The following is a 115,343-nucleotide window of genomic DNA, read 5'->3' on the forward strand; positions in this document are numbered from 1 at the left end:
TTTGTGCTTTGTCGCCTACTTTAATGAGAGCCAATTGCTCGGTCGACACGTAGATATGGACCCACGCATCCTGCATATCGGCGATGGTTAAAACAGGTGCGCCGGCTTTCACATATTCACCTTTATTGTAGTTCTTGGTTAAAACAAGGCCGTTAACCGGGCTTTTCATAATTAAATCTTCCACGCGGCTTTGGGCAGAGGCTACATTAGCGTTTAACGCTTCTACCTGAGCCTGGGCAGCGGCAATCTGTTGGCTGCGGGTGCCCTGTAATAATTCTTGGTAATCGGCCGTCGCTTTGGTGAGGTTCTGCTGGGCTACCTCATAGGCTTGTTGTTTTTGATCGCGTACTTGGGCGGACACAGCATCTTCGGCATATAAGGCGTCATAGCGATTAAATTCACGTAGCGCTTGGTCACGTGTAACGGTCGCGGAGTCGACCAAGGCTTTGTATGCTTTGATTTGATCTTCACGAGCACCGGCTTGTAAATCCGCTAAGTTGGCGGCTCCTTGAGCGAGCGATGCTTTAGCGGCATCAAGGGCTGTGTTGGTGGTTGGTTCAGATAAGGTAAATAGTGTTTCACCGGCGGTGATGCGGCTGCCGAGATCTACATCAAGACCTGAAATATAACCGCTGCTGCGCGGAGTAATATCGTATTGGTGAACTTCGATGGTACCTACCGTGTTCACCTTGCCGGTAGTTGTGCGGGGGTAGAAGTAGTAGATGGTGATGCCGATTAAAAGAATCAGCACCAGGCCGATGGGGATATATTTCTTTTTCATAGGGGGCTCCTTAGCTAAGTAGTAAAAAAGATATCACTTGATATTAGAGTTCTGGCTTACATTTTATGCTTCGATTCAATCTCGCATTCCGGGAAATAGGTATCAAAAAAGAAATGCAATGATGCTTTGGTTTCTTCCGGCGAAATGAAGACATCTTTCATTGTCTTAACGCCTTCATTAATAGAGGCGCTGTAAATAACCGGAAAGACCAAAATGGAGATTAAGTGGCTGAAGGTAAATTTAGTCATATTACGTATGGCTTCATCGGAGGCATCCGGTTGTTGCTCTTTAATGAGGAGGGCTACATGACTCATTATTTTGGCAACCCCTTGGGTTCGTAAGAATTTAAGATAGGTCATCTGGGTTGGGAAGGTTTGCTTTGATGAAAAGAGATAGAAAATAAACTTCTTATGCTTGGCTAAATGCTGTTGATATTGCAATAAAAAATCGAATAAACGCTTGCGCGGCGGCGTTTTTTCGTCTTCGAGGAGTTTAAAAAACTCTTTGGCACGGATTAGAATTTGGTTGATGACCTCATTAAAGAGGTTTTCTTTATTTTTAAAATGGTAATTAACGAGTGCCACGTTGACGTCTGCTTCGGCGGCAATCATGCGTACCGTGATGCTGCTGATATCGTCATTATTGAGCATTAAGCGATAGGTTGTGTTGATGATTTTATCTTTCGTTGATTCTGCCATAATTATGTCCTTTATATAGATTAGAAAAATAAGAATTGTAATATAGTTTGCTGTTTTATTTTAAAATTTAAACATTGTTTAATTTACAATTTAATTTTAAACGCTGTTTAAATTAAAATCAAGGGGCAGATGAAATAAATATTAGGAAGATCAATTTTAGATAATCAGTCATTGAGGGGGAAAGCAAGAAGTAATTTAAAAAAGCAAATAAAAAAGCAACTTAAAGATGTTATCTCTAAGTTGCTTTAAAGAGGAATTTTTAGTTGTTAATATTACTCAGTATTTACGAATTACAATCTTTTGGTGCAATTCTATCTCCCATATACGTTTTGCCCCAGTCACACATGGACTCGATAATAGGGGATAAAGTGAGGCCGAATTCCGTTAAGCTGTATTCTGTTTTAGGTGGGACTACGGGATAGACTTTGCGTTCGATAACGCCCGCATCTTCCAGTTCACGCAGCTGCTGGGTTAACATTTTTGGCGTTGCCTGAGGAATGACACGCTGTAATTCACTATAACGATGAGTACGTTCCAATAAATGCCATAAGATGATGCATTTATATTTGCCGCCTAACAGGCTTAGAGCCGCTTCAACGGGGCATTGAAACATAGAATTTTTGGTAGCCATGATAATCCCTTCCTAAAAATATAATTTATTATTTACCGGCTTTTGCTTTTAATAAAGTAGCCGCTAAGCCACGGAGCCAGTCCTGATGGCCGATATTCATTGGATCTGTTGGGTCTTCGTGTAAAGCCACGGCGGGTTTGCCGATTTGAGATTCTTGAGTCAAAATACGCACACGATTCTCCGATAAATCTTCAATGAGCCAAGCATGGATTACATCAAGACGCGTTTCGGCGTCGCCTTCAGCCCAGCCATGCCAAGCTAAACGGCCCGGTTGATCACCTTTTGGCGCTTCAAATTCGGTAATTTCTGCTTCGATAGGGAAACCGAAGGTTTTAAAACGAAAACGCGTATTTTCAGCAAGCTTGGTACCTTTAGTATTGTCAAACTCCACATCGGCCACATTTTTATAATAAGTTGGCCAAATGGCGGTATCGATTAAATTGTCAAAAGCTTCGGCAGCCGTAACTCCTTGGATAATCACTTCGTTGGAAGCAAAGTTGTCGGTTGTACCCGGTAAATATTCGTGTGGCCAATTAATTTCATGTAACATAATATATCTCCTTTTATTGTAACATAGTCTTGGTTATTTATTTTGCAGTATTAAATGTTAGTATTCGGTAATGAATCCTAATTTATTAATGTATTTGTAAATTTTGAAAATAATTCTTATCAGCTGATGGATTCATTATATGCTAAATATGATTTGAAAGGAAGAATGCACTTTAAAGTGCTATAGTACCCAAAAAGATAGTATAGAGGTTTTAAAGTAGTGTACTACTGAGTTAAACGTTTAGTTAATACACAAAAAAAGACCGTAACGATAACAGAAAATCTGTTTTCGTTACAGCCTCTTAGTATATAGGTTATTCTATTGTTGGTATTAATATATTGTTACGAATTATAAAGAATGAGCGCGCAATTCTTCAGCACTGTGGGTAGAAATCCAAGCCGGTGGAATATCGAACACAGTGTAAGCACCGGTGCCGCCGTGTTTAGCTAAGCGATAAATACCGCGTGCATAGGCCGTCAATACAGAGCCGGTGAATTCAGGATTGCTGTCGAGTTTTAAGGAATATTCTACAACGTGACGGGTACCTTCGGTGCTTTCACCGCTGCGAAGTACGAAACCGCCGTGTGGAATGCCTTTATGGTTTTTGTCGAGTTCTTCTTGGGAGATGAAATGAACGATGGTTTCATAACCAACGAAGTAGTTTTCCATAGTTTTGATTTCGTTTTCGATTTTATCTTTGTCAGCCCCTTCAGCGGCGACTACATAGCATTCACGAAGGTGACCGGACTGAGCCGTCACTTCAGGAGTTTGACCCTGACGAATCTGTTCCAAATATTCTTCGCGAGGTACAGTATACTGACGAGCATCCACTACGCCATCCAAACGACGAATGGCGTCGGAGTGACCCTGGCTGACACCGCGGCCCCAGAAGGTGTAGGATTTACCCTGTGGCAAAATGCTTTCGGCAAAAACGCGTTGCAAGGAGAACATGCCCGGATCCCAACCGCAAGAAATTAATGCCGCATTGCCGCCTTCTTTAGCTGCTTTGTTAACATTTTCAAAATGTTCCGGAATGCGTGCATGGGTATCGAAGCTGTCGATAACGGTGAAATGTTTAGCCACCATCGGAGTCTGTTCGATTAAGTCTGTAGCGGAACCGCCGCAAAGAACCATAACGTCGATTTTGCCCTTGAAGCTTTCCAATTCACTCATAGCGTAGCTTGGCACGCCGCTCACTGTTTCTAAACCGTTACGACGAGAAAAAACACCAACTAATTCCATGTCCGGCTGTAATTTTACAGCCGCTTCTACGCCACGGCCCAAGTTGCCGTAGCCTACAATGCCTACTCTGATTTTCATAGGTCAAACCTCCTACATATATAATAATATTGTAATCATTGCAATCTTTTTGATATACACTCTTATTTAAGTATACTCTGTGTAGAGTTCGGTGTATAGTTAAAAATGTCATTTTCTATAGAAAATTAGAATAGTATAAACAGCAAATAGTAATTATTGGAAATTTTGGGCTTTTTTTCATAAAAAATTTGCCTTTTTATTAGAATTAGTATATAATTGAAAAGCTTATTGATGGTAAGCGCTTCCTACCCCTATGGAAGATAGGGGCATATGTCCAAAAGAGGAGGTGATTTTGTATGAACAAATACGAAGTCATGGTGATTGTGAAACCAGCCGAAGAAGAGACAACCAACGCGGTTATTGAAAAAGTAGAAGCTTTGATTGCTCGTGTAGGCGGCACAGTAGAAAAGGTAGATCGTTGGGGCAAGCGTCGTCTTGCTTACGCAGTGAAAAAATTCACTGACGGTTTCTACGTATTGGTTAACTTTGAAGCAGATCCTGCAGAAATCAAAGAAATCGATCGTGTATTAAAAATCAACGATGATGTCCTTAAACACCTAATTGTTAAACACGGCAAGTAAGCTCTGGGAGGTTTACTATGAACTCAGTACAGATCTTAGGTAATTTAGCTCGTGACCCTGAAGTGCGCTTTACTAAAACCGGTAGAGCCGTAGCATCATTTACAGTGGCTGCGACAAACACATATTTTGATTCCACTACCAATGAACAGAAGGAACAAACCGCCTTCATTAACTGTGTAGCTTGGGGTAAATTAGGGGAAGCAGCTGGTAACCTACGTAAAGGGAGCCGTTGTTTCGTTGAAGGTCGTTTGAATACCCGTTCTTATGAAACTCAGGATGGGCAAAAACGCTATGTAACTGAAGTAGTAGCCAACTTTGTTGGTACATCCTTAGATACTCAGAACACCGATAGCTTCGGTGGTGGGTCTTCTAATTTTGATAACTTCGGTAGCAGCAACGATGAAAACATTCCGTTCTAGTGTTTAGGACTCCTACTAATTCGAAAAGGAGGATTCACATAATGAGAAGAGATAGAAGCAGAAAACCAAGAAGAAAAGTATGTAACTTCTGCGTTGATCATGTAGATCAAATCGACTACAAAGATATTGCTAAACTTCGTCGTTTCACGACTGAACGCGGCAAAATTCTTCCACGTCGTATTTCCGGCACTTGCGCTAAACATCAGCGTAAATTAACATTAGCAATCAAACGCGCTCGCGCTATTGCTTTGTTGCCATTCACAGCAGAATAATACTTTATAGCTTGATATGAAGTATTAAACCCCGGTAGCCGAAAGGTTGCCGGGGTTTTTTATTGGCTATACCAATAGTTTTTGAGTTATAGGACAAAAAGTGTGTGTAAAAAGTGCTGTAAACCTAGATAGATACTGGGTTTATAGCACTTTTATCTTTTTTTGACAAAGATAAAGGGTGGACAAAAAGTGTGTGTAAAAACATGCGTGAACCCACATAACTACTGACTAAAATGGTATTATATCTTCCTAAATAAAAACATAAATAGGAGGATGATTAATATTAAACAAGTAGTTTGCCCTGATTGTGGTCGAAAATGTATAAAACACGGTATATTGAAATCCGGTTCTCAGCGATGGTTTTGTAAGCACTGTAAAGTCGCTTTCACTAACAAAATTAACACCGATAGTCATAATCTAAAGCTGTTTTTGAAATGGTTATTTAGTAAACAGATGCAGCAGGATATGCCTGGAGGCGGGCGTACATTTAGACGTAAAACCGCTAAATTTTGGTCCATATGGTGCCTTCCACCAAAGATTGAGGAAGTATATGATGTGCTTTACTTTGACGGCATATACCTAACGCGTAAGCTCTGTGTACTTATTTGTTGTAGTAAGGACCATGTGTTAGGCTGGTATGTATGTAGATATGAGAACTCTAGAGCTTGGCAAGCATTAATGGACCGTATTGCTCCTCCGCGTGTTGTTATCTCAGATGGCGGATCCGGATTTGCTAAGGCCTTGGCAAAGAGGTGGCCGACAAGTAACCATCAACGTTGTTTATTTCACGTTTTTGCGCAAGTAAGAAGGTATACAACTTCTGCACCAAAAACAATAGCCGGCAAGGCTTTATATGAACTGGCAAAGCGTTTATTTAAGATTCAATCGATAGATGATGCTTATACTTGGATTGATGGATTATTAGCTTGGAGAGAAGAATTTGATGACTTCTTACGGGAAATGACAGTCGACGAAAATGGGAATAAAAGGGCTACTCATGAACGCCTCTTAAAAGCTGAGGCAGGACTTTTACGATTAATTAGAGATGACACTCTATTTACCTACCTGACGTTTGTAGATATTACCGTACCTACAACGAACAATCGACTGGAAGGAGGCGTTAATGCGCAACTTAGGGGGATGTTACGAGATCACAGAGGGTTATCCTTAGAAAGACGATTAAAAGCGGTCTATTGGTGGTGTTACGAGCACTCACCTAGACCGCTTCCTGTTGCTGAAATATTAAAATGTATGCCTACAGATAAAACAATCGCTGCTACTTACCGTAGGATAATGCGGAATAACCGTGTGGATAATATCTTGCCGCAATGGGGGGATGCCATTGTTTGGAATGAGTTCCATATGTCCACGGAATTTCCAATTTATTGGGATTAATTTAAAAAAGCCACACACACTTTTTGTCCTATAAGCCTAGTTTTTGTTACAATAACACTATATAGATGTTTTCTAATATAGTATTAATATATATGGAGGTACGAAGATGAAAAATTTTATTACACCTCAAGAGTTAGCCAATATTCAAAAAGACGTTGTAATTTTAGATGTACGTGATGATAAAGCTTATGCCACAGGTCACATTGAAGGAGCCTTTGCAATTAATTTAGCCGGTGATTTATCCGATCCCGTTGAAGAACATGGTGGTCGTCATCCTTTGCCAAACATGGTTGAATTTGCTAAAAAAATGGAACGTTTTGGTATTACTAAAGATACTCCTGTTGTTATTTGTGACAGCTGGATTTTCTTAGCCGGTCGTTTATGGTGGATGCTCAAATACATCGGCTTAGACGTTGTAAAAGTATTAGAAGGCGGCATTGAACGATGGGTAAAAGAAGGACATACTTTAACTACTGATTCAACTGAATTACCAACCGAAACAAGTCAACTTGATTATCGTTTACAACCTCATATGCTTATGAGCCGTGCCGAAGTGTTGGCAGCCAGTGAAAATGGTGACCACATCATCGTTGATGCTCGTGCGAGCGAACGTTATGACGGTAGCGTTATCGATACCATGGATGGTATGACCGGTCATATTCCGACAGCAGTCAACTATTATTGGGAAAATTGTTATACTGCTAACGGTTTAAAGTCTGAAGCAGAGTTGAAAGAAATGTTCAAAGATTTGAAAACGACTAAGACACCAATTGTGACATATTGCGGCTCCGGTATTACGGCTTGCCTTGCTATGCTCGCCATGAGTGAAATCGGTATTGAATCCGCTCTTTATGTGGGAAGTTCCAGTGATTGGGTAACGTATGAAAACTTCCCTATTAAAACAGGGTGTGAGTTTGTGAAGGCGTAGCCTTAATTCCTTCTCTTCTTTCTATAATGTTCTGACTGAAAATAGGCTCGGCGAATCATCGCCGGGCTTTCTTCATTTGATGAATAATAGGGCTCCCTTTTTTCTTTAACAACGATTTCCGCCTCTAACTGATTATTGAATTCCCCCAAATACAGTATAATCGGCGTTTTATCCTTGCTGTTCATAACACTAAATTCTCCTTATTAATCACGATAAATTAATTTATTGATTATGCTTTGATAAAAACATAATACGCCGTTTATTATACACCTTTTATTTGAAATGTGAAGTGTAAATGAGTAAAAAATTGACATGATTTTTACTGCCTTAAATTTATTTTTATTTACTTTTTAAGGCTACTATTTTAGTAGAAATTCAGTTAACTATGAATTGATTATAATTAATATCAATATAGACCTTATTGTTTATTGCTGTTGACTTATAGCTTCATTTTTTGAGTGTTATCTCCGGTAAACTCACGTATATTGCAAGAAGTACATATACCCCTTACGGTATAATACTATACCTACTAGGGTATAATAAATTAAAGAAAATTTGAGTAAACATAGGAATCTATCAATATAATGAATTATTTTTCTATAAAATAGCTTAAAACGGCTAAAAATTCCTGACTTTTTATTGACACATTTACAATAAATACGCTAATATATTAGTGATAAAGGATTTTATTTTCGAAATTGAATAATATACTCTGACTAACTTCTATAAAAGATCTTAGTGTTGTAAGTGTCGGGTATGCCGAGCGATTTAAGAGGAAAATAGGTGCAAATCCTATGCTGGAAACAGCTGTAAATGAGGAGTTTATTTCAACAAGGAGTCACTGGGAAACTGGGAAGGCTGGAAATAAACGATGAATCATGAGCCAGAAAGCCTGCTTATAACAAATTGACTGTTGCACATAGTTAATGGGATGTGTTATGGGGTTAATTTGACTAAAATTTGTTTTGCGTACTCACTCTTTCAAGGGTGAGTTTTTTTATTTACTAAATTTTATGAATTTTTATAATAGAAGTTTGATTTAAAACGATATTGTCTAAAAAGGATTCATAGATGTTGATAGTGTAAGTTTGAAAATTGAGTATATTAGGGGGGGACAGGAATGTTTAAAAAAACACTGCAGCATTTGGGGCAGGTGTTGGTGACGGTAATTGGGGTTACATTTTTAACTTTCAGTTTAAGTTTTCTGGCGCCGGGCGACCCTGTGCTCATGATTTTGGAAACCGCGGATACCATGGTTTCACAGGAACTGATTGATCATACGAGGCAGGAATTGGGGTTAGATAAACCGTTCTTGGTGCAATATGGTAATTGGTTGTCTCATGCGGTGCAAGGGGATCTTGGAATGTCGTATTCAGCCAAGAAACCTGTTGTAGATAAGATGATGGAGGCCTTACCGGGTACACTTATGTTGGCGAGTGTAACAATTGTGATGCTACTCGTCATAGCCGTTCCCATGGGGGTTATCGCCGCTATCTACCAGAATAAATGGCCTGACTACCTCTTCCGCGGAATTGCATTTATCGGTATTTCCATACCGGCTTTCTGGCTTGGTCTTATGTTGCTTTACATTTTTGGCTATAAATTGGGTATTGCCCCGATTGCGACGGCAACCGTTTCGTTAAAAAATGCGATTTTACCTGCTTTTACCTTGGCATTTACGTTAATTTCAAAATTTATGCGCCAGGTACGTTTGGTAGTTTTGGAAGAAATCAATAAAGATTATGCCGTAGGTGCTAGAGCACGCGGTATGACAAATACGGAAATCATGTTTAAACATATTTTGCCAAATGCCTTTTTACCACTACTTACCATCTTCGGTATGTCCATGGGCTGGTTGCTTGGTGGGGTTGCGGTTGTAGAGATGGTATTCTCGTGGCCGGGGCTTGGTAAAATGGCCGTACAGGCGATTACTTTCCGTGATTATCCGTTAATTGAAGGTTTCGTACTTTGGGCTTCTATTGCGTATATGTTAATTAATGGTGTAATCGATTATTCGTATACGCTCTTGGATCCTAGATTGAGAAGGGGGAGTAAATAATGAAAGAGTTTATTAGAACACATAAAGCTTTCTCCTTCTATACATCCTTAGTTTTATTGGTTGTATTGATAGCTCTTTTTTCACCATGGCTTACGCCGAACGATCCGTTTGCTTCGAATTTAAGCAATGCCTTAAAAGCGCCGAGTTCTACCCATTGGTTCGGGACGGATAAATTAGGTCGTGACGTATTGTCGCGTATCATTTACGGCACCGGCTTATCCTTATTCATGGGCTTTACCATTGTTGTGTTGGTTGCGTCCATCGGTACCTTAGTAGGATCTTTGGCCGGTTATTTCGGCGGCAAAGTTGAAATGGTGCTCATGCGTCTTTGCGACATCATGATTTCTTTTCCGGGCATCGTGCTTGCCATCGCTATTGCCGGTATTATGGGCGGTAGCGTAGGCAATACCATTTTGGCGCTCACCATTGTAGGTTGGGCTAAATATGCGCGTTTAGTGCGAAGTCTTGTTATTAAAGTTCGTCAGGAAGATTATATAGCGGCCGCTATTATGAGTGGCGGTACGTCGGCCGTTATCTTGCGTCGTCACGTGTTGCCAAACATTATGCCGCTCGTCGTTGTAACGGCCAGCATGGACCTTGGCGTTATGATGCTCGAAGTAGCCGGTCTCTCATTCCTCGGTTTCGGGGCACAACCACCGACACCGGAATGGGGGTTAATGCTCAATGAAGGTCGTCAATATTTACAGTTGGCACCATGGCTTATGATTTTCCCGGGGGCGGCTATTCTTATCGTAGTATCTATTTTTAACCTTTGGAGTGACAGCTTGCGCGATATTTTGGATCCGCGTCAAAACAGAGGCTAAGAGACGGAATCTTTATATAGGTTAATGGGAGAATTTCGTATTTACATTTTGTCAGATGATACCCGTTAGGGATTTATATAATTTCATCTTGAGTGTTAGCGTTAATCAAACTGTGTGTTAATTTGTTAAAGGTATTTTTATGGAGGAATGTTATTATGAAAAAATTCTGGCGTAAAGCGCTACTCGGTGGCTTAGGCGTGGTATTGGCGGCATCGCTTTTGGCCGGTTGCGGCAGTGATTCTGCAGAAAACAAAGATGTGTTAAAAGTAGGGGTAACCAACTTTGCGGATACGTTGGAGCCTACCGATAACTTCTATGCTTGGGTAGTTATGCGTTACGGTATCGGTGAAACGCTTACCAAGTTTGACAAATCCATGGTGGCTAAACCTTGGATAGCATCTAAATGGTCCTTGGCTGATGATAAATTGACTTGGACATTTACGATTGATGATAAGGCTAAATTCTCTAACGGTAAAAAAGTAACGGCTGCTGAAGTAAAAGAATCTATTGAGCGTGCTTTTGCTAAAGCTAAACGTGCCAGTACATTCTTCGAATATGATTCTATTGAAGCCAACGGTCAGGATTTAATTATTAAGACTAAAAAACCTATGCCGAACATGCCCGGTTTATTAGCGGATCCTTTATTCCTCGTTGTTGACGTACAAGCTGAAAAAGATGGCCGTAACTTTGCCAAAGAAGGTCCGATTGCAACCGGCCCGTACACCGTTGTTTCGTACAGTAAAGATAAATCCGTGTTAAAAGCTAATGAAAACTACTGGAATGGTTCCGTACCGTTCAAAACTGTAGAAGTGCCGTCCATTGAAGACCCTAATACTCGTGCTATGGCATTACAATCCGGTGAAGTAGATATGGCCGTTAACATTGGGCCGGGCGAAATCGATCTTTTCAAAGGGAACGACAAATTCCAGGTTGATGAAATTGCTTCCTTGCGCGTAGTATTGGCGCGTATCAATCAAAAAGGCTTATTGGGCGACCCTAAAGTGCGTGCTGCCTTCATCAGCGCTACGGACCGTCAAAACTATGCAGATGTACTCTTAAAAGGCACCTTCATTCCGGGTAAAGCACCGATTCCACCATCCATGGATTATGGTTTTAATCAATTGACTGATCCAAATGCGTACAATCCTGACCGCTCTAAACAATTATTGGCAGAAGCCGGTTGGAAAGATACCGATGGCGACGGAATCTTAGATAAAGACGGTCGTCCGTTGTCCGTTAACTTCGTAGTATACAACAGTCGTGCTGAGTTACCTATCTTCGCTGAAGCGGTACAAGCTGACCTTCGTAAAGTGGGCGTAGATGTAAAAATTAAAACGGTTGACTATACCTTAATCGATAAAATGGGGATCGACGGAGATTATGATTTGCTTATCTCCAATATCGTAACAGCGAATACCGGTGACCCTGAAACATTCCTCAAATGGTACTGGAAAACTAATGTTAACGGCGATAATCCGCAAAATGGTTCCGGTTACAGCAATCCTGAATTCGATGCTAAATTAGATGCATTGTCTACTGAATTCGATCCGGCTGTTCGTAAACAATTAATTATTGAAGCACAGCAGATTCTCTTAAATGACGGTGCAGCTTTATACCTTGGTTACCCAATGACTAATATCATTGCCAATAAAGCACTTAAAGGTGTAGTTATGTTCCCATCCGATTACTACTGGATTACGAACGATATTTCTAAATAAGCTCATTTGTATATCGTTGTTTTGATACGAAATACTATTAGGTGATATATAATATTTTGAAAAATCTTTGTTATATAAGCAATACGAAAGGATGTGCGCAAACGATATGACACGGGAGGCAGCACTGGTAGAAGTAAATAATTTGAGCATAGCCTATGGTGAAGCGGCGCCTTCTGTGACAGACGTTACGTTTTCCTTAGAAGAAGGCGAAATTCTCGTTATTGTAGGTGAGTCGGGCAGTGGCAAAACCACGGTCATTCGTGCCTTAATCGGCTTGTTGTCCGTAGGAGGTCATGTTGTGGCCGGCGGCGCTAATTACCGCGGCCAAGATATTGCTACATGGTCTGAGGAAGAATGGCGGAAATATAGGGGCACCGATATTTCCATGATCTTCCAGGATAGCGGCAGTGCTATGGACCCGATTCAGACCATCGGCAAACAGTTCATTGCCCATATTCGTCGCCACAGTGATTTAGATAAAGGGGCGGCGGAAACGAAAGCCATCGAATTGATGAAAATGGTATCCTTGCCGGCGGATAAGGACTTTTTGAAACGGTATCCCTTTGAACTTAGCGGCGGTCAACGTCAGCGCTTGGGGATTGCCATGGCGATGGCCTTCACGCCACACTTGTTGCTTGCCGATGAACCGACTTCGGCCCTTGATGTGACAACGCAGGCTCAGATTGTAGAGGAATTGATGCGGCTTTGCCAAAAAAGTCGCACCGGCATTATCATGGTAACCCACAACATCGGGGTAGCCGCTCATATGGCGGATAAAATCATGGTTATGCAACAAGGTAAAGTGGTAGATTACGGCTCACGGGATGATGTTCTTTTCAAAGAGCATTCCGCTTATACCCAGCAGTTATTGCAAGCCGTACCGACGTTAGGAGGGACACGCTATGTCGACACAGTTGAATAAGGAAGCCGTAGCCTATACTGAAAATTACGGCACTCATACTTCAATGGCGGCGGCTGACGGCGTAGGCACTCCGATTTTGGAAGTTAAAGGTCTTTGTAAAAATTTCTCGTTGCCGAATGGTGGCACGTTGCAAGCTTGTAAAGAAGTATGTTGGTCCTTATGGCGCGGCGAATCGCTGGGGATTGTTGGTGAATCGGGCTCCGGTAAAAGTACGCTCATGAAGATGATTATGCAAATGACAGCACCTTCCGGTGGCGAAATCTATTTAAACGGTGTGGAAATTTCCAAAGCATCGGCCAAAGAAAAGCGCGAACAACGCCGCAAGATTCAAATGGTGTTCCAGGATTCCTCGCAGGCCTTTGACCCGCGTATGTCAGTTGAAGATATTATTTGTGAACCTTTGTATAATTTCGGTCTTTTGAAAAAAGGAGAAACCACGGCTATTGCCACCAAGTATTTGGAGATGGTTGGGCTTAACGGCACGTTTGCCAAACGTTATCCTCATGAAATGAGTGGCGGTCAGCGTCAAAGGGTGGCCATTGCCCGTGCCTTAGTGTTGGAGCCGGATATTGTTGTATTTGACGAAGCGACTTCGGCTCTTGATGTATCCGTACAAGATTCGATTGCTAAATTGCTCGTTAAATTGCAAAAGGAAAAGAATCTAACGTATTTATTTGTTGCTCATGACATTGCCTTAATTCGCAGTATATGCCATAGAGTAGTTGTGATGTATAACGGCGAAGTGGTGGAAGCAATTTCGGCGAAACATTTAACAGAAGCTAAACATCCTTATACACGTAAGCTGTTAGCGGCTGTATTTGAAGTGACGGAGCATCGCAAACCGGTCGTATTATAAGGTGAAGGCAGTAGGGACTGCCAAGGCGTTATAGTAGGATGATGTAGGTATTTGGAGGCTGATTTATTAGGTATGGCAAATATTGAACTGATTACCCCGGACACGCCGCGGGAGCCGATTTATCAATTCTTAGTTGAGCAAATGCATTTGCATTATAGAAGGCCTTTGGATAGTGAGCATAATAAGTATTTTTTACAATTAGCGGAGCATTATTCACCGGATAAACGAAGTTCTTTCTATGTGCTCTATGAAAATGGCGAAGTCATGGGAACCGGTTGTGTAAGTCCTTTAGAAGCTCACCATCGTCGCCCGCCCCATTGCGTGGATGCATCAACTTGGGGCTATATATCGCGCGTGTATGTTTCGCCGAAGGCTCAAAGTAGTGGCTATGGACGTCAGATTTATAAGGTACTGGAAGCAAGAGCCAAAGAGTTTGGTTATACTCATTTATGTCTGAATACGCATAAATTCCTTACCAAAGGCTGTGCCTTCTGGAAGCGGCACGGTTATATAGAGTTCTATGATATGCTGGATGAATGGCATACCATTTGGCTCAGCAAAGAGTTAGTATAGTCTTCTTCTGTGTGAAACGGTTGTCAGGCGGCCATATTGTAAAAAGTTATCCACTAAAATAGGGTGACTTATTCACAGTTAATCACTGGTTTATACACAAATAATTTACACTTATCCACTACTTATCCACCGAAAAGCACTACTTATACACAGGCTAGTGGTTAAGTTTTTAGCAAAAAGTTATTCACAAGCAAATATATAAGTGAATATACACAATTAAATACATAAAAAGAAAAAGCGTAATGCAATTGGATTCGATGAATCTCTGCATTACGCTTTTCTTATGGGCTACACAGAATGAAAACTATAGAGTAGCGTTGGGTGGGTGTGAGTAATGTTTTAAGGGGTCAGCTATATAAACACTTAAATAGCATTGTCATTTGTGGGCATAACGCTATCTAAGAGGAGGAGTATATTGTTGCCAATCTCCGAATAAAAGCGCACGCTATTAGTTGACTCTATAAATTCCCATTTAACATGCATACCCGTATCGTTAGGGCCGTACTTTGAGCGGAGCGCTGTCTGTACGGTTTGGGGTAAGCGAATATCATACATAATGTTATAACGGTTGAATTTATCGTCCACCAAAATATAGTGACTGTCGATAATTTCCACATTATAACGGCGCGATACAAGGTCGAGTAATCCTTGAGGCACTTTGTAGTCATTTTCTTGATTTTGTGTAGTCAATCGGATGGCCTCCTTTCTGTGGATTCCGGTTGTAAGGCGTTGTGAAAACCTGTAAGGCCATGGCACAAGGCACTACTGCGCTTGTGCCGGCCTCGGGATATTAGGGCGAGCCGCGCGATACGGACATTGCCTATTTGAGTATCGGATTATTTTTAGATCCGATAGGCTCCAATTTTTCTTCAATAAATGTATTGATGAGCTGCTGCACCGCTAAGGTAGGTGTCAGCTCGCCTTGGAGCACTTGGTCTTCCACGCTGTCTTTGCAAGCAATGATACGCGGCGCCCGATAGAATAAATTGTGAAGATGCTCTTCCACCATGGAGTATACCCACGACATAGTTTGCTGTTTGCGACGCTCCTGTAAGACGCCGTTGGCTTGGCATTGTTCGATGAATTTTTCAATAACATCATGCCAAAGCTCCATAACGCCTTCGCCGGTGTACGCCGAGCAAGTGTATGCCTGGGTAGTCCACCCTTCCGTGGCGGGGCGGAGGAAATGGAGAATCCGATTATATTCCGATTTCGTAATCAGAGCTTTCGGTTTGTTGTCACCGTCCGCTTTATTGACCACGATGGCATCGGAGAGCTCGATAACCCCTTTTTTCATGCCCTGCAGTTCGTCACCGGCACCGGTTAGTACGACTAACAGGAAAAAGTCGACCATGGAGCGCACGGTGGTTTCACTTTGACCGACCCCGACGGTTTCGACAAGAATTGTGTCATAGCCGGCTGCTTCACAAAGAAGTAAGGTTTCACGGCTTTTACGGGTTAAGCCACCTAGCGTCCCGCCCGAAGGGGACGGACGAATGAAGGCGTTTTCCTGCCGCGATAAGGTAAACATACGAGTTTTATCACCTAAGATACTGCCACCCGTTACGGTACTGGACGGATCGACCGCCAAAACGGCCACTTTATGACCTTCTTGGCAAAGTTTGGTGCCGAGGCATTCGATAAAGGTAGATTTACCGGCGCCCGGTACCCCGGTGATGCCGATACGCGTCGCTTTGCCGGTGTATGGCAAGACTTTTTGAATAACCTGCTGGGCCATTTCAAAATGGGCAGCCGCATTACTTTCGATGAGGGTAATGGCGCGGGACAGCATCATGCGGTTGCCGCTTAAAATGCCTTCCACATAATCATCGACGGTAAGTTTGGCCGGTCGTTTGCCGCCGGTTTGTTTAGGTGGTGTGCTTGAGGTATTACGCAAAGGACTGTCATTGACGCCGCGCATAACGCGGCAGGCGAATTTATCATCATCTGCTTCGGGAACCCAGGACGGTTTATATCGTTCCGTCATAGTATCACTCCTCTAGACGTTCATTTAACAATTCGAGTACTTTCTTCGCGCATACTGGGATAATGGTACCGGGGCCAAAGATGGCGGCGGCACCGTGTTCATATAAGAAATCATAATCTTGAGCCGGAATTACGCCACCGATGATAACCATGATGTCTTCACGGCCGCGTTTTTTGAGCTCTTCGATGAGTTGCGGCATAAGTGTTTTATGGCCGGCTGCCAAGGAGCTGATGCCGACGATGTGAACGTCATTGTCCACGGCGTCTTGTGCTGCTTCTTCCGGCGTTTGGAATAAAGGTCCGATATCTACGTCATAGCCCATATCGGCGAAGGCGGTAGCAATAACTTTCGCACCGCGGTCATGACCGTCCTGACCCATCTTAGCGATAAAGATACGCGGACGACGACCCTCCCGTTTTTCGAAGTCATCGGTCATTTGACGTACTTCGGAGATAACGTCATCATCGCTGAACTCGCTGCTGTATACGCCAGAAATGGAACGGATAATCGCTTTATGACGACCGCACACTTTTTCAACGGCATCGGAAATTTCACCCTTGGACGCACGGGCACGAGCGGCTTCTACGGCTAATTCCAATAAGTTGCCTTCGCCGGTTTCCATGGAATGCGTGATGGCGTCGAGGCATTGACGAACTTTGTCGTTGTCGCGATTAGCGCGTAATTTTTCAAGACGTTCAATCTGAGCCAAGCGTACGGTAGTGTTATCTACTTCGAGAATATCGAGCGGATCTTCTTTGTCTAAGCGCAGATAGTTAACGCCGACGATTTTTTCACTACCGGAGTCAATATGAGCTTGGCGACGAGCGGCCGCTTCTTCGATACGCATCTTAGGAAGGCCGGTGTCGATAGCTTTACTCATGCCGCCCAATTCTTCGATTTCCTGAATATGAGCCCAGGCTTTGCGAATCAATTGGTTGGTTAAGAATTCTACATAGTAGGAACCGCCCCATGGGTCGATAACTTTACATACCTTGGTTTCATCCTGGATATAAAGCTGTGTATTACGGGCAATACGGGCCGAGAAGTCTGTCGGTAAGGCGATAGCTTCGTCAAGCGCATTGGTATGAAGCGACTGGGTGTGGCCGAGAGCCGCCGCCATAGCTTCGATACAAGTACGGGTAATGTTGTTGAACGGATCCTGTTCGGTGAGGCTCCAACCGGATGTCTGTGAATGCGTACGAAGCGCCATGGATTTAGGGTTTTCCGGATTGAAGCTGTTAACGATTTTAGCCCATAACATACGGCCCGCACGCATTTTGGCGATTTCCATGAAGTAGTTTTTACCCATAGCCCAGAAGAAGGACAGACGAGGGGCGAACTGGTCAATGGTTAAGCCGTGTTGGGTACCGGTACGGAGATATTCAAGACCGTCCGCCAAGGTGTAACCTAACTCAATATCGGCGGTAGCGCCGGCTTCTTGCATATGGTAGCCGGAAATGGAAATACTGTTAAATTTAGGCATATATTTGGATGTATACGCGAAAATATCGCCGATAATACGCATGGAAGCGGCCGGAGGATAGATATAGGTGTTACGTACCATGAACTCTTTCAAAATGTCATTTTGAATCGTACCGGCCATAACTTTTTTATCAACGCCTTGTTCTTCACCGGCTAAGATGTAGAACGCCATGATTGGCAAAACGGCACCGTTCATTGTCATGGATACGGACATTTGATCGAGTGGAATTCCGGAGAAGAGGATTTCCATGTCGAGAATGGAGTCAACGGCTACGCCGGCTTTACCAACGTCACCCACTACGCGCGGATGGTCGGAGTCATAACCGCGGTGCGTAGCAAGGTCAAAGGCGATGGATAAGCCTTTTTGACCGGCTGCGAGGTTACGACGATAGAAGGCGTTGGATTCTTCGGCGGTGGAGAAACCGGCGTACTGACGTACGGTCCAAGGGCGGGTTACATACATGGTAGCGTATGGTCCGCGTAAATATGGCGGTAAACCGGCCATATAGGATAAGTGATTGCAATCGGCATAGGCACCTTGGTCATACAGCGGTGCCACGTCAATTTGTTCCATCGTGCGATAGAAGTTTTCATCAAAGGATTTGCCTGTTTCAGCTTTTAACTGAGTAAGCCATTCCTGAGCCGCTTGCTCATTGGCTTCGGCCCCGGCAAATGGGATATTTGCGAAATTAGGTATTTTAGCCATTATTTAATCATCCCCTTTTCTTGTTGCATCCGTAACAGTGTTTCGTAGCAGTTGGAGCGTACACTGATGTAGTCGTCCATACCGGCAGCATCACACATTTCTTTTAGTTCAGGTGATGGAGCACCGGCGAGGAATACTTTCATTTCAGGGCGCTGGGCTTTGATGCCTTTCGTAACGGCCGGTGCCAATTCCGGATAGGTGTCGTCGGTGGAGCACACAATGGCTACGTCCGCCTTGGATTCAAGGGCGGCGGCTACGGCGTCTTCCACTGTTTTGAAACCGTTGTTCAAGGCTACGTCAAAGGCGGCAACCTGCATGAAGGATGTAACAAAGTCGGCACGGGCTTTATGTTGCGGGATAGGACCCATGTTAGCCAAGAAGATATGAACATTGTCGCCGGTTTCGGCTACAAATTTTTCGGTCGTGCGGCGTAATTTTTCATAACGTTCGGTCCAGCGATGCGCTTCGATTGGTGAAACGGATTCGCCTTGACTATCGGTGGCGAGGGCGTTTGTGATTTCGCCGAAAGTAGCACCTGCGTTAAGGGCCGTTTTCACAGCGCCGATAAGCGACATCGGTTCGCTGAAGTCGGAGTCTTTAAGAACTTGTAAAGCTTCGTCGATGGCTTTTTCATCGGCTGTTTTACGTTGCTTGGCAAGTTCGTCCAAGCGTTGCTTTAAGAGGTCTGCTTTATTGATTTCAGGGACTTCGAGCAATTCTTCGGTCATGTTAGGGTACATGTTATTACCAACGGCGCGGTCTTGGCGAGTTGCCAATTTTTTGAAGCGGTCTTCCAAAATGCTGTGAACAGCTTCTTGAACCTTACCGGCTTTGATGGCTTCCGTAATGCCACCCATGTTTTCCAATTCCTGGAATTTAGCCCAGGATTTTTCGGTGAACTCTTCCGTTAACGGTTCGAGGTACCAGCTACCGCCCGCCGGGTCAACCGGTTGAATGAAGTTGAATTCATGCTGTTCCATGATTTGGATGTTGCGGGCAATACGGCGGGAGAATTCATCGCTCGGACGGATACAATGGTCGAACGGATACACGTTCATGCCGTCAACGCCGCCTACTACAGCGGAGAAGGACTGTGATGCGGCACGCAATAAGTTAACGTACGGATCATACACAGTTTGGCAAAAAGCGGATGTGCTTACATATAAGTTGATGCGTTGGGCTTCTTCGTCGCCGCCGCAATGACGAACCAATTGAGACCATAGCATTTTAATGCTGCGGAGTTTGGCGATTTCCATGAAGAACGTAGCGCCTACGCTGAAATGGAAACGAATGTGACGGCAGAATGTATCAACATCAATACCGCGACGTTCCATAGCGCGCATATAAGTCAAAGCGGTATGAAGGGCATAGGCTGCTTCTTGAATACCGTTGGCCCCGCCGTTGTGATATACATCGGCATCAACGAGGACTGTTTTTAAATTAGGTGCATGTGCTTTAGCCCAGTGAATCGTATGAGCCATATCATCATAGAGTTCGTCGAGCGGACGATTTACTTTGCCAAAACGGAGTAAAGAACCGATAGGGTCGGCAGCAATAGCACCGTGCAATTCGGCGGATTTTAACCCGGCTGCTTTGCAGGCGATGGATACAGCACTGATGAGATTAACGGCAGATGGTCCGCCGAATAATTCGATTTCATGCTTGTTAACATCAATATCTTTTAATAAAGCTTTTACATCTTCGGCTGTGCTCAAGGAAACGCCGGTATCGATGAATGTTTCGTCAGTACCATCGGTAGGATCGATGCCTTGTTGTGTTAAGCTGTCGGTAGTAATGCTTACAACCGTGCTGCCTTTATCGAGCTCGAAAGCTGCCATGGCATTGGCATCGCTGATGGTTTTGGCATCACAGCGCTGAGCGATTGACCAAGGTGTGTGGATATAGCCGCTGGCATGCGCGCCGCGGAGCTTATCCGCTAATCCCGGATAGGTGTAAGGGTGGGTTAATTCTTTTTGATCCTCTAAACGATAAATTGGGTGAAATAAAATACCTTCGTAAGTTTTCGTGAACATACTCTTATCGAAAGGCTTACCTTTTAACAGTTTTTCAACGGCGGCCTGCCATTCGTCATAACTGGGAATTTCAAACTCGTCAAAGGTGACAGCGGGCAATTCCTCGTGCCCATTTTGCCTTGAAACGGCTAGAGTCTGCTGCTTATGTTCCATAGTACGAATCCTTTCTACATAGCAAATAGAATATGAAATGCAAGAAAATTGATGCATTCGCTATATACAACACTATGTGGCTTCGTTGCGTCTATGATTAGGTAAAACCGTTTTGTCGCTTAGCCTCGCGCTGTGAGATGGCGAGCGGCAGTTGGACTTACTTACTGTGTCTCATAAATAACGCGGTGGGATATATTGTTTCCTCCTATAACAATAATAAAACTTCCTACCGAAGAGCCATATAAGTGGATGTACCGGGCAGTCTCCAATAGGAAGTAGTTTCGAAAAAAATACCGTTTCACAGCAAGACTGCAAAACGGTAAGATTGTATGCGAAAAGAATCACACCATATCTTCCCGTCTATCGCGGGTATAACGACATGCTTCCTTAGGCAGTTCTTCTGACTCAGCTTCATCATTCCTTTTGCCTTCCCAAACATAATGTTCAGTGACATAATAAAAAGGAACTCCACTTCACAGCGGCGGGACCGTGTCGGATTTGCACCGACTTCTCTATTAAGCTTAAAAAGCGCCTATAGGGGACTGTATTTGTTTTATAATTTTATTATATGGTTATAACATAGGAGTGTCAATTTAAATGCATAGTTTAAGCATGTGTAACGTATAAAGGTTAGTTATAACTCATGCTAAGGGGGTGTATGCATAATCGGTAAGGTATGGGGTGGGACAAAATTGTAAGTAGTGGGTTTAAAGTGTATTTATACAACAAGAGGTACAATTAATATATATATACTACTATATGCAGTTAAAGGTGATACATGAGGTAAAAGCATGTGTTGTCCACGCTTGAAGGAATAATGTGTTTAATTAAAAATCTTAAAAATATTTAGTAAAAAGGGGTTGACGAACCATAGGCAAAAAGGGTATGATAGTTCATGTCCTCAATCACGGGACATCAAGTGACCGCCTTCAAGCAATTGGAAGCGGGTTATTTTGAAAAAGTGATGTATATTCTTTCTGTTTTCGCAGCAAAACTTTTTAAAAGAAATTTTAAAAAAGTGCTTGACACGATAAACTGATTGCGATATACTGATTAAGCTGTCGCAAGCCCCTAAGGTAAAGCGATAAAGCAGATCTTTGAAAACTGAACAATGTAAGGTAATCATTTTTAACGAAATGAACATAGCCAGAGTGCGGGTTTCAACAACGTTGAAACCAACCAAAAAATTCTAAGTCAGATAACTTCGGTTAAGCTGACAACAACGAAAAACGAGCTAGCAAATAGCTCCAAGATATCTTGGAGAGTTTGATCCTGGCTCAGGACGAACGCTGGCGGCGTGCTTAACACATGCAAGTCGAACGGAGAGAGATGGAAGCTTGCTTCTATCGATCTTAGTGGCGAACGGGTGAGTAACGCGTAACCAACCTGCCCTTCAGAGGGGGATAACAACGGGAAACCGTTGCTAATACCGCGTACGAATGAACTTCGGCATCGAAGCTCATTGAAAGGTGGCCTCTATTTATAAGCTATCGCTGAAGGAGGGGGTTGCGTCTGATTAGCTAGTTGGAGGGGTAACGGCCCACCAAGGCAATGATCAGTAGCCGGTCTGAGAGGATGAACGGCCACATTGGGACTGAGACACGGCCCAAACTCCTACGGGAGGCAGCAGTGGGGAATCTTCCGCAATGGACGAAAGTCTGACGGAGCAACGCCGCGTGAGTGATGACGGCCTTCGGGTTGTAAAGCTCTGTTAATCGGGACGAATGGTCTTTGTGTGAATAATGCAAAGATTTGACGGTACCGGAATAGAAAGCCACGGCTAACTACGTGCCAGCAGCCGCGGTAATACGTAGGTGGCAAGCGTTGTCCGGAATTATTGGGCGTAAAGCGCGCGCAGGCGGTTTCATAAGTCTGTCTTAAAAGTGCGGGGCTTAACCCCGTGAGGGGATGGAAACTATGGAACTGGAGTATCGGAGAGGAAAGCGGAATTCCTAGTGTAGCGGTGAAATGCGTAGATATTAGGAAGAACACCAGTGGCGAAGGCGGCTTTCTGGACGACAACTGACGCTGAGGCGCGAAAGCCAGGGGAGCGAACGGGATTAGATACCCCGGTAGTCCTGGCCGTAAACGATGGGTACTAGGTGTAGGAGGTATCGACCCCTTCTGTGCCGGAGTTAACGCAATAAGTACCCCGCCTGGGGAGTACGGTCGCAAGGCTGAAACTCAAAGGAATTGACGGGGGCCCGCACAAGCGGTGGAGTATGTGGTTTAATTCGACGCAACGCGAAGAACCTTACCAGGTCTTGACATTGATGGACGAAACAAGAGATTGTTTTTCTCCTTCGGGAGCCAGAAAACAGGTGGTGCACGGCTGTCGTCAGCTCGTGTCGTGAGATGTTGGGTTAAGTCCCGCAACGAGCGCAACCCCTATCTTATGTTGCCAGCACTTCGGGTGGGAACTCATGAGAGACTGCCGCAGACAATGCGGAGGAAGGCGGGGATGACGTCAAGTCATCATGCCCCTTATGACCTGGGCTACACACGTACTACAATGGGCTTTAATAGAGGGAAGCGAAACCGCGAGGTGGAGCAAACCCCAGAAACAAGCTCTCAGTTCGGATCGTAGGCTGCAACTCGCCTACGTGAAGTCGGAATCGCTAGTAATCGCAGGTCAGCATACTGCGGTGAATACGTTCCCGGGCCTTGTACACACCGCCCGTCACACCACGAAAGTCGGAAGTACCCAAAGCCGGTGGGGTAACCTTCGGGAGCCAGCCGTCTAAGGTAAAGTCGATGATTGGGGTGAAGTCGTAACAAGGTAGCCGTATCGGAAGGTGCGGCTGGATCACCTCCTTTCTAGGGAGACATACACGAAGACAGGTTCTTCGATGTCACTTAGGTCGACACTTTGGCGCTGTACTTCGTACAGTAACCTACATTGTTCGGTTTTGAGAGATCTGCAAAGACTCTCAAGTTCATATAACTATATATGAGCATTGTTCTTTGAAAACTGCATAGAAGATAGATAATTAATATGTAAGGTAAGCCTCTTGGAGTAATCCAAATGGTTTAACCAAGCACATTAGGAAAAAATTCTCTGATTTATAAAGAGTAGGTTAAGCTACAGGCGAGACGCAAGTCTTAAAAATCTAAGTAAAGATTTTAAGGGCGTACGGTGGATGCCTTGGCTATACTGGCCGATGAAGGACGCGGTAAGCTGCGATAAGCTACGGAGAGGTGCAAGCAACCTTCGACCCGTAGATTTCCGAATGGGGGAACCCGGCAGAAGTTATGTTCTGTCACCCATACCATAGAGTATGAGGAGGGCACCTGGGGAACTGAAACATCTAAGTACCCAGAGGAAGAGTAATCAAACGAGATTCTCCTAGTAGCGGCGAGCGAACGGGGAAGAGCCCAAACCGGATCGGGAAACCGAACCGGGGTTGAGGACTGTCATCAAGTGTAAATGGGATAGAAGAATCGTGTTGGAAAGCACAGCCGTAGAAGGTGAAAGCCCTGTAATCGAAATCCTGCATGCACGGGACAGTATCCAGAGTACCACGAGACACGTGAAACCTTGTGGGAAGCAGGGGGGACCACCCTCCAAGGCAAAATACCAGTATGGACCGATAGCGCATAGTACCGTGAGGGAAAGGTGAAAAGCACCCCGGGAGGGGAGTGAAAGAGAACCTGAAACCGTATGTCTACAAACAGTCGAAGCGCGTATAATTGCAGCGCGACGGCGTGCCTATTGAAGAATGAACCGGCGAGTTACTGTTACTAGCGAGGTTAAGTGGAAAACATGGAGCCGAAGCGAAAGCGAGTCTGAATAGGGCGAATAGTTAGTGATAGTAGACCCGAAACCGTAGTGATCTATCCATGGCCAGGTTGAAGCACAGGTAAAATTGTGTGGAGGACCGAACTCGTGAGCGTTGAAAAGCTTTGGGATGAGCTGTGGATAGGGGTGAAATGCCAATCGAACACGGAGATAGCTGGTTCTCCCCGAAATAGCTTTAGGGCTAGCCTCATGGAGAGAGTATAGGCGGTAGAGCACTGATCGGGCTAGGGCCCATACCGGGTACCGAACCTAGTCAAACTACGAATGGCTATACTTATACATGGGAGTCAGACTATGAGTGATAAGGCCCATAGTCAAGAGGGAAACAGCCCAGACCACCAACTAAGGTCCCTAATGCTGTACTAAGTGGCGAAGGATGTGGAATTTCTAAAACAACCAGGATGTTGGCTTAGAAGCAGCCAACATTTAAAGAGTGCGTAATAGCTCACTGGTCGAGAGACTCTGCGCCGAAAATGTCCGGGGCTAAAGTACAGAACCGAAGTTGTGGCAAATGCAGTAATGCATTTGGGTAGGGGAGCGTTCTTATTGGATTGAAGCAGTACCGGAAGGAGCTGTGGACTGGTAAGAAGTGAGAATGCCGGTATGAGTAGCGAAAAGAAAGGTGAGAATCCTTTCCACCGAAAGCCTAAGGGTTCCTGAGCAACGATCGTCGACTCAGGGTAAGTCGGGACCTAAGCCGAGGCGGAAAAGCGTAGGCGATGGACAACAGGTTGAAATTCCTGTACTAGTATGAATTGTTTGATCGATGGAGTGACGCAGTAAGATAGGTCAGCACGAGGATGGAAATTCGTGTTTAAGCGTGTAGGTGAAGTGGCAGGCAAATCCACCATTTCGAAAGCTGAGGCGTGATGAGGAGTTACTGGCGATAGTGACGAACTGATTGATTCTACACTGCCGAGAAAAGCTTCTAGGTAGAGACATACTACCCGTACCGAAACCGACACAGGTGGGCGGGGAGAGAATCCTAAGGTGCGCGGGAAAACCCTCGTTAAGGAACTCGGCAAAATGCCTCCGTAACTTCGGGAAAAGGAGGACTCATGTAGTGTGAAGAGCAGTAACGCTTGGAGCATGAATGAGTGGCACAAGAGAGGCGCAAGCGACTGTTTACCACAAACACAGGTGCCTGCTAAAGCGAAAGCTGATGTATAGGTGCTGACACCTGCCCGGTGCTGGAAGGTTAAGAGGAGGGGTTAGGAGTAATCCGAAGCTCTGAATTGAAGCCCCAGTAAACGGCGGCCGTAACTATAACGGTCCTAAGGTAGCGAAATTCCTTGTCGGGTAAGTTCCGACCCGCACGAAAGGTGTAACGACTTGCGCACTGTCTCAACGAGGGACCCGGTGAAATTGAAGTACCTGTGAAGATGCAGGTTACCCGCGACTGGACAGAAAGACCCCATGGAGCTTTACTGCAACCTAAGATTGAATTTAGTTATTGAATGTACAGGATAGGTGGGAGACTTAGAAACTAGGGCGCCAGTCTTAGTGGAGTCATTGTTGGGATACCACCCTTTCCATAATTGAATTCTAACGGGAAGACTAACACCCTTCCGGACAGTCTTAGGCGGGCAGTTTGACTGGGGCGGTCGCCTCCGAAAATGTAACGGAGGCGCCCAAAGGTTCCCTCAGAGCGGACGGAAATCGCTCGAAGAGTGTAAAGGCAGAAGGGAGCTTGACTGCGAGACGGACAGGTCGAGCAGGGACGAAAGTCGGGCTTAGTGATCCGGTGGTGCCGAGTGGAAGGGCCATCGCTCAACGGATAAAAGCTACCCTGGGGATAACAGGCTAATCTCTCCCAAGAGTCCATATCGACGGGGAGGTTTGGCACCTCGATGTCGGCTCATCACATCCTGGGGCTGAAGTAGGTCCCAAGGGTTCGGCTGTTCGCCGATTAAAGTGGTACGTGAGCTGGGTTCAGAACGTCGTGAGACAGTTCGGTCCCTATCCATCGCGGGCGCAAGAAACTTGAAGGGGGCTGCTCCTAGTACGAGAGGACCGGAGTGGACGAACCGCTGGTGTACCAATTATCCTGCCAAGGGTACAGTTGGGTAGCTACGTTCGGGACGGATAAACGCTGAAAGCATCTAAGCGTGAAACCAGCCTTGAGATGAGGTTTCTCATAACATAAGTTAGTAAGATCCCATGTAGACGACATGGTTGATAGGCCAGGTGTGGAAGAGCTGTGAGGCTTGGAGCTGACTGGTACTAATAGATCGAGGGCTTTACTTAAATAGTGAACCAAATTTACAGGACCGAAGGGACGCATAAATTTGTGTGAATCTTTTAGTCCGAGCCGTAAGATTCTTTGAAAAAGAATCCACAGGCGCCGGACACAAGGTATATTGTAATTTGGGGAGCGACACAACATAAATAAGTGCCTAGAGCACCTACCCAAATCAAAGAATTATCTAATGTGTAACTTACATAATCTACACTTCTATGTGGTTTTCAGAGTACAAGCTCTGACAAATTCAGTGGCGATAGCTACGAGGATCCACCTGTTCCCATCTCGAACACAGTAGTTAAGCTCGTATACGCCGAAAGTACTTGGCTGGAAGCGGCCTGGGAGGATAGGTAGTCGCTGATTGATTAAAAGGACACACCGAAAGGTGTGTCTTTTTTTGTTGTATTGACTACCTATCCGACCAGGCCTTGGCCTTGGGAAAAGTAGGGCAAACGATTTGAAGGAGCAAAGCGACGCACAAATCGTATTGCATCACTTTCTTTCGAGCCGAGTGAAGCGATGGCGAGAATGATAGTGTAGTCGCAAATGATACCGGACTCAGAGAGCTTCCAGCCAATATTGTAGAGGTGTGCAGTACGGTAAAGGTACAATAGCGGCGTGGGATACGCAGGGCTCATGCTTTATAGGAGCGCAGCGACGCATAAAGCATAGAGCATCGCGTAGTTCGGGGCGTAAGATTTTGCGTAGCAAAATCCACAGCATCCGAACAGATAAGGTAGTCGCAAATGATGTCGTACTCAGAGAGCTTCCAGCCAATCTTGTACAGGTATTTACTATCTTAGAAGCACAACGAGGAAGCGGAGCTGGGAAAAGTAGGGCAAACGATTTGAAGGAGCAAAGCGACGCGCAAATCGTATTGCATCACTTTCTTTCGAGCGGTAGCGAGAATGATAGGTAGTCGCTGATTAGAGCCGGACGTACTCAGCGTCTACTAAGTAATATATAAAGCAGCGAGCGAAGCAATGCGGTTACGCCCTAAATCAATCGAGCTTTCTCCCTCTAGCCTTTATAGCACTAAAAAAGGCAGCGAGCGAAGCAATGCGGCCACGCACAAAATCAATAGAGCTTTCTCCCTCTAGCCTTTTAGCACTAAAAAAGTCAATCTACCTAAGCAATACGAACTACCTCTCCCCTCATTTGAATAACAAATTCATAGATGACCCAAATACATATATATATTATCTATTATATATAATAGAATCGCCCTATATTTACTGATAAACAATTTCATTTAAAATCTGACACCTACATTAAATCCCGTACATAACCCTAAAAATTGCCAAATAACCAACTATATTACAAGATATCAGTCTGTAATTTTGAGAAAAATATTCAACTAGAATCACATATAATATACTATAGTATTTATATTGTTTTCAATTACCTCATATCCTATTGACAATGTATGATTTAAAAAGTACAATCAAACACAGCTTTACATTTTACGCACTTCGTGCGCCATAAATACCTGTTAAAATTGTAGGAATTAAAAATTAATCTGAATGAGATATATGAATCCGTCAAAGATGCTGAGAGTACAGATTCATATAGCAATTCGGTTTTTTCACAATAAACAGTATGATTTGGGAAAGAAGCTACGGCCGAGAACGAGTAACGGCCAAAGAGAGAGTTTATAAGATAGAAGGTTATAATTATGAAACGAAGAGGTTGGTACGTACTTCTTTCGGTAGGCATAGTGGGGGCTATGCTGTGGGGAGCCGGTCATTCGTTTTCGTCGCAGAATAACAGTCAGGTGACAACCTTGACGAATGTATCCTATGACCCGACTCGAGAGTTTTACGAGGCATATAATGCCGATTTTTCAAAATATTATAAAGAACGAACCGGTAAGGATGTAGAAATTCATCAGTCCCACGGCGGATCGGGCAATCAGGCTCGGGCCGTGGTGGAAGGCTTTGACGCCGACGTGGTGACCTTGGCGCTGGCTCAAGACGTGAATCTACTGCAGAAGGTTCATCTGTTAGACTCCAGCTGGGAATCACAATTGCCGAACTATTCGGCACCCTATACGTCCACGGTAGTATTCCTGGTTCGTAAAGGCAATCCGCTACAAATTAAAGATTGGTCGGATTTGGTAAAACCGGGTGTGCGCTTGATTGCACCGGATCCTAAAAGCAGCGGGGGCGCTTGTTGGATCTTTTTAGCGGCCTATGCTTATGGTGAAGGTCCTAATAACGATACCGCTAAAGGGAATGATTTTGTCAAAAAATTATATAACAATGTGACCGTAATGGACGCGGGGGCTCGCGCGTCTACGACGACTTTTGTTGAAAACAAGCAAGGCGATGTGTTGCTCGCTTGGGAAAACGAAGCAAAACAGATTATGGAACATTATCCCGGCGAGTATGAAATCGTAATGCCGTCCGTTTCGATAGTAGCGGAACCGAGTGTGGCTGTAGTGGCGGAAATCGCCAAAAAACACGGCACCTATGACGTGGCTCATGAGTATTTGGCTCATCTTTACGAACCGGACAGTCAACGACTCATTGCTAAATACGGTTTCAGACCGACGAATCCGGACGTTATGAAGGAAGTAGCGGCTAAGTATCCCACTCCGGCACGCATGGTGACAATTCGAGATTTTGGCGGGTGGTCGGCCGCTTATGAGCGCTTTTTCGTAGATGGCGCCCTATTCGATACAATTCGCGATGAATAGGAGGGTCTATGAACGAGCAGAATCAGTTAAATGAAATTAAACGGGCTACACCGGTACGAATCGAAGGTCCTAAGCGTCAGACGAGTGGTAAAAAGGCGAAAACACCGCGTTTATTGCCGGGGTTTGGCTTAACTCTAGGCGTGACACTGACGATATTATCCATTATCGTGATTTTGCCAATCGGTACCATATTGGGGTTTGCCTTACAAATCCCACCGGCCGCCTTCTGGCAGGCTATTTCAAAACCGGTTGTATGGCATGCCTTTGCCACGAGTTTAACCACCGCCTTTGTGGCGGCCGCTATTAACCTCGTGTTCGGAACCTTATTGGCGTGGATTTTGGTGCGTTACACCTTCCCGGGACGGCGTATCATCGACAGCCTTATCGAGTTACCGTTTGCCTTACCGACGGCAGTAGCGGGCATTACCTTGTCCAAACTCTATTCCGAGACAGGCCTCTTAGGCAGTGCCTTGGTTAAATTGGGCGTATCCATTGTTTATACAAAAATAGGTATTATTATAGCCTTAGTATTTGTGGGTATTCCTTTCGTAGTTCGTTCCGTGGAGCCTGTGTTGGCAAAACTTGACGGTTCTTACGAAGAAGCCGGCGCCGTATTGGGTGCCAATAACTTTACGATTTTCAGACGCATTATTTTGCCGGAAATCTTACCGGCCGGTCTAGCCGGTTTTGCCTTGGCTTTTGCCCGAGGGCTTGGTGAGTACGGTAGCGTTATCTATATCTCCGGGAACAGTGCTAAAGCGCAGACGCAAGTCGTGTCCTATGTGATTATGCAAAAACTCAATTATGTGGATTATGAGGGGGCAACTGCCATGGCGTTGGTGCTCCTCGTATTGGCCTTTTTAATTTTGCTTACCGTGAACTTGATGCAGCTTCGTCAGGCACGGCGGTTAGGAGGTCGATAATATGAAACAGTCAAAATGGGTGAAAAATACATTGATTACATTAGGCTTTATCTTTGTAATCTTAATGTTGGTCTTCCCGCTGGTAACTGTGATAATCAGTTCGTTGGCACAGGGCTGGGGCTTTTACTTAAAAGCTATAACCACACCGTATGTGTTATCCGCTTTGGGGCTGACGCTTTTAGCAGCTTTAGTAGCCGTTGCAGTCAGTGGCTTCTTCGGCCTTTGTGCAGCATATTGTATCGGTAAATTCGATTTCAAGGGGAAACAATTCCTCATGACTTTAATCGATGTGCCGTTCTCCATTTCACCGGTTATTGCAGGTCTTGCCTTTATCATGGTATTCGGCCGCATCGGCTGGGGCTATGGGATTTTAGATACAATTAATCAGTGGCTTGGCACGAATTGGCGCGTTGTCTTTGCCTTACCGGGTGTTTTCTTGGCAACTATATTTGTAACCTTGCCTTTCGTGTTCCGCGAAGTGATTGCCATCATGCATACGCGCGGACGTGAAGAGGAAGAAGCGGCGGTCCTCATGGGGGCATCGGGATTGACCGTTTTTTGGAAAGTAACCTTTCCGCAAATTAAATGGGCTTTTTTATACGGCGTCTTATTGTGTGCGGCTCGTGCTTTGGGGGAATTCGGGGCCGTAGCAGCCTTGTCAAAAGCTCGCGGCAGCACCTTTACCTTGCCGCTCGAGATCGACGCATTATATATGTCAGGTTCGGCGACGGGCGTAACGGCAGCCTTTGCGGCATCCTCTTTATTGGTATTGATGTCCGTATTATTGCTCTTACTAAGAGCCTATGTGGAACATCGCGTCGGTCATGCCGGCGATTAGAGCGTTTAGATTGAATAAACGTCAGCCAATGAGGGTAAAATAAGTAGCTATATACAACATAAAGTATAAGAATATAACTTGAAGAAGATAAGAGAGAATTTGAGGTGATTAAATGGGCGTAACGTCGGCGGCGTCATCGAGCTATGTGGCGATGACCGGAATATATAAGCAATACGGCGATTATGAAGCATCGAAAGATGTTAACTTTGAAATCACGGAAGGCCGTATCGTGGCCTTATTGGGACCCAGTGGCAGCGGGAAGACGACAATCCTACGTATGTTGGCAGGGCTTGAACATCCCGACGAAGGGGATATTCATATTGCCGGTCAGCGCGTAAATGAAATCGTACCGGCTAAACGCGGCATCGGGTTTGTTTTTCAAAACTACGCCTTATTCCGTCATATGACGGTGTTTGATAATATTGCGTTCGGCTTGGACGTACAAAATAAAGATCGAGGCAAAATTGAAAAGCGTGTTACCGAATTGCTGGACTTGGTGGGCCTTGCTAATTTACGAGATCGCTATCCGGGGGAATTGTCCGGCGGTCAGCGGCAGCGTGTGGCCTTTGCCCGTGCGTTGGCTCCAAGACCGCATGTATTGCTATTGGATGAACCGTTTGCGGCTATCGATGCAAAAGTAAAGCATGATTTACGGCAATGGCTTAAGGCGACGATTAAAAAATCCGGGATTACCAGTATTTTCGTAACCCATGATCAGGAAGAAGCAGTCGAACTGGCCGATGAAATCATCGTAACGAACAATGGCCGTATCGAGCAGATGGGCACACCTGAAGAAATTTATGGTACGCCGGCAACGCCGTTCGTGGCCGGTTTCATGGGTAAAGCTAAAGGCATCATGAATTATGAGAAATTAGTCGGTTTTGACAAAGAAGACGATTTCGACTGGGCTATTATTCGGCCGGAATTTGTAGCGGTTTTCAAAAAAGACGCCGACCATGGCAATAAGAGTGCTATAGAGCAGGGCGTGGTAGAAGCGGTGACATTCCAAGGCACAAGGCTCAGCATGCAAATTCGTATCGGCGAGCATATACTCGAAGCGGAACAGCCGATTGAGGCCAACATGTTTACCGTCGGCGAAGAAGTGGATGTACTCATCTATCGACTGTTTTTGTGCAGCAATACGGACGTTCATATTGCCAAGAACAAAGCGCTCGAACCGGACCAAGTGTTCTATATTTAGTGATATTCAGTCGTTAACGGCAAAGATGAACGACGTATCAGTAATAGGCAATTATAAGGAGATAGCATTCAACGCCAAAGTGAATGTTGTTAACTATATCAAATGATATTCAGCCCTTAAGTAGGCATTATAGAAATTAGGTGGAATGGGATTATGAAATTTGAGAAGCGAGAGCGAATTGAGACGGATGTGCTCATCATCGGGGGCGGCACGGCGGGCTGTTACGCGGCGCTGACCTTGCAAAAAGAGAGCAACGCCAAGGTTCTCATCGTAGAAAAAGCGGCCATTCGACGCAGCGGCTGTTTGGCGGCCGGCGTGAATGCGCTGAACGCGTATATCGTAAAAGGCCGTAAGCCGCAAGATTATGTGGATTATGCCACGAAGGACGCGGCCGGCATTGTCCGTCACGATTTATTGCTCACCATGAGCGAACGCCTTAACGGCGTGACGAAAGTACTGGAAGATTTGGGGCTCGTTATTTTGAAAGACGAAAATGGCGAGTATATGGCACGCGGTAATCGTAATATTAAGATTAACGGCGAAAACATCAAGCCGATTCTGGCTGATGCGGTTCTTCAGTTACCAAATACGACGGTTATGGAACATGTGATTATGACCGATTACTTGGTAGAAAACGGCGAAATTAAAGGGGCGGTTGGTTTTTCATTGCGCAATAACGTAGCCTATGAAATCTACGCACCCTATGTAATTTGTGCCACCGGCGGAGCGGCCGGCTTATATCGACCGAACAATCCGGGTTTTTCACGTCACAAAATGTGGTATTCACCGTTCAACACGGGCGCCGGTTATGCCATGGGCATCAAAGCGGGTGCTGAAATGACTACCTTTGAAATGCGTTTTATCGCCCTTCGTTGTAAAGACACAATTGCGCCGACCGGCACTATTGCCCAGGGCGTGGGCGCTAAACAGGTCAATGCGGATGGCGAAGTGTATGAAACGAAATACGGCCTGACCACTTCGCAACGCGTGTACGGGACTGTAAAAGAAACGCTCGATGGTCACGGCCCTTGTTATTTGGCAACCGAAGGTATTACGAGCGAGCAGAACATGGACCTTTTAAAGGCGTATCTTAACATGGCACCGGGTCAGACTTTAAAATGGTTAGAATCCGGCGAGGGTCCGCAGCAGCAGAATGTGGAAATCGAAGGAACGGAACCATATATTGTAGGTGGTCATACGGCGAGCGGTTATTGGGTAGACACGAAGCGTGAAACGACAATCCGTAACCTCTTTGCGGCCGGCGATGTAGCCGGTGGGTGTCCGCAGAAATATGTAACCGGTGCCTTGGCTGAAGGTGAAATTGCGGCCTTGGCTATTGCCGAACGTTGGCAAAACGAACAAGGTGCGAATGCAGGGACAGTCAATAACGTAGCAACAGGGGGCAAAGTTAACGCAGCTAGAGCAGCAGCGAATACTGTTTCCACTACTGTAGCGGCGCAGGCCAAAACGTACTTGGATGCGTATGATACCTTCCTTACCGGCGAAGCACCACTCTATACGACGGAACAGCTGGAAGAAGCGATGCAACGGGCCATGGACAGCTATGCCGGCGGTATCGGCTCTTATTATCGTTTTAACGGCAAGCAATTGGCCAAAGCGAAAGCACGTATCGAAGAGCTCATAGGCATGGCGGAACAGCTGAAGGCGGAAAACCTCCACGATTTGCTGTTTATCTACGAGCTCAAAGAGCGCTTGGTAGTATGTTTAACCTTGATTGCTCACTTGGGGGCCCGCAAGGAAACGCGTTGGCACAGTTTTGCGGAAAACCTGGATTATCCTGAGACCAGCGATGAATGGCTCTGCTATGTTAACTCCGTGGCAACGGATAAGGGCATTGAAATTCGTCAGCGTCCATTGGTAACATCGGACAGCTATGAACATCAAGACGGCGCGGCCGTTAGCAAAGGAGGCGCACTATGAGCATCAAAATCGATCAACAGACATGCGTAGGTTGTCAGCGGTGCGTTAATATTTGCCCCGGCAGCTTACCGGCTATGAATGAAGCGGGCAAAGCCTTTATGGCCTATCCGAAGGATTGTTGGGGCTGTATGGCCTGCATTAAGGAATGTCCCGTAGGCGCTATTGCCTACTTCCTCGGTCCTGATATGGGTGGCCTCGGCGGCACCATGAAGGCTCGTCGCGACGGTCAATATTGGAATTGGGAATATACTTCGCCGACCGGTGAGAGTCAGACCATCGTGGTGAATGCTCAAGAATCCAATAAATATTAAGCTTTGATATCTCAGATACGACAATTTTAAAGTTTAGATTTTTTCAACATTGTAGTATCTTTGCAACGTTTAAAAGTTAAGATATTTTTCAAAATAAATTATAGAGTAAAAGAGAGAAGGTTTAGCATGAGTGAATACAGCCATTTAGACGAATTGGAAGCGGAAGCCATATATATTATCCGCGAAGTAGCGGCGCAGTGTGAAAAGCCGGTTATGTTGTACTCCATCGGTAAGGACAGCTCGGTAATGCTCCACTTGGCGCGCAAAGCATTTTATCCGGAAAAACCGCCGTTTCCGTTTTTACATGTAAACACAACGTGGAAATTCAAAGAAATGATTAAATTCCGCGATGAAACAGCCAAGAAATTCGGCCTCGATATGATCGAATACATCAACCAGGACGGCGTGGATCAGGGTATCAACCCATTTGACCACGGCTCGGCTTACACGGATATTATGAAAACACAGGCCTTAAAACAGGCACTCAACAAATACGGTTTCACGGCAGCGTTTGGGGGCGGTCGTCGTGACGAAGAAAAATCCCGTGCGAAGGAACGTATCTTCTCCTTCCGTAATGCGTCGCACGGCTGGGATCCGAAGAACCAGCGTCCGGAAATGTGGAAACTTTACAACGCTAAAATCAATAAGGGTGAAAGTATCCGTGTTTTCCCATTGTCCAACTGGACCGAAAAAGACATTTGGCAATATATTAAGCGTGAAAACATCGACATTGTATCCTTGTACTTCGCGGCAGAACGTCCTGTTGTATACCGTGACGGCAACATCATCATGGTGGATGACGACCGTTTTAAACTTCTTCCGGGTGAAAAAATCGAGCAGAAGAAAGTTCGTTTCCGTACCTTAGGTTGCTATCCTTTGACGGGCGGCACCGAGTCCAATGCGACCACCTTGGATGAAATTATTGAAGAAACCTTGTCGGCTGTATCGTCTGAACGCACGACCCGTGTTATCGACAGTGAAGCGGCGGGCAGCATGGAACGTCGCAAACGTGAAGGTTATTTCTAATACATACATGACGATGAGGGCCATTCTTTTTGAAAAAGAACAAGCCTTGGGGATGACAGAGAGGATACAACGATGAAAGGACTTTTAAAATTTATTACCTGTGGCAGTGTGGATGACGGTAAATCCACACTCATCGGCCACATTTTATATGATGCAAAATTATTATATGCGGACCAGGCGAAAGCCTTGGAATTGGAAAGTAAAGTGGGCAGCCGCGGCGGCGCCATCGACTACTCTTTATTGCTCGACGGCCTCATGGCGGAACGCGAACAGGGGATTACCATTGACGTAGCGTACCGTTATTTCACCACCGACAACCGCAGCTTTATCGTAGCGGACACACCGGGCCACGAAGAATACACCCGTAACATGGCCGTAGGTGCGTCCTTTGCAGATTTGGCCATTATCTTGGTGGATGCTTCGCAGGGCATTTTGGTGCAGACCCGTCGTCATGCACGTATTTGTGCGTTGATGGGGATTGAGTCGTTCGTGTTTGCCGTGAATAAAATGGACCTTGTAGGCTATAAAGAAGACGTGTTCCGCAAGATTGAAGCGGACATTGCAGCCCTTGCTAAAGAAGTAGGGCTCAAGCAAGTACAGGTGATTCCGGTTTCGGCTACCGAAGGGGATAACATCACCGTTAAAGCAACGACCATGCCTTGGTACGAAGGACCGGCCTTATTGCCATACCTTGAAAACGTAGATGCATCCGGTGCAGCGGAAGACGGTTTCTATATGCCCGTACAACGCGTTTGCCGTCCGAATCACACCTTCCGCGGCTTCCAAGGCCAAGTGGAATCCGGCAAAATTACCGTTGGCGATACCCTCACCGTATTGCCGAGTGGAGAATCAGCTAAGGTTAAAACCTTGATGGTCGGTTTTGATGAAGTGCAGGAAGCGAAAAACGGCCAGCCGTTGACTGTTGAACTTGACCGTGAAATCGACGTGTCTCGTGGCAGCGTGTTGGTAAAACAGACCGGCATTGAAATCGCTCAGACCGCCAGCGTAAAACTCCTTTGGATGGATGACGAACCGCTTGAAGTGGGCAACGAATATCTCATAAGCCTCGGCACCAAACAGGTGGCCGCTACGGTGACGGATATTCAGTACCAAATCGACGTGAACAGCGGTGAACATTTACCGGCTGCGGAACTCGGTAAAAACAGCATTGCCCTTTGCACCTTGCACTTCCAGGCGCCGGTTGTTATGGATGAATTCCGTCGTCATAAGACGTTGGGTGAGTTGATTCTTATCAACCGCGTAAGCAACATGACCTCCGCTTGCGGTGTCGTAGAAGCGGTGGGTACTACTGCGGAACAGCACAGCTTTGAAGGCAATGGCTTGAAAGCACGTGGCGACGTGTTTGATGAATTCTACTACAATGTAGAAGGTCTCAAAGTAGATAAAATCCGTCCTAACCGCACGACCTTTAATATTGGCGACAGCTTGCCGCTCGCCGGTGCCAGCTACAACTATCCGGCTAATTTTGATATCTTGGTTCTCCGCGATAAAGTGGCTATCGAAGTACGGGACGGTAAATTGGCTAATATCGTACCGTTGGCTGAGTATACATACAACGACGTGCCGGTTGTGAACGGTCGCGGTTTTGCCGTGCAGGTTAACTCTGCCGACGATGTAAAACAATTCATCGAAGAGTCTTCCGATGATGCGTTGCAGCATGATGGCGCATGGCATGATAAATGGCTCCGTTTTGAAACGTACCGTAAGATTATTTTCCATGATTCTTTCTGGTCGATTTAAGAGAATAAGCGAATAAGACTAAGCAGTCATACAGTACATTACTGTGTGGCTGCTTTTTTATTGGTCTCATACATCTTAAACTTTGAGCAATATTGATTGATTTTGAGCGACATATATTTTATTCGCATAGTCCTATATCCGTCAAAATCTACGGTTATTCTCTTTTTTAATCACCAACATGTTAAAAATAAAACTCTATTGACATAAATAATCTATTCAATTTGAGTCCTTGGTCAGTTTTGATTAATTTTAATATATAGAATATATTTTACAATGCAAAAGAGGTATTTTATAAATTCACTTAGAATATATATAATAGTGAGTATAAAGTAAAATATCGATATGGTATTTTGCAAATTTCTAAGCTGTGTTTACCTACAGTGGGTCGCAAAAGGCCGACGTGGGACGTAACTGTTTTTTGTTTTTCAATGTATAAAATATACAGTATATTACACAAGGAGAACAGCATGGAACAATTTGATGCAATCGTTGTAGGCGGTGGCTTAGCAGGTGCGGCAGCTGCTTATCGAATGGCCAAAGAGGGTGTGAAAGTGCTCTTGGTTGAACGAGGGAGTTATGGGGGCGCGAAAAACATGACGGGTGGTCGTATTTATACGCATTCGTTAGAAGAGTTAATCCCTGATTTTAGAAAAACGGCTCCGTTAGAACGTAAAGTAACGAAGGAGCGCATCTCCATTTTGGAAGGTGGCAAGGCAACGACCGTTGAATATGAAGCGGAACCGGCTCAGCCAAAAGACGAATCCTATGTGGTATTGCGCGGCGTTTTTGATAAATGGCTCGTAGAGCAGGCTGAAAAAGCCGGTGCCGTGGTGGTTAACCGCATTCAGGTTACGGATCTTCTCATGGAAGGCGGCAAAGTGGTAGGCATTCGCTGTGGTAAAGATACGTTGCGTGCTGACGTAGTGGTATTGGCTGACGGCGTTAACTCCTTATTGGCTGAAAGAGCCGGTTTACGTGCACCGATTACGGCTGCCGAAGTAGCCGTAGGTGCTAAAGAAGTATATAGCTTTAATAAAGGTGTGTTGGAAGAACGCCTCGGCCTCGACGGCAATGACGGTTTGTCTTGGCTTTTCATGGGTGATATTACGCACGGTCTCATGGGCGGCGGTTTTATCTATACTAATAAAAACAGCTTATCCATCGGCGTCGTAGTAGGTCTTGAACATATCGGTGAATCGGACGCTACTATCGAAGATATGATGAACGAATTCATGGCGTATCCGACGGTGGCTCGCTTGTTGAAAGGCGGTAAACTCCTTGAACGCAGCGGTCACATGGTTCCGGAAGCCGGCTATAACATGGTGACCACCTTGAGCGGTGACGGCTTTATCATCGTCGGTGATGCGGCCGGTTTCTGTATCAACATGGGTTACACCGTGCGCGGTATGGATTTTGCCATTGCGTCCGGCATGTATGCCGCCGATGCGATTATTAAAGCCAAACGCTTAGGCGATTATTCCGCCGGTGCGTTACGTTACTACGATATTATGATTGAGGACAGCTTCGTAGGTAAAGATTTGAAAACCTATCGTCACTTCCCTGAATTCCTCAACAATCCGCGTATTTTCCAAAAATATCCGGGAATGGTCAACGGCATCATGTCCGATGTATTTACCGTTAACGGCGACGGCGCGAAACCGCTTGTTCCTAAATTATTGAAACGGGCTACCGGTGTAGGCCTTGTTAACTTGGCTATGGATGCCCTTAAAGGAGGTCGTGCCCTATGACAAACTTAGAAGAAAAGTTAGGCGTCAATAAATATTACGTAAACGAAGGTCATCCGCACATTGAAATCATTCATGATTATCCGGATATGAAGGAAAAAATGAAACTCGTCAATGCCTGCCCGGCCGGTTTATATACCTTAAACGACGACGGTACGCTTGCATTTGACTACGCCGGTTGCGTAGAATGCGGTACCTGCCGAGTTTTATGCGGCAAAACGATTGTAACTAAATGGGAATACCCGGACGACACGAAGGGTATTGAATTTCGTCAAGGCTAATAGGGAGGATGACTATGGAATTACTCGTATGTATCAAGCAAGTGCCGGATACGTCTGAAATCAAGCTCGATCCGGAAACGAACACTTTAATTCGTACCGGCCTGCCAAGTATTGTCAATCCGTTCGACATGAATGCATTGGAAGCGGCTTTGACCGTTAAAGATAAATATCCGGGAACCCGCGTTTCCGTGATTACCATGGGACCGCCGCAGGCGTCCGTGGCGTTAAAAGAATGTATCTCCATGGGGGCCGATGATGCGTACCTCATTACGGACCGTGCCTTTGCCGGTGCCGATACGCTCGCTACCAGCTACACCATCGCTTGTGCTATATCCAAAGTGCAGGAAGACCAGGGCAAACCGTTTGATATGATTTTCTGCGGTAAACAGGCCATCGACGGTGATACGGCGCAAGTAGGTCCGCAGATTGCCGAAGAACTGGGCATTCCTCAGGTTACCTATGTGTGCGGCATCGAAGTGAACGATAATATTGTACGGACCCAACGTGAACACGAAGAAGGCTTTGAAGTATTGGATACGGAAATGCCGATGCTCCTAACGGCCGTTAAATCCCTCAACGAACCACGCTATCCGACCCTCCATAATTCCATTCGTGCTACGCAGTACGAAGTGAAGACGATTACCGTTAAAGATATGACGACGGATCCTAAGCGTTTGGGCCTTCAAGGTTCGCCAACCCGTGTACGCAAAGTATACAGCCCGCCTATGCGCTCCGCCGGAACCATGTTGACCGGTGCCGTTTCGGAATCCGTAGCAACCGTTATGGATGTGTTAAAACAAAAAGAACTTATCTGATAGCTAAGGAGGAATTACGGTGTTTGAAGAATACAAAGGTGTCTATGTCATTGCTGACTGTTTCGACGGTCAGGTGCGCAAAGTCACATACGAATTAATTGGTCAGGCCCGCCTCATAGCGGATCAGTTGCAAGAAGATGTACATACATTGCTTCTCGGCGCCAAAGTGGCCGGCGAAGCACAAAGCCTTATCGAGTATGGCAGTGATTACGTTCATGTATTTGAACATCCTTTATTGGCACGCTACACGACTGACGGCTACACTAAAGTCATTACCGATTTCTTTGCTCAGAATAAACCGAATGTTATCCTCATCGGTGCTACTAACGACGGTCGCGATTTGGCACCGCGTATTTCCGGTCGTATGAAAAACGGCGTTGTAGCGGACTGTACGATTTTGTCCGTAAGCACATCCGACGGCCTTGTAGAATGGACTCGTCCGGCCTTGGGCGGTAACATTTTGGCGGAAATCATCTGTCCGGAACATCGCCCGCAAATGGGCTCCGTTCGTCCGAATGTGTTCAAAATGCCGGAACGCCAGGAAGGTCGTCAAGGTCATATCAACAAGGTCGAAGTTCAGCTCACTGACGGGGACATTCGCAATCGTTTCGTAGAAATGATTAAGGTGGACATGAACGATGTTAACATCGAAGAAGCGGAAATCATCGTGGCCGGAGGTCGCGGCATGGGTTCCCCTGAAAACTTCAAAGTGTTGGAAGAATTGGCCGATGCGTTGGGCGGTGTGCTCGGCGTAACCCGTCCGATTGTTGAAAAAGGCTGGTATCCGTTGAGCCGTCAAGTTGGTCAAACCGGTAAGACAGTGGCTCCTAAATTATACTTGGCCTTCGGCATCTCCGGTGCCATTCAGCATACGGCCGGCATTACGGGCTCCGATATGATTGTGGCCATTAATAACGATCCGGAAGCCTCTATTTTCAAAGTGTGCGACTACGGTATCGTAGGCGACGCTATGGAAGTGGCTCGTGAAATGATTGCGCAATGCAAGGCTATAAAAGGATAAAGTGAAAATCCAATTATTTACTTATTAATAAAATTTGTGAAAAAGCTATGGTGTAATGACACTGTAGCTTTTTCTTTTTTATATGATGAATAGTGCAAAAATATAAGATGTGTGAAATTTTAACACGGCGGTATGAAATATAATTTTTATTCACCGGTTTATGTTTTATGAGAAACAGTGATAAAATAATGATTATATGTCTTGTGAGGGGGCACAAATATGATAGTATTTAACTATAAATGAAGTCGTGATGAATTGATTGGTATAGGTAATAATCAATTCACTGTTTTCAAAACGTTAGTTAGTGGACGTGCTTTGAGAGGAGTTTAGGTATGAAAATCAAGAAAAATGGTCGTCATGTGATTAAAACATCTTTGAGCAGTGCTGTTTTATTGAGTTTGTTATTAGGGGGACAGGTTTTTGCAGCGGATAATATTGTTGTAGATAGTGGTACGGCTACAGGTACGATCAATACCGTAACCGATGATACGACGGCTCGTGTTGTAGGAACTGGGAATACAGTTACAACAAGCAATGATGCTGAAGTATTTGGCGATGATAATACAGTAACTAATAGTAAAAGTCAGACTGTGATTGGCGATAAGAACAGTGTCACAGGGAGAAACTCAGGTACTGTTTCTGGAAAACAAGACGTTAGAACAGAAACCGTATCTGATTTACTTATCGGTAAAGGAAATACGATTAGTGGTAATGATACTTATATGAAAGGCTATGAAAGTCTAACTGTTATTGGCAACAATAATACTTTTAAGGCTCCGGGTGGAGGTATTGTGATTGGCGATAATCGGATGAATAACGATTTTAAAGATTCGGTTATTATTGGCTCCTTAACGCCTGAAGAAAAGAAAGCTGCGAATAAAAATATTAGGGGAATGAACATGACTGTTGTTGGTAATCATGCACAGAGTGGTGCCTCGGGTACAGTAGTAGGTTGGGGCGCTCAAGGTCTTGGATCTTTTGGTACAGTCACAGGTTTTAATTCAGTAAGCAGTCTGGGTACTACCTGGTCTTCGATTTATGGCGTTGATAATAAAATTACCGGGTCTGAATATGCCCCCGTGACTATGGTTAATGGTGCTTTTGGTACGATGAATAAGGTAGACTATTCATCGAACTCTATGGTTTGGGGCACCGGTAACTGGGTGACAAATGCCGGTGGCAATATGATTGATGTGGTAGTAAACGGTTTTAGTGATTATCGTTATAATGAGTTTATATTGCATGGTAGTTATAATAACGGATATTCAGATCATATGTCCGAGATATTTAGAGATTATGCTTCACTTAACGGTGGATCTGTGTTTGCTATGGGGAACAGCAATACATCAGATTATGCAAGAAGATCTTCAATTATAGGGTCGGGGAATACTTTAAATGGGACTGAAAATACGGTAAGTGATTATAATACCATTGCAGGTTATCAAAATGCCGGTATTAATGTGAATAATACTTCAGTCGTGGGGACCGGAAATACATTAAATGGTGGAAATACGGCAGTAGTGATTGGTGATTATAATATATTGACTGGAGGCAGTAATAATATTATTCTTGGTTCAATGGAAACAAAAGATGAAATTAAGACACAAATATATACGCCAAAGATGGACATTATCACCCGTGATCCGTATACTGGTACAGCAATTCCTTATACAATGAAAGTAAAGGTAGCGGTAAAGGCTCATACAGAAAACATCAGTAATGCCGTTATGCTCGGGTATAATACGGATGTGCAATATGACGGCGGCGTTGCTCTTGGCAGCAATTCCATTGCATCTGTAGATAAGGGAAGATATGGATATAATCCAATTACCGGTACTGCTTTTGATAGCGATACAGCAATTGCAGCTCTTTCAGGAAAAGAATCTCGATTAACGGAATTGAATAATAGTTTAGGTGGCTTAGAGTCAACATATACAACAGCTAAAGATGATTATCAAAGTAAGGTCGATAATTATTTAGAAAAGGCTGCAACTTATTCGGAAAAGGTTCAATTTTATAACGCTGCTGATGCAGGATCAGCAGATCAAGCAAGATATAAGGAACAAATGGATGCTGCGAAGACTGCGTTGGATGAAGCTGAAATAGCAATGAATACTTCTGAAACTACTATGAACAATGCTAATAAAGCTTATACTGATGCTGTATCAGAAAAGAATCAGATTACTTCTGCGTGGAAGTCCAATGCTGCCGCTGTTTCCGTTGGCGACAGTGAAGCAGGTATTACTCGCCAAATTACTAATGTAGCAGCCGGTACAAATGACACTGATGCTGTTAACGTAGCTCAACTTAAAGCAGCCGTAGATGCTGCCGGCACGGGCTTGCAAAAAAGTAACAATGCTTTGAGTTATGAAAATAATAAACTATCCTTATCTATTAAAGACTCGGATGGTAAGGACTTCATTACAGGGAGTGTAGAAATATCTGATTTAGCCAATTCAATTAATACTCGTAATAGTGTAGGTAACTTTGATGGCGACAATACTATTACTATTGAAAAAGCTGAAGGCTTAAATGAATTTAATGGTGTAAAATACCAGCTTAAAGTTAATACCGATGGCAAGGTAGCTGCAGATAATAAAGGTGTTGTTAATGGCAGTACTGTTTACAACGAAACTCGTGTAGCCAAAGATGGTACTTACGTTAAACAATCTAAATCTGCAGGAGAAAACTTGACTGCTTTGGATAGCCAAGTAGCTGCCAATACGACTCAGATTACGCAGAACACTAATAATATTACTTCCATTTCCAACGAAGTAAGCAATATTACCAATAACGTAACCAGCTTGAACAGCCAAGTTAATAAATTGGATAATCGAATTAATCGTGTCGGTGCCGGTGCCGCCGCATTAGCTGCTTTACATCCGCAAGATTATGATCCGACTGCTAAGTGGGATTTTGCGGCCGGGTATGGCAACTACAAATCGGCCAATGCAGTAGCTATCGGTGCATTCTATCGTCCGACGAATGATTTGTTATTCTCCGTAGGCACCAGCATGGGCGGCGGTGAAAACATGTTTAACGCCGGTGTGAGCATTAAATTTGGTAAGGGTAGTGAATACTCCAACTACTCCAAAACTGATTTAGTCTCCGTAATCTCTAGCCAGCAAGCGGAAATCAGTGCAGTTAAAGCCGACAATGAAGCTATCAAAGCGGATAATGAAGCTAAAACTAAACGTATCGAAGCGTTAGAAAAACAGATGCAGGAAATTTTAAGCCAAATCAATCGCTAAGAGATTTCATAATGCATGTACTGTAACCGATTGTGAGGTTAGTTCCCCTCAATCACAGCACCCAAAAACCAAAAATTCATTTTAAAACACTTTTATCAAAAACTCACTAAAAAGGGACGTACATCAATACTAGAGCAACCCGGGCTCTGATGAGATGTACGTCCTTTGTGTTATGCAATGGTCTTTTTATTTTGTAACAAGGACTCTTACTTTATGACTCAATACAATTATCGATAAATCTCTATAGGTCAAATTATTTGACTTATAGAGGTTTTTAGATTTATAATTAAATTGTAAAAAGTTTTGACTGAAAAGAGGGATTATATGAAGGCAGTGGTTGTCTATGAAGCGGGCGGTGTCGATAAGCTCATATATGAGGACGTGCCTACGCCGGCGGTTAAACCGGGTTGGTCTTTGGTTAAGGTGAAAGGTTTCGGCATTAATCGCTCTGAGATATTTACGCGAAACGGTTATTCGGAATCGGTAAAGTTTCCGCGGATTTTGGGGATTGAATGTGTCGGTGTCATTGAGAAAAGCACCGATGTAAAGCGTTTGCCACCGGGTACGAAGGTCGTATCCGTTATGGGGGAAATGGGCCGTGATTTTGACGGATCCTATGCGGAGTATGTATTACTTCCGAATGAGCAGATTTATACGGTGCGTACAGACTTACCTTGGCCGATTATGGCGGCTATACCGGAGACGTATCATACGGCTTTTGGCACGCTGCAGAATTTAAAAATCGAGGCTGGCGATGCTGTGTTGGTACGCGGTGCCACGAGTGGTGTGGGCGTAGCGTTTGCCAAACTTTTAAAAGCTCGTTATCCGAAAGTGCGCCTGTATGGTTCGACGCGTTCCATGAATAAGCTTGAACAGCTCTTGGCGGAAGGTTTTGACGAGTGCATTCTCGATGAGAACGGTCGTTTGGATACTGATATATCTTTTGATAAGATTGCCGATATGGTGGGCCCGGCTGTATTAGAAGATAATCTGGCGCATTTAAAGCCGGGCGGAATTCTTTGCAACACGGGCCTTCTCGGTGGTCAGTGGTATGTGGAGAATTTTGATATTATTATGACTTTGGGCAGCGGTAAATATGTGACCGGCTTCTATTCCGGCATTGTGAATGAACCGATGCTGCAAGCCCTATTCGATTATATTAAGGACAACAACATTACTGTTGAGCCGGCTATAGTTTTTAAATTAGCCGAAATTCGTGAGGCACACGCCTATTTGGACAGTGCTGACAGTTTTGGGAAGGTGGTGGTAGTGAATGACTGATATTTTACCGGCAACAAAAGAATATTCCAGAATTCGCGACAACCAGATGTCGATTTTTGAAAACTATGCTCGTAAAAACGGCATGCAGAGCAAGGCGCTGACGATTCTGATGTGGATTTACTATAATCCGAATGGAATTACGCAGCAACGCATTACGCGCAAGACGTATTCCACGAAACAGGTCGTCAATGCGACCATAAAGAACTTCAAGGACAAGGGCTATATCTTTTTTGAAGAAAATCCTGAAGATAAGCGCACGAAAGTGATTAAATTGACCGAAGACGGTCGCACCTATGCAGCATCTATATTGGATGCTTTGGAAGCAGCGGAAAATGCGGCTATGAAGGAATTAACGGCCGAGGAGCAGGATGTATTACTCCGGGCCGGTGAAAAGTTTACCACGGCATTGGCCAGGAACATTGATGAATTACGGGAACGGCAGGTGAAACAATGATTGAATTTAAGAATGTAAGTAAATTATATAAAGAGAAGGCGGCGCTTCGTAATATCAACATGACTATCGCGTGCGGGGAGTTTTTCGTCCTCGTCGGTACGAGTGGTAGTGGTAAAACGACGACGCTCAAGATGATTAACCGTCTTTTGACGCCGACGGAAGGCACGGTTTCGATTAATGGTGTCGATGTACAGCAGTCGGAGCTGAGAGAATTGCGCTTAAACATCGGTTATGTATTGCAGGCCGGCGCTTTATTCCCGAATTTAACGGTATGTGAAAACATCGAAATCATCCCGGAAATGAAGGGTTGGCCTAAAGAAGAGCGGGTTAAAACAATCCATTCCTATTTGGAAATGGTGGGCCTTCCGCCGGACCAATATATGAATCGGTATCCTCATGAGCTCTCCGGCGGCGAACAGCAACGTGTAGGGATTCTACGGGCTATCGTGACGCGTCCTTCGATTCTCCTCATGGACGAACCGTTCAGCGCCCTCGATCCGATTAGTCGCAATCAGTTGCAGGAGCTCATTAAGCGCCTCCATGATACGTTCAAAATGACGATTGTCTTTGTAACCCATGACATGGCGGAAGCGGTGAAACTGGGCACGCGTATCTGCGTCATGAGTAAGGGTGAAATTGTGCAGCTCGATACGCTGCAAGTGATTAAAGAACATCCGGCGCACGAAGTGGTTAAGCGTTTTTTCTACGAGGGGTAAATCATGGACACATTATATAGTACATTCATTGAACGACAAGGTGAATGGGTACAATTATTGGTAGAACATGTGCAAATCTCCATGATTGCGCTGTTTATTGCCATTTTATTATCTGTACCGTTTGCTATCTTCGTCGTTAAATACAAAAAAGCGTCGGAAATCACCTTGCAGGTGGCCGGCATTTTACAGACCATTCCGTCATTGGCCTTATTGGGTCTCTTTATTCCGCTTCTTGGTATCGGCAAGGTGCCGGCCATTGTGGCGCTCGTTATTTACGGTTTGTTCCCGATTTTGCAAAACACGATTACCGGTTTGCAGAGTATTGATCCGCTCCTTCAGGAGGCGGCCGATGCGTTTGGTATGAATCGCTGGGAAAAGCTTAAAAAGTTTGAATTGGTACTGGCCATGCCGTCCATTATCGGCGGGATTCGCACGTCGTCGGTTATGTTAATCGGTACGGCTACGTTGGGCGCCTTAATCGGGGCCGGCGGTCTCGGAGCCTTCATTTTGCTCGGTATCGATCGCAATAACTCCGCTTTAATTCTCATCGGGGCTATTTCGGCCGCTCTGCTCGCCGTGTTGTTTAGCGTGATTATTAAGTTTTTAGAAACAAAATCGTTAAAAGTTATCGGCTCTTCCTTCGCGGCTGCCTTGGTATTATTGGTGCTTTCTACGATTAACGTGGGCGGTCTCGGCGGCGTTGGCAACATCGGCGGTCATCCGACCTTGATAGCGGCCGGCAAGCTGGGTTCGGAGCCGGAAATCTTGATTAATATGTATAAAGAACTGATTGAGGATCAGACGGACATAAAAGTGGTGGTCAAACCAAGTTTCGGCAAGACGAGCTTCTTGTATGAAGCGCTTAAAAAAGGTTCCATCGATATGTATCCGGAGTTTACCGGCACGGTAACATCCGCCTTGTTACAACCGCCGTTGACGAATATCGGGAATAATCCGAAGACCGTGTATGAAGCGGCTAAAGAGGGCATTTTAAAACAGGATAATTTGGTATTGTTGGAACCGATGGCGTATCAGAATACGTACGCCTTGGCGGTCAAACGCTCCTATGCGGAAGAGCATGGGCTTAAAACGATTTCCGATTTGCAAAAAGTCGTAAATACGGCTACAGCCGGTTTCTCCTTAGAGTTTAATGACCGCTCCGACGGTAACAAGGGCTTACAGTCCCTCTATGGGCTTAACTTCCAAGTGGTGACCATGGAGCCGAGTTTGCGCTATGAAGCTATCGACCAGGGCAATGTGGATGTCATTGATGTATTCTCCACGGACCCTGAAATTATCACGCATGATTTGGTAATGCTCGAAGATGACCGCGGTCTCTTCCCACCATATCAGGGAGCACCGTTATTACGGGCCGATACGCTTAAAAAATACCCTGAATTGGCACCTGTTTTGAATAAGCTGGCCGGAATGATTACAACGGATGAAATGCTTAAAATGAACTACGAAGTAGACGTGGACGGCAAGACGGCTAATGAAGTAGCCGTGACTTACCTGAAATCTAAAGGGTTATTATAACACAAATAGTATGTAAGGCTTGCGTGATTAAACAGATCCGTCAAGCATAATAATGCTTCGGCATGACAATAGTATGATACCTTCCTTTAAAAGGCTTTGCGGCGTGTCCGTGAAGCCTTTTAAAATATAGAATTTTACAGCCCTTATTATATGTTATAATCAGATTATCAGCTTTTTGAGAGACTTATGAAAGAAGGGATTGTATGCCTGGGTTAGGTACTTTAATTAATATGTTAATCATCGTAGTTGGGGGACTCATCGGATTAACAGCACGCAATTATTTGAAACAACAGCTATTGGACACGTTGATGGTGGCCATGAGTGCTTGCATTATTTTTATCGGTATTGCCGGAGCCGTTCAAGAGTCACTCGTCTTTGACGGTCAAAAATTCGCTCTTACCAACTTGATGATGTTGGTAGTAACCTTTATTATCGGTACTGTCATCGGGGAATTTATTGATTTGGATAAAAAATTAGAGGATTTTGGCGCCTGGCTCCGTGTGAAAACTAAGAACGAAGGGGAAGGCGGTTTTACCCAAGCTTTTTTAACCGCATCTTTTACCGTCTGTATTGGTGCTATGGCGATTATCGGCTCTATTAAGGATGCCACGGGCGATCCGTCAATTTTGATTGCGAAGGCTATGATGGACGGAATTGTCGTTATGATTATGACCACCACTTTGGGCAAGGGCTGTATCTATTCCGCCATTCCCGTGGGCATAGTGCAAGGGCTGGTTACCCTGTTGGCTATTTTTATTTCTCCATGGCTGACGAATCAGGCACTCAGTAATATATCGCTGACCGGCTCGATTATGATTTTCTTAATCGGTGTGAGCTTGCTTACAGGTAAGCATTTTCGGATTGCTAATATGTTGCCGACCCTTGTGGTGGCAGCGTTGTGGGCGTGGTTGTAAATACCGGAGCCTATGGACAGTTAACTAGATAGTTGATTTTTTAAAATAAACTCTGTCGTAAAATTGCGGCAGAGTTTTTTTATGGCTTATATATGATTTTTGACTATGATTTTTTATCTTTTATCTTTTGGCATCTATATGGGGAATTTATTTTTGCCCTTGACTTGAAGCCAACTCTAAGGGGTACAATAGAATTGTACTTAGTGATAGCACATATGTAAGAGAAGCTATCCGGCAGTTTACTCGTATATATTTTATTTTGTTGCCCGTGGACCGGTGTAGTATTAGTCGGCAATCCAAGGCAGAATTACTTTTATAATTTGGAATACGTGGTGTAAAAGAAAGGAAAGGATACGTTATGTTAGGTACATTTACTTTTGAAAATCCAACTCGAATTCATTTTGGTCAAAATGCATTGGAATCATTGAATCAGGAGCTGCCAAAATTTGGTAAGAATGTTCTGCTTGTATATGGCGGCGGCTCCATTAAGAAATCGGGACTTTATGATCAAGTGGTTGAAATTTTAAAAGCCAACGGCAAGACGATAACCGAAGATGCCGGTGTTATGTCTAATCCTACGGTAGATAAATTATATGAAGGCGTGGAACGAGCTAAAGCAGGCAATGTAGATTTTATCTTGGCTGTAGGTGGCGGCTCCGTTATTGACTATGCGAAAGCTGTGTCGGTATCGATTAATTGTAAGGAAGACCCATGGGAAAAATATTTTGAACGCATGGAGGATGTGGATTGTGAAATCGTACCGGTAGGTACTGTTTTAACAATGGTAGGCACAGGCTCTGAAATGAACGGTGGCTCTGTTATTACGAATCATGCTAAAAAATTGAAAATCGGCCATGTATTCGGCCCTAATGTATTCCCTAAATTCTCTATTTTAGACCCTACGTACACTTATACTTTGCCTACGTATCAGATGGTAGCCGGGTTCTTTGATATTATGTCCCATTTATTGGAACAATATTTCTCCGGTACCGATGATAATACATCGGATTATGTGATTGAAGGGCTCTTACGTTCCGTGATTCACAGCGCGCGCATTGCCGTGAAAAATCCTAAGGACTATGAAGCACGTAGTAATATTATGTGGACGGCTACTTGGGCACTGAACACATTCACTCATATGGGAAAACCGGGCGACTGGATGGTTCACATGCTTGGTCAGGCGGTAGGTGCCTATACTGATGCTACTCACGGTATGACCTTGGCTGCTGTTTCCATTCCGTACTACAAACACATTTTACAGGCCGGTTTGCCTAAGTTTAAACGCTATGCCTTGAATGTATGGAATGTAGATCCAACCGGTAAAACGGATGAAGAAATTGCATTGGCCGGTTTAGACGCTATGGCCGATTACATGCGTGAAATCGGTGTGGTTATGAATTTAACCGATCTTGGCGCTACACCTGACATGATTGAAGGCATTGCTGATGCTACCTTCATTCTTAAGGGCGGTTACAAAGTATTGACACGTGATGAAGTAGTCGCCATTTTAAAAGCCAGCCTATAATTTCCGTATATTGAGCCATTATTAGGCTGAGTTTATGATATATCGCAAGCTTGAGCGTATGTTATATCGTAAGGAAAGGATACACAGTGATGACGAGACCTTATATTTTTTGCCATATGGAAACGAGTTTGGACGGTAAAATAATGGGGAAATACCTTTGGCGCCCCAATGCCGTCGATGAAGGCGACTCTTTTGACATAGTGCAACATCAGAAGTATGAGTACCAAGCGCTTATTTTAGGCCGTACGACGATTGATGATAATTTTACGTATTATGAAAAACCGCAGGTGAATGAAGCGGCGCCTGAGGTTCCGGCGGGCGACTTTATCGCTGAAGGCGCTTCTTTGGGACAGTTCATGATTGCCATCGATAGCAAGGGGAAATTGGCATGGCCCGATAATACGGCAGAAGATGGCGATATGAAGCCACATGTGGTGTCTATCTTAACAGAAAGTACGCCGAACAGTTATAAAGATTTCCTTCGTCAAAAAGGCATCAGCTATTTAATCTGCGGCAAGGATTCCGTTGATTTGGCACTTGCTTGTGAGAAGATTAAAGACGTGCTCCATGTTGAAAAAATGATGCTCGGCGGCGGTGCCGTGCTTAATTGGAGCTTCCTCCAAGCAGGTCTCATTGACGAAGTGAGCCAGGTTATTGCACCGGCTGCGGACGGCAGTACTACGACGCAAACTCTTTTCATGGCTAAGCCGGGTATCACCAAAGATCAGCCGATAATCTTCAAGCCGTTGAGCGTTGAAATCATGGAAGATGATGCGGTTTGGATTCGTTGGCAGGTGGGTGAAAAGGTCGATTTCGACTTCGACAACGACCCGACCTATAAAGAAGTAATGGGCATGATTGAGGCGCATAAATAAGAGCCGGCTCAAGTAGATAGTCAAAGCTAACGACTAAATCTTAAAAAGCTTAAAAAGCTTAAACCTTTCAAACTATATAACAAATCTCTAAGTACATCAACACATGCCGGTGATATGCTCCCTTTTAGGTAGACACAAGAAATAATAAAATCTTGTGTTACTTGAAAGGGAGTATTTTTATGCCCAAGTCAAAAATCTGTGCAGAAGAAAAAATAAAAACCGTAGAAAATATCCTTGAAGGAAAAGAATCCATGTCCACAGCTGCTAAGAGGTTAGGAATTGATTGGACTACCGTTAGGGCTTGGATTATCAGTTATAAAAGCAATGGGCTCGATGCATTTACACATGTAAAAAATAAGCATTATTCTGCTAAAGAAAAAATAGAAGCCGTAATAGCTTATCTAAGCGGAGAAGGATCCTTGAATTCTATTAGCCAAAGATTTGGATTACGGTCAAACATGCAACTACGAGATTGGATTAAGAGGTATAATAGTCATGAAGAATTAAAAACATCCGGAACAGGAGGATGTTTTACCATGACAAAAGGCCGAAAAACAACATTCGATGAGCGTGTTGAAATAGTACAGTATTGCATATCTCACAACCATAATTACACAGAAACAGCAGCAAAATACAATATTTCTTACCAACAGGCTCGCAGTTATACAGTAAAATATGAATCCGGTGGGCTAGACGCATTACAAGATAATCGCGGAAAAAGAAAAGCACTAGATAGTCTTACTGAAGTAGAACGATTACGCACTGAACTTAAGATGGAACGTGCTCGCCGAATGAGGGCTGAAATGGAGGCATCTTTCTTAAAAAAATTAGACGAAATAGAGAGGAGGCGGGGCTAAGCCAAGTAAAATATTTTCATATTTATTTGGCGATAAAAGAAGAACACGAAGAGCATCACTATGCCATTTCAGCTTTATGTAAACTAGGTAACGTAACTAGAGCTGCTTATTACAAATGGTTACATAGACAAACGCCTATAAAAGAGCGAGAAAACATAATGATTGCGGAAAAGATAGAGGCCATTCACTCAGAAAGTCCCGATAAGGGATACCGTAGAATTCGAGATGACTTGGATCGCTACTATGACATACAGGTTAATGATAAGCGAGTACTACGAATTTGCCGGATACAAAATATTAAATCTACCATTAAGTATTGCAATAAGGGATGCACTCGACATGCGGCAAGACCACAATATGTAGCAGAAAACATTCTTAATAGAGACTTTACTGCTACAGCCCCTAATGAAAAATGGCTTACAGATGTTACTGAATTTAAATATTACTTGGGCAATGAAGTTCATAAAGTATACCTTAGTGCAATTCTTGATTTATATGATCGTAGAATTGTTTCATTTGCAATCCGAGACAGAAATGACAATATATTGGTATTTGATACCTTTACCCATGCCGTAACTTCTAATCCAGATGCACATCCATTATTCCATAGTGACAGAGGATACCAATATACTAGTCGAATGTTCCATGCAAAGTTAATTGCGGCAGGAATGAAGCATAGTATGTCTAGAGTAGGAAAATGTATTGATAATGGCCCTATGGAAGGGTTTTGGGGTATCTTAAAACGCGAACGATACTATGGGCGTCACTTCACAGATAAAGAGTCTTTGGTTAAAATGATTGAAAACTATATTGAATATTACAATACTAAACGATTACAAAGAAAGCTCGGTGTTTTAACACCTATGGAAAAACATGCTAAATATTGGTTAGCAGCATGAAAAAACTGCCACCGGAAACCGGTGGCAGATACAAAACTAATTTTATTTTTTCGAGTGTCTACTTGACGGGTAGCAGTTCACGGTGAGCAGGGGTTTTGTGTTTATGTTTTAGTTATTAGTGGGGTACCACGTTTTATTAGGGTTATAGGACATTTCATTAATACCAACGAGTCATCGGTAAATCATTGTTGATGCCCTTGGTAGCTAGTATCTGATGTAAGTCCATCATGCCGTTGGCAAAAGCAGCGGCACAGCCGTTAAGGTATAAATCCCACATGCGGATGAAGCGTTCGTCGAATTTTTGGCGAATGGTTGGGAGCTGGGCACGGAAGTTCTTATCCCATTCTAATAAGGTTTTATTGTAGTGCATGCGGAGGTTTTCCACGTCCAAGATGTGGAATTTATCGTCCGTCATATCGGAAATCATTTCACGCAGGCTTGGTAGCATACCGCCCGGGAAGATGTATTTGCTCATCCACGCATCGCCCGGTTTTTCATCCATACCGCTGATGAAATGGAGGAGGAAAACGCCACCTTCAACGAGAACGGAGTCTACACAGTCATTGAATAATTGATAGTTTTCACGGCCCACATGTTCAACCATACCGACGCTCACAACGCGATCGAATTCTAAGCCCGATTTTGGTAAATCGCGGTAGTCCATGAGCTTCACTTCGAGGTAATCTTCCAAGTGGTTTTCCTTGATACGTTCTTGGAATTTTTCATACTGTTCATGGCTGAGCGTAATGCCGGTGCCCTTGATTTTGTATTTTTTAGCCGCTTCGAGGAGTAAATAACCCCAACCACAGCCGATATCTAAGAGGCGCATGCCTTCTTTTAAATACAGTTTGTCTAAAATGCGATGGATTTTATTCATCTGTGCTTCGTAAAGAGTCGTATTCTCATCTTCGAAGTAAGCGCAAGAGTACTGCATGGTTTCATCGAGCCAAAGGGAGTAGAAGTCGTTACCGATATCGTAATGGCTCTGCACTTCTTCCGCTTGGTGCTTCTTGGTAAGCGGATTGTGGGTTAGTTTGGTGAGTACGTCGCCGGCCGTGGAGAATTGATCCATTTGGCCGAGGAAGTGGTTCAACGCGAAGTATAAATCGCCTTCAATTTCTAAATTGCCGTCCATGTATGCTTCGCCGAGAGCGATGGATGTACTCGTCATGAGCTTGTTTGCGGGAATGGGTTCCTTCATATCTACTGTAAAAAGAGGTTCCCCTTCGCCAATTATATATTCATTATCTTTAAATTTTACTTTAAAAGGATTGGCATCGAATCGTTTTAAGAAACTAATCATTGCCTTTTCCTCTATTTTTTCACCTAAGTTGCCTAACATCTCAAGGTACCTCCTTATTAAAATTTTGACTAGCTTGTTTTTATATACTAAAACTTTAGATGTGAAAAGTCAAACAATTTGGCGGTTGTAATATGTAATAATAGATATAGAAAATATAAATAGATGAAAATATTTTTATTGTGTTATTATAAAGAATAATTAATAATGCCCTTACCTGAAATCGCGAGGATTACAGGCGAGGGCATTATAGTAATTGAGAGTTCCTATCTACTACATAGTGTTTAATGAAATAAGGTTATTAGTTTTTAAATATAATGAGAGAATAGGAATACCAAAATTCACGCATCGTTAAGGCTGACAATTTGCCGGTGCCGACCTTATCGCAAGTGTAAAAGGAGGCGTGAAGTTTTGCTGTTAATTTGAAGTGATTACGTTAGGATGCTGATCTTAATTGCTGATTGTGATAATGTTGAACTATTTAGCTATTTGGTCCAAAGCTTGGGCTAAATCGGCAATGATATCGTCCGCATCTTCGAGACCTACGGATAAACGCACGAGGCCTTCGCTGATGTTGGCAGCGGCCAATTCTTCTTTCGTGTAGGTGGAGTGCGTCATGGACGCTGCGTGTTCGATGAGGGTTTCCGCATCGCCTAAGGAAACGGCTAAGCGGCAGAGCTTAACGCTGTTCATAACAACGGCTCCTTCTTTGACACCGCCTTTTAATTCGAAGGATACCATGCCGCCCGGTAAAGCCATTTGCTGTTTAGCCAATTCATATTGCGGGAAGCTGGAAAGACCCGGATAGTTTACGGATTTAACAGCCGGATGGGTTTCGAGGAATTGAGCTACTTTCATAGCATTGGCGCAATGACGTTCCATGCGGATGGCCAACGTTTTAAGGCCGCGGGCTACGAGGAAGGCATCAAACGGGCTGAGTACGGCACCGGTCATGTCTTTGATACCGTATAGGCGAACTTGCGTTAAGAAGTCGGCGGAGCCGCATACAAAACCGGCAATGACGTCACCGTGACCGTTTAAGTATTTGGTAGCGGAGTGAACCACTACATCGGCGCCTAAAGACAATGGTTGTTGGATGTAAGGTGTGCAGAAGGTGTTGTCAACAACAACGAGACAATCGGCCTCTTTATGGCTGATTTCGGCAATCGTTTTGATGTCTACGATTTTAAGTGTCGGGTTAGCCGGCGTTTCCAAATACACGACTTTAGTATTTAGTCTGAAAGCTTTTTTCACAGCGTCTATATCGCTCATATCAACGAAAGTTACTTCAACGCCCATGCGGGTCAAGCCGTGGTTAAGAAGGGCGAAGGTGCAGCCGTACAAGGTGTCACAGGCGATAACATGATCGCCCGCTTTCAGCGCCGTCCACAAGGTGGCGGAAATAGCCCCCATGCCGGATGCGGTGGACATACAAGCTTCGGCTCCTTCTAAAAGGGCTAACTTCTCTTCCAACTGCGTGTTGGTCGGATTGCCTAAGCGAGAGTAGATATAGCCCCCTTCTTCGAGGGCAAAGCGACGACCGCCCTGTTCGGCAGAGTCGAAAACGAAGGTAGAGGTTTGGTAAATAGGGGCTGTTAAAGCTCCAAATGTATTAGGCGCTGCGCCGCCGTGAATTGCTTTAGTAGAGAATCCCTTGTTTTTTAAATTTTCCATGTTATATACCTCCTAAAAGTAAGTCTTTTTAAAACGGACAAGTTATTGGGAACACCGTTTATTTTGAGGTCAGTGTAACATGGATAGTTCATGCTGTATAATATCCCTTGGAGTGTATTTACCATGCATTAAAACTATATCTAAATTAATTGATTTGCAGTAAGTAAATAGAGCCACCGGCAGGGGCCGATGGCTCTTTGATATAAGAAATCTGTGTTATTGTTACAGCTTAGGCTAGGAAAGAATCATTTAGGCCTCGTTTTTTAGAGGTGCAAAAACGGGATGGCTTAAGGAATCAATGGAATCTTCCAGGAGCTCCACATAATCTGTCATAGCCGGCGTCATATTGGTGTTTTTTAGTTTTATCCAGCCAATATTGATAAGGTCCAGGGAGCCTTCCAGCGGAATGGATAAAATACGGTCTTTGGTAATGTCCGGCAATAGGCAACCACAGCCGATGGTAAAGGCATCGGTGCAGGCTAAGAGGCGTAAAATAGTGGAGCGGTCGGATACGACGAGGGAGCGATTGTCCTGAAGACCGCGGACGCTCACCTCTTCGGCATACTGATAGGAGTCATTGCCCTGGTAGTATTTGATATACGGATAGTCCTGCAGATCCTCTACGGTGAGGGCACCGGCGTTTTTTAACGGATGATTATGACCGATATAGACGCAAGGCGGGAATTGACGAAGTGGCGTAAACTCAATGCCTTTTTGCGCAAAAAGACGTTTCATAAATTTATTGTTGCTCCGTGACAGATAGAGAATACCCAGTTGGCTTTTCCCTAAGAGGACGTTGTCGATAACTTTGGATGTGCGACATTCGTTAAAAACGATGGTATAATCGGAGACTTTTTTCAAACGTTTTACAAAATTCGTGAGTGCTTCGATGGAGAACATGTAGTGTTGGGCCGACACGGTAAGGGTGAGCCGATTGTTGATGCTGTCCTGATTAAAGTAGTTGTTAAGGCCGTTGACCTGCTCGAGAATGCGATGGGCGTAGTCTAAAAACTCAAGGCCTTCAACGGTGAAGGAAACACCGTGGCGCGTGCGTTCCAGTATGGTAATGTCGAATTCCTTTTCCAGGTCTTTAATGGATTTAGAAAGGCTCGGTTGCGCAATGAATAAACGCTGGGCCGCCAGTGTAATAGATTGGCATTTGGAGATTTCGACTAAGTAACGCAATTGTTGTAAGGTCATAAGGACGCCTCCCAAGTGACATAGCTTTAAACTATAGTATCAACACTTAATTAAGTATTTCACAGTGTATTTTTAACATGTTATGCTGAACCTATATTAAGTACCGTTAGACGTCTCGGTACTTCCCTCATACATAGTTAACTATAACAGGTATAAAACACGGGATTATAGGTATATAAGACTTTTGTTAAGGTATATTACTGAGTTGATAAATAAATTGAATTATATGACCATTTTATTGTAACAGGGAATGCAAAAAAAGTCATGCTTTATCAGAATATATACTATGAGAAATTGTACTTATATGTCATAATGTATAATTAGAGGAGGTTTTCATGAATAAGGAAATTCAAGTTGAGGCGACGCTTACGGCTGTCGGTGAACCGGTTGCTATAGGGATGAGCAAAGCGGCCAGAGCCGGTATGAGCGACGCTGAGTGGCGTGAAGCCACCCGTTTTGACAGTACTGACTGGGGTTGGATTATCATGAGTATCGGCATGGCTATTGGCGCCGGTATCGTGTTCTTGCCCGTTCAAGTCGGTATTGTAGGGGTGTGGGTGTACTTGTTGGCAGCGGCCGTGGGGTATCCGGCGCTCTATTTGTTCCAGCGCTTATTCGTTAATACCTTGGCGGTATCGCCGGAATGTACGGATTATCCGTCCGTTATTTCTCATTATTTGGGTAAAAACTGGGGTATCTTCTTAGGCGCGATTTATTTCGTTATGATCGTCATCAGTATCTTCGTGTACTCTACGGCGATTACCAATGACAGTGCGTCCTTCTTATACTCTTTTGAGGTAACGGACACGATTCTATCGAGTAATCCGTTCTACGGGTTAGGTGTTATTTGTTTATTGGTGGCCATTGCGGCCCAAGGGGAGAAGATTCTTTTCAAAGTATCCACCGGGCTGGTACTTACTAAGTTACTAGCCATTATCGTGTTGGGGCTCATCATGGTAAGCCATTGGAATTTGGCGAATGTTCCGGCCTTACCGAGCTTGTCCGATGCGCTCTATCAGGCGTTTACCATGTTGCCGTTGACGCTCACGTCGATTCTCTTTATTCAGACGTTGAGTCCTATGGTAATTTCCTATCGCTCCCATAATAAATCGGTGGATGTGGCTTGGCACAAATCCTTGCGAGCCATGAATATATCGTTCGGCGTTCTATTCGTGACCATCTTTTTCTTTGCCATTTCCTTTAATTTGGCCATGAGTCATGAGCAAGCCGTTATGGCGGCCAGTCAAAATATTTCCGCCTTGGCTATTGCAGCGAGTGAAATGGACGGCGATACGGTGAGAATTTTAAGCTTATTGCTTAATATTTTCTCGATTATGACAGCCTTCTTCGGCGTATTCCTGGCATTCAAAGAATCGTGTCAGGGGATTGCCATTAATTTGTTAAAACGCGTGTATGACGAAGATTGCATTAATCGCAAAGCGATTGCTTGGGGTACCTTGGTATTTGGTGTATTGGTCGCTTGGGGCGCCATTATTCTGAATATTCCCGTACTTCGTCTCTTAACGTGGATGGGCCCGATTATGGGGATTATCGGTTGCTTTATACCAACTTATTTGGTATATAAACTAGATTTCCTGGCTCGTTTCAGAAGTCCAAGTCTTATGTTTATCATAGCAGCCGGCATCTTGCTCAGTATTTCGCCGTTTTTCTAAAAAATTCACTACGGAGTGTTAAGGGTTCATTAGTAACAATTTAATTAAGCAGTATCTTAGCAGTACAAGAAGTAAATAGCAGTAAATTAGCAGTAAATTGCAGGACCGAATCAAGAGAGAGCTTTTGTTTAGCGTGAAATCAGTTTCCAACAGCGACAACTGCATATGAGATATGCAGACGCAACTATATAAGTATATACCGGGAGGCTTTACTATGCGTAAAATGAAGACTATGGACGGCAATCAAGCCGCTGCACACATTTCCTACGGGTTCACCGAGGTGGCCGCAATTTATCCGATTACTCCGTCATCACCGATGCCGGAACACGTGGATGAATGGGCGGCTAACGGGCGTAAAAATGTGTTCGGACACACTGTTAAGGTAGTAGAAATGCAATCGGAGGCCGGCGCAGCCGGTGCCGTGCACGGTTCATTACAGGCCGGGGCGCTGACCACTACCTACACGTCGGCACAAGGCTTGCTCTTGATGATTCCTAATTTATATAAAGTGGCCGGTGAATTATTACCAGCTGTATTCCAAGTGGCGTCGCGTGCTTTGGCGACGCATGCGTTGTCGATTTTCGGCGACCACCAAGACGTAATGGCTTGCCGTGCCACCGGTTGCGCCATGCTCGCCGAATCGTCCGTGCAGGAAGTTATGGACCTTAGTGCGGTTGCTCATTTATCGGCGATTAAAGGCCGCATGCCGTTTATCAATTTCTTTGACGGCTTCAGAACGTCTCATGAAATTCAAAAAATTGAAGTGCTCGAATACGATGAATTGGCACCGCTCCTCGATCGGGATGCCCTCAAAGCATTCCGCAAACGCGCGCTGACACCGGATGCACCGGTGACGCGCGGTACGGCGGAAAATCCGGATGTGTACTTTACTCATCGTGAAGCGTCCAATCCGTTCTATTTGGATATTCCGAGCATTGTTGAAGAATACATGGCTGAAATCAGCAAACTCACAGGCCGTGAATACCATTTGTTCAACTATGAAGGGGCACCGGATGCTACCGACGTCGTAGTTGTGATGGGCGCCGGCGCTCAGGTAGCCAATGAAACGGTGGAATACTTACGCGAGCAAGGCCGCAAAGTTGGTGCCGTTAATGTCCATCTTTTCAGACCGTTTGCTATGGATCGTTTCATCGAAGCCTTGCCTAAGACGGTTAAACGCATTGCCGTACTTGACCGCACGAAAGAACCGGGCTCCATGGGCGAACCTTTATTCCTCGATGTGCAGGCCGCCATTGCCCGTGCTAAACTGGATATTACCGTTGTGGGCGGTCGCTACGGCCTCGGTTCCCGTGATGTAATTCCGGCCGATATTGTAGCCGCCTTTGATAATTTGGCAGCCGCCGAACCTAAAGCTGAATTCACGCTTGGTATAGTGGATGATGTGACCGGTTTATCCTTGCCTCGTCCCTATAATGTATGGATTGATGCCTCTCACATTACGGCTTGTAAGTTCTGGGGATTCGGTTCCGACGGTACGGTTGGGGCCAATAAGACGGCCATCAAGATTATCGGCGATAACACGGATATGTACGCGCAGGCTTACTTCGATTATGATTCTAAAAAATCCGGCGGCGTGACCATGTCGCATTTGCGTTTTGGCAAAAAGCCGATTAATAAACCATATCTCGTAACACGACCTACGTTTGTAGCCTGTCATCGTCAGGCCTATGTAAATGAATACGATATTTTACAAGGCATCGAAGAAGGGGGCACCTTCTTATTGAACTGCACTTGGACGCCGGAAGAACTTTCTGAAAAATTACCGGCTGCCATGAAGCGGACCATTGCCAATAAACATCTTAAATTCTATATCATTAATGCGGCGCAGATTGCGCAAGACATCGGGCTCGGCGGTCGCATCAACATGATTTGTCAGTCCGCCTTCTTTAAATTGGCCAATATTATTCCGATTGAAGAAGCGGTGCAGCACTTGAAAGATTCCATCGTTGCCACTTATGGTAAAAAAGGTCAGTCCGTTATTGATATGAATATGATGGCTGTCGATAAAGGGGTTAATGCCATTGTGCCGGTAACAGTGCCGGCTGACTGGGCTGATGCGGTGGATGCTCCGGTAGCTGAAACTCAGGAAATTCCTGAATATGTACAAAATATTTGCCGTCCGATCAATGCGCAAAAAGGCTATGATTTACCGGTTAGCACCTTCATGGGCTACGAAGACGGTACGTTACCGGCCGGTTCGGCTGCTTATGAAAAACGCGGCGTAGCCTTATTCGTACCGCATTGGCACAAAGAAAATTGTATCCAATGTAACCAGTGTGCTTTTGTTTGTCCGCATGCAACGATTCGTCCGGTATTGGCTACGGCTGACGAAGTGGCGGCCGCTCCGGAAGGTTTTGAAACAATTCCGGCTATGGGCGCCGGCGACTTACAGTTCCGTATCTCCGTATCGCCGCTTGATTGCCTCGGTTGCGGCAACTGCGTACAGATTTGTCCGGCTCCTAAGGGTAAAGCCATTACCATGAGCCCAATCGATGACGAGTTACACTTGGCCGATGCTTGGAATTATGGTGTAAACTTACCGACTAAAGCGAATCCGATGAAGAAAGAAACGGTAAAAGGCAGTCAGTTTGAAGTACCGCTTCTCGAATTCTCCGGTGCCTGTGCCGGTTGCGGTGAAACACCGTATGCCCGTCTTGTTACGCAGCTTTTCGGTGATCGCATGATGATTGCCAATGCGGCCGGCTGTTCCTCCATCTGGGGCGGTTCCATGCCGACATCTTCCTATACGGTTAACCAGGCGGGTCAAGGTCCTACTTGGGCAAACTCCCTCTTTGAAGATAATGCGGAATTCGGCTACGGCATGCGCGTAGGAACCACGAAGATTCGTGAACAAATCGGTGAATATGTAGCAACCGCTATCGATGAATGCACGGCGGAACAGGCTGAATTAAAAGCCGCGCTTAGCGATTGGAACGAACATCGCGAGCAGGGCGCCGGTACACGTGAACGATCCGCTCGTTTGGTAGCGTTGCTTGAAAAAGTGGCTGAACCGACTAAAGCTATGACGGCGATTTTAGAAGAAAAACAATATCTTGCTAAACGTTCGCAGTGGATCTTTGGTGGCGACGGCTGGGCTTATGATATCGGCTTCGGCGGTCTCGACCATGTACTTGCGTCCGGCGATGATGTAAATATTCTCGTATTCGATACGGAAGTGTACTCCAATACGGGCGGTCAATCTTCTAAAGCAACGCATACCGCGGCAGTAGCTAAATTCGCAGCCAGCGGCAAGCGTACGAAGAAAAAAGACCTCGGCATGATTGCCATGTCTTACGGCTATGTATATGTGGCTCAGGTGGCTATGGGGGCCGATAAAAATCAGCTCCTCAAAGCGATTACGGAAGCGGAAGCCTACCCTGGTCCATCCCTCATTATTGCCTATGCACCATGTATCAACCACGGTATTAAATCCGGCATGGGCACGACGCAGGAAGAATCCCGTCGCGCCGTAGCGGCCGGCTATTGGGATCTCTATCGCTACAACCCTGCTTTACGCGGCACTGATAAAAATCCGTTCAGCCTCGATTCGAAAGAACCGACTGAAAGCTTTAGAGATTTCTTGATGGGCGAAGTGCGTTATGCCTCGCTTAAACAGACATTCCCTGAAGTGGCGGAAGAACTCTTTGCCAAAACAGAAGAGGATGCCAAAGAACGTCGTTTATCCTACGTACGTATGCAAGAAAGTTTGGCACCGACTAAATAGGCTTGAATCGAATGGAGTTTGAATCAAATAAGGTTTAAATTAAATGAGATTCTGACTCTAATAAGATTTGATTTTAATAATCTAAATAAGGTTTGACACTCATAATGTAGCTATATAATTTATTTATATAGAATGTAGTAAAACCTCCAAGGAAACTGCACGAATGGGAATTGGGGCCCCATATTCGTGCAGTTTCTGTTTTATGCATTAATGTAGTTGCTGTATAATTGAAAGCATTTTCTTAATCTGTTTCATTTTCTGAGGCGATAGATACTTGTAGTTTGAAAAATTTGGTTGTCTTATACCAAAGGCAGCTATGATATATTTATATATGAGAGTATAGAGTTATATTTATGATTAAGAGTATAATTATATCAGTAGAGAATCTAGATGAAATATACCGCTGTAGGAAGGAGTGAAAGTATGGCACTTTCGGTCTATGTAGGACGGGCCGGCACGGGCAAAACACAGGCCTGCTTTGAGCATGTGAAGCAAGTTATCGAGTCAAATCCGGGCGAGCCTATTCTATACATCGTACCGGATTCGGCGACCTATACGATAGAACGAAGCTTGGCAGAATTCATGCCACAAGGCGGTTTTACCACCGTTCGCGTAGTGGGTTTTAGCCGTTTGGCGTACCAGATATTTCAATCGGTAGGGATGGTGCGCGAATCAGGTCTGTCGGACATTGGGCAAAAGTTATTGCTTCGTTTAATCATGAAACGGGAGCAGGGCAAACTGGAATTATTGGGGCAGTCGGCTAAGCAACCTCATTTTGCCGATGTATTGCAGGGACTCATCAGCGAATGCGATTCATTCCGCGTGGATGCAGCCGATTTGAAAAAAGGGGCTGAGCAGGTCGAATCTATGGTATTGCAGCGTAAGCTTCAGGAACTTGCTCATATCATGGAAGCGTACCAAGAAACATTGGCCACCACCGGTGTTAATACGGCTAATCGTTTGGAAGAGCTCATGGAGGTATTACCAAAAAGCCCGTTAATCCATAATTCCCATGTGATTGTGGACGGCTTTCATTGGTTTACACCGATTCAAATGGAACTTTTATATGAGCTGTTTACATTGGCAAAAGACAGCATTTTGACCATCACCTTACCGCCGGACCTGGCGAAATTACAGGTGCCGCCGCAAAAATTACGACTGTTCGGGCGCCCTCATTCCGTATTTGCAGATGTGATGAAATGGCATGCTTCGCAAAAAGATGCGATAGAGCTCGTGGTGCGGACTTTTGATAAAAATTATCGCTTTAAAAAGCCTGTCTTAGAGAGTTTGGCAACGCGTTATTTTAACTCACCAATCAAAGATAATAATCAAGAGGCCGTATTGCCTGTTACGGTGGCATACAATCGAGCTCGTGAAGCCGATGCCGTATGTCGGCAGATTTTGGAAGCGATGGAACAACCGAATCGGCGCTGGCGGGATATTACCATCATGCTTCGTGAGTCGGAGACCTATGGCGATATTTTGGAAAAAACGCTGAAACGTTACGAAATTCCTTACTTCTCGGATCGCCGCCGACCTATGGTGAGCCATCCTCTAGGTGAGTTTTTACAGGGCTTATTGGAAGTGGTACGTCGGAATTTCGATCATGATGCGGTGTTCCGTTTGTTAAAAACCGACTTCTGGCCGCTCACTCGTTCCGCTGTGGATGAATTGGAAAATTATTGCCTCGAGTTTGGTATTCGGGACTTCATGTGGCTCAAAGACAGCTGGCCGTATGAACGGAAAAACCGTTTTGACAGCAGTGACGATGATGATACGTATGATGAAAAAATCGCAGAGGAAATCGGAGCGAGTGCAACAGCTGATGCTACTGCAAAAGAGGATCCTGAAGTTGATGCAGCAGTAACGGATGTTAATCCTGTATCGACCGGCGATAGGTTAAATAGCACGATTTCTGATGAACTCATGCAGGGAAATACGGAATCTGCGCGCCGTATGCGTGTCAATGCGGCTCATAATCTAATTATGGCCGAGCTACGTCCTTTCTGGGAATTTGCCAAAGAGGAACACACCGGTTATGAATGGTGTGAAGAGCTTTTCTTGTTGATGAGTAATGTGGGCGTGCCTGCTCGCTTGGCACAGTGGGCTACTGATGCGGAAGCGGCCGGTGATGCGGAAAGTGCGGCCGCTCATGAGCAGATGTATAAACGGGTTATTGCTCTTTTTGACGAGATTATGAGTTTGGAATTGCCCGATACGATGACGACGGCGGAAGTGGCGCTGCTTTTGGAAGAAGGGTTAGAAGAAGTATCCTACTCGTTAGTGCCCCCAAGCCTTGACCATGTTATGGTGACCACTGTGGAACGCGGTTATACGCATGAAAGCGATATCGTCTTTTTAATGGGCCTCAATGACGGCGTATTCCCGCAACGTATGGGCGATGAAGGCCTTCTGAAAGATACGGAGCGCGAAGCCTTGAAGGCCGCCGGCGTTACCTTAGCGGAAGGGGCTTTAGTGCGCGCTTTTAATGAAAACTTCTTGCTCTACTTGGCTTGTACGCGTAGTCGTGAGGAACTTCATATTTCCTATGCCGGTTCCGATGAAGAAGGGGCCGCCTTGGAAAGCAGCCTGGCTATTAAACGTTGGCAGCAGTTGGGTTATACGGCCGGTTCCAAGGGAGCGCCGCTTACCATTCCGGAGGGCCAAGAGCCGGACTATATTTGGCGGCCGTTACAGAGTTTATCCTTATTGGCCGGCCAGATGGGGACCGTGGCGCAAGACGGCGATTTAGCGCCGATTTGGCGTAGCGTTTACGATTGGAGCCTTGACGGTCAGTACCGCGAAGCTTTACGGATGGCCACCCGTGGCGTTATGGACTCTAACGATGTGCCCGTAGTGGACCGTGAGGTGGTGCAGGCTTTATTATTCCAAAACGAAGCGTTAAGCGGCTCCGTCACGCGTTTGGAAAAATATCAGCAATGCCCGTTCGCTTTTTATGCCCGTTACGGTTTAAGTTTGGAAGAACGGCCGATTAAGCAGTTCGGCGCCCCGGAAATCGGGATTTTTCTCCATGAAAGCTTGCGCTCCTTGGGTATGACACTTTTAAAAGAAAAACGTCAATGGCGTGATATAAAACCGGATGAAGAAGCGGCGCTTTGCGAAGCGGTAGTGGCTGAAATCAGTAAGGAATTGCAGCTCGGCGAAGAAGGCGATGTGTATGAAACGGTACTCCAACAGCGTTTGGAATCGACCCTCAAACGGACGGTAAATCGTCTTACCGATTGGTCGCAAAAGAGCAAATTCAACACGCGCTATTTGGAAAAGAGCTTTAGCAGTTACGGCGGTGCCGGTCACTGGCCGGCGGTGAAAATATCGTTGGGTGACGAGTCGTATATTCAACTTATCGGTCAGCTCGACCGCGTCGATGAGTGGCAGGATGAGGCCGGTAAAACCTACGGTCTCGTAGTGGACTATAAGTCGGGCTATGCGGAAGTGACGGCATCGGATGTGTATTATGGCCTCAAATTGCAGCTCGTAACCTATCTCTTAGCCCTCGAACGGGCACAGCGAAGCGATCAAATTGAACCGGCTGCCTTGGTATATACGTATGTAAAAAATCCACGAATCAGCAAGAGTAGTGTCCTAACCGAAGAAATGGCATCTGAATTGGTGAAAACCGATACAGGCCTTAAAAATGACGGTTATTTTACAGATAATGTGGAGTTATTGGCGAATATTGACGAAACGGTGGTGGCTGGTAAATCAACGCCATATGTACCGATTCGTATTAGCGGCAATGGCACATCGATTCATGGTCAAGATAAACGAAAGACCAAGTCGCCACAAGACTTTAAGGCGCTTACCGATTATGCGGCACGTGTGATAGGTAAGGCAGGGCAGCATATTTTGGCCGGGCATTTCCCGGTGAGTCCGTACAATTTGGATAATAAGTACATTCCTTGCTCCTATTGTCAATATAAGGCGTTATGCCGTTTTGAAAATACCCGTAATAATTATCGTTATATCAACAAAATAGACGAAGATGTAGTGTTGGCTAAAATGGCGAAAGGAGACGATGTATATGAAGTGGACCGACGCTCAACAAGCGGCGATTGATGCACCAAAGCCGGGCTCGCTCGCTTCACAGACCTTGCTCGTAGCGGCGGCTGCCGGCTCCGGGAAAACCGCCGTTTTGGTGGAACGCATCATTCAGCGCTTGAAATCTAAAGATAATCCCTTATCCATTCAGGAGCTTATGGTAGTAACCTTTACCAAGGCGGCGGCTGCTGAAATGAGTGCTCGTATTGGTGCTAAATTAGCGGAAGAATTCAATAAAACCGGAGATTCTTACTTGGAAGAACAGCTCAGCTTGTTGCCATCCGCTCATATTTCGACGCTCCATTCCTTCTGTCAGTGGGTTATCAGCAGTTATTTTTATCGTCTCGACATCGATCCGTCCTATCGCATCGGTAATGAAGGGGAATTGATGCTTCTGAAAACCGATGTGTTGGAAAAGCTGTTGATAAAAGCCTACGAGGAAAATCAATTTCACATTTTTGAAATTGCCGACATGTTTGGCAGTGAACGGTCCGACCAAGGCATTATGGATCAGATTTTGAACCTTCATGAGTTTGCGTTGGCCCAGTCTGATCCTGAAAACTGGCTTCAAGAGGCTAAGGCACGTTATGAAAATGCCCTTACCCAGCCTATAATGGACACCGTTTGGGGTAAATATTTTATGGACGAGCAACATCTTCTGATTGACGACATTGCTAATCGTCTGGCAAAATTTGCAGACATCCTCAACCAACCGGGTGGGCCTACCAAGGGTGCCGAATTTATTGATGAGCTCGCCTATATGATGTCCGCCCTGACCGAGGCGCAAACCTGGGATGAAATGGTGGCCGCCGTCGCTCTCATTGGCAATCATTCGTTCAAGCGGCTCAATATGAATCCTTTGAAAAAAGATTTGGATAAGGTTGATCCCGGCTTGTTATCTCAGGCTAAGGAACTGATAAAAGGTGTTCGTGAGAGTTTAAAAGAGCTTTCCAGTGGTCCTTTTGCCATTACCGAGGCGGAGTTTAAAACGCAGATTGAGCAAAGCTTACCGTATGTGACGGGCCTCATCGATTTAACGTTGGCCTTTAAGGATGAGTTTGCGAAGGCCAAACAAGAACTGGGCATGCTCGATTTTTCAGACTTGGAACATCTATGTTTAGCCCTCTTGCGGGACAAACAGGACGATGGCCGTTGGGCGCCGTCCGAAGTGGCCATTGAGCTTCAAAACACCTTCAAAGAAGTTATGGTGGATGAATATCAGGATACGAATGGCGTACAAGAAGCTATCGTGAACCTCGTGTCGCGCACCGATAATCGATTCTATGTAGGCGACGTGAAGCAGAGTATCTACCGCTTCCGTATGGCGAACCCCATGCTTTTCATGGAAAAATATCACAGATTCCAGCAGTCCGTTGATGCCGTAGAGCGCCGTATAGACTTATCCCAAAACTTCCGTTCCGATGCGAATATTTTGGAGTTTACCAACTTCCTCTTCCGTCAAATCATGACTGCTGACGGGGCGGAACTGGACTACGGTGATGCGGAAGCCTTAAATCCGGGCCGCAACACCGATGATGCGCCGGAAAACTGGGTCGGTGGCCCCGTAGAACTCCATCTCATCGATGTGGGTAATGAAAAAACATCGACGTTTAGTAAAGGCGCAGCGTCAAGTGAAGCCGGTGCATTAGCTGATGACGATGATGCAGCAGATTTAGAAAATGACGAAAAAGAGACTGCTTTTATCATTGAAAAAATCAAAGAGTTAAAAGCTGCCGACAAGGTTGTACAAAATATGGATGGCAGTTTCCGACCTTTGGAATGGCGCGATATAGTGATTCTCTTGCGTTCGCCAAAAGTCAAAGCAGGCCGTATGGTAGAAGCCATGCGTCAGGCGGGCATTCCTGCTTATGCGGAAGAGAACACGGGCTACTTCAGTGCCATTGAAGTAAAGCTATTGCTGTCGCTACTGCAGGTTATCGACAATCCGGAACAGGATTTGCCGATGGCGGTAGTGCTCAATTCGCCGTTTGTCGGTCTCGATGCGAACGAATTGGGACGATTGCGCATGAGCGGCCAAGGTTCGATTTGGTCATTGTTGGCCGAATATGGCAAAAACACACAAAATGAAGCTGTTCAGGCTTTTGTAGGTCGTTTTGAAAAATGGCGCACCTATTCACGGCATCACAGTGTAAGCGATTTGCTGTGGACCATCTACGAGGATATGAATTATTTGGAATACGTCAGCGCCATGCCGAACGGACTCGTGCGCCGCGCCAATGTAATGGCACTTTACGAACGAGCCAAGCAGTACGAAGCCGGTAGCTTCCGCGGCATTTTTCGCTTTTTACGCTTCTTGGAAAGCTTGCAGGCCGCGGGCCAGGATTTGGGCATCGGCAAAACGGTAAGCGAAGCGGATAATGTGGTGCGCATCATGAGTATTCATAAAAGTAAGGGCCTTGAGTTCCCGGTCGTATTCGTAAGCTCCGTGCAAAAAGAGTTTAATCTGATTGACTTGAAAAAATCCATGTTACTTCACGGCGATAGCGGCGTAGGTATTAAAGGCTATTATGAAAACTATCGCGTCTTATATGGCTCACTGCCATGGCTTTATGTGCGGGACAAGATTGAACTGGCTACCAAGGCTGAAGAAGAACGTATTTTATATGTTGCCTTAACTCGTGCGCGCGATAAATTGTTTATTACCGGTTTTGTAAAAAAATTTGAAGATCTCTGCAGCAAGCAGGCCGCACCGGCCCTCTTGACCGATACGCAGATGCTAAGCAAAAACCTGATTACGGGCGCAAAATCTTATTTGGATTGGTTTATCATGGGCTTAAGCCGCCATTTAAACGGGGGGAATTTGATACGCCAATTCAGTGGCGTAGAAGACGTGGCCTCTATGGATCTCAAGGATAAACAGTGTCGTATACAAGTTGAACTTCATGACGGTAGTCTATACACGGATTTGCAGCGTAGTAAAACAGAAAAATCCGCTATTTTGGCGGCTGTTGAAAAATTGGCTCCAATTGATGCGGAACCGCTTGAAGCCGACTTGGTAGCTCGTTTTAACTTCAGCTATCCATACATGGGTGCTGTCAGTCGTGCCGCTAAAATTTCTGTGAGTGAATTAAAACGACGCTTTGCCGAAGCCGAGGAAGAAGCTGAAACTTTGGTAGAGCCGGCCGGCGGTAATGTGGCTGAGGCGAATGAAGCTGAAGCAATTGATGCATCAATTGCTGAACAGACAGCTGCTGCATCGGTAGCAAATGCATCAGTAGCAAATGCACCGGCAGCAACTGAGCCTACAACCATTCAAGAGACTTCAAAAGGCCTATTACATTCGGAGCTGGGTCCGTTTGATGTCAAACCGAGAGCTTTGGAAGCCGCTGAAGAAGTGAGTACCGGCGCTCGTTGGGGTACTTTGATGCATGAAGCTATGCAGTGGTTGCCGATGGAAAAATATACGCAAAAAAGCTTGAGTGCCAAACTCGATCAATTGGTTTTGGGAGGATATTTTACGCTGGAAGAGCGACAAGTATTGAGTGATAGAGCGCTATACCGATTCTTTACTTCCGATTTGGGGAGTCGTTTGTTAAAAGCCGCTAAAGCTTCGGCGGATACGTCGAACTCGTCAGCTTTAAATCAGTCCAACTCGCCGGGAACGTCGAATTTATCGGATTCAAGTCAGTCGACTTCAAGCCGGTCATATTCACAGGTCGCCAAAGAATGGCCGTTCAGCATGCTCATTGAAGCTCATGATGTGTACCCGGAAGTAGAACCGGGTGAAAAATTATTCCTGCAAGGGATCGTTGATACAGCATTTTTAGAAGATGGCGAGTGGGTTTTGGTAGATTATAAAACGGACCGCGTTAAAACCGGTGATGAATTGATTCGTCGTTACGGTATTCAGTTGCGTATCTATAGTCAAGCCTTAGAGCGCTTGACCGGTAAACCGGTAAAAGAACGTTATATCTATTCATTCCGCTTAAATGATGCGATTGCCGTACCGGCAGAGTAAGTTATATTTAGTACCGTAGCTGCAGAGTAAGTCGTATCTGGTGCCGTGCGTGCAGAGTCAGTTGTATCGGGTAGTAAGTCATATCTGGTTGTTTTGCCATAAGGGACTAGTTTTATGCTATAGTTCCGGGTTATCAATCGTTCAACTTTATAATGAAAGAAAGAGAAGGCGTTATCCCCTCAGCTTTTGCTCAAGGGATAACGCCTTCGTTTTGGTAACGTTATTTGATATTTTCAGCTTCCGTCATTCAAAGTGAATGAGGAGCTATGATTCATTTGTTAAAAACTAGCTTATTTTAAGCTTATTTTTTAGCAGGACCGAACCATTTTTCATAGATTTTGTCGTAAGTGCCGTCAGCTTTCAAATCAGCCAAAGCTTTGTCAGCTTGTTCTTTCAACTGTTTGTCATCTTTACGGAATGCCCATACGAATGGTTCCGGATCTACAGGTTCGCCGATGATTTTGGTATCAGCATCAGCACCTTGTTTTAAGTAGTAAAGCGCAACAGCATTGTCCAATACGATGGCATCAGCTGTGCCGGCTTTTAATTCATTGAATAACTGGGAGTTGCTGTCAACGGATTTAACTTGTGCGTTAGGAATCTTTTCAGCTACGTCTAAAGCAACGCTACCGATTTGAACAACGATACGTTTACCGGCTAAATCGTTCATGCTTGTAGCAGTGTCATCTTTTTTTACAATCGCTACGAAACCGCCTTTTTCAAAATAAGGATTACTGAAAAGAACAGCTTTTTCACGTTCAGGGGTAGCACTGAGGCCGGATGCAATCATGTCGATATCTTTACTCTGCAACGCAGGAATCAAAGCATCAAAGCCCATGCTTTTGAACTGCATTTTGTAACCCATTTTCTTGGCAACAGCGTCGGCAAGGTCAATATCAAAGCCTACATATTTGTCGCCTTCGGTGAATTCAAATGGAGGGAACGTAGTTTCGGCCCCTACCTTAATAACTTTTTCTTGATTGTCACCGCCGGTGCTGCCGCAACCTGCGATTAAACCGGCTGTCAATAAAGCCGCTGTCAAAGTGAGCACAACCTTTTTGCTCGCGAATTTTTTGAGTGAACTAAACATAATTACTTCCCCCTACACTAAAACTTTAAGGACTCTTAAAAACTCAAAATTAATTATATGCATATTATAGCCCATTTCTGTATAAATATCAATCATAAAATTATAAATATTCGCAGGGCGCCATTTTGCTTCTAGGAAAACCATGTGCTTTGTAGTGGGCGAAAAGAAGTCATGTCCTATTTCCTCCCCAACGAAACAAGTTCTGAGGTTCGTTCAATAGGACATGACTTCTTTTTCTCTCACATATCTCCAGAGTACGTATGGTTTTCCTAGAAGCCTTCAGGCGCGCCTCGAATATTTACGGGGGAGGAAAGGTGATGCACAACATAAGGTTAGTTATATGTGATTACTTAAGAAAGGAAAGGCAGGCCTATTTCCTCCCCAACGAAACAAGTTCTGAGGTTCGTTCAATAGGCCTGCCTTTCTTTTCTCTATCACAGAGTACATATCGCTGTATAACTAATCTTATCTTGCGCATCAAAGGGGGAAAGAGAAAATGATTTTGATTTTATATGTCCTTCGCCCCTCTCCCCGGCGTAAGACGCACAACATAAGACGTTAGTAAAGATATACGTGCTATGCCGTGAAATTGAAAGAAAAAGAGTGACAGTCCTGTTGAACGACCTTTCGAGCTTGACTCGCAGGGAGGAGACAGGACTGTCACTCTTTTGAAATTAAAGTTTTATAGCATGCACGCTACCTTTACTAGTCTTTATGCTGTGCGTCCTTATGCCACCACACTATCCCATCTTGATTAGGGAGTACGCTTCTATCAAATGTAGGCTCTACAATGCCGGCTTTTTTCTGTTTGAAATAGTCGAGCATAGCGGCTTTACCCTGTTTCCACAAGAGGAGAATGGCGGTTAAGTTCGTGAGTACCATGAAGGCCATGAATAAGTCGGCCAAGTTCCATACGAGGTTAAGAGACGCGACGGAACCAAAGTAAACCATGATAACAACGAACACGCGGAAGATGTTTAAATAAATCGGGTTTTTAGTTAAATGAGCGATGTTGATTTCGCCATAGTAGTAGTTGCCCACGATGGAAGAGAAGGCAAACATGAAAATGAAGATGGCCATTACAGGTGCAGCCCAGCTGCCGAGTTGCATAGCCAAGTCATGCTGGATAAGAGCAATACCGGTGAGACCGGCGCTGGCATAGTTGCCGGAAATCAATACGATGAAGGCAGAAGCGGAACATACAAGGAAGGTATCCACGAATACGCCGAAGCTTTGGATAAGACCTTGTTTTACCGGATGGCTTACGTCAGCCGTAGCTGCAGCATTTGGTACGGAACCTTCACCGGCTTCGTTGGAGAACAAGCCACGTTTAATACCGTTCATGACAGCGGCGCCGAAGAAACCGCCGGCAGCTGCATCAAAGTTGAAGGCATTGGAGAAAATAGCATAGATTACGTTCGGTAATTCGGTGATGTTCACCAATACGACATAAATGGCGGTTAAAATGTATAACCCGGCCATAACCGGTACGAGCCATTCGCTCAAACGAGCTACACGAGCGATACCGCCGAAAATAACGAGGGCTGTTAAAATAGCAACGCCGATGGCGGTTACTTGCGGATCAAGGTTTACGATAAGCAAGGCATTGGCTAAGGTGTTGGCCTGTACGGAGTTGTAAATCAAACCGTAGGTCACACTGATGAGCACGGCAAAGAGAAATGCGAAGGCCGGATTTTTTAAACCCATTTTAATGTAGTAAGCCGGACCACCGTGGAAACCGCCTTTACTGGAAGGTACTTTGTAAATCTGTGCCAAGGTACTTTCTACAAAACCGGTGGCAGCGCCCAATAAGGCGATGAACCACATCCAGAAGATGGCCCCCGGGCCACCGAGTACAACGGCGATGGCGATACCGGCGATGTTGCCGACACCAACGCGAGAGGCAGAGCTTACGCAGAATGCCTGGAAGGAGGAAATGCGGTTGCCTTCCGTTTTTTTACCAACACCTTCGCCCAGGAGACGAATCATTTCCTTGAGTTCGCGCACCTGAATGAATCCGGTGCTGAAGGAGAACCAGAAGCCGGCGAGTACTAAATAAATAATGATAATGTAGTCCCAGAGAAAGCCGGTAATGGTTCCGATGAAAGAGTTAAAAGCGTCCATAATAAAAATCCTTTCCTAGCTTTTGATAAAAGTTAGATACGCTATAGAATATATCTAGCATTATTATACTACAGGCAATCTTTATCGTATACATTTTATTGGCAATTTTATACAAAATGTATAGTGTATGTTGTATAAAGTGATTGGTTGGGGGCGACTTGTTTTTTTGCCTTTAGTAGTATATAATAATATAGCTAGCCGTAATGCAGGACTGGATTATGGCAGTCTTGTGGGGCTCGTGCAATGGAAGCCTGTGAATCGTGTCAGGATCGAGAGATAGCAGCACTAAGCGGTTACTTTCATGTGCCACGAGGGAACCTATAAGGCTGTCATAATCGAGTGTTGTGACGGCTTTTTTGTTTATAAGAAAGGAGGGAACCTTATGAGTTATGTAGCGTTGTATCGGAAGTGGCGCCCGCAGACCTTCACGGATGTGGTGGGGCAAAAGCAAGTGAGCGAGACGTTGATGCGTGCCATTCGCGAAGATAAAGTGGCGCATGCGTACTTGTTTTCCGGACCGCGTGGGACGGGCAAGACCAGTGTAGCCAAGATTTTTGCCAGAGCCATTAACTGTGAAAAAGGACCCACCGATCACCCTTGTAACGAATGTACCTCTTGTAAACAAATTTTGAACGGCCAATCCATGGACGTTTTGGAAATAGATGCGGCATCGAATCGCGGTATTGATGAAATCCGTTCTTTGCGGGAAAGTGTGAAGTTTTTACCCGTTGAAGGTCGTAAAAAAATCTTTATTATCGACGAAGCCCACATGCTGACGAATGAAGCGTGGAATGCCCTTTTGAAGACGATTGAAGAACCGCCGCCTCATATTATGTTTATTTTTGCCACCACGGAAGTGGATAAATTGCCGGTAACGATTTTATCGCGTTGTCAGCGTTATACCTTCCGACGGATTACGGCCGAAGATATTGCGGAACATTTGCTGCATGTGGCCGAAGAAAGTGATATCAAGCTTTCACCTGATGCGGCGCAACTCATTGCCATTCACGCGGATGGCGGTTTGCGTGATGCTCTCAGTATTTTGGACCAGTGCTCCGGCATGACGACGGATGTGATTACGGCGCAGACCGTGGAATCTATGATTGGCCTGGTGGGCAAAGAATGGATTATGACCTTCCTTGATTATTTGCGCAAGGGCGATGGGGCGGCTGTTTTGGTGGCTTCTAAAAAAGCTCTCAGCGAAGGTCGCGACAGCAAACAGATTATTGAAGCTCTCATTCAACATGTAAGGGCCTTACTGATTGAAAAAGTTTTGCCTACCGCAGAAGAATTAGCTTTATATACGCCGTTTAAAGAGGCTTTTGCCGCTCAGGCACAGTCTTTATCGGTGGATGAACTCAATTATTTTGTCAAAGAATTGCAACAGATTTTGAATGATGCGAAACGGGTGGATAATCCGCGCATCGTCATCGAAATGGGCTTGTTGGGGATTTGCGCCCGTGCGCAAGTCAGCGAAGAAGATGTATTACAACGGTTGGCCGCCGTTGAACATCGTTTGGATGAATCGGATAATCAGTTCGGTGCCAGACTGGCTCAATTGGAGCAGCAGCCACCGATGATGAACCCGAATATGATGCATCAAGGTATGATGTCTGACGCGGGTGCCATGAATCAGGCAATGTCAGGCGCGCAAAGTGCCGTGATGCCGGGTTCAGCAGTTCCCGGTACAGTGCCGCCAAGCGGCATATCATCTGCAGTGCCGGGTACGATGCCACCGGGGGTTATGCCGCCCGGTTTGGATATGTCTACGTCGGTAGGCATGGCCCCGCCAACCTCAATGGCGCCGCCTACGCCAAGTAGGAGCAAGGCGCCTGCGAAGCGCAAAGCACCGGCCAAAAATGCCGGCGCCGGTCATGGTCAATCGCCTAAAAAAGGGTCGCGCATTCGCTCAATTATAGGTGATACGGCACTTATTTTAGGTCAGCACATCGAAAATCCTAGGAATTATGATAAAATAAAGAAGGATACCTTACGGTATGCCAATAGTCGGTCTTGGAATTTTACAGCTAGCTTTTTTAACCAGGCTTTCTTGACCTATATCGATGAATCGCGTGTTGTTTTCGTATTCGGCAATCCGATGTTGGTTAATATGTGTAATACGGAAGATCGAATTTTCGAATTGGAGCAGAGTTTACATCAGGCTCTGGGGCGCGAAGTGATGGTGCAAGTGCTTTGCCAAGACGATAGTGCCGCTAAAGGATATTTAGATGCCGCTAAAGCCGTAATTAACGGCGGCGGTGGGCATACGGCGGCAGGTGCTAATAGAGCAACGCACCAGGCCGGGCAACAGCGTCAGTCACAACCGATGGCTGGAACAAGTGACATACCGCCGGTTTCGCAACCAACTGCACAGCCAACAGTACAGCATACTGTGTCGCAGCCAAGTGGAGCATCCCAACCTGTTGATGACTTTGGTGCTTCGAATGCCGGTGGTGCTAATCCGACAGTGGATGACTTCGGTGCGTCGAATGTCGGGGATGCGGCACCTGTTGATGATTTTGGCGCCTCAAGTGCTTCAAATCGCGGGAATACCACTGTGACAGTTGACGATTTCGGTGCATCCGGGGCCACGCCGGTCGGTACACCAACAGTGGATGATTTTGGCGCTTCGAATGTCGGTGACGCTAATCCAACAGTCGACGACTTTGGTGCAGCCGATTTTGAAACAGCGCCACCCCCTGACGATGAGTACAGTGATGGTGAGATGATGCCTTCCGCGGCGGATTCTACAGCTCAAAAAAAAACGGAAGTTCCCGATGAGTTAAAAGGCATGACTAAATGGGATCCCAGTAAGGCTACGCCGGAAGAACGGTCCAATTCCGTTTTGATGGGTGCGCTTATTAATGCACAAGCTGAAGGCAATGACGTGTATGTAGAAATTATCAACGATGAAGAACCATCTAAAGATGCTGATTAGTAATGTGAAGCAGCGTTAACATAATTCACGTTTAACCGCTGAATCATAGAAGTATAGTAAGCTGACGTTCATATAATGAGCGAGCAAGCTTTTATTATAGAAATATATTAATTTTTTAAAATAATGGTTTTTAAAAGGAGGAACAATAATGTTCGGTAAAGGTATGCCAAATATGGGCAATATGCAGGGTATGATGAAAAAAGTGCAGAAAATGCAGGCAGATATGCAGAAGATGCAGGAAGAATTGAAAACTAAAATCGTTGACGCTTCTGTAGGCGGCGGTGCCGTAACTATCGTGATGAACGGTGAAAAAATTGTTCAATCCGTTAAAATCGATCCTTCCGTAGTAGACACTGACGATATGGAAATGTTGGAAGATTTAGTATTGTCTGCCGTAAATGCAGCCGGTCAAAAAGTTGACGACATGATGGCTCAGGAAATGAGCAAAGTAACAGGCGGCATGAAATTACCGGGTATGTTCTAAGATGGCAAATCCCTTAGAACGCTTAGTGGAAGAGTTGCGCCGCTTGCCGGGCATCGGCGCTAAATCGGCCCGGCGTTTGGCGTATTACTTGGTAGAATTGCCGGCTGATGAAGTGGCCACTTTGATTGAAACGATTGAGCAAGCTAAGGAAGCGACCAAACGCTGCTCTATTTGCTTTAATTTGTCGGCGCAAGATCCTTGCGAATTTTGTGCCAACGAAATGCGCGACCATAGCATTATCTGCGTGGTGGAAACATCCCGCGATGTGGTAGCCATTGAACGAAGCGGCGATTATAAAGGTGTCTATCATGTGCTGGAAGGGGCTTTGTCACCGTTGGAAGGCATCGGGGTGGAAGATATTCGTATTAAGGAACTGTTGAATCGCTTGCGCGATGAGACGGTGAAGGAAGTCATTCTGGCCACCGATCCGGATCCGGAAGGGGAAGCGACAGCCCTTTATTTGGCGCGTTTATTAAAACCAATCGGTATTAAGGTAACCCGTATTGCGCGCGGCGTACCGGTTGGCGGTGATATTGAATATGCCGATGAATTGACTATCGGCGGGGCGGTTATGAACCGCCGGGAAATGTGAGGCTTTTCGAATGGATTTAGTGGTAACTGCTGCTGTGGCAGTTGTTGTTATTTATACAATTTTTAAAGTAGCATTTTATACAATCAAACGGGTCGGTTTCAACCTAATTTTGGGCTATGCAGCGTATTATGTGAGTGTAAATTTCTTGCATATTCCGGTGGATATGACCGTACTCATGTGGTTTTTGACAGCTGTGTTGGGCCCGATTCCGGTAATCGTAGTGGCTCTCATGCACAGCATGTAGCATAAAGGAGGCAGTCAGTATGGCTCAGTTAAATGAAGCTCAGCAGCGTGTGGTGAATACGTTGACGAATAACATACTGTTACTGGCCTCGGCAGGTACGGGAAAAACAAATACGCTGGCTCACCGCGTGGCGCACATTATTCAAAGTGGCGCGGCTAAGGGCGAGGAAATTCTTTGCATGACATTTACCAATAAGGCATGTCGTGAAATGAAGGATCGCATTCTGTCTATGGCGGGGCCGGCAGCTAAAGCTGTGGAGGTAAGCACCTTTCACAGCTTTTGTTATAAAGTCCTGCAAGAGGAGAGTAAACTGGATGACAGTCTGTATTTTGACATGGCTATTTATGATGAAGTAGACTGTCAGGAACTGTTGGCTACTTGGTTGCCGGCGGGCATGAAGGACGCGGTGTTCTTCAACCTTATAAGCCATGTGAAGGAATATCGGTCCATTTGGGGCTATTACAGTGAAAACACGGCGAGTGATTATGAAACGACCATCGACCGCCTTTTTATAGAGCAACGCGCTACGATGGAACGTTTTTTTGAAAAACTCAATCCATCCGATTTGGCTGAATTCCGTGAAAAAGGGTATGAGTCTTTAGTGGGCTACGAACAGTCCTTGGCCGGTGTTCACGGCGTCGATTTTACCGACTTGATTACCTTGGTGCATCGTCTATTTCAGGATGAAACGGTGCGCGAACGTTGGCGCAGTCGCTATCGGTATATCAATGTGGATGAAATGCAGGATACCAGCGATTTGGAAGGTACGGTCATGAAATATTTGTGGCAGGGCAATCATGTGCTCCTTTGCGGCGATTATTTTCAGACTATTTATGAATGGCGCGGCTCCAATCCGGAACGACTGTTGGATGAGTATAAGGCGGAGTTTTCACCGGACGTGATTGTCTTTTATGAAAACTATCGTGCCAATAAGTATCTGTTTGATGCATCGTTTGCCGTGTTAGAGCGCATGTTCCCGCGGTTAATCGGTGACTTTTATCAGGAAAAACCGTTTGCCGCCAGTAAGACGCCGGGTGAGCCTATCGTGGTGCACAAGGCGCCCACGGAATGGAAAGAAGGGGCGTATATCTTTGATACCATTCAGACTTTGCCAAAAGATGCCAAAATCGGTATCTTGGTGCGCCAAAACTCACAGGCTCAGTACTTGAGCGCGCTGTTTGAGCGTTTTAATGAGCATGTAGCCCCTGAAGAACAGCGTCAATTTATGATTATTGATGAATATAAATTCTTCCGCCGTCAAGAAATTAAAGATGTAATGGCTTATTTCAAACTGTTACTGAATCCGCATGATGCAGTGAGTGCCAAACGCATTATTATGCGCTATGTGAAGGGCATCGGTGAGGCTCGTATTCAGCAAATTGAAAGCGAAGACGTGCGGACTATGGGCCTTCGTCTTACGGATTTCATGGATATGCAGATTTTTGAAAAAGAACCTTATGACGGACTTCTGCAAGGGCTTACAGCCGGTAAGATTGTGGTCTATGATGTGGAAAGTACGGGGACGGACACAACCCGTGATGAAATTATTCAAATTGCGGCGTGCAAGCTCAATCCGGATGGTTCGGAAGGTGAGATTTTTGAACGATTTATTCGTCCGTCGAAATCAGTCGGTGATTCAGCCGCCGTACACGGGTTTACCGATGAAAAACTGGCTGAAGTCGGCGAAGATGCGACTACAGTATTGGCTGACTTTAAGGAGTTTTCCAAAGGAGCCGTCATTGTCGGTCATAATGTAAATTATGATATCAGCATTTTCACTAACGAATTGGCCCGTCATAATTTGGGGACACCGGAATTTGCCGACGTGTATGATACCTTGGATTTTTTCCGTCGTTTTTATCCCCGTTTGCCGAACCATAAGTTGGGCTTTTTGAGTGAATATTTCCCGATTCATCATAAACCGACTCATAATGCGATGGATGATATTCGGGCAACGGCCTTGTTATTACTCTATGCCATTGAGCATAATATTCGACCGACGGCGGATCAGCGCCGAGCGCTAATCAGTAATTTTAAGAACTCGTTTGCCACTATGGCATCTCAGATGGCAACCTTACGCCGTAAGATTTTGACGGATAAACCATCGGCGTTGTTGGCCTATATTATGAATGATATGGGCGTGCTTTCCTATTATGCGGAACGTAAAGAAAATGACCGCGTAGAGTATATTCGTGATTTGTATCGACTCATGGTAGATTTGGAAGGTCAGGCTAAGGACTTGTCAGGGCGAGCCTGTTTGCAACAGATGCTGGAACAGGCAGCGCTTACGGCGGGTGAGCCGGACCAACGTCTTAAAAATAATGATAGAATTCCGATTATTACGGTGCATCAGGCCAAGGGCAGTGAGTTTGAATATGTGTTTTTGGCCGGCCTTCGGGAAGGATTATTCCCAAGTTGGTTATCTTTGAAAGAAGGAAAACTGTCGGAAGAACAGCGACTCTTCTACGTGGCGATTACCAGAGCTAAAGAGCGGCTCTTTATATCGTATGCCATGACGGATAATCGCGGCCGCGGCGTGAAGCCAAGTGAGTTTTTAAAATACTTACCGGCTGATGTAATCAGAGAATAAGGAGGTGCCTATGTCACGAAAAACATATCGCAGCGATGATGTGTGCTTTTTATTGCGACCGGACGATGTAATGGCCGGTATTGAGACGGTGGGCGCTTGGCTTGATGCCAAGCATATGGCGCGTTCAGTTATGAAAACGCTGTTTCAAGAAAAACTGGTTCTCTTAAATGGAAAAAAAACAAATCCAAAGGAATCGGTGGAGCTTAATGATGAATTGCGATTGCAGATGCCGAAGGAAAAAATAGATCATGATCCGGTGCCTATGGAGCTCGTTATTCTCTATGAAGATGAAGACTTGCTTATCTTGGATAAACCGGTGGGGATTACGGTGAATTCTAAGGGGCAGGTATCGTTAGCTAATGGTGTGGCTCAGTATTTTAAAGATAATGGCATTAAGCGCAAAGTTCGCTTTTTAAATCGTCTGGATAGGGATACATCAGGTTGCATTGTGATTGCCAAAAGTGCCTTGGCACAGAGTTTTTACCAACAACAAATTGAAGATCAACGCTTCGAGAAGTGGTATGCTACGGTTGTGCAAGGGGTGCTTTTGGATACGAATATTGTGGACCTGCCCATGAAACGTGGGGAAGACGGGATTCACTATGAAGTGCGCGAAGACGGCAAACCGACACGCACCGTGTATAACGGCACCGGCGTATTTGAAGAGGTCGAGGGTGTTCAGCTCGGTGATGCTTCCGGTAATCAACCGAGCGATGTGACAGATGGTCAATTCGGCGATGTAGTGGCTACCTCTTATCGCGAAGTAAGTGCCGATGAATTGGCGACCATGACCGAAGCGGACAAAGCTAAGTTGGTCTCTACCGTAGATATCAGACTCTATACGGGGAAAACACATCAAATCCGTGTAGCTATGGCTCATTTGGGCCATCCTTTGGTAGGCGATGCTTTGTATGGTAATGAACGAGCCGGCAGAACCTATGAATTACGGGCGCGGCGCGTGGTTTTCACATCGCTTCGGACCGGTCAAATAGTAACAGTTAGTGCCGATTAACGTCGTCGATTAAGGTGCATAATTAACGGTGACTTGTGACGTACAGATTGGAATATACGCTTTAGGATAGAATTGTTTTAGCGTAATAAAATTACATCAATTTATGTGATTTTAAGATAGATTCTCAAAGTTTCTTGATGTATAATAGATATAGAAAGTTCAATATAGTTACATTGTATATTATAAAATTCATATATTATTATCTTGAGAAAACAGGAGGTATCCTATGAAAACCGTAGTTTTATTGTTCCATCCTAATTTTGAAGCATCCCGCATTAATAAAGCTTTTGAACAAGCTATCGGCGGTGATTATACTGTTCGCCATATGTATGTTTTATATCCGGATAACAAAATTGATGTGGCCAAAGAACAGGCTGTATTGACTGAAGCTGATCGCATCGTGTTGCAGTTCCCGATGTATTGGTACAGCTCACCTTCCTTGTTAAAAGAATGGCAGGATCAGGTGCTCCTTTATGGTTGGGCTTACGGCAGCAGCGGTAAAGCTTTACATGGCAAAGAGTTGCTATTGGCTGAATTCTGCGGCATGACTTACTTGACGCCGTTTGTGGTAAAAGGCACCCTCACTATGAGTGATGAAGATTTGGCTAAACATGCTAAAGAATATGCTGAATACTTGAAACAGGCAAGCATCCCTGCGTTGGGTAAGTTTGACTGAGTAAAAAGTTTGGTATAAAAGATTCGTGTGAATAGCTAACGTAGTCTAATAATAGAATAAAATAAGTAAGCCTCCGAGCGTTTTCGTTTCGTTAGTGAAGACGTCGGAGGCTTTTTTGTAATCTTATTTTGAAAAAAGTTTAGCTTTAATAGTAGCTTCCCGTTATGCGATAGCAAAAAGTGGTTAAAAAATACAAGTTTTTGCTATTGGTAGCATAAACTTGTAAAAATAAAAAGTTTTTGCTATTATACGAGTAAGAGGAGGTGGTTTTATGATGTCCGTGCGAGCCCTGAAACCACGAGATTTTTACTTAAATAAATTGATTGCTTTTAAAGATACAGAACCGGTTAAAGTTGTAACCGGTATTCGGCGCTGTGGTAAGTCCAGCTTACTTAAACTGATGATAGCTTGGTTGAAGGAGCAAGGGATATCTGACGATGCTATCGTTGAAATGAATTTTGAATCATTTGCCTATAAAGATATGAGCGCTGATGATGTATATGCTTATGTGAAAGAGCGTATTTCCAAAACAGGTATTACCTATTTGTTCTTTGATGAAATTCAGCGTGTACCCGGTTGGGAAGAAGCGATTAATGCGTTTCGTGTTGATTTTAACTGTGATATATATGTGACAGGTTCAAATGCGTATTTATTATCATCGGAATATGCTACCTATCTGTCCGGGCGCAGCGTCGAAATAAAGATGTTGCCCTTATCGTTTAAGGAGTTTATTGAATTTAACTCGTTGGAGTTAAGAGAAATAACAACTCCACTGGGAACTAGAGAGAAGCGCGTTTATGATGATAATGGTCAAGTCTACTTGTTGTCAGATATATTTAATCTGTATTTACGCTTTGGCGGTATGCCGGGGATTGCCGATGTGGGCTTTGATCAAGATAGAGCTATGACTTTGCTTGATGGTATTTATAATACAGTTGTTGTACGCGATATTTTAGAACGGGAGCAACGTCGTAACCAAAGACAAGTGACAGACTCTGATTTGCTGCAGAAGATTGTAAGGTTCTTGGCCGATAATGTGGGAAGTAACATTTCGGCGTCGTCTATAGGTAATACTCTAGTTAATGAAGGTTTGCTTGATGCGGGTAAACGAAGCGGTGGTCGCAATGGGACGCCTAGTGCTCACACTGTTCAAGCGTATATAGCAACTTTATTAGAAGCTTATTTCTTCTATGAAATTAAACGCTTTGATATTAAAGGACGTGAATTTTTACGCACTTTAGGTAAGTATTATATTGTAGATATTGGGCTACGCAACTATTTACTCGGTTTTCGTGATCGTGATACGGGCCATGTATTGGAAAATGTGGTGTATTTGGAACTTTTGCGCCGTGGGTATGATGTGGCTATCGGTAAGATAGATCGTTTTGAGGTGGACTTCATAGCTACTAAAGCTGACGAAAAGCTATATATCCAAGTTACGGAGTCGATGCGTGATGAAATGGTGCGTGAACGTGAGCTCCGGCCATTGCAAAAAATACAGGATAATTATAAGAAATTAGTTCTGACTTTGGAACCGGGGATTGAAAGAGAATTTGGCGGAATTCAGGTTGTGAATGTGGTGGATTGGTTGATAGAGATTTAAGAATAAAATGGCGACCTTCTAATTTAGAGTTTTCTAAAATTAGAAGGTCGCTATAATTTTATGTTTAAGGAAGTATAAGGATATTATTTAAATGATAAAAGATAATATGAAACTTACGCCAATACCAACTAATAATGCAGGGCGTTCCCATTTATTTGCTAGTTTTTGGTTAGTACCAGGAACTACACCGGCAACTACCGGTAAAGCAGTTAAGGCACCACCTGTTAAGAATAACTGCATAATAGCTGCGCCCATAATAGCAGCGAAGCTGATTGCCATTGGATCTAAATTCATACCCATAAGAATTTGAACAAACGGTAGAATAATAGCAGCTGAAGCCGCATTAGATTGTGTAATCAAACCGGCAATTGTAGAAATTATAAATAGTATTTGAATTGGCGCAATAGCTAAGAATGGTTTTAAGTATTCGGATAATACGCTTACAAGCCCAATTTTGTTAATTACAACAGACATGAACATAAGACTGATTATCGCAACAATTGGAATAGCAATCTGGGTAACCCCGGAAATCATTGCCTTTTCGCCATCTGCTAAGGTGTATTTAGCCATGATGATAACGAGAATACTGCAAATAAAACCGACAATAAATACAGGTACGCCCATAAAGAATGCGATACATAATGCGAGGAATGGGAATACGGCTTTAGTGAAGCTTGGAGCATCATCAGGTAAAACAAAATCTTCAGTGTCAGAGTTGTTAGCGTTATCACAAACATAATGACCTTCTGCTATCATTTCACGTTTAGCACGCCAATAAGCAAAGACATAAATACCTATACTACTAACAAAACCCCATACATTAATTAGGCCAAAAGAAACCCCAGTTAGTCCTAATATGGCGAGCATTGTTGGATGAGTAAAACCACATGAGTTAGCAACTGTATTAGCCATGGAGATTATAGCGGATGTTTTATTAGGATGTAAGCCAAGACGAGTTGCTGCAGGACCTGCAATCGTAGCAGTAATTACAGGTTGAGTGAATGCTGTTAAGGCGCCTAATAATGCTGCGGCTAAACCGGCTGCTGTTGCAATCCCCGGTGCCCCGCCTTTTTGTTTGCCAACTTCCATAATTTTATAAATAATAACGTTTAAAAAACCTGTTTTTTGCATAATCCCAATAAAGAGTAATACACCTAGCATATCAATAATTACAGGATTCATTGCAGATACTAATAATTTACCTATAGAGTTTGGATCTTTGCCTATAAGTGGAAAACCTGCAGCAATAGCCGCTAAGGTACTGCCGATTGTAGCGGTGATATAAAGAGGAGCACGTCCAAGTATCATTACCAATAATGTAAGTAACATTATAATTTGGGCTGTAAGCATATAAACCTCCTTTTTGTACAAGTAGAAGACTATTAAGGAAAGGATTAGTGTTCGTTAATTACTTGAATATTGTATTGTAGGCCGATTGAACGATTTAATTTTTCGTCAACGATTTGGCATTCGAAGGATTCGCCATATTGGAATCCGTTTTCTAAAGGCACTGTTCCTGTATAAATAAGGCTATTATTAACATTAACTTCTTCTTTTAATTTCTCGATAATAGTTTCTAGTGAGAGTAAATCGGAAGTAAGACCATGTTGATAGGATATTTTTTCACCATTAAGTATTTGGGAAGATTCAAGTTTTATGGAATCAAAATGTTCTTTTATTTCGTCATATGGCCAGAAGGTAGTAGCATATGGTTTTAAACAAAGTTGTTTTGATTTATGAATACTAACAGCTTCTAATTCTCTATCAGTATGATCACTACCAACACCAATGTAATATTTGTTGTCATGTACTAAAATGAGATATTCAACTTCGCCACTTGTTTTTTGTCCAATGACTTCGATAACTTTGCTAGTTGTTAGTATTTCTTTGGAGCATTGATATAATACTGGAACAGATTTTGGACATTTGATACCTTCTTCCTCTAATTCCCGAATATGTTCCATTGTTTTTTCAATATCTTTACCGGCAAAGCCAACTACTAATAATTGTTCTAAGTCAAAAAATAATTCAGTTTTTCCTTTTAAGCTTTCAATTGTTACGTTCATGATAGTGCTCCTTTATAGTTCATATAATGATGGTTTACGGTCACGGAAAACATTGATGGATTCACGTATATCCTTGATAATACTTAGGTCAACAGTTCCGAATTGAACTTCTTCTGCTTCGTCGAGATGACAGATTTCTTCGCCCCATGGATTTATCAATAGTGAATTACCACCAAAAATGGTATCGCCTGCTTTACTACAAGCGTTGACTGCACATACATACATCTGATTTTCGATGGCACGCGTTGTGGCTAAATTAATCCAGTGATTCTTACGAATTAAAGGCCAATGCGCAGGAATAAATAGCAATTCTATCCCTTTTAATGCCAATGACCGTACTAATTCACAAAAACGAATGTCATAACAGATGATGATGCCACATTTCATACCAGCTAAGTTAAAGGTAACTAGTTTATTACCACCCTGGTAATAATTATGTTCGCCTGAAGGGGTGAAGCCATGAATTTTATCATATTCAGCAACTAGCTTGCCGTGCTTATCAAAAATATAAGCTGTGTTAAATACTTTATTTTTTTTTAAAGTAGTAACTGATCCAGCTACAATATTTACGGAATGTTTTTTTGCATATTCGGAGAATAGTTTTTTAGTTGTTTGTCCTTCTTTATCAGCTAGTTCTTCGAGGTTATCTGTCGGGAAAAAGCCGGTATTAAATGTTTCAGGCAAAACTAGAATATCTGGTTTTTGAGCCATAGCTTCATCCATTAACTCTATGGCGTGAGAAAAGTTTTTTTCTGGTTCAGCAAAGATGGAACTCATTTGTATTAACGCGATTTTCGGATTCATAATAGCCTCCTTATAATTTGGTATACCACTTAATGAAATTGTATACCATTGTTGCGAAATCGTCAATACTATTAGAATTAAAAGTAATAATAGAATAAAAAATTGTTATTTTTTTGATGCTATAATATAGTTATAGTAGTTTAGAAAAGTAGGTGGAGATATGAATATAGAGGAGCGTCAGTCATTACAGCAGAAAGTGTATATTCATTTAAAAGAGGCCATTAATGAACAAATATATAAGCCGGGGGATATTTTAAATGAACGTAAAATTTCGGCAGAATTAGAGGTAAGTCGTACACCGGTTCGAGAGGCATTTAAAGCTCTTGAAGCGGAAGATGTAGTTGAATATATTCCATATCGAGGCGTTATGGTAAAATCGCTATCTGTAGATGATTTGAAACATATTTTTCAAATACGTGAAGCTTTAGAGATTTTGGTTATTAAACTAGCAATTGATAAGATAAATAATGAAACCATTAGGCGCTTGCAACAATGTGTACAGTCACAGGAAGATTTAAAAGACAATGCAGGTAATCGTATTCAAGAATTTATTAAATTGGATATGGAATTTCATAATATTCTAGCGGATACATCAGATAATCCATTTTTAAAACAGTTGATTTTGGATATGAGAGATAAAGTTGCGCGTTTAGGTATAACAGCTTTGTATAGTGGGCCTCAAAGATTTTATGAAACCATTGATGAACATCGTGCTATAGTGAGTGCGTTAAAAGCTGATGACTCAAAATTGTCTTTGCAAGCAATGGAGCAACATATTCGTAATACCTATGACAATGCGATGCGGTATATTGAGACTTTATCTAAATAAACTTTGGATAATGAAGGAGTAAAGAAATCTTGAATGTTAATTTATAGTGATTAAGAGATATTTGGCGTAGAATAAAGATATTTAAGATTATATAGGTGAATTTAAAGATAAAAATTATATAGGTATTAGGAGTAAACATGTTTGCATATATAGGTTGCCGCACAACAAAACATCGAAATGCTCGTGGCAAAGGAATTTCCGTCTATGATATTACGCCGGAAGGATGGCATTTATTAGGCATCACGCCTATTTTAGAAAACCCGTCCTATTTGGCTTTCGATAAGAATAAGTATTTTTTGTATACCGTTCACGGTGATTATGAAGAAGTGAGTGCATTCAAAGTGGAAGTAGATGGATCGCTAACTTTTTTAAATACAGTGAGCAGCGAAGGTAAAAACCCGGTATATATTGAAATATCTCCGGATAATCGATTCTTATATGTGGCCACCTTGCAAGGTGGTACTGTTACTACAATACCGCGGCTTGCCGATGGCAGTTTGGGCAAAGCTACATCGGTAGCACATATTAAAGGACTTAGTGATGATACCGTTTCCTTGGCTCATCAGTGTGTGTTGGATAAAACAGGACAGTGGTTATTGGTGCCTACTCAGGGGCGCCATATCGGTCATGAACGAATCTATGTGTTTAAAGTCAATGCCGAAACAGGCGAGCTTACAGAACAATCTCATATTGATGCCAGAACCTATGCGGAACCGCGCCATTTGACGATTAGTAAAGATAATCGTCATGTTTACGTGGTGAACGAAAAGGGTAATTCGGTTACGTACTACGATTTTGATGACGCCAAAGGTATTTTGACAGCCTTGCAAATTATTCCGTCACTACCAGAAACCTATACCGGCCAAGGGCAAGCCAGTGCAGTGCTACTCAGTCCGAGTGAAGAATTCTTATATGAAACAAACCGTATTCATGAAAGCGTAGCCATATATCGGGTAAATAAAGAAACCGGATTTCTAACAAATCTTGGCTTTACCTCTGTTTTGGGCAAAACGCCACGTTTCTTTACCTTTATGCCTGATGGGAAGCAGTTGCTTATTGCCAACGAAGACTCCGATACATTGCAGCTTTTTGATGTTGATGAGGAACATGGTCATTTGACATTTACCGGCATTACGGTGGCAACAGCCAGTCCAACCTGTGTAGTTTTTAAATAGGAATATGAGAAAATTAATCAAGAATGATAATAGATAAATAGTGTACTTTACTAAATTGGTGATCAAGGATGTATGGTCTGTAAAGCTTTAAATATGAATGTAAAATGACTGTAAATTGTTAAAATTATTTGCTAAGTGAATTTAATATCCTTTAATTTATGGTGTTTTAAGGTTACTTTATAGCTTGTTTTAGCCTATAAATAAAAGTTTTAAAGTAAATAATAATTATTTTCCAAAAGTAATTGACATCGATTTTTGTCTATGTTATAATCTAACCATAGCAAACAATAATGATTATAAATTGTAGTAAAAATGCTAGTAACTGAATATAAAGTAAACAAATTCAGTTGAAATATTAAATGATATGTTTAATGTCAATTATTAAAATTCGTAGGGATTGTAAATAGAGGTTTACAATTCAAGGAGGAAAAAAATTATGAAAAACGTACAGGAAGTAAACAAGTATTTAGCAAACTTAGCAATTTGGAACGTAAAATTACACAACCTTCATTTCAATGTAGTAGGTTCCCAGTTCGTACCAACTCATGAATACTTGGAAAGTGTATACGATAATGCATTCGAATACTATGATGCAGTAGCTGAAGCTCTTAAAATGGCAGGCGAAGAACCGGTAGTACGTATTTCCGAATACTTGAAATTGGCTACTATCGAAGAATTGGATGGCCGTGCATTTAGCGTTAAAGAAGTATATGAAATTTTACAGGCTGACTTCAAATTGATGTCCGACTTGGCTCTTAAAATTCGTGAAGAAGCCGGTGAAGAAGATAACTTCGCATTGTCCAACTTGATGGAAGATCACATTGAGTACTACACTAAACAGCTTTGGTTCTTACGTGCAAGCTTAGCATAAGAAGTTAGCTTAAGTACTGCGAAGCAGTTAGTATACTTGCTCAACATAATAACAACATAAATAGCTCAACACACAATAAGATAAACAAGAAAAGCGATGGATTTCGGTCCATCGCTTTTTTGTATGTTTGAGTTAGATTTTAGAATTTTAAATTAAATTCAGCTCGATAATAGTTCCCGAGTGATTGACCATTTTGATTTTTGCTGCCAAATCCATAAAAGGCAGAAAGGCCAAGGTTTTTATCTAATGCATAATCGACTGTAGCGAGCCATCCTTTATAGTCATATAGCCAAGCTTGGGCGAAACGAGATGTAAAAACCGGTGAATTTATGTCTTCGTCAAAATATTGTAACTTAAGATCCCAAGAGTTTGCTTTAGAAAGAGTGTAGTTTCCGTAACTAATACCGGCGACCCAAGCTGTGGCATTAGAGAAGTCTTTTGCTTTAATCCATTCGCCACTAAGTCCTAACATTGGGGCAACTTTAATATCGGCACTGACTCCATAAAAGTCAGTATCTATATTTTGATTACCAACTAGATAATATCCGGCTACGGCAATATTTTTAGAAAATGTTTGTCTGATTTGAATTACTGTTAATGTCGGGTTTTCATCGGTACTTAAATTAGGTACGATTTTAGTTCTTTTGCTATTTTTGGAGGCGGGAAATGTAGAGGCATAGAATGAAGTTAACGCACCGTAACCTAATTCAAGTTGAGTGGTATTAAATTTTGTAGAAAATATTATGCCGTCAAAGGGTTCATTGCTATATGCCAAACCTTCACCAAGTCGAAGACCGGTTCTACCAAGAGAAATAGTATTTGCAGTGTTGAATTTGTGATTAATTGCTAAACGATCAAATGCGATATCATTATTAAGTGTATTACCAAATTCCGGATCGCCTTTTGTATTACCTGTTCTAATCCTAATTATTGCAGATGTATTTTTGGCGATGTTGGTATCGAATTGAATCCGTGCACGATAATCAAATTTAGATTTACTATTCGTTTTGAATACGCCCTTTTCTTCCGAGCCGCGATACCGCAGGCGTATGTCGCCACTTGTTTTTACATTGCCGATTTTTTCGTTTAAATTATCTAAGCGAATTCCAAGAGCTTTCAGTTCCGATGAAAACTCATTTGATAGTTTGTTTATTATAGCCTGCTGCTCTGCAGTTGTATTCTTTTGATTAGCTATTGCTTGGCCGACCATCTGTGCCAATTCATAGCGCGTAATATTTTGGGTTCCTTTAAAGGTAGAATCAGGATATCCTTTAATGATATTTGCTTCTGCTAGTGCAGCTACAGATTGAAATGCCTAATGGTCTGAAGCTACGTCAGAAAATGGATTAGTTGCTAGTACAGGGGCAGTTGACAGTAAAGCTAGTAAAATACTTAGTGAAAACGTTTTCTTTTTCATTTGAGTTACTCCCTTTCTTGGTAAAAATGAGAACTTTTTAGGGTGTAACAGTAAGTAGTATTAACTGAAGTATAACATTAGTTATCAATTTAGGAAATAAAAAAATGATTTTTACAAGAAAATATTATAACTATGAGTAAAAGTAACAGGTCCAGTAATTAGGAATTTTAAAGGGTTTTGCTGGATTAGAAGAAAGTTCCTTTGTAAAATGATACTATGGATGCATAAAGAGCATAACAAAAATGATTGACAGTTATTCAATTGAGGTGTATCTTGTAGATAAAGGTTATGGAAAACATTTTCCATAAAGTTTAAATTGAAACCGGTTTTGTTAAGTAATAGTAAGTAGTAATTGTTTTCTTATTTTAGAAAGGATGTATTCACTATGTTAAACGACAATTGGAAAGGTTTAAATCCGGCAATAATGGTTCCTTTGAATGATGATTATTCTATTAATGAACAAGAACTTCGCAACTACGTTGAATGGTTAATTCAATATGAACATATTACAGGCCTTGTTACAAACGGTCATACCGGTGAAATCGGTGGCTTTACAAGAGAAGAACGTGCTCGAATTACTCGAATTGTAGCCGATCAAGCAAAAGGTCGTGTACGTATTATCTCCGGTGTTAGTGCCGAAGGTACAATCGATGCTATTGAAGATGCTAAGGCTGCTCAAGAAGCTGGTGCTGATGGTATCTTGTTGATGCCACCACATGTATGGTTGCGTTTTAGTATGAAACAACAATCTGCTATTCAATTTATTAAAGATGTAGCTGATGCAATCGATATCGGTATCGTAATTCATTTGTATCCTGCTAACTCTAAAGGTTTCTATCCGGTTCAAACCCTTCTTGAAATGTGCAAGATTCCTAATGTTAAAGCTATTAAAATGGGTACTCGTGATGAAGCTTTATACGAACGCGATATTCGTATCTTAAGAGAAAAAGCCCCTCATGTAATGTTATGGACTTGCCATGATGAATACATCTGTACTTCTTTATTGAATCCTGGTATGGATGGTGCCTTGATTGGTTTCTGTGGCTGCGTACCTGAACTCATCAATAATATGTACCAAAAGGTACTTGAAGGTAATTTGTTTGAAATTCGTGAAGCTAACGAACCAGTTCAGAGAATGTCAGCAGCTATTTATGGTACAGGCGAACCTACCGGTGAAGCTCATGCACGTATGAAAGAAGCTCTTTATCAACGTAAAGTATTTAGCTCTCCATTAATGCGTAAACCTTTAATTCCGTTATCTCAAGAAGAAAAAGATAGTGTAGCAGAAGCTATTAAATTGGGTGGCGTAAAAACGGTAGACTTAGTATAATACTGACAAGAAAATTTATTCACCCACGAACTCAAGAATGTTTTGAAGAGCGGGTTAAAGATGTGAAAGTAGAGAGGATAACTGAATAGGTTTATCCTCTCTTTTCATGAGTTTGTACGGTGAATTTCCTAATTTATATATGGGAGATACAGCTATGGCTAATATAATGGTAGACGGAAAACCCGTTAGAAAATTAAGCTTTTGGGAATTGTTGAAGAAAGTAGGACCGGGCATTATTTTAACCGGAGTGGTTATAGGTCCTGGAAATATAACAATATCAGCTATGTTGGGGGCCAATTATGGTTACAGCATGATTTGGTTAATATTGCCGATTATTTTTATGGGAATCGCATTTATGATGACGGCATATAGGATTGGTATGTTAACCGGAATGCCGATTATTCATGCAATACGTCATTATTATGGAAATTGGGCTGCTATTATTGCCGGTATCGCTACTTTTTTGGCCTGTTTTTTCTTTACATTAGGGAATATTACAGGTACAGGTGCCGGGATGCAGTTAATTTTTAATATTAACTGGAAAATAGGTGCATTGATTATGTTAGTAATTTTGATGTATTGCTATTTTTCTAAAGGTGTTTACAATAAAGTCGAAAAAGGAATTTTAATTTGTATAGTAGCAATGATTATTGCTTTTTTTGCAACCTTAGTTTCAGTTGGCGGTCCTGATTGGGGAGAATTTGGGTATGGCTTATCTCATTGGACTGTGGCTGCTGGTAGTTTAGCTACAGCATTGGGGTATATTAGTACTAATGCATCAGTCACAGCCGGTGTTTATGGCACTTATTTAGGTCTAGAAAAGAAGTGGAAGAAAGAGGATTTGTTTAATGGTACTATGTTTGCTGACTCATTGGTACACATTATATCTGTGGTCTTGATTTCGGGTGCAATTGTATTAGTAGGCGCTATTGTATTACATCCGCAGGGCTTAGGAATTAAACAGCCAGCTCAGTTAGCTGATTTATTGGTTCCATTTATGGGTGATGCAGCTAAATATCTAATGGGCGTTGCTTTATTGGGTGCCGGGTTCTCCTCTTTGTTAGGGAATACACAACGAGGAATGGTTTTACTAAATGCCGGATTTGATAAACCAGTTGGCCTAGAGTCAAAACCTATAAAATGGGGGTGTTTAATCTGTATTGTAGTTGCAACAATTATTTGCTTCTTCTATAACGGATCTCCAACTCAATTGATTTTTATTGCTAATGTGGCTACTGCAATTGCGACACCGTTTGCGGGCCTATTTATGACATTGATGATTTTTCGTGATGATATTAATGAAGGATATGATAAACCACGGTTCTTGCAGTTTTCGATGTTGATTAGCTACTTGTTTGTGTTAGTTATTACTGGTTTTGCTGTTGCTAAAATGTTCTAATTTTTTTTACATTGAGTTATAATACTATTATATAAGTATTATTATTTTATTCTGTTAATGTTAATTTATTAAAGGTTGATATAAATATTGTGCTATATGATTTAAATGATCGTATTTTGGTTGAGGTAATATAATGTCGTATTCTATTGAAGATGTTGCTAATGAGGCCGGCGTTTCTATTGCAACCGTGTCTAGGGTAATAAATAACTCTAGCCATGCTGTTTCAGAAAAAACGAGAAAAAAGGTTGAAAAGGCAATAAAAAAACTTGATTATAAACCAAATATTTCGGCTCAAACATTACGTCAATCCTATACGAATGTAATTGCTTTTATTGCAAGAGATTTATCTGATGCTTATTACGGTGAAATGGCGAGAGGTATTACAGAAGCAGCTATAAGCAGAGGGGTTTTGTCTTTTGTTTGTAATACAGGGCGTAAGACAGATGATGAAATGCGTTATCATGAATTGTTTAATCAATATCGTATACGCGGTTTGATTTTGGGCGGTGGCGGCTTTGATACTGAGGCTTATAAGAACAATCTTCGAGATGAGGTAGAGAAGTATAAATCTCGTAACCTTAGAATCGTTGCATTAGCACCACAAGGTATTGAAATGGATTCAGTTATGATTGACAATTCTGAGGCTTCTAAGAAAATGACAGAGTATTTAGTGGATCATGGACATAAAAATATTTTGTACGTTGGAGGACCTGCTAATGTTTGTACCGTTAAGGAACGTTTAAAAGGGTTTAAATTAGTGTTACAAGAGCACAATATACCTATTAATAAGAAACTAATTATTCATACGGATAATACTTGGAAAGGCAGTTATGAAACTGTTAGTGAAGTATTAAAATCAGGGCATGAATTTACAGCAGTTTTTTGTGATAATGATAATGTGGCCTTAAGTGTGATGAGAGCTATTCAGGATTTTGGTCTGAGTGTGCCGGAAGATATTTCTGTAGTAGGTATGGGGGGGTTACCCAATAGTCAATATTCGTCTCCTCAACTAACCACAATAAAAATACCATTGTATGAGATTGGCGCAAAGGCTGTAGAAACGGTACTGACCACTAAAGATTATCCAAATACTGTTGAGAAACTTTTGTTTTCGACAGAGATTCGAGAAGGAAGTAGCGTAAAAAGCATTATTAGTAATGAAAATAAATAAAAAGAGTAGCCGTAACTTCAGATTACTGAACCGCCCCCTTAAAGTTAGACCTAAAAATCTAATTTTAAGGAGGTCGGTTTTTTCATGTCAAAATATAGTTTTAAATTTAAGCTAAAAGTTGTTACAGCATATTTAAATGGAGAAGGCGGTGGCAGAACTCTAGCAAAAAAATATGGAGTCAAATCATATTCTCAGGTCAAAAGATGGATAAAAAATTATCAAGCATTTGGTGTGGAAGGACTTAAAGAAAGAAAATCTAAGACTAAATATACTTCTGAGTTTAAGCAATCTGTGGTAGAGTTGTACTTAACAAGTATCTTATCTTATCAACAAATAGCTTTACAGTACGGAATTAATAATCCAACATTAATTGCTCGATGGAAATCAGAGTATATAAAAGATGGTGTAAATGCCTTTGTTGAACGACCTAAAGGACGGCCACCCACTATGAAGAAATCTGAGACTAAGCAATCCAAGCCTAAGAAACCTATACGTATTAGTCAAAAAGAACTATCTAAATTAACACCTGAGCAACAACGAATTTTAGAACTGGAAAAACAATTGCGCTATGCTCAAATAGAGAATGCCTATTTAAAAGAACTGAGGAGGCTGCGACTCGAGGAAGCTCGAGAAATGAAAAAATCGCAAGAATCATCAACGGCCTCCGAAGAGAGTTCACATTAAAGGAGATTCTTGCGGCATTAAATTTTCCTAAGGCTACTTATATGTATTGGCAAAAGAGGTTCACTCGTGAAGATCCAGATTTAGCAATAAAAATAGAAATTGAAGAGATTCGAAAAACCAATCCCAATTATGGATATAGACGGTTATTACCCTTATTAAAACTTAAAGGGATAGTAATTAATAAAAAGAAACTGCAGCGTATCATTAAAAAGTTTAAACTTCAAATTACTACATATTCTCGCAAAAGCAGAAAATACAACTCCTACAAAGGCAAAAAAGGTACGGTTGCTCCCAATCGAATTCACCGTAAATTTGAATGTATATACCCCCATCAAAAGATCACAACAGATACAACTGAATTCAAGTATTATGAGGTGGGAGCTGATGGAGAATTAATAACAAGAAAATTGTATTTAGATCCATTTATGGACCTATATAATCTTGAAATACTAAGTTTCAGTATTTCACCGGCACCTTCAGCATCTGGTATTTTAATGGCACAAAGAAAAGCTATTAAAATAACAGAGGATGCTAAATATAGACGAACATTTCACTCTGATCAAGGCTGGGCGTATCAAATGAAAGAATATCAAAGGCTCTTAAAGAATAATAATATCTTCCAGAGTATGTCCAGAAAAGGAAATTGCTATGACAATTCGCCTATGGAAAACTTCTTTTCAATTTTGAAGCAAGAAATGTATTATGGAAAAACATTTCATAGCTACAAGGAATTAGAAACAGCACTTACTCAATATATACTCTATTACAATGAAAAACGAATAAAAGAGAAGTTGAATTGGCTAAGTCCGGTAAAGTATCGCTTAAAGAATACAGTAGCATAAAAAATTCCGAGAAACCTATTCAGGCTTCTCGGAAATAAAAGTCTAACTTTTTGGGGTCACTACATACATCTGTCGTCAGGCTACTCTTTTTTTGGAAGTACAAAGTTTAAAGGTATAGGAGATTAACACTTCATGCCGGAACCCTTGCGGGCATAGAACCAATAGGTGATGACTATGGTCACGGCGATGAAGGCTAAAATTATATAGAACGCAGGCATTACCGATTCATAAGTGCTGTAGGCCCAACCGAAAACTTTCGGAATGAAGAAGGCCCCGTAAGCGCCCATGGCTGCGGTAAACCCCGTTACTAACGAAGATTGCATGCCGTCCGTAAAAATGTACGGAATCATGCGGAAGGATGCGCCCGTTTCAAAGCCTGTCATGAAGAACAAGAACAGGAAGGCGGCAAAGAAAAGTAAGAAGTTATGGCTGTTAATACCAATCATGATAACGATAGCGGCAAAGAACATGCCAATTAAGGAAAGCATGGTAATTTTGGTGCCGCTATTGATTTTATCGGCCAACCAACCGCCTACGGGACGAATGCCGGCGCCGATGAACGGGCCAAGAAACGCACCGTAAGCGAACGGAATTTCAGGGAATTCTTTATTTACCAAGAGGCTCAAAGCGACGGAGAAACCGATGAAGGAACCGAAGCCGCAGGTATAAATCCAGGTCATGAGCCAGGTGTGTTTATTGGTGAAAATACTCATCATGGAAGCGGGACTCTGTTTTGGTAATGGCAAGTTGTCCATGTATTTTACGATGAGACCCAAGGTGATGAGAATTTGAATAATACCCACATAGCAGGTATTTTGTAAGAAGATAATAGTGCCATCGTTCAAGGTTTGCGGCGACCCTACGAGTGGGGCAAAAACGGTCATGCCCATAACAATCGGCGCCATCAAGAAGATAATGGAAACGCCCAAGTTACCGATACCGGCGTTAATTCCGAGGGCTGTGCCTCGTTTTGAACGTGGGAAAAAGTGACCGATGTTGGCCATGGACGAGGAGAAGTTGGCACCTGCAATACCGAGTAAGGCCACATAGATGAAAAATGTTTCATACGAGGTTGTCGGATCTTGTAATGCCTCGGCGAGCCCCCAAAGCGGAATTAAGAGGAAGGCTGTTGCGACGAATGTCCAGTTACGCCCACCCAGAATGCCCGGCATATAGGTATAAATGAGTCGGCCCGTAGCGCCTACGAGACCCGGCATGGCTGCCAAGGTGAAGAGCTGCTCATCGGTAAAATGAAAGCCGATGGCATTAAGCTTTACGGCAATCGTTGACCATAATGTCCATACACAGAAGGAAAGGGTCAAAGCGATTGTAGAAACGATTAAGTTTTGATTCGCGATTTTTTTACCATATTGATTCCAAAACTGTTCGTTGTCCGGATTCCATTGTGCCAGGATTTCGCGGCGACTAAGTTTTGGGGCGGCAGTTGTTGCTGACATGCTTACACTCCTTTGTTACAGTAATGTGAAAATCAGTCGGTATCTACTCGCTCGATATAGATAACGGCTATTATCAACATGACAATTTTGGCTTTATATAAGGCTGTAGCAAGTTGATTTATTTCAGGATACAGTCATGGTCATAAAGCGTGTCTAATTGGAGTATAGGAAAAATATTCGATTTTGTATGTGACAAATATCACTGAAAAGTAAGATTCTGTGAAAAAGGATGTTTTTTAAAAAACTCAAATCAAATTAATCATGTCTTTGTAAGGTGGAATTCAAGATGAAAATTGTGCAATTTGTAGAATACTTGCATTTAAGCCTATATGTGGCACTAAATATATAACTTTAGATATATAGTGTGCTATAATAGAATAGATAATGCTTTAGGGAAAGGGCGTTTTAACGATAGATTATAACTGAGGTGCTACGTATGAAGTATACGTTTGATATGGTAAAAGACTTGCGCGCGTTTCGCGATATTGATGAAGCGGATTTCAAAACACTGTTGCAAACGGTGGGCGCTTTTACGAAGAAAATTAAAAAAGGCGGTTATATTACGCTGGCCGATGAAGAGGTGCCTTGTGTGAGCGTGATTCTGAAAGGCACGGTTCACATGATGAGTGAAGATATTTGGGGTAATCGGTCGATTTTGGTGTTTATGAATCGCGGCGATTTGTTCGGTGAATCCTTTGCGTGCAGTTCGAATCAGGTCTCGCTGGTTAATTTTTATGCCGCTTCCGATGTGACCGCTTTGTATATTCCGTTCGATAAATTATTATCCTTGTCGGCTAATGATTTGGGGGCGTATCGTCAATTGGTACAGAATATTATGACTCTTGTGGCCGATAAGAATGTGCGAATTTTGCAAAAGCTGGAAATCGTGTCTAAGCGTAACTTACGCGATAAGCTGATGGCTTATTTTTCTTATATGGCCAAGGTTTGGGGCAGCATGGAATTTGATGTACCCCTAGGGCGTGTAGCGCTCAGCGAGTATCTCTGTGTGGACCGCAGTGCGTTGACCAGGGAATTATCGCGTATGCAGGATGACGGTTTAATTGAATTTGAAAAAAATCATTTTAAAATTTTGGCGCCGGCCGATTCATTGACTTAAAGGTTTAGACTCTATACGTATAAATTGAAAATCGATTAGTATTACGAAATTAAAATAGTGTAATACTCAGACTAGCGTTAAAGACAAGAGAGCGAACGAATAATTCGTCGCTCTCTTGTCGTTTTTGGAAGAAAATAAAGGGAAAGTCATACTATATATGAAGGGGTCAGCGTTATTTTTTAGCCAAGACATACACCATATCAATAAGTGGCAAGATTAAAGCTATTAAAGCAATTTCGTTATGATGCGGAATCCCCGTGAGTGGTATAAACATGCCAATTAAAGTCAGTCCGCCCCACACGATTGGACGGGTCCAAGTGCGACCTTGATTTGCTTCTGGCATAATAGTAGCAGTAGCAATGGGCGTTTTAGTCCAGCTGTTCCACTTCCTCCACCGTTGGAACGTCAATAAAGCACCGAATAAGGAAGCCACACTTAAGATAACCATCCAGATAGCCCATACGATTTTAAGAGCTATCGTATTATGATTGTGAATGTGCAAGTTAATAAGCGTAGTTAAACCGGTAAAATACCATGGAATCGGCTGCGAATAGAAATGATCTTTTTGTGCGTTTTCATAAATATTGGCATATACCGGCTGACCTAAGAATAAAGCCGGATCATCGTCATTTTCACGACCAAGGTAGAATGTATAATGACCACCATTGAAGCGGGATGGATAATCCATGGAGATTAACAGTTGCCCCGGGAAGCGGGACTGAACTTTTGCGATGGCTTCCGATGGCGTTAAGATATCGGATTTTTCGGTACTTAATTCGATTTTGGCATTGGCAGCAACTTCTTTATTGTAGTTGTCGTTTAAGATGAAGAACGTAGCGACACCGGTACCGGTAATGCTGAGGAGAAACCCGAAAATGGCCGTTAACATCATTAGTTCACGATGCAAATTACTGATGCGATTGCGTATAGATTCTTTGAACATTCTAGGAGCAATAGCCGCATTGTTATTTTCAATTGCTAAGCTACAGGTAGAGCCGATAGCAGATGTTACGATAGGTTGACTTTTCAATCTGGCTCTACGTAGGCGAGCTGCTTTTGAAAACGGCCCATATAGGAAAGCGCCGCTTACAACAGCAATACCGCAAATAAAGGAAATAATGCCAATGAGATATAAGCCAAGGCGGTTTAAGGCGAGACGTGTATGCAATTCGTGGATAATATGCATGGTCGTACGAAGCGGTGTGGCCGTAACCTTGCCGCTTTGCGGAGCCGTGAGCCGCTGGCTGTGCGGATTATAAATAATATAATCGCCACCCATCCCCATACGGGCACGCGGTTCGTGAGTATTGTTTTTGTCAATAATACGATATCTCAATAAATGCGAGCCCATCGCCGGCGAAATATTTAAGATTTCTTTGTCGGGATATTTTTGTGTAAATTGAGCGGTGCCTTTATCGGCTCCGTCCCAAAGCGTGTTGATATTCATCGGGGCGGCGCCCATAGTATGCGAACCTTGAATTTCTGCTCTGAATAAGAGAATTAACCCGGTGATGCAGAGTAGGAAGAAAAATAGAAATGAAAATATACTAAGGTACTTATGTAGCTTATATATGGTTGACGTATTCATAACAAGACTCCTTTCTTTGCCATTTTAGTCCTCTAAAGACCAGCTTTCAAGGTTTTATGATTCTACATGAAAATTACTCATAAGTAGATTGTGCCAAGACTTTAATATGTAAAATCGCCAATCAAAAACTTTGATATATTCCTTAACTAAATGTCCCTTTGGATTAATTTTATCGATATATGTGATATAAATCACACACCCAAAAACGTTCCTTTGGTATTCTGAAGATAACAAGGAGGGACAACGCATGAATACGTTTTTTAAAAAAATTTCCTATCTAATACCTAAAAATAAAAGTGAATCAGGTCATCAAGCGGAGTATCAAGGCGGCCGTGACTGGGAATCCATGTATCGTAACCGTTGGTCGTATGACAAAGTGGTGCGCTCCACGCATGGCGTAAACTGCACCGGTTCCTGCAGTTGGAATGTTTTTGTCAAAAACGGTATCGTGACGTGGGAAAATCAGAATCATGATTATCCTGAAACAAGTCCTGATATGCCTGACTTCGAACCGCGCGGCTGTCCGCGTGGTGCTTCGTTCTCCTGGTATATGTACAGCCCGTTGCGCGTGAAATATCCGTACGTTCGCGGTGAATTGGCGGATATGTGGCGCGAAGCCAAAAAAGAACATCCGAACGCGTTAGAAGCGTGGAAATCTATCGTGACGGACCCTGAGAAAACTAAACGCTATAAGTCCGCCCGCGGTATGGGTGGTTTTGTCCGTTCTACCTGGGATGAAGCGTCTGAAATTGCGGCCGCTTCCATGCTTTACACGGTGCAGACCTACGGTCCGGACCGCAACTTCGGCTTTTCGCCGATTCCGGCCATGTCCATGCTAAGTTATGCCGCCGGTGCCCGTTTCATGAATCTCATGGGCGGTGCTTGCCTCAGCTTCTATGACTGGTATGCCGATTTGCCGCCGGCCAGCCCGCAGGTATGGGGCGAACAGACCGACGTGCCGGAAAGTAGTGATTGGTACAATGCCGGTTACATCATTACTTGGGGTTCTAACGTACCGCAAACCCGTACGCCGGATGCTCACTTCCTCACCGAAGTTCGCTACAAAGGCACCAAAGTTTTTTCCGTTTCACCGGACTACGCGGAATCTACCACGGCCGCCGATACATGGCTCAATGTAAAAGCCGGCTCTGATGCGGCGCTCGCCATGGCCATGGGTCATGTTATTTTAAAAGAATACTACGTCGACAACCAGACGCCGATGTTCCTCGACTACGCCAAACGTTATACGGACTTCCCATTCCTCGTTCGTTTGGATGAAAAAGACGGCAAGTTCACGGCCGGTCATTTCTTGACGGCCAAAGACATGGGCGATTTGTCGCAACATAGCGAATTTAAATATTATGTGCTCGATGAAAAGAGTGACAAATTAGTTATTCCTAACGGCCAGATGGGCCATCGCTGGGGTGACAAAACAAAATGGAATTTAAAACTCGAAAATAGTGAAACCGGCGAACCTATCAGTCCTAAATTATCTTTCATTGATGAAAAGGATGATTTAAAAACCGTAACCTTACCGTTCTTCGGTCATTTGGACAATACGGCTACCTTATCCCGTCGCGTGCCTGTTAAACGCATGAAGACGGCTGACGGTGAAGTATATGTGACCACTGTTTACGACTTACTCTTAGCCAACTACGGCGTTGACCGCGGCCTCGGCGGCGAAGTGAATGCCGACTATGAAAGCGATACACCGTTCACGCCGGCTTGGCAGGAAAAATATACCGGTATCAAACCGGACATGGTGATTCACACGGCGCGCGAATTTGCGGACAATGCCATTGCTACCAAAGGTCGCTCCCTCATCATCATGGGCGGCGGTATCAACCACTGGTTCCATGCGGACATTATTTATCGTGCCGTATTGAATCTTGTGCTCTTCTGTGCTTGCGAAGGTAAAAACGGCGGCGGTTGGGCTCACTATGTAGGTCAGGAAAAACTACGTCCTGCCGAAGGTTGGGGCGCTATCATGACGGCAAAAGACTGGCAGCCGGTACCGCGTTTGCAAAACGGTACGTCCTTCTTCTACTTCGCTACCGACCAATGGCGCAGCGACGAAATGGACACCAATGATTTAACGTCTGCTCTCGTAGAGCCGCGTTATCGCCATGTAGGCGACTACAATGTATTGGCGGCCCGCTTGGGTTGGTTGCCGTCCTATCCGACGTTTAAAACAAGCAGTGCCGATATTTATAAAAATGCTGCTAAGGCGGGTTACACTGAATTTGGCGATGTAAAGAATTTCGTAGCGCAGCAGCTTAAAAATAAAGAGTTGGAATTTGCCGTACAGGATCCGGATGCACCGGAAAACTTCCCGCGCAACCTCATTGTATGGCGTGCCAACCTGATTACGTCGTCCTCTAAGGGCCACGAATACTTTATGAAACATTTACTCGGTACGAAAGACGGCCTCCTCGAATCGGATACGCCGGCTGTTAAACCGACCGAGATTAAATGGCGTGAAGAAGCGGGTAAGGGTAAACTCGATTTGCTCATTGACCTCGATTTCCGTATGGCCGGTTCCGCCCTCTATTCGGATATTGTGTTGCCTACCGCCACCTGGTATGAAAAAACCGACTTATCTTCTACCGACATGCATCCGTTCGTGCATCCGTTCCAGCCGGCCGTAGATCCGGGTTGGGAAGCTAAAACGGACTGGGATATTTTCCTTACCTTAGGCCAGGCCGTTTCCAAATTGGCTAAAGAAGTAAATATGCCGGTATACCGTGATATCGTAGCGACACCGTTAGGACACGACTCGGAAGCGGAACTTGCTCAGCCGGGCGGTCTTGTGAAAGATTGGAGCCGCGGTGAATGTGAACCGATTCCGGGCAAAACGATGCCGCAGCTCGTCGAAGTGGAACGCGATTATACGCGTATTTTTGAAAAACAACGTGCCTTAGGGCCAAACTTGGCTGACGGCACAGTAGGTGCTCACGGTATTGCCGTTAACATCGCTGAACAATACGAAGAGCTGAAAGCGCGTAACGGTGTGATTCGCAGTCGTGCGCAAGGTTCTACCGCTCCTGAAGGGGCTACCGACGGAGCCGGTCATGTGATTTCCACAACTGATGACGTAGGGGCCGGTTGCCCATCTATTGAAGATGCCTACCAAGCTTGTCAGGCCGTTTTGACCATGTCGTCCGCAACGAATGGCGCCGTAGCGCATAAGAGCTGGGCGAAGGCGGAAGAATTGACCGGTCTTAAAGACTTAACCAAAATGACGGGCGGTCGCAGCGGTGAACAGATTACCTTTGAAGATATCGTAGCGCAACCGCGCCTCGTTATCAGCACCCCGATTTTCACGGGTAATGGTAAAGATAATCGCCGTTACACGCCGTTTACGAATAATGTGGAACTCCTCATGCCGTTCCGCACGATTACGGGCCGTCAGTCCTACTTCCTCGACCATGACATCATGGCGGAATGGGGCGAACAGATGGCTACTTTCAAACCGATTTTGGCGTATGCACCAATGCGTGAAAGCTTGCCGAATGACGGCATTCCGGAAATTACACTTAAATACTTAACGCCGCACAACAAGTGGAGTATTCACAGTATGTACTTTGATACGCCGCATATGTTGACCTTGTTCCGCGGCGGCCAATCCGTATGGCTCAACGAAGATGATGCCAACGAAATCGGCGTGGCCGACAATGATTGGATTGAATTATATAACAGCAATGGTGTGGTGGCCTCCCGTGCCGTAGTAACACCGCGTATTCCGCGCGGCCTCGTTTACATGCACCATGCGCAGGATCGTCACATCAACGTGCCGGGCACCTCGCTCACGGGCGGTCGTGGCGGTACACACAATACGCCGACACGTATTCACATGAAACCGACCCATATGATTGGGGGCTACGGACAATTGAGTTATGGGTTTAACTATTACGGACCTACCGGTAATCAGCGCGACATGCTTGTGGTAGTGCGTAAGATGAAGGAGGTTGATTGGCTTGAAGATTAAAGCACAAATTTCGATGGTCATGAATTTAGATAAATGTATCGGTTGTCATACTTGCTCGATTACTTGTAAAAACACGTGGACCAACCGCGAAGGTGCGGAGTACATGTATTTTAACAATGTGGAAACAAAACCGGGCATCGGCTATCCGAAACATTGGGAAGACCAGAACCGTTGGAAGGGTGGCTGGATTCTAAAAGATGGTAAACTGCAGCTCGCTACGGGCTCTAAGGGCAACCGTCTGATGAAACTCTTTTTCCATCCGGAACAGCCTGAGCTGAAAGACTATTTCGAGCCATGGACCTATGATTATGAAACCTTGATTCATTCCAAACGTAAAAACAATCAGCCGGTGGCGCGTCCCCGCTCTTTGATTACGAAGGAAAAAATGGAAATCGAATGGGGCCCTAACTGGGAAGATGATTTAGCCGGCGGTAATACGGCCCGTGCCGATGTGAACCTTCAAAAAATAGGCCAAAACATCGCCCTTGATTTCCACGATATTTTTATGAAATACTTGCCGCGCCTTTGCAATCACTGCTTGAATCCGGCCTGTGTGGCGGCTTGTCCGTCCGGCGCCATCTACAAACGTGACGAAGACGGCGTAGTCCTCATCTCGCAAGATGTGTGTCGCGGTTGGCGTCATTGTGTGCCTGCTTGTCCGTATAAAAAGATTTATTATAACTGGCAGACCAATAAGGCTGAAAAATGCGTATTCTGTTACCCTCGTTTGGAAAACGGATTGCCGCAGATTTGTGCCGATACCTGCGTCGGTCGCATGCGCTATGTAGGCGTGTTACTCTACGATATGGATAAAGTGGAAGCGGTGGCATCGACGGAAAATCCGCAAGAGATTTATGATAATATGCTTGATGTGTTGCTTGACCCGCATGATCCGGCCGTAGCGAAAGCGGCTAAAGAACAGGGCATCCCTGACAACTGGATTAAAGCGGCTAAAGAATCGCCCGTATTCCGCCTCATTAAAGAATGGCAAATTGCGTTGCCGCTTCATGCAGAATATCGTACGGTACCGATGGTATGGTATGTGCCGCCAATGAGCCCGATTTTACATAAAGATGCGGCGTCGGTACATTTCCCTGAAGCGGAAGCAATGCGTATTCCGGTAGCTTATTTGGCACAGATTTTCTCTGCCGGCAATGAAGATGTTATCCGCCGTGTGCTTAATACCTTGCTTGATTTGCGCCGTTACATGCAGCAGCGTACCCGCGGTGAAGCAACAACTGAATTTGATACTAAATATGGTGAGCACACGCTCTATGATATGTATCGTTTGCTTGGCATTGCCAAATACCGCGATCGTTATCGCATTCCGGCCGGCGTCAATGCAACGCAGGAAGAAAAACGCTTGCATCAAGGCGTAGGTGGTTTCAGCGATTGTGCCTTCGGTGGTTGCAGCGGTTCCGCTCCGAGTGCTTCCGGTTGTAACGGTTGTGCCGGAGGTGGCCATGAGTAACTCTATGGAAACAAAAAATCAAACTGCAAATCAAACAAAGCTGAATCAAATGGCGGAGGGTCAAGTTTTGTCGGATCAAACTGCCTTGGATAAGGAAGCTTTGCAATTGAGTGCCTATTTATTGAGCTATCCTTCGGCCGAGTGGCGTGAAGCTTTGACGGACGTGCAAGCGGCGTGGCGTGCTTGGCCGGATAGCCCCTTAAAAGAAAGTCTCGGGGCGGTGCTTGATTATATCAGTAGTGAACAGGCACGCGAATACGAGGACGAATATGTGCGCGTCTTTGATTTCAGCAGTAATACCAATATGTATTTGACGTCCTATGATGCCACTAATGCGGAAGAACAGGCGTCGGAGTTATTGGAATATAAAGCTTTTTTTCAAAAACACGGTTATGACATTGCTCGCGAGTTGCCGGATTATGTGCCGGCCATCCTCGAGCTGTGCAGTACTTTAGAACCTGTGGAAGCGTTGGAGATTTTACAACATGGCAAAGAAGCCTTGGCAACGCTTCGTCAACGACTTATTGACGGTAAGCAGGTGCATGCTTTCGTGCTTGATGTAGTATTACAAATTGTAGAACGTTGGGAGGGAACTTTAGGATGAGTGAATTTGTTTGGGTCGCCTTGCCCTATCTTGCGTTTACCTTTTTAGTATTCGGTTCGGCCGTTCGTTACACCGTGTCGGAACGGACATGGACCACGAAATCCAGTGAGTTTTTGGAGAAAAAACAGCTTCGCATTGCCGGTCCTTTATTCCATTTTGCTTTACTCCTCGTGTTCTTGGGGCATGTAGGAGGCATCTTGGTGCCGCAGGAAGTGACGGAAATGTTTGGCATTGACGAGCATCTCTATCACATGGGGGCGCTATACATCGGTGGGGTAGCGGGGATTTTATTGGTGGTAGGCTTCTTACTCCTTATGAAACGCCGTTTTACATCGGTGTACATGAAAGTCAATACATCGTCAATGGACGTGTGGCTCTTCTTGTTCTTGGGTCTTACCATTTTGACGGGTTTTGCCGGTACCATGCTCAACGCCGACGGTGCTTTTAACTATCGTGAATACATCGGACCTTGGTTCCGCAGCTTGCTCATTATGCAGCCGAAACCGGAATTGATGCTGAATATTCCGATGATGTTTAAGGTTCACATGTTCTCATGGATGGCGGTTTGCTTTATCTTCCCGTTCAGCCGTTTGGTGCATTGCCTGAGCTTCCCGTTCCTTTACTTGTGGCGCAGTGCCATCGTGTATCGCCGTCGCTAGTAGATGGGTGTAATAGCGTATTACTGTCGCTAGTAGATGCTTGTAATAGCGTATTACATATATAGTTATATATAGTAAAATACAATCAGAGGTCTCCGTGTGTGGAGGCCTCTTTTTTATGAAGTTAATGATTAATTTAGTGAATAGGCTATACCGATTGTGAATAGGTGTCCGTAAAACGTAAAAAAATGGGTTGGATTGTTCGGATTTTTTGTTTGTTGAGCGTCAAAAATTAGAAAATAAAATATATAATTGGTAATTATTATCATTAAAAAGAGACTTTGGTTCAAATTGCAGGACTTGAGTTTTTAGAAAAATTAATGGTAAGATGCGTATTTACCACAAAAAGTTATCTTCTGAATTGGAAGTGTGTACAGAAAAAACGAATGTGCTTAACACAAAAATATAAAGGTTTATGCATTGATTTAGAAGAGGGGGTATATAAAAGACTAATGTTTCCGCGGATGGGATTTTTAGAGCGCTTTTGAATGTATATTCTATGCATATTAATACCTGAATATGACAAAACAAGTGTACTTTTAGTATATCGATTGTCAACGAAGTGCGATTAGAATCGCAATAATTGATATTTTGCGAAAAGTTCTCAATAGACATAAATACTTGATTAAACTGCATAGACCGCGTTTGAAAGCCCTCTTGATGTGTGCTATGATTAAGTCATCAGAAAATCTCGTTTTAAGTTGAGGAGGGATTACTTTGCGTACTATCGACGTAGCAAAAGTGACGGAAACAGTAGCCCAAATGTGTAAAAATGCGGCTTACTATTTACCACAAGACGTATATGAAGGTTTAAAAGCCGGTCGTGAAACAGAAAAATCTCCGGTTGGTTGTGTTGTATTAGACCAAATCATTAAAAATGCCGAAATCGCTCGTGAAGAAGATCGCCCTATCTGCCAGGATACCGGTTACACCATCGTATTCTTGGAAGTAGGTCAGGACGTTCACTTCGAAGGTGGCGACTTACAGCAAGCTGTTCAAGACGGCGTTGCTAAAGGTTATGTAGAAGGTTACTTACGTAAATCCGTAGTGGCAGAACCTTTATTTAACCGTAAAAACACCGGTAACAACACTCCTTGTATCATTTATACAAGCATCGTTCCTGGCGACAAAGTTAAAATCGACATGGAACTTAAAGGTTTCGGTTCCGAAAATAAATCCGGCGTAAAAATGTTGGTACCTGCTGATGGCGTTGAAGGCGTTAAAAATGCCGTTATGGAAATCGTTAAAAAAGCCGGCCCTAACCCATGCCCTCCAATGGTTCTTGGTGTTGGTATCGGCGGTACTATGGACTATGCAGCATTACTTTCTAAAAAAGCATTGCTTCGTTCTACTAAAAAACGCAACGATATGCCTGAATATGCTAAATTAGAAGAAGAATTGTTGGAAATGATCAACAAAACAGGTATCGGACCTCAGCTTGGTGGTACCACTACAGCATTAGCAGTTAACATCGAATGGGCCGCTACCCATATTGCCGGTCTTCCTGTAGCCGTGACAATTTGCTGCCATGCAAGCCGTCATGCCGAAGAAATTCTTTAATTCAAGGGGAGGAAGATAACAATGGCTGAATCAAAAACAATCCATATTACGACACCTTTAACTGAAGAAGTGTCCAGAACATTAAGAGCCGGCGACAGTGTATTGATTACCGGTAAAATCTACAGCGCTCGTGATGCTGCTCATAAAGTTATGACTGAAGCATTGGCACGTGGCGAAGAACTTCCTATCGATTGGCACGACAAAATCGTTTACTATCTTGGACCATCCCCTGCAAAACCAGGCGACCCAATCGGTGCAGCCGGCCCTACAACTTCCGGTCGTATGGACGCTTACACCCCAACAATGCTTGATCAGGGTATCAAAGGCATGGTAGGTAAAGGTTCCCGCTCCAAAGAAGTTGTTGAATCCATGAAGAAAAATGGTGTAACTTACTTCGCAGCAGTTGGCGGCGCCGCTTCCTTAATTGCTAAATCCATTAAAGACTACAAAGTTATTGCTTACGGTGACTTAGGTCCTGAAGCTTTGGCTGAATTGACTGTTGAAGATTTCCCTTGCATCGTAGTTATCGATAGCGAAGGTAACGACTTCTACAAAATCGGTCAAGAACCTTATCGTCAAGAAGACTAATTAGTATTAGTCAGCTAAACGGATAGTAGTATCCGTTCCAATCTAATGATATATATAACTGAGGGACCGCCCGACCGTAAGGGCGGATCCGCTCAGCTGTATAATGTAACATATACTTGCATTCCAACAAAAAAGTAGTTACACGTTAAAACACGGCTTTTATAGCTGTGTTTTTTTGTTTTATCTAAAAATAGTAGGAATAGTCTCTCATATATTCTTCTTTATGCTGATTGCTACATATATCTAATTGTTATAGCCGGTATTTTTATATTGACAAGGCTGATGAAAGAATCTATAATTAAATTATAGAAACATATGAATAGTTGTTCATATGTTTGCGGAACAGATTTTTACAGTTAAAAATCCGGGTATTTAGAGTAGTGTTAGCCGTAAAAGCTAACCGCAGGAATAGTGTAAGTATTTAGTGTAAGTGGCATACGTATATAGTAGAGGTGAGAAACAGCAATGGAACGCATTTTATTACTTAAAAATTTAACATGTGCGAATTGTGCGGCCAAGATCGAAGACAAGATTAAAAAAATGGAAACAGTAAGTGCTGCATCGTTTTCCGTAGGGACGCAACAATTGCGAATTACGTCCACAGTTCCCGACACCAATGATTTGATTACCGAAATTCAAGGTGTTTGTGATTCTATTGAAGATGGTGTAGAAGTACAGCTCTACGAACGTAAAACTAAGGGGGCTCATGATCATCACGACCATGACCATGCTCACGGCGGCGGTCTGGTAAGCATTATTATCGGGGTTGTGGTGATGCTCGTATACTCCTTTGTAGACGGCATTCCGGAAGACATTGCCTTTGGTGTACTTCTTGCGACCTACTTATTACTTGGTTGGGGTGTTTTATGGAATGCTATTAAAAACATCGGTTCCGGCCAAGTTTTTGATGAAAACTTTCTCATGAGTGTGGCCACTTTGGGGGCCGTAATTATCGGAGAAATGCCGGAAGCGGTAGGGGTTATGCTCTTCTATCGTATCGGTACCTATTTTGAAGAAAAAGCAACGGCCAGAAGTCGTAGCGCTATTATGGATGCTATCGATATGCGTCCGGAACAAGTTCGCTTGGTAGATGAAGCAGGTCAGTCCAAAGTAGTAAGCCCTGAAGAAGTTCGCATCGGTCAGACTATCGAAGTAATAGCCGGCGAACGTATTCCGCTCGACGGTACCGTAATTGAAGGGACTACACGTATCGATACAGCGCCGGTTACGGGTGAACCGGTTCCGGTACAAGTCAAACCGGGCAGTGAAATTTTATCCGGCTGTATCAATCAGAGTGGCCGCATCTTGATGCGCGTTGATAAAGAATTAAAAGACTCTATGGTTACGCGTGTGCTTGATGCTGTTGAAAATGCAGCCGCTACCAAACCTCGTATCGACCGTTTTATTACGCGTTTTGCTCGCGTGTATACCCCAACCGTAGTATTGTTAGCCGCTTTGGTAGCCGTAATCCCATCCTTAATTACCGGTAACTGGAATTACTGGGTATATACCGCTTTAACATTCTTGGTTATCAGTTGTCCATGTGCATTGGTACTCAGCGTACCGCTCGCTTTCTTCTCCGGCATCGGTCGCGGGTCCAGAACGGGCATCCTTTTTAAAGGCGGTTTGTCCATGGAAGCATTGCGTAATATTAAAGCGATTGCTATGGATAAAACAGGTACCTTGACTACCGGCGAATTTGCGGTACAGTCTATTACAACAGCTGAAGGTTTTGACGAAGTAGACATATTGGCTAAGGCAGCGGCCTTAGAAGTACGTTCCTCTCATCCGGTAGCGGTAAGTATTGCCAATGAAGCTAAAAAACGCAATGTTCAGTTAGCAGAAGTTGTTGATCTCGAAGAATTGTCCGGTCGTGGTATGACCGGTGTGGTAAATGGTGTTAAAGTAGCCGTTGGTAATCGTCGTTTATTCAACGAATTACAAATTACAGGTTACGGTGAACCTGCCGATTACGGTAGCGAAGTATTGGTAGCCCTTGACGGTCAATATGCAGGCACAATCTTGATTGCCGATGCTTTGAAAGAAGATACTAAATCAGCTGTGGCAGAACTTGCCAAACGCGGTTTGCGCACGATTATGCTGACCGGTGACACTCAAGCGGGTGCCCGGTACATGGCGAAAGAAGCCGGTATTGATGACGTTCGTGCCGAATTATTGCCGGTAGATAAATTAAGTGTTATGAAAGAACTTCGTGAAACATACGGTTCCACCATGTTCGTAGGTGACGGTATCAATGACGCCCCTGTATTGGCCGGTGCCGACGTGGGCGGTGCCATGGGCAGCGGTGCCGATGCGGCCATTGAAGCAGCCGATGTAGTGTATATGCGTCCCAGTATCAGCGCTGTAGTTGAATCAATTCGCATTTCCTCAAACACGATTTCTATTGCATGGCAGAACGTAGTCGTAGCGTTAGGGGTTAAAATCCTCGTTATGATTATGGGGCTCTTCGGCTTTGCCAATATGTGGGTGGCCGTATTCGCCGATACGGGTGTTTCCATTCTCTGCATTTTAAACTCCATTCGTATTTTATATAAAAAATAATAAGGTTTTCAAAAACGTTTAGAATGCGTTGATGAACGCCTCATACGGTAAAATCGCTCTTGGGAAAAGACAAAACAGTCAGGTTCTTTCAAGAGCGATTTTTTCTTATAAATTACCCGATTCAACACTTGACGAACCTCTTCTTTGTTGGATATGATGAAGTATAAGCTAATGAATGGGAGGTGGCGTATGCTCACGGTATATACACATGACGAAGGCGAGCTTGTATCGGACTTAACGGTAGCCGATGCGGGTAAGGGCTCGTGGATTAATTTGGTGAATCCGGACCCCGATGAGCTATCGCTCGTCAATATTATGACGGAAATCCCTACGGACGTTTTGAAAACAGCTTTGGATACGGAAGAACGTTCGCACGTGGAAATTGAAGAAAATTACATTTTTGTTGTTATCAATATTCCGGCATTGCGCGGTAGCGACAGCTATGATACAGTGCCGCTCGGTATATTTTTGACACCTGATTTCTTCATCACCGTGTGTCTTGAAGAATCGGATGTGTTATATCCGTTTATAAACAATCAAGTTGCTACGTTTTATACCTTTAAAAAAACACGTTTCTTGTTCCAGATAATGTATCGCACAGCGACTTTGTTCTTGCGTTATTTGCAACAAATTAACCGCCGTACGGACGACATTGAAATTCAATTGCGTCATACGACTAAAAATAAGGACTTTTTCCAACTGTTGGAATTACAGAAATCCATGACCTATTTTACGTCCGCTTTGAAAACAAACGGCACCGTAATGGAGCGTATTTTGCGCCTCCGTAGTCATGAAGATGTCCGTCATTTGCTTAAAATGTATGAAGAAGACGAAGATTTATTGGAAGACGTTATTATCGAAAACAAGCAGGCTATTGAAATGGTTGAGATGTATTCAAATATTCTCATGAATATGATGAACGCCTTTACTTCCATTATTTCCAATAACTTGAACTTAGTGATGAAACTCTTGGCCGGTGTAACGATTATCTTATCCGTACCGACCTTGATTTTCAGTTTGTGGGGCGTTAACGTACCCGTTCCATGGGCTGAATCGGGTGCCGAAGGGTTTCCTTTTGTAATCGGTATTGCCGCGGTGGTTACGTTCATTGTAGGCCTGCTACTTTGGAAAAACGACTTTTTATAAGTTAATGTATGTATGTCTGCGCGGCTCAACCATGGGCTCACGCAGACTTTTTTTGTAAGGAGGATACTCATGAAAAAAACTTGGTTAATTTTAATTGCTGTTGTCATTGCTATCGGTGCTTGGGTAGTAAGCGGCTATAACGGTTTGGTAGGCATGGATGAAGGTGTAAACAACAAGTTGGCACAGGTTCAAACGCAGTTACAGCGTCGTAACGATTTAATCCCGAACTTGGTAAGCACTGTTAAAGGTTATGCGTCTCATGAACAGGCGGCCATTCAAGCCGTTTCCGATGCCCGTGCTAAACTGGGCGGAGCCCGTACGGTAGAAGAAATGTCTCAGGCTGACGGTGAATTATCCAGCGCTTTGAGCCGTTTACTCATGATTACGGAAAACTATCCGAACTTAAAAGCGGACCAGAATTTCCGCGCTTTGCAGGATGAATTGGCAGGCACTGAAAACCGCATTGCCGTAGCACGTAAAGATTATAATGATGTAGTTAATGCATATAATGCTAAAGTACGTACATTCCCTACATCCATCTATGCGGGGATGTTAGGCTTCCAACCAAAAGCGTATTTCCAGGCAGACCAAGCGGCTCAATCCGCTCCTAAAGTGGAGTTCTAACCGTAAATCCATATACTTATTTTCATAGGATTGTGGCAACGAACTTTGTTTTGTAAAAAAAGATTGGTTAGGAGGGCTTGATGGCTTGGATAATGCGTAAAAACAGCCTTTGGAAAGTTGTCGTGATGTTGCTGCTTACCGCCATCATCGCCTTACAAGCACTGGCGGTTCACGCAGCAGATATTCCGGCTAAACCACCGGCCGGTCAATATGTGGTCGACCAGGTAAACGTACTGTCGAGCAAAGAAGTACAAACTATTAATGCCATCGGCACCATGCTTGATCGTTCTGGTAAAGGGCAACTGGCCGTTGTCGTAGTGCCTTCATTCGGTGATGTGGCTCCCGCTGATTACGCGCTAAACGTATTGCGTGGTTGGGGCGTCGGACACAGCGGCAAAGATGATGGATTCGTGCTAGCCGTGGCGATGGAAGATAAGAAAATCTTTCTCACCGTAGGTTGCGGTTTGGAAGGGGTCTTAAACGATGCTAAAATCGGGCAACTATTGGACACCTATGCCATCCCGAGTTTTCGTCAGGGGCAATTTGGACCGGGCATTGTAAGAACGGTCTGGCAAACGGCTCAAATCGTAGATCCGGATATTAGTAAACA

The 115,343-nt window shown here is 43.8% G+C and carries 84 protein-coding genes, 3 rRNA genes, 1 other RNA gene, 1 pseudogene and 2 riboswitches (2 of these 91 cut by a window edge); of the genes and pseudogenes, 67 read left to right on the forward strand and 22 right to left on the reverse strand.

Annotation, left to right across the window (positions count from 1 at the left end; translation table 11 throughout):
- The 5 genes from CCC71_RS01790 to CCC71_RS01810 form a co-directional block, all read right to left on the reverse strand.
- Positions 1-781 carry the 5' portion of an HlyD family secretion protein gene (locus CCC71_RS01790; protein ID WP_021840312.1) on the reverse strand. The gene continues 194 nt to the left of window position 1, outside the view, so 781 of the gene's 975 nt are visible here — the first part of the coding sequence; it begins with the start codon at positions 779-781; its stop codon lies beyond the left edge, outside the window.
- Positions 782-837: 56 nt separating this feature from the next.
- Entirely contained in the window at positions 838-1,479 is a 642-nt protein-coding gene (locus CCC71_RS01795) for a TetR/AcrR family transcriptional regulator (RefSeq protein WP_021840311.1), read from the reverse strand.
- Positions 1,480-1,762: 283 nt separating this feature from the next.
- The gene (locus CCC71_RS01800) at positions 1,763-2,110 is read right to left on the reverse strand and encodes a winged helix-turn-helix transcriptional regulator (protein WP_021840310.1); all 348 of its coding nucleotides are present in this window, start codon (positions 2,108-2,110) and stop codon (positions 1,763-1,765) included.
- 28 nt (positions 2,111-2,138) lie between these two features.
- On the reverse strand, positions 2,139-2,660 hold the full coding sequence (locus CCC71_RS01805) for an SRPBCC family protein (RefSeq protein WP_021840309.1): 522 nt from the start codon (positions 2,658-2,660) through the stop codon (positions 2,139-2,141).
- A gap of 348 nt (positions 2,661-3,008) precedes the next feature.
- Positions 3,009-3,980, reverse strand: coding sequence for a diaminopimelate dehydrogenase (locus tag CCC71_RS01810; RefSeq protein ID WP_021840308.1), 972 nt, complete (start codon positions 3,978-3,980; stop codon positions 3,009-3,011).
- A gap of 296 nt (positions 3,981-4,276) precedes the next feature.
- On the opposite strand from CCC71_RS01810, the gene rpsF reads away from it, so the two are divergent.
- The 5 genes from rpsF (at position 4,277) to CCC71_RS01835 (ending at position 7,575) form a co-directional block, all read left to right on the forward strand.
- Positions 4,277-4,561, forward strand: a complete 285-nt coding sequence (gene rpsF, locus CCC71_RS01815) for a 30S ribosomal protein S6 (protein ID WP_006555211.1) — start codon at positions 4,277-4,279, stop codon at positions 4,559-4,561.
- A 17-nt stretch (positions 4,562-4,578) separates the two neighbouring features.
- The gene (locus CCC71_RS01820) at positions 4,579-4,980 is read left to right on the forward strand and encodes a single-stranded DNA-binding protein (RefSeq protein WP_021840307.1); all 402 of its coding nucleotides are present in this window, start codon (positions 4,579-4,581) and stop codon (positions 4,978-4,980) included.
- A 41-nt stretch (positions 4,981-5,021) separates the two neighbouring features.
- Complete coding sequence (gene rpsR, locus CCC71_RS01825) at positions 5,022-5,252, forward strand: 30S ribosomal protein S18 (protein ID WP_006555209.1); 231 nt, start codon at positions 5,022-5,024, stop codon at positions 5,250-5,252.
- Between the two features lie 282 nt (positions 5,253-5,534).
- Positions 5,535-6,647 carry an IS1249 family transposase gene (locus CCC71_RS01830; RefSeq protein WP_296333591.1) on the forward strand — a complete coding sequence of 371 codons (1,113 nt, stop codon included), beginning with the start codon at positions 5,535-5,537 and terminating at the stop codon, positions 6,645-6,647.
- Positions 6,648-6,753: 106 nt separating this feature from the next.
- Positions 6,754-7,575 carry a sulfurtransferase gene (locus CCC71_RS01835; RefSeq protein ID WP_021840306.1) on the forward strand — a complete coding sequence of 274 codons (822 nt, stop codon included), beginning with the start codon at positions 6,754-6,756 and terminating at the stop codon, positions 7,573-7,575.
- A 2-nt stretch (positions 7,576-7,577) separates the two neighbouring features.
- On the opposite strand, the gene CCC71_RS01840 is transcribed toward CCC71_RS01835, so the two are convergent.
- Complete coding sequence (locus tag CCC71_RS01840) at positions 7,578-7,760, reverse strand: hypothetical protein (RefSeq protein ID WP_021840305.1); 183 nt, start codon at positions 7,758-7,760, stop codon at positions 7,578-7,580.
- 543 nt (positions 7,761-8,303) lie between these two features.
- Positions 8,304-8,489: riboswitch (cobalamin riboswitch) on the forward strand.
- A 206-nt stretch (positions 8,490-8,695) separates the two neighbouring features.
- Here CCC71_RS01840 and nikB point away from each other — a divergent pair.
- The 6 genes from nikB to CCC71_RS01870 all read left to right on the forward strand — a co-directional run bounded on the left by nikB (position 8,696) and on the right by CCC71_RS01870 (position 14,527).
- Complete coding sequence (gene nikB, locus CCC71_RS01845) at positions 8,696-9,634, forward strand: nickel ABC transporter permease (RefSeq protein WP_021840304.1); 939 nt, start codon at positions 8,696-8,698, stop codon at positions 9,632-9,634.
- Positions 9,634-10,458 (forward strand): nickel transporter permease, encoded by an 825-nt coding sequence (nikC, locus tag CCC71_RS01850; RefSeq protein WP_021840303.1) that lies wholly within the window; start codon positions 9,634-9,636, stop codon positions 10,456-10,458. Before nikB ends, nikC begins: the two co-directional genes overlap by 1 nt.
- A gap of 155 nt (positions 10,459-10,613) precedes the next feature.
- Complete coding sequence (locus CCC71_RS01855) at positions 10,614-12,176, forward strand: ABC transporter substrate-binding protein (protein ID WP_021840302.1); 1,563 nt, start codon at positions 10,614-10,616, stop codon at positions 12,174-12,176.
- Between the two features lie 106 nt (positions 12,177-12,282).
- The gene (locus CCC71_RS01860) at positions 12,283-13,098 is read left to right on the forward strand and encodes an ABC transporter ATP-binding protein (protein ID WP_021840301.1); all 816 of its coding nucleotides are present in this window, start codon (positions 12,283-12,285) and stop codon (positions 13,096-13,098) included.
- Positions 13,099-13,141: 43 nt separating this feature from the next.
- Positions 13,142-13,954, forward strand: a complete 813-nt coding sequence (locus CCC71_RS01865; RefSeq protein WP_156705595.1) for an ABC transporter ATP-binding protein — start codon at positions 13,142-13,144, stop codon at positions 13,952-13,954.
- Between the two features lie 72 nt (positions 13,955-14,026).
- A complete protein-coding gene (locus tag CCC71_RS01870) occupies positions 14,027-14,527 on the forward strand; it encodes a GNAT family N-acetyltransferase (RefSeq protein WP_296332728.1) in 501 nt (166 codons plus the stop codon).
- Positions 14,528-14,890: 363 nt separating this feature from the next.
- Here CCC71_RS01870 and CCC71_RS01875 read toward each other — a convergent pair whose 3' ends face one another.
- The 4 genes from CCC71_RS01875 to CCC71_RS01890 form a co-directional block, all read right to left on the reverse strand.
- Positions 14,891-15,217, reverse strand: a complete 327-nt coding sequence (locus tag CCC71_RS01875) for a hypothetical protein (protein WP_156705432.1) — start codon at positions 15,215-15,217, stop codon at positions 14,891-14,893.
- A 130-nt stretch (positions 15,218-15,347) separates the two neighbouring features.
- Entirely contained in the window at positions 15,348-16,514 is a 1,167-nt protein-coding gene (meaB, locus tag CCC71_RS01880) for a methylmalonyl Co-A mutase-associated GTPase MeaB (RefSeq protein WP_021840297.1), read from the reverse strand.
- A 4-nt stretch (positions 16,515-16,518) separates the two neighbouring features.
- Entirely contained in the window at positions 16,519-18,702 is a 2,184-nt protein-coding gene (gene scpA / locus CCC71_RS01885) for a methylmalonyl-CoA mutase (RefSeq protein WP_295241524.1), read from the reverse strand.
- Entirely contained in the window at positions 18,702-20,888 is a 2,187-nt protein-coding gene (locus CCC71_RS01890) for a methylmalonyl-CoA mutase family protein (RefSeq protein WP_296332730.1), read from the reverse strand. Before CCC71_RS01890 ends, scpA begins: the two co-directional genes overlap by 1 nt.
- Positions 20,889-21,261: 373 nt before the next feature.
- Positions 21,262-21,439: riboswitch (cobalamin riboswitch) on the reverse strand.
- 703 nt (positions 21,440-22,142) lie between these two features.
- On the opposite strand from CCC71_RS01890, the gene CCC71_RS01895 reads away from it, so the two are divergent.
- The 25 genes from CCC71_RS01895 to CCC71_RS02015 all read left to right on the forward strand — a co-directional run bounded on the left by CCC71_RS01895 (position 22,143) and on the right by CCC71_RS02015 (position 53,798).
- Positions 22,143-23,705, forward strand: a 16S ribosomal RNA gene (locus CCC71_RS01895).
- A gap of 296 nt (positions 23,706-24,001) precedes the next feature.
- Positions 24,002-26,934: ribosomal RNA gene (locus tag CCC71_RS01900) — 23S ribosomal RNA — on the forward strand.
- A 241-nt stretch (positions 26,935-27,175) separates the two neighbouring features.
- A 5S ribosomal RNA gene (gene rrf / locus CCC71_RS01905) occupies positions 27,176-27,292 on the forward strand.
- The 16S, 23S and 5S rRNA genes sit together here, the layout of an rRNA operon.
- 1,312 nt (positions 27,293-28,604) lie before the next feature.
- On the forward strand, positions 28,605-29,627 hold the full coding sequence (locus CCC71_RS01910) for a sulfate ABC transporter substrate-binding protein (protein WP_021840424.1): 1,023 nt from the start codon (positions 28,605-28,607) through the stop codon (positions 29,625-29,627).
- Positions 29,628-29,635: 8 nt separating this feature from the next.
- Positions 29,636-30,550 carry a sulfate ABC transporter permease subunit CysT gene (gene cysT, locus CCC71_RS01915; protein ID WP_156704504.1) on the forward strand — a complete coding sequence of 305 codons (915 nt, stop codon included), beginning with the start codon at positions 29,636-29,638 and terminating at the stop codon, positions 30,548-30,550.
- 1 nt (position 30,551) lies between these two features.
- Positions 30,552-31,388: an ABC transporter permease subunit gene (locus tag CCC71_RS01920; RefSeq protein WP_021840426.1), complete on the forward strand. Its 837-nt coding sequence runs from the start codon at positions 30,552-30,554 to the stop codon at positions 31,386-31,388.
- A gap of 112 nt (positions 31,389-31,500) precedes the next feature.
- Complete coding sequence (locus CCC71_RS01925) at positions 31,501-32,589, forward strand: ABC transporter ATP-binding protein (protein ID WP_021840427.1); 1,089 nt, start codon at positions 31,501-31,503, stop codon at positions 32,587-32,589.
- Between the two features lie 153 nt (positions 32,590-32,742).
- Positions 32,743-34,530, forward strand: coding sequence for an adenylyl-sulfate reductase subunit alpha (locus CCC71_RS01930; protein WP_021840428.1), 1,788 nt, complete (start codon positions 32,743-32,745; stop codon positions 34,528-34,530).
- Positions 34,527-34,841, forward strand: coding sequence for a 4Fe-4S dicluster domain-containing protein (locus CCC71_RS01935; RefSeq protein WP_021840429.1), 315 nt, complete (start codon positions 34,527-34,529; stop codon positions 34,839-34,841). Before CCC71_RS01930 ends, CCC71_RS01935 begins: the two co-directional genes overlap by 4 nt.
- A 126-nt stretch (positions 34,842-34,967) precedes the next feature.
- A complete protein-coding gene (cysD, locus tag CCC71_RS01940) occupies positions 34,968-35,867 on the forward strand; it encodes a sulfate adenylyltransferase subunit CysD (RefSeq protein WP_021840430.1) in 900 nt (299 codons plus the stop codon).
- Between the two features lie 72 nt (positions 35,868-35,939).
- The gene (locus CCC71_RS01945; RefSeq protein WP_156704506.1) at positions 35,940-37,628 is read left to right on the forward strand and encodes a sulfate adenylyltransferase subunit 1; all 1,689 of its coding nucleotides are present in this window, start codon (positions 35,940-35,942) and stop codon (positions 37,626-37,628) included.
- Between the two features lie 467 nt (positions 37,629-38,095).
- Entirely contained in the window at positions 38,096-39,376 is a 1,281-nt protein-coding gene (locus CCC71_RS01950) for an FAD-dependent oxidoreductase (protein WP_295223501.1), read from the forward strand.
- A complete protein-coding gene (locus tag CCC71_RS01955) occupies positions 39,373-39,654 on the forward strand; it encodes a ferredoxin family protein (RefSeq protein WP_006555881.1) in 282 nt (93 codons plus the stop codon). Before CCC71_RS01950 ends, CCC71_RS01955 begins: the two co-directional genes overlap by 4 nt.
- Before the next feature lie 14 nt (positions 39,655-39,668).
- Complete coding sequence (locus CCC71_RS01960; protein WP_156704508.1) at positions 39,669-40,469, forward strand: electron transfer flavoprotein subunit beta/FixA family protein; 801 nt, start codon at positions 39,669-39,671, stop codon at positions 40,467-40,469.
- Positions 40,470-40,482: 13 nt separating this feature from the next.
- A complete protein-coding gene (locus CCC71_RS01965; protein ID WP_156704510.1) occupies positions 40,483-41,490 on the forward strand; it encodes an electron transfer flavoprotein subunit alpha/FixB family protein in 1,008 nt (335 codons plus the stop codon).
- 332 nt (positions 41,491-41,822) lie between these two features.
- Entirely contained in the window at positions 41,823-44,741 is a 2,919-nt protein-coding gene (locus CCC71_RS01970; protein ID WP_296332734.1) for a YadA-like family protein, read from the forward strand.
- A 324-nt stretch (positions 44,742-45,065) separates the two neighbouring features.
- A complete protein-coding gene (locus tag CCC71_RS01975) occupies positions 45,066-46,022 on the forward strand; it encodes a zinc-binding dehydrogenase (RefSeq protein ID WP_021842000.1) in 957 nt (318 codons plus the stop codon).
- Complete coding sequence (locus CCC71_RS01980) at positions 46,015-46,476, forward strand: MarR family winged helix-turn-helix transcriptional regulator (protein ID WP_021842001.1); 462 nt, start codon at positions 46,015-46,017, stop codon at positions 46,474-46,476. The genes CCC71_RS01975 and CCC71_RS01980 overlap by 8 nt, the downstream gene beginning before the upstream one ends.
- A complete protein-coding gene (locus CCC71_RS01985) occupies positions 46,473-47,192 on the forward strand; it encodes an ABC transporter ATP-binding protein (RefSeq protein WP_156704512.1) in 720 nt (239 codons plus the stop codon). Before CCC71_RS01980 ends, CCC71_RS01985 begins: the two co-directional genes overlap by 4 nt.
- Before the next feature lie 3 nt (positions 47,193-47,195).
- Positions 47,196-48,728, forward strand: coding sequence for an ABC transporter permease/substrate-binding protein (locus CCC71_RS01990; RefSeq protein WP_295244872.1), 1,533 nt, complete (start codon positions 47,196-47,198; stop codon positions 48,726-48,728).
- A gap of 203 nt (positions 48,729-48,931) precedes the next feature.
- The gene (locus CCC71_RS01995; protein ID WP_021842005.1) at positions 48,932-49,642 is read left to right on the forward strand and encodes a DUF554 domain-containing protein; all 711 of its coding nucleotides are present in this window, start codon (positions 48,932-48,934) and stop codon (positions 49,640-49,642) included.
- Positions 49,643-50,000: 358 nt separating this feature from the next.
- The gene (locus CCC71_RS02000) at positions 50,001-51,167 is read left to right on the forward strand and encodes an iron-containing alcohol dehydrogenase (RefSeq protein ID WP_156704516.1); all 1,167 of its coding nucleotides are present in this window, start codon (positions 50,001-50,003) and stop codon (positions 51,165-51,167) included.
- Between the two features lie 89 nt (positions 51,168-51,256).
- Entirely contained in the window at positions 51,257-52,042 is a 786-nt protein-coding gene (locus CCC71_RS02005; RefSeq protein WP_295269012.1) for a RibD family protein, read from the forward strand.
- A 179-nt stretch (positions 52,043-52,221) separates the two neighbouring features.
- Positions 52,222-52,899: a transposase gene (locus CCC71_RS02010; RefSeq protein ID WP_247240058.1), complete on the forward strand. Its 678-nt coding sequence runs from the start codon at positions 52,222-52,224 to the stop codon at positions 52,897-52,899.
- Between the two features lie 26 nt (positions 52,900-52,925).
- Positions 52,926-53,798, forward strand: a complete 873-nt coding sequence (locus CCC71_RS02015) for an IS3 family transposase (protein ID WP_247240057.1) — start codon at positions 52,926-52,928, stop codon at positions 53,796-53,798.
- Positions 53,799-53,955: 157 nt separating this feature from the next.
- Here the strand turns inward: CCC71_RS02015 and CCC71_RS02020 are convergent, their stop codons facing one another.
- The 3 genes from CCC71_RS02020 to CCC71_RS02030 form a co-directional block, all read right to left on the reverse strand.
- Entirely contained in the window at positions 53,956-55,140 is a 1,185-nt protein-coding gene (locus CCC71_RS02020) for an SAM-dependent methyltransferase (protein WP_156704818.1), read from the reverse strand.
- A 435-nt stretch (positions 55,141-55,575) separates the two neighbouring features.
- On the reverse strand, positions 55,576-56,772 hold the full coding sequence (gene megL, locus CCC71_RS02025) for a methionine gamma-lyase (RefSeq protein WP_021841548.1): 1,197 nt from the start codon (positions 56,770-56,772) through the stop codon (positions 55,576-55,578).
- Between the two features lie 249 nt (positions 56,773-57,021).
- Positions 57,022-57,972 (reverse strand): LysR family transcriptional regulator, encoded by a 951-nt coding sequence (locus CCC71_RS02030; RefSeq protein ID WP_021841547.1) that lies wholly within the window; start codon positions 57,970-57,972, stop codon positions 57,022-57,024.
- 422 nt (positions 57,973-58,394) lie between these two features.
- Between CCC71_RS02030 and CCC71_RS02035 the strand changes: the two genes are divergently transcribed.
- The 4 genes from CCC71_RS02035 to addA all read left to right on the forward strand — a co-directional run bounded on the left by CCC71_RS02035 (position 58,395) and on the right by addA (position 71,428).
- Positions 58,395-59,645 (forward strand): SLC5/6 family protein, encoded by a 1,251-nt coding sequence (locus CCC71_RS02035; RefSeq protein ID WP_156704841.1) that lies wholly within the window; start codon positions 58,395-58,397, stop codon positions 59,643-59,645.
- A gap of 214 nt (positions 59,646-59,859) precedes the next feature.
- A complete protein-coding gene (gene nifJ / locus CCC71_RS02040) occupies positions 59,860-63,390 on the forward strand; it encodes a pyruvate:ferredoxin (flavodoxin) oxidoreductase (RefSeq protein WP_021841545.1) in 3,531 nt (1,176 codons plus the stop codon).
- A 423-nt stretch (positions 63,391-63,813) separates the two neighbouring features.
- Positions 63,814-67,467 (forward strand): PD-(D/E)XK nuclease family protein, encoded by a 3,654-nt coding sequence (locus CCC71_RS02045; RefSeq protein WP_021841544.1) that lies wholly within the window; start codon positions 63,814-63,816, stop codon positions 67,465-67,467.
- Positions 67,433-71,428 (forward strand): helicase-exonuclease AddAB subunit AddA, encoded by a 3,996-nt coding sequence (gene addA / locus CCC71_RS02050; RefSeq protein WP_226974486.1) that lies wholly within the window; start codon positions 67,433-67,435, stop codon positions 71,426-71,428. Before CCC71_RS02045 ends, addA begins: the two co-directional genes overlap by 35 nt.
- A 301-nt stretch (positions 71,429-71,729) precedes the next feature.
- Here the strand turns inward: addA and CCC71_RS02055 are convergent, their stop codons facing one another.
- Entirely contained in the window at positions 71,730-72,518 is a 789-nt protein-coding gene (locus tag CCC71_RS02055; protein ID WP_021841542.1) for a basic amino acid ABC transporter substrate-binding protein, read from the reverse strand.
- A 705-nt stretch (positions 72,519-73,223) separates the two neighbouring features.
- Complete coding sequence (locus CCC71_RS02060; protein ID WP_296332742.1) at positions 73,224-74,642, reverse strand: alanine/glycine:cation symporter family protein; 1,419 nt, start codon at positions 74,640-74,642, stop codon at positions 73,224-73,226.
- 227 nt (positions 74,643-74,869) lie between these two features.
- On the opposite strand from CCC71_RS02060, the gene ffs reads away from it, so the two are divergent.
- From ffs to CCC71_RS02105, 9 genes are all read left to right on the forward strand, one after another.
- Positions 74,870-74,969: signal recognition particle sRNA small type (gene ffs / locus CCC71_RS02065), an RNA gene on the forward strand.
- A 55-nt stretch (positions 74,970-75,024) separates the two neighbouring features.
- Entirely contained in the window at positions 75,025-77,580 is a 2,556-nt protein-coding gene (gene dnaX / locus CCC71_RS02070) for a DNA polymerase III subunit gamma/tau (protein ID WP_156704824.1), read from the forward strand.
- 148 nt (positions 77,581-77,728) lie between these two features.
- Positions 77,729-78,064 (forward strand): YbaB/EbfC family nucleoid-associated protein, encoded by a 336-nt coding sequence (locus CCC71_RS02075; RefSeq protein ID WP_295243425.1) that lies wholly within the window; start codon positions 77,729-77,731, stop codon positions 78,062-78,064.
- 1 nt (position 78,065) lies between these two features.
- On the forward strand, positions 78,066-78,656 hold the full coding sequence (recR, locus tag CCC71_RS02080; protein ID WP_021841539.1) for a recombination mediator RecR: 591 nt from the start codon (positions 78,066-78,068) through the stop codon (positions 78,654-78,656).
- A 10-nt stretch (positions 78,657-78,666) separates the two neighbouring features.
- Positions 78,667-78,900, forward strand: a complete 234-nt coding sequence (locus CCC71_RS02085) for a hypothetical protein (protein ID WP_021841538.1) — start codon at positions 78,667-78,669, stop codon at positions 78,898-78,900.
- A 19-nt stretch (positions 78,901-78,919) separates the two neighbouring features.
- Complete coding sequence (locus tag CCC71_RS02090; RefSeq protein ID WP_021841537.1) at positions 78,920-81,490, forward strand: 3'-5' exonuclease; 2,571 nt, start codon at positions 78,920-78,922, stop codon at positions 81,488-81,490.
- A gap of 10 nt (positions 81,491-81,500) precedes the next feature.
- Complete coding sequence (locus CCC71_RS02095) at positions 81,501-82,502, forward strand: RluA family pseudouridine synthase (RefSeq protein ID WP_021841536.1); 1,002 nt, start codon at positions 81,501-81,503, stop codon at positions 82,500-82,502.
- 226 nt (positions 82,503-82,728) lie between these two features.
- The gene (locus CCC71_RS02100) at positions 82,729-83,178 is read left to right on the forward strand and encodes an NAD(P)H-dependent oxidoreductase (RefSeq protein WP_247239957.1); all 450 of its coding nucleotides are present in this window, start codon (positions 82,729-82,731) and stop codon (positions 83,176-83,178) included.
- A gap of 271 nt (positions 83,179-83,449) precedes the next feature.
- Complete coding sequence (locus tag CCC71_RS02105; protein WP_021841534.1) at positions 83,450-84,781, forward strand: ATP-binding protein; 1,332 nt, start codon at positions 83,450-83,452, stop codon at positions 84,779-84,781.
- A gap of 87 nt (positions 84,782-84,868) precedes the next feature.
- Here the strand turns inward: CCC71_RS02105 and CCC71_RS02110 are convergent, their stop codons facing one another.
- From CCC71_RS02110 to CCC71_RS02120, 3 genes are read right to left on the reverse strand one after another with little or no spacing between them, the layout of a single operon-like run.
- Positions 84,869-86,131: an SLC13 family permease gene (locus tag CCC71_RS02110; RefSeq protein WP_296332747.1), complete on the reverse strand. Its 1,263-nt coding sequence runs from the start codon at positions 86,129-86,131 to the stop codon at positions 84,869-84,871.
- A gap of 44 nt (positions 86,132-86,175) precedes the next feature.
- Entirely contained in the window at positions 86,176-86,847 is a 672-nt protein-coding gene (locus CCC71_RS02115) for a DUF2848 family protein (protein ID WP_021841532.1), read from the reverse strand.
- Positions 86,848-86,859: 12 nt separating this feature from the next.
- On the reverse strand, positions 86,860-87,651 hold the full coding sequence (locus tag CCC71_RS02120) for a carbon-nitrogen family hydrolase (protein ID WP_296332750.1): 792 nt from the start codon (positions 87,649-87,651) through the stop codon (positions 86,860-86,862).
- Positions 87,652-87,811: 160 nt separating this feature from the next.
- On the opposite strand from CCC71_RS02120, the gene CCC71_RS02125 reads away from it, so the two are divergent.
- The 3 genes from CCC71_RS02125 (at position 87,812) to CCC71_RS02135 (ending at position 90,526) form a co-directional block, all read left to right on the forward strand.
- Positions 87,812-88,480: a GntR family transcriptional regulator gene (locus CCC71_RS02125; protein WP_021841530.1), complete on the forward strand. Its 669-nt coding sequence runs from the start codon at positions 87,812-87,814 to the stop codon at positions 88,478-88,480.
- A 137-nt stretch (positions 88,481-88,617) separates the two neighbouring features.
- Positions 88,618-89,655, forward strand: a complete 1,038-nt coding sequence (locus tag CCC71_RS02130) for a lactonase family protein (RefSeq protein ID WP_021841529.1) — start codon at positions 88,618-88,620, stop codon at positions 89,653-89,655.
- Positions 89,656-90,091: 436 nt separating this feature from the next.
- Positions 90,092-90,526: a Dps family protein gene (locus tag CCC71_RS02135; RefSeq protein ID WP_021841528.1), complete on the forward strand. Its 435-nt coding sequence runs from the start codon at positions 90,092-90,094 to the stop codon at positions 90,524-90,526.
- Between the two features lie 139 nt (positions 90,527-90,665).
- Here CCC71_RS02135 and CCC71_RS02140 read toward each other — a convergent pair whose 3' ends face one another.
- Positions 90,666-91,736, reverse strand: a complete 1,071-nt coding sequence (locus CCC71_RS02140) for a major outer membrane protein (RefSeq protein WP_295223465.1) — start codon at positions 91,734-91,736, stop codon at positions 90,666-90,668.
- Between the two features lie 15 nt (positions 91,737-91,751).
- Positions 91,752-91,823, reverse strand: a pseudogene (locus CCC71_RS10830) (S-layer homology domain-containing protein); the annotation flags it as partial.
- Positions 91,824-92,328: 505 nt separating this feature from the next.
- Here CCC71_RS10830 and CCC71_RS02145 point away from each other — a divergent pair.
- The 4 genes from CCC71_RS02145 (at position 92,329) to CCC71_RS02160 (ending at position 97,369) form a co-directional block, all read left to right on the forward strand.
- The gene (locus CCC71_RS02145) at positions 92,329-93,273 is read left to right on the forward strand and encodes a dihydrodipicolinate synthase family protein (RefSeq protein WP_021841526.1); all 945 of its coding nucleotides are present in this window, start codon (positions 92,329-92,331) and stop codon (positions 93,271-93,273) included.
- Positions 93,274-93,427: 154 nt separating this feature from the next.
- On the forward strand, positions 93,428-94,672 hold the full coding sequence (locus CCC71_RS02150; protein ID WP_247239954.1) for an Nramp family divalent metal transporter: 1,245 nt from the start codon (positions 93,428-93,430) through the stop codon (positions 94,670-94,672).
- Positions 94,673-94,805: 133 nt separating this feature from the next.
- On the forward strand, positions 94,806-95,843 hold the full coding sequence (locus CCC71_RS02155; protein ID WP_021841524.1) for a LacI family DNA-binding transcriptional regulator: 1,038 nt from the start codon (positions 94,806-94,808) through the stop codon (positions 95,841-95,843).
- An 84-nt stretch (positions 95,844-95,927) separates the two neighbouring features.
- A protein-coding gene (locus tag CCC71_RS02160; RefSeq protein ID WP_295245739.1) for an IS3 family transposase occupies positions 95,928-97,369 on the forward strand; the annotation gives its coding sequence in 2 pieces (ribosomal slippage) (positions 95,928-96,435 and positions 96,435-97,369; 1,443 coding nt in all).
- A gap of 122 nt (positions 97,370-97,491) precedes the next feature.
- On the opposite strand, the gene CCC71_RS02165 is transcribed toward CCC71_RS02160, so the two are convergent.
- Complete coding sequence (locus tag CCC71_RS02165) at positions 97,492-98,826, reverse strand: MFS transporter (RefSeq protein ID WP_021841523.1); 1,335 nt, start codon at positions 98,824-98,826, stop codon at positions 97,492-97,494.
- Positions 98,827-99,262: 436 nt separating this feature from the next.
- Here CCC71_RS02165 and CCC71_RS02170 point away from each other — a divergent pair, with 436 nt between their 5' ends.
- A complete protein-coding gene (locus CCC71_RS02170) occupies positions 99,263-99,943 on the forward strand; it encodes a Crp/Fnr family transcriptional regulator (RefSeq protein WP_021841522.1) in 681 nt (226 codons plus the stop codon).
- Positions 99,944-100,115: 172 nt separating this feature from the next.
- Here CCC71_RS02170 and CCC71_RS02175 read toward each other — a convergent pair whose 3' ends face one another.
- Entirely contained in the window at positions 100,116-101,531 is a 1,416-nt protein-coding gene (locus tag CCC71_RS02175; RefSeq protein ID WP_296332754.1) for a PepSY-associated TM helix domain-containing protein, read from the reverse strand.
- A gap of 247 nt (positions 101,532-101,778) precedes the next feature.
- Between CCC71_RS02175 and CCC71_RS02180 the strand changes: the two genes are divergently transcribed.
- The 10 genes from CCC71_RS02180 to CCC71_RS02225 all read left to right on the forward strand — a co-directional run.
- Complete coding sequence (locus CCC71_RS02180) at positions 101,779-105,519, forward strand: nitrate reductase subunit alpha (protein ID WP_295247108.1); 3,741 nt, start codon at positions 101,779-101,781, stop codon at positions 105,517-105,519.
- Positions 105,509-106,990, forward strand: a complete 1,482-nt coding sequence (gene narH / locus CCC71_RS02185; protein ID WP_226974322.1) for a nitrate reductase subunit beta — start codon at positions 105,509-105,511, stop codon at positions 106,988-106,990. Before CCC71_RS02180 ends, narH begins: the two co-directional genes overlap by 11 nt.
- 4 nt (positions 106,991-106,994) lie before the next feature.
- A complete protein-coding gene (gene narJ, locus CCC71_RS02190; protein WP_226974323.1) occupies positions 106,995-107,594 on the forward strand; it encodes a nitrate reductase molybdenum cofactor assembly chaperone in 600 nt (199 codons plus the stop codon).
- Complete coding sequence (gene narI / locus CCC71_RS02195) at positions 107,591-108,253, forward strand: respiratory nitrate reductase subunit gamma (RefSeq protein ID WP_021841517.1); 663 nt, start codon at positions 107,591-107,593, stop codon at positions 108,251-108,253. The genes narJ and narI overlap by 4 nt, the downstream gene beginning before the upstream one ends.
- Before the next feature lie 717 nt (positions 108,254-108,970).
- Positions 108,971-109,813 carry a fumarate hydratase gene (locus CCC71_RS02200; RefSeq protein WP_021841516.1) on the forward strand — a complete coding sequence of 281 codons (843 nt, stop codon included), beginning with the start codon at positions 108,971-108,973 and terminating at the stop codon, positions 109,811-109,813.
- A 21-nt stretch (positions 109,814-109,834) separates the two neighbouring features.
- Positions 109,835-110,401, forward strand: a complete 567-nt coding sequence (locus tag CCC71_RS02205; RefSeq protein ID WP_006555916.1) for a Fe-S-containing hydro-lyase — start codon at positions 109,835-109,837, stop codon at positions 110,399-110,401.
- Positions 110,402-110,866: 465 nt separating this feature from the next.
- Positions 110,867-112,963, forward strand: a complete 2,097-nt coding sequence (locus CCC71_RS02210) for a heavy metal translocating P-type ATPase (protein ID WP_247240120.1) — start codon at positions 110,867-110,869, stop codon at positions 112,961-112,963.
- A 189-nt stretch (positions 112,964-113,152) separates the two neighbouring features.
- Entirely contained in the window at positions 113,153-114,109 is a 957-nt protein-coding gene (locus CCC71_RS02215) for a magnesium transporter CorA family protein (RefSeq protein WP_021841514.1), read from the forward strand.
- 69 nt (positions 114,110-114,178) lie between these two features.
- Entirely contained in the window at positions 114,179-114,733 is a 555-nt protein-coding gene (locus tag CCC71_RS02220) for a LemA family protein (RefSeq protein WP_021841513.1), read from the forward strand.
- Positions 114,734-114,813: 80 nt separating this feature from the next.
- On the forward strand, positions 114,814-115,343 hold the 5' portion of the coding sequence (locus CCC71_RS02225) for a TPM domain-containing protein (protein WP_127058012.1). 271 nt of this gene lie beyond the right edge of the window; only the first 530 of its 801 coding nucleotides appear in the window; the start codon lies at positions 114,814-114,816; its stop codon lies off the right edge, out of view.

The organism is Veillonella sp. LMAG:90 (assembly GCF_008679445.1).
Classification (GTDB): Bacteria; Bacillota; Negativicutes; order Veillonellales; family Veillonellaceae; genus Veillonella_A.

Excerpts from the sequence above, each read along its gene's own strand:
- CCC71_RS02125 (WP_021841530.1), top strand. The coding sequence starts at position 87,812 with ATGAATATAGAGGAGCGTCAGTCATTACAGCAGAAAGTGTATATTCAT.
- CCC71_RS02055 (WP_021841542.1), bottom strand. The coding sequence starts at position 72,518 with ATGTTTAGTTCACTCAAAAAATTCGCGAGCAAAAAGGTTGTGCTCACT.
- cysT (WP_156704504.1), top strand. The coding sequence starts at position 29,636 with ATGAACGAGCAGAATCAGTTAAATGAAATTAAACGGGCTACACCGGTA.
- nikC (WP_021840303.1), top strand. The coding sequence starts at position 9,634 with ATGAAAGAGTTTATTAGAACACATAAAGCTTTCTCCTTCTATACATCC.
- CCC71_RS01840 (WP_021840305.1), bottom strand. The coding sequence starts at position 7,760 with ATGAACAGCAAGGATAAAACGCCGATTATACTGTATTTGGGGGAATTC.
- CCC71_RS02045 (WP_021841544.1), top strand. The coding sequence starts at position 63,814 with ATGGCACTTTCGGTCTATGTAGGACGGGCCGGCACGGGCAAAACACAG.
- CCC71_RS01970 (WP_296332734.1), top strand. The coding sequence starts at position 41,823 with ATGAAAATCAAGAAAAATGGTCGTCATGTGATTAAAACATCTTTGAGC.
- CCC71_RS02180 (WP_295247108.1), top strand. The coding sequence starts at position 101,779 with ATGAATACGTTTTTTAAAAAAATTTCCTATCTAATACCTAAAAATAAA.
- CCC71_RS02090 (WP_021841537.1), top strand. The coding sequence starts at position 78,920 with ATGGCTCAGTTAAATGAAGCTCAGCAGCGTGTGGTGAATACGTTGACG.
- CCC71_RS01860 (WP_021840301.1), top strand. The coding sequence starts at position 12,283 with ATGACACGGGAGGCAGCACTGGTAGAAGTAAATAATTTGAGCATAGCC.
- CCC71_RS01820 (WP_021840307.1), top strand. The coding sequence starts at position 4,579 with ATGAACTCAGTACAGATCTTAGGTAATTTAGCTCGTGACCCTGAAGTG.
- nifJ (WP_021841545.1), top strand. The coding sequence starts at position 59,860 with ATGCGTAAAATGAAGACTATGGACGGCAATCAAGCCGCTGCACACATT.
- CCC71_RS01800 (WP_021840310.1), bottom strand. The coding sequence starts at position 2,110 with ATGGCTACCAAAAATTCTATGTTTCAATGCCCCGTTGAAGCGGCTCTA.
- rpsF (WP_006555211.1), top strand. The coding sequence starts at position 4,277 with ATGAACAAATACGAAGTCATGGTGATTGTGAAACCAGCCGAAGAAGAG.
- CCC71_RS02165 (WP_021841523.1), bottom strand. The coding sequence starts at position 98,826 with ATGTCAGCAACAACTGCCGCCCCAAAACTTAGTCGCCGCGAAATCCTG.
- CCC71_RS01855 (WP_021840302.1), top strand. The coding sequence starts at position 10,614 with ATGAAAAAATTCTGGCGTAAAGCGCTACTCGGTGGCTTAGGCGTGGTA.
- CCC71_RS01960 (WP_156704508.1), top strand. The coding sequence starts at position 39,669 with ATGGAATTACTCGTATGTATCAAGCAAGTGCCGGATACGTCTGAAATC.
- CCC71_RS02215 (WP_021841514.1), top strand. The coding sequence starts at position 113,153 with ATGCTCACGGTATATACACATGACGAAGGCGAGCTTGTATCGGACTTA.
- CCC71_RS02140 (WP_295223465.1), bottom strand. The coding sequence starts at position 91,736 with ATGGTCGGCCAAGCAATAGCTAATCAAAAGAATACAACTGCAGAGCAG.
- CCC71_RS02095 (WP_021841536.1), top strand. The coding sequence starts at position 81,501 with ATGTCACGAAAAACATATCGCAGCGATGATGTGTGCTTTTTATTGCGA.
- CCC71_RS02220 (WP_021841513.1), top strand. The coding sequence starts at position 114,179 with ATGAAAAAAACTTGGTTAATTTTAATTGCTGTTGTCATTGCTATCGGT.
- CCC71_RS02175 (WP_296332754.1), bottom strand. The coding sequence starts at position 101,531 with ATGAATACGTCAACCATATATAAGCTACATAAGTACCTTAGTATATTT.
- CCC71_RS01795 (WP_021840311.1), bottom strand. The coding sequence starts at position 1,479 with ATGGCAGAATCAACGAAAGATAAAATCATCAACACAACCTATCGCTTA.
- CCC71_RS02170 (WP_021841522.1), top strand. The coding sequence starts at position 99,263 with ATGAAGTATACGTTTGATATGGTAAAAGACTTGCGCGCGTTTCGCGAT.
- CCC71_RS01955 (WP_006555881.1), top strand. The coding sequence starts at position 39,373 with ATGACAAACTTAGAAGAAAAGTTAGGCGTCAATAAATATTACGTAAAC.
- CCC71_RS01995 (WP_021842005.1), top strand. The coding sequence starts at position 48,932 with ATGCCTGGGTTAGGTACTTTAATTAATATGTTAATCATCGTAGTTGGG.
- CCC71_RS01835 (WP_021840306.1), top strand. The coding sequence starts at position 6,754 with ATGAAAAATTTTATTACACCTCAAGAGTTAGCCAATATTCAAAAAGAC.
- CCC71_RS02130 (WP_021841529.1), top strand. The coding sequence starts at position 88,618 with ATGTTTGCATATATAGGTTGCCGCACAACAAAACATCGAAATGCTCGT.
- CCC71_RS02085 (WP_021841538.1), top strand. The coding sequence starts at position 78,667 with ATGGATTTAGTGGTAACTGCTGCTGTGGCAGTTGTTGTTATTTATACA.
- CCC71_RS02135 (WP_021841528.1), top strand. The coding sequence starts at position 90,092 with ATGAAAAACGTACAGGAAGTAAACAAGTATTTAGCAAACTTAGCAATT.
- CCC71_RS02100 (WP_247239957.1), top strand. The coding sequence starts at position 82,729 with ATGAAAACCGTAGTTTTATTGTTCCATCCTAATTTTGAAGCATCCCGC.
- nikB (WP_021840304.1), top strand. The coding sequence starts at position 8,696 with ATGTTTAAAAAAACACTGCAGCATTTGGGGCAGGTGTTGGTGACGGTA.
- CCC71_RS01870 (WP_296332728.1), top strand. The coding sequence starts at position 14,027 with ATGGCAAATATTGAACTGATTACCCCGGACACGCCGCGGGAGCCGATT.
- CCC71_RS02000 (WP_156704516.1), top strand. The coding sequence starts at position 50,001 with ATGTTAGGTACATTTACTTTTGAAAATCCAACTCGAATTCATTTTGGT.
- dnaX (WP_156704824.1), top strand. The coding sequence starts at position 75,025 with ATGAGTTATGTAGCGTTGTATCGGAAGTGGCGCCCGCAGACCTTCACG.
- CCC71_RS01925 (WP_021840427.1), top strand. The coding sequence starts at position 31,501 with ATGGGCGTAACGTCGGCGGCGTCATCGAGCTATGTGGCGATGACCGGA.
- cysD (WP_021840430.1), top strand. The coding sequence starts at position 34,968 with ATGAGTGAATACAGCCATTTAGACGAATTGGAAGCGGAAGCCATATAT.
- CCC71_RS01945 (WP_156704506.1), top strand. The coding sequence starts at position 35,940 with ATGAAAGGACTTTTAAAATTTATTACCTGTGGCAGTGTGGATGACGGT.
- CCC71_RS02035 (WP_156704841.1), top strand. The coding sequence starts at position 58,395 with ATGAGCGACGCTGAGTGGCGTGAAGCCACCCGTTTTGACAGTACTGAC.
- CCC71_RS02205 (WP_006555916.1), top strand. The coding sequence starts at position 109,835 with ATGGCTGAATCAAAAACAATCCATATTACGACACCTTTAACTGAAGAA.
- CCC71_RS02010 (WP_247240058.1), top strand. The coding sequence starts at position 52,222 with ATGCCCAAGTCAAAAATCTGTGCAGAAGAAAAAATAAAAACCGTAGAA.
- narJ (WP_226974323.1), top strand. The coding sequence starts at position 106,995 with ATGGAAACAAAAAATCAAACTGCAAATCAAACAAAGCTGAATCAAATG.
- CCC71_RS02150 (WP_247239954.1), top strand. The coding sequence starts at position 93,428 with ATGGCTAATATAATGGTAGACGGAAAACCCGTTAGAAAATTAAGCTTT.
- CCC71_RS01930 (WP_021840428.1), top strand. The coding sequence starts at position 32,743 with ATGAAATTTGAGAAGCGAGAGCGAATTGAGACGGATGTGCTCATCATC.
- addA (WP_226974486.1), top strand. The coding sequence starts at position 67,433 with ATGAAGTGGACCGACGCTCAACAAGCGGCGATTGATGCACCAAAGCCG.
- CCC71_RS02110 (WP_296332747.1), bottom strand. The coding sequence starts at position 86,131 with ATGCTTACAGCCCAAATTATAATGTTACTTACATTATTGGTAATGATA.
- CCC71_RS02155 (WP_021841524.1), top strand. The coding sequence starts at position 94,806 with ATGTCGTATTCTATTGAAGATGTTGCTAATGAGGCCGGCGTTTCTATT.
- CCC71_RS02060 (WP_296332742.1), bottom strand. The coding sequence starts at position 74,642 with ATGGACGCTTTTAACTCTTTCATCGGAACCATTACCGGCTTTCTCTGG.
- narI (WP_021841517.1), top strand. The coding sequence starts at position 107,591 with ATGAGTGAATTTGTTTGGGTCGCCTTGCCCTATCTTGCGTTTACCTTT.
- CCC71_RS01865 (WP_156705595.1), top strand. The coding sequence starts at position 13,142 with ATGGCGGCGGCTGACGGCGTAGGCACTCCGATTTTGGAAGTTAAAGGT.
- CCC71_RS01910 (WP_021840424.1), top strand. The coding sequence starts at position 28,605 with ATGAAACGAAGAGGTTGGTACGTACTTCTTTCGGTAGGCATAGTGGGG.
- CCC71_RS02120 (WP_296332750.1), bottom strand. The coding sequence starts at position 87,651 with ATGAATCCGAAAATCGCGTTAATACAAATGAGTTCCATCTTTGCTGAA.
- CCC71_RS02105 (WP_021841534.1), top strand. The coding sequence starts at position 83,450 with ATGATGTCCGTGCGAGCCCTGAAACCACGAGATTTTTACTTAAATAAA.
- CCC71_RS02145 (WP_021841526.1), top strand. The coding sequence starts at position 92,329 with ATGTTAAACGACAATTGGAAAGGTTTAAATCCGGCAATAATGGTTCCT.
- CCC71_RS02020 (WP_156704818.1), bottom strand. The coding sequence starts at position 55,140 with ATGTTAGGCAACTTAGGTGAAAAAATAGAGGAAAAGGCAATGATTAGT.
- CCC71_RS01810 (WP_021840308.1), bottom strand. The coding sequence starts at position 3,980 with ATGAAAATCAGAGTAGGCATTGTAGGCTACGGCAACTTGGGCCGTGGC.
- CCC71_RS01950 (WP_295223501.1), top strand. The coding sequence starts at position 38,096 with ATGGAACAATTTGATGCAATCGTTGTAGGCGGTGGCTTAGCAGGTGCG.
- CCC71_RS01805 (WP_021840309.1), bottom strand. The coding sequence starts at position 2,660 with ATGTTACATGAAATTAATTGGCCACACGAATATTTACCGGGTACAACC.
- CCC71_RS02005 (WP_295269012.1), top strand. The coding sequence starts at position 51,257 with ATGACGAGACCTTATATTTTTTGCCATATGGAAACGAGTTTGGACGGT.
- CCC71_RS02210 (WP_247240120.1), top strand. The coding sequence starts at position 110,867 with ATGGAACGCATTTTATTACTTAAAAATTTAACATGTGCGAATTGTGCG.
- CCC71_RS01980 (WP_021842001.1), top strand. The coding sequence starts at position 46,015 with ATGACTGATATTTTACCGGCAACAAAAGAATATTCCAGAATTCGCGAC.
- CCC71_RS01890 (WP_296332730.1), bottom strand. The coding sequence starts at position 20,888 with ATGGAACATAAGCAGCAGACTCTAGCCGTTTCAAGGCAAAATGGGCAC.
- scpA (WP_295241524.1), bottom strand. The coding sequence starts at position 18,702 with ATGGCTAAAATACCTAATTTCGCAAATATCCCATTTGCCGGGGCCGAA.
- CCC71_RS02030 (WP_021841547.1), bottom strand. The coding sequence starts at position 57,972 with ATGACCTTACAACAATTGCGTTACTTAGTCGAAATCTCCAAATGCCAA.
- meaB (WP_021840297.1), bottom strand. The coding sequence starts at position 16,514 with ATGACGGAACGATATAAACCGTCCTGGGTTCCCGAAGCAGATGATGAT.
- recR (WP_021841539.1), top strand. The coding sequence starts at position 78,066 with ATGGCAAATCCCTTAGAACGCTTAGTGGAAGAGTTGCGCCGCTTGCCG.
- CCC71_RS01990 (WP_295244872.1), top strand. The coding sequence starts at position 47,196 with ATGGACACATTATATAGTACATTCATTGAACGACAAGGTGAATGGGTA.
- CCC71_RS02075 (WP_295243425.1), top strand. The coding sequence starts at position 77,729 with ATGTTCGGTAAAGGTATGCCAAATATGGGCAATATGCAGGGTATGATG.
- CCC71_RS02115 (WP_021841532.1), bottom strand. The coding sequence starts at position 86,847 with ATGAACGTAACAATTGAAAGCTTAAAAGGAAAAACTGAATTATTTTTT.
- CCC71_RS01935 (WP_021840429.1), top strand. The coding sequence starts at position 34,527 with ATGAGCATCAAAATCGATCAACAGACATGCGTAGGTTGTCAGCGGTGC.
- CCC71_RS01920 (WP_021840426.1), top strand. The coding sequence starts at position 30,552 with ATGAAACAGTCAAAATGGGTGAAAAATACATTGATTACATTAGGCTTT.
- CCC71_RS01975 (WP_021842000.1), top strand. The coding sequence starts at position 45,066 with ATGAAGGCAGTGGTTGTCTATGAAGCGGGCGGTGTCGATAAGCTCATA.
- megL (WP_021841548.1), bottom strand. The coding sequence starts at position 56,772 with ATGGAAAATTTAAAAAACAAGGGATTCTCTACTAAAGCAATTCACGGC.
- CCC71_RS01985 (WP_156704512.1), top strand. The coding sequence starts at position 46,473 with ATGATTGAATTTAAGAATGTAAGTAAATTATATAAAGAGAAGGCGGCG.
- rpsR (WP_006555209.1), top strand. The coding sequence starts at position 5,022 with ATGAGAAGAGATAGAAGCAGAAAACCAAGAAGAAAAGTATGTAACTTC.